Here is a 115343-nt window from a genome sequence, read left to right on the forward strand (position 1 = left end):
GGTAATGCCGACGGTAAAAGTTGTGCTGTAAGTTTGCTTGAACAAATCACATCATTAGATTTTGCGCCATACTCTATGGTCAGCAATGGCCGGTTTAAAGGTGGCTATATTACTCGCGCCTATGGCAATCCAACACATGGGGTTCATGCATTACAATTAGAATTATCCCAACGAACGTATTTAAATGAGCAAACCTTTGCTTACAATGAGCAATTAGCAACTAAAGTAAAACCTAAACTAGAAGCGATAGTAGAAACGTTGATTAAATTTGGTTTAGATAGTGAAAAGTAACTTATGAAATTATTTGCGAAAAAAATACTCTTAGCCGATGGCTGGGCTGATGACCAAACCATCACTATTGAGCAAGGTGTGATCACAGCGATTTCTTCTGATAGGGCTTCTGATGCGCACGCCGTTGATATTGTTATACCTGGCATGGTTAATTGCCATTCTCATGCTTTCCAAAGAGCATTTGCTGGTTTTAGTGAGCAAGGTAGTGATGGTAACGATAGCTTTTGGACATGGCGTAAGATTATGTATCAATTCCTCGCCAAGCTAACCGCAGAAGATGCCAAGGTGATTGCTACACAACTTTATATTGAAATGTTGAAAGCTGGCTATACACGGGTTGCAGAATTTCACTACTTGCATCATGATGTTGATGGTTCGCCATATCAAGATTTGGCTACGATGGCCAAAGCAATTTTTACCGCAGCGCAAACGAGTGGTATTGGCCTAACGCTTTTACCAGTATTGTATCAATACAGTGGCTTTGGTCTTCAGCCCCCAACGGAGGGGCAAAAGCGCTTTATTAATAGTGTTGAACAGTTCAACCGCTTGGTGACTGAATGTCATCAACTTACGGCTGATTACCCAAATAGTAATGTAGGTATTGCTCCTCATTCACTAAGAGCGGTAGATAAAGCTTCACTGCACGCTGCTGTAGAGCACGTGCGCCAGTTAGATAATAAAGCCCCAATCCATATTCATATTGCTGAGCAGCAAAAAGAAGTTAATGACTGCTTAGCGCATTATCAGCAAAGACCTGTGCAATGGCTATTAGACAATTGTGAATTGGATCCACATTGGTGTCTAATTCATGCAACTCACATTAATGAGCAGGAGCGAAAAGGTATTATTGCCCATAAAGCGATAGCAGGAATCTGCCCCACCACCGAAGCGAATTTAGGGGACGGTATTTTCCCAACGACGGCGTTTTTATCCGAAGGAGGGAGCTTAGCGATCGGATCAGATAGTCATATTTCGGTGAACCCTGTTGAAGAGTTACGCTGGCTTGAATATGCCCAGCGCTTAGTTAAACAGCAACGTGCTATTTTAACATCTCAAGAAAGCCCGTCAGTGGGTTATCATTTGTGGCGACATGCCGCAAAAATAGGCGCACAAAGTACTAATGCTAATGTCGGAGAGTTAGCCGTTGGCAAGCAAGCTGATCTTTTAGTTCTAGATGCGAAAAAAATGGCATGTTTTGCTCATCAAGATAAATACTTACTTGATAGTTTATTATTTGCTTCGCAAGATAGTATCATCACGGATGTGATGGTTAATGGCGAATGGGTAGTACAAAACCGACAACACGCATTGGAGCAACAAGGCCAGGAAAACTTTATCGCATTGTTATCGCGATTATCTCAATAAAAAAGGGGCTGAACAGCCCCTTTAAAGTCTCAATCGCTTGAGTTTAATTAGCTAAACCAAGCGAGTTAAACGTTTAATCACTAGAACAAATGGCGATATTTACCAACGGTATCACAGACCAACTTTTTGTTGTTGATATGGAGCCTAGGGTTGCCTTTATTGGTTTCGCAATAATTGTTATAAAACGCCACCACAGACTTTCTTTCCGCTGTGATTTCTTTTAAGTAGGTGATTTCTTTTTTGCTAAATTGTGCAAATTTAGGTTCTAAATCTTCATATATCTTTTCGGTACGCAGACGTACTTTAGTATCGGTAGCGTCCCCGAATATTTCTAAAATCATATGCTTTTGCTCGATATACCATGCTTCCAGTTTTGGTTGCGGATAAAAATGCAAAAAAATCGCAAAAGCGACGATTAAGATCAATAAATTCTTCATAGTCTGCTGTATAATGTGGTTGTTTTTATAGAGTAATCAATTTTCGGCAAACAATGAATGCTTTTCAATAAAATATTTGAAATAGAGTCGTTTGCCACAATTTTTTACACCAACATTTTGTTATATACGCCATAGTATATTCAAGGATTTACGGTGAAATCAGAAGAAAAACACGTCAATAAAAGCACTCGCATACCCGTCAAGAACATAAAAATACATCAACCTAATCAGGTTGAGCATTATAAACCTCGTGATCAAATCTATGTCCGTAAAGTTACGGGATTTTTCCAACAGCTTAGGCAAAAAATGAACTTTGTTTTTCTTGCCTTGTTCGCTTTATTACCTTGGCTGCAATACAATGGAAATCAAGCTATTCTGCTCGATATTGCCGATCAAAGGTTTACCCTATGGGGGTTAACATTGTGGCCTCAAGACCTAACGCTGTTAGCTTGGCTATTTATTATTGGTGCCTTTTTGCTGTTTTTCGTTACCACGTTTTTGGGGCGTGTATGGTGTGGTTATTTGTGTCCACAAACCGTATGGACATTTATCTTTATTTGGTTTGAAGAAAAAATTGAAGGGACGGCTAACCAACGTAAGAAGCTTGATAGCCAGAAAATGGATGTTAACAAGTTTTGGCGAAAGTCATTAAAGCATTTTTGCTGGGGATTTTTTGCCCTGTTAACTTCTTTAACCTTTGTCGGTTATTTCACCCCGATCTCAGAACTCTTTATTAACTTTTTTACTTTTAATGCCTCGTTCGCTGTCGTGGCGGTGGTCGCATTTTTTGCTTTTTGTACTTACGGCAATGCCGGTTGGATGCGGGAAGTGATGTGTTTGCATATGTGTCCATATGCACGTTTTCAATCAGCGATGTTTGATAAAGATACCTTGACGGTAACTTATGATTACCATCGGGGAGAAAATAGAGGACCTCGTTCTCGTAAACAAGATCCTAAAGCATTAGGATTAGGTGACTGTATCGATTGTAACCTCTGTGTACAGGTATGCCCAACAGGTATCGATATCCGAAATGGCTTGCAATATGAATGTATTAATTGTGGTGCCTGCGTAGATGCTTGTGATGGGGTAATGGAGCGGATGAACTACCCTAAAGGCTTAATTCGCTACACCACTGAGCATGATTTGGAAGGACGTAAAGTTCATATCATTAGACCTAAGCTCATTGGTTATGCCGCTGTATTACTTATTATGTGTAGCTTGTTGGTAGTGGAAATTCTACATCGTAAACCAGTAGCAATGGATATTATTCGTGATAGAACAGAGCTCGCAAAAGAGAATTTTAATGGTGAGATAGAGAATGTATACACCTTAAAAATTCTCAACAAATCGCAAAACGATAACCGTTACCGGTTGTCGGTAAAAGGTATTGAAAACACCATCTGGAATGGTGAACAAGAAGTATTTGTAAAGGCTGCCAATGTTTATACTCTGCCAATTAGCATTACGGTGGACCCCTATTATCTTGATGGATATATGACAGATATAACCTTTGTAATAGAGTTGATCTCTGATGAGGAAGAGGTGGTTGTTGAACACGAAAGCCGTTTCTTTAATAAGCGCTAATGGCTACTTTTGATTTTAGTACCCTATCACCTGATTGTATTTTAGATGGCATAGAAAGTGTCGGCATTTACCCAGAAAGTGGCTTGTTAGCGCTTAATAGCTATGAAAATAGGGTTTATCAATTTACCGATCAATTTGGCAAAAAGTATGTCACCAAATTTTATCGGCCAAAGCGGTGGAGTGAAGCGCAAATTAGAGAAGAGCATGAGTTTGCTTTTGAATTATTTGATCAAGAATTGCCGATAGTTGCCCCATTAAAATTAGCAGGGGAGTCGTTATTTTCTCATCAAGGATTTTTATTTGCGCTTTTTCCTTGCCAAGGAGGCCGGATATTTGAGGTTGATAATCTAGATCAACTTGAGTGGATGGGACGTTTTATTGGGCGTATTCATGCAGTATCGAGTAAGAAAGCGTTTAACTGTCGCCCGAGTGTCGATGTGCAGTCGTTTTTAATAGAGGGTGCGCAAACCATTAAAGCCTGTGGTTTTGTTCCGCAAGTAATTAGCACGGCGTTTTTCACGATACTTGAACAAGTTGTTGAATTAGCACAACAACATTATCAGCCGCAGAAAATGATCAGAGTTCATGGGGACTGTCATGCCGGTAATATTTTGTGGCGAGATGAAGGGCCTCACTTCGTTGATTTAGATGATTGTCGTATGGCACCTGCAGTCCAAGATTTATGGATGATGCTCTCTGGAGAGCGTGACCAACAATTACTGCAACTCGATACCTTGTTGTTGGGGTATGAAGAGTTTTGTTCATTTGACACAAAAGAGCTTGCCTTAATAGAATCTTTACGTAGTATGCGGGTAATTAATTATATGGCGTGGCTATGTAACCGCTGGCAAGATCCTGCGTTCCCACATAATTTTCCTTGGTTTAATACCGAGAAATACTGGGAACAGCAAATTTTAATGCTCAAAGAGCAATTAAGTGCGCTACAACAACCGCCACTATCACTTAATCAGAATTTTTAAAGGAAGTTGTTCAATGTTGAAGAAGTTATTCACTGCTTTTTGTTTGATTATGTTGCCCTTTTTGGGGTTAGCAAAGGATTACCAAGAAGGTACTCACTATGTCGTTGTTGAAGGTAAGTCTGCAGTCAAGAATGAAGTGAGAGAGTATTTTTCGTTTTATTGCCCTCACTGTTATCGTTTTGAAGGATTTGTGCAAGCCATAGAGCCAAAGTTACCAGAAGGGATAACCTTAGTGCAGAACCATGTTGATTTTCTTCGTGGTGCTTCCCCTAAAATGCAACAACTATTAACTCGCACGTTAATTGTTGCTGAAAAATTAGATGCGAAAGAAAAAGTCAAAGAAGCAATCTTTAACTATATTCATATTTCGCGTGCAACGATTACCTCGGTAAAAGATGTGCGAAATATTGTTGTGTTAGCGGGTGTTGATGGCGATAAATTTGATGCGTTGATCGATAGTGAAGACGTTGTCGCACAAGCTAATCAAATGAAAGACTTTCAAGATACGCTTTCTAAAACTGGCGGTATAACGGGTGTCCCAGCAGTTGTAGTAAACGGTAAATATCGCATTGTAAATAGTGGCTTAGATAAAGAAAACTTTATGCAAGATTATATTAATTTAGTTGAGTATTTAACGCAGCTTTAATTGATAAAATTTAACCTGAGCAATAAAAAACGCACGTTAAACTCAAAGTAACGTGCGTTTTTTATTGCGGTCAATTAACGTCATTATTCCCATACGCATTCCCCACGAATTTAATTAAAACCGATTGTAAAGAGCACTGATTAATTTCGTTACCCTCAGCGCTGTATAAGAAAGGCATCACCAACGCCTATATCTTATGCAAACCTAAGGTTAGTTAAATCTTTAATGTGAACTAGGGTCTGTTTATCTTTGTTTACTTGCGAATGATCGGTAAGCGATAACCGGTTTTTTTAATTAAGTAACCAATTAAAGCTCCTGACGTTAGTATCAAGCCGATGGTTATTATCAGTTGCGTGTCGTCACCGACTCTGATGCCAGCCCCTAACAAGCAAAACAAGGCCATTTGTGGAATAAACCCCAAGGCACTGCCGGATAAATATAGTAAGAAAGGTGCTTTGGCACTGCCCGCTAAAACATTGGTAAAAAAATTAGAGCCGGCTGGTATTAACCTAATGATAACCGCCTTAAGAAAGATATCATGTTCGAAAAAGTGCTGTATTTTGGTTAAGGCAACGGGAAAGCGTGATTTTACCATCGGTCGACAAAAAAAACGTGACAATAAATAGGTTAAGCTTAACGCGATTGATGCGATGATGGTCGCAGTGATTGTCCCGCTAATTACACCAAAAAGGTAGCCAAAGGTAAACGCAGTGACTTGTCTTGGCAGTCCAAGAGTCCCTAGTAGACTAAAAACAATTAGAAAAAAGACTATTTCATTTAAAGTTTGAGGTGTGTAAGCACTGACAAAACGATCAATAGTACTTTGATCGAACATCTGTGAAAGCGCGATAGGTAAACAGAGTAATATAAGCGCTAAAATCGTTGTGCTTATAATTGATTTATAAGAACTACTCATTGTGCAGACTGAGATCTCTTAACACCCTTGCTTTGGCTAGATCAAATTCTTGCTCAGTTAAAAATCCTTGAGCTTTGAGTTTTGCCAGTTTATCGAGTGCATCGATCAGGCGTGTATCTGTAAGTTTAATATTGTTGTCTTCTAACTTTTCTGCTTTAGCTGGCTGTGATGAAGCAACCGTATTATTGGGTTTTACATCATTGCTCGGCGACTTGGATGGCTTTTCCTGACGAGTAACGGTTGGAATTGGTGGTATTGGTGCTTTGATGGGGCGTTGCTTGGTATGCTGTGGAGCAATTGTTTGTCCGACTATCCATAACCAGTTAGTGATCTCATCAATGACATTTCCAAATTTTAACTTGGTAAAACGATGATTTCCTTGGCGCAAGTATAACTCGATAATGGCCGTTATCCCATCAATGGCTTCGATAAACAATTCGAGTTTTCTAACACGTTCATCAATCATTTTGATGCGTTTTTCAGCATTCAGTTGAGTGTGTAGCTGTTTTTCTTTTTCGATATCGTAACCGCTATTGTCTTTCTCTATGCTGAGTAGCTTGCGATCATTAAGTAACAAACTAAAGGTTTTGATATCAGCAAGTTTTATCTTACACGAAGGCTTAGTTTCATGTCGATGAAAGAGCAATAACGTTTCTGTGCTCTCATCTAGTTCAGCTTTGACATAGTTTTTATTTAAAAAACCGTTAACAGTGGAGAATCGTGAACGCTTACGGACTAGGAATACAGCAGTCAAGGCCAAGATTATTAACACTGCACTAGTGATAACGATTGGCCTATTATCACTTTTGACTTCAACTGCTGTGCTCCGCTTGTCAGCGGACGTTGCTTGCTTCGTCGATGCAGTTTGATTGAACTGATAAATGATCTTATCTTTTTGGTTAAGTAACAATAATTCATCATGAGGGTCGGTGAATACAGTAAATGGCTCTGACAAATTAGCTGCGATTGTAGATAAATAATCGACATCGTCAGTGGTCGTCAGTGCTTGACTATTTAACGCTTTAACATACCAAGTGTTTGTTTTTTTGATAAACAACAGTAATTTGTTGCGCAAATCCTTGAACTGGCTGCCTCGGTAAATCAATATCGCTTTACTATTTAGCTGTTCATCTGATGGCAGAGCGTAGGATGATTTCGGCGTTGTTTCGAGCAAATTGTCACCAAAATTTACTCGACTAATCTGTTGGCTTTGTTTTGTATGACTGACTAATAATTGGTGTTGATGACGCTTAAGCCAATGTATTGAAGTAACATCTCCAAGGCCAAAAGCTAGCATCTCATCCGTTAGATTTTCATCACCAATAAATGGGTTACTATTGGGAGCGGTGTATTGGCGCAAACCAAATGGCTTGGGGTTTATTCGTAATATTGCCCCCGAATGTAATGGTGAGGAGCTATTACCTTCGCTGGATAAAGCAATGAATAAGAAACCAAAATTCTCATGCCAGGACTTAATATAAGGATTAAAACCGATTTGATGGACGACATTGTCATCACGATTGGTAGCTATTCGAATAACTTCCCTTTTTTTGCTGTCATCAACACGAGAAGCATTCGCTGAGCTTAATTGCCATTCTACAATGACGATATCATTCCGAAATTCACTATTTAAGGTTTTGTCGGTTAGTCGACTATGACGCAATTGAGGAGCTTGTGGCTCAATATGCGCGGTATAGAAGGTTTGGTAGCCTTGTTGCTGGCTTAGCGCAAAATTGGGATGCAATGCGAGCGCTTGAAGCGAGATCATCTCTGGGTAAAAGTCAGGAACTACTAATAATGACTGCTTTAACGCGTTATCGCTTTCGAGCTCGGTTATATGACCATTTTTACTATATAAATAAAAATGTTGGTCTCTTTTTCGAGTAGCGATAGTATTGAGCCACTGCTTACTATCAACATTCGCCTGACTTAATTCGATAATTGGCTGCAACTGACTTTGAGCAAAACACTCTGAACAAAATAATAGCACTAGCAACAGACTCGCTTTACTGACGAGCCAAATGATAGAGGGGCTAATGTGGCTCATAAAGCCAGTTGTTAGGCTATTCATTAAGATTTTTGTAAAATAATCTGCTTTGATTCAATTAGTTGCGATTTACTTTCATTATTGAGATAGCTTAGTTTTCCGTCAACTATTATTTCTTGTCCGATTCGACCGTGCTCATGTATGTAGCTCGCGAGACTGCCCCAACAATGCACTGGTCGCTCCAATTCTATCCTTCTAAGTTCATGAGTGATCGGCGAATACACATAGTAATCTATAGCTAATAAAAACTCTGCTAGCAACTTATTGCTTTGTGTAGTGACAAGTTTTATGTCGCTAACTAGCTTACCACTGCACTGCAATTGATTGATAGAATGTGTGTACCCTTTAGGATAGGTGTGCGCGTAGGTGGCGTGAACTATCTGGCGATGAGACTTCTTACTATTGACGAGATGACCTTGAATTAAAACTACATCTCCTTTCTCGGCATACAACAAGGTACGCTCAACCACATCACCTATCATTTTTATCGTGTGATAACTGGTCCATTGCTTTTTTTGCTGAGTGGTTTTGTCAAACCATTCGGTATGGGTTGCAATAACAAACTCAGCTATTGGTACTACCGGATTGGCTTGATAGCGTATGTCAGGTTTAGCGACTAAGTTACCTAAAAGCGTCAGGGTGCATAAGTGATTTTGAGGAAGAGGTTTATTCATAATAATTATGGCGTTAATAGTGAAGCACTAATGTATGTGAAGTTAGATGTCTAAACAAGTGAACCGCTGTTTATTCTGTTATAAGCATACTAGTTGCAAAATTTTTATGGCCCACCCGGCAGGAGTCGAACCTGCGGCCTCACCCTCCGGAGGGGTGCGCTCTATCCAGCTGAGCTACGGGTGGTTAAATCTACATTAAGCGCTTACGGCAAAGGGACTTTCAATAGTCTTCTGCAAGCGCGGCGATCTTAAAGTGTCTTATCGACTTTGTCTAGGGTCTGTTGATCTTTGTTTAAAAATTTAGCTTCAGCCCTAAGACCTTAACGAAAGGGGCAATGGCAATTATTAATACTAGCGGCATTAGCATTTGCTCATTTGGAATAACCAAACGTCCCTCACACTGCTTTGCTACTATCAAAATTTGCCAATTGAAGAAAAAGTAAACAAAGATCAACAGACCCTAGGATGCAGGAATAATTTTAATAATGCTCAGTATACTTTTTGGTCAATATTTACGGCTTACTTTTGTTAACTGAACGGGAAAAAGGTGTACATTAGGTTATCGCAAGACTAAAGTATCCACTATAGTAAAAACAATTACTTGGGTACGAAAGAAACCTTACTTATGCACTTTTATAAAATACTACTCACGTTATCTCTTTTCACTTGGTCATCTGTTGCCTTTGGCCAACAAAATTTTACTGCTGAGCAGATTGTTGCTGAACCGTTTTTGGACTCAATTGAACGAACGGGTCGTCTTGACTTTAAAAGAACGGTAAGTTTGTCATTTAAAAGCGTAGGTTACTTAACTCAGTTGTCAGTTGATGAAGGTGATAGTTTTAATAAAGACCAAATACTCGCCTCGCTTGATACCGAAGAGCTGATCGAAAAGAAAAATGCAACGTACGCAAAATTACTACAAGCTAAACGTGAGGTAAATCGAGTCAAAAAGCTCTTGGCGAGTTCGTTAAGCTCGAAGCAGGATCTCGATGCGGCAAGAACAAACGTAGAAACAACCAGAGCTGAGTTTAGAATAGCTTCATACAATTTAGAAAAGGCGCAGATTAAAGCACCATTTAATGGTGTTGTGCTGGCAAGACAAACTGAGTTAGGTGAATTACAGTCACCCGGAGTTGAAGCGTTAAAAGTTGCCGAGCTTGATAATAACCTGGTAATAAAAGTTGCGCTGACTGGAGCGGAAGTTAGCCAGGCGAGAATAGGACAAAAAGTAAGAGTTACCCTTGATAATATTGGTGTCATTGAAGGGCGAGTGAATAGAATACCAGCAATAGCCAATACCGACGGTCATTTATTTACGATTGATGTACTCATTCCCAATTTGATTGGACGAGGTGGGGTTATCGCCGGGCAACTAGCCAAGGTGGTTATTGATTTCACCAATGATAATCTGGTTTACAAAGTACCTTTTTCATCGCTGGTTTCAGTAAATGACCAAGGGCAAGCGGTACTTTTAGTGCAGCAAGGTAGTGAAATAAAACATCAAGCATTTGATATTTATAAAATGACCAATGATTTTATTTTTTTACTCGCCGATGACTCGTCAAACTCTCTGCGCATCATTACGCAAGGTTGGCAGCATATACAGTTAGGTAAGTAGTTACTATGAATCTACCTAAGCTCTCGGTTAATAATGCCCAGTTCACTATTACAATTGTTGTTCTCATGGTTCTTGTGGGGTTGGTATCGTATTTCACCATGCCGCGCTCTGAAGACCCACAATTTGATTTACCGATCACCATCATTGAAGTTATTTACCCAGGTGCTTCACCTTCAGATATTGAAACCCTAGTTGTTGATGAAATTGAGAAAGAATTAGAAATCATTGAAAACATAAAAAAAGTAGAAGCTACGATAAATAATGATGGTGTCAAAATTGAAGTCACTTTTTTATATGGTGTAGATCCGGTCGCTTCCTACAATGAAGTCAAAAACGCGATTGCTTCAATTGAACATAAGCTCCCTAAAGGGGTACAAGATTTACTGGTATTAAAAGCAACACCGACAAGTGTCGCGATTACTCAAATAGCGCTTTGGAATGAGCCAGCAAACTATAAGGTCATGGAGTTTTATGCCAAGCAGCTCGAAAAAAGGCTTGAAGCTTTATCTGGCGTGCAAAAAGCAGATATTTGGGGGTATCCGCAACAAGTCGTGGCGATTAACCTCAACTTATCTCTACTAAAGCATCACAATATTTCCATTGCTCAAATAAGCAAAGTGTTAGAAGGGCGATCATTAAACATAACGCCAGGTTTTGTTGATGCAAGCACTCGCCGATTTAATGTAAAAGGTAGCGGTAATTTTACTAATTTCGCCCAATTAGAGGAAACGATCATTCAATCTAACCAAGATTTTGCTTTGCGTTTAAAAGATGTGGCAACAATCGAGTTTGGTGATCAGAAACCCAATTACTTAGCATACTACAATGATAAGCCCGTTATTTTTATCACCGCGCAACAAAGAGCGGGCACCAATATTTTTGATTTAACTAATAGTATCGATGCAGAACTAAAACGCTTTCAAAAGACACTACCTGATACCATTAAAATGGAAACACTGTTTAAACAAGCCGACAGTGTAGAGAGTCGAGTTAATGGTTTTTTTGTCAATCTATGGCAAGGGTTAATTATTGTCGGTTTAGTCGCGTTAGCGTTTTTAGGCTTACGTGAATCTATTGTGGTCATCACTGCGGTTCCGTTGTCCTTTTTAATCGCCATGGGCTGGTTGGATTTCTTAGGCTTTGGTTTACAGCAAATGTCGATCGTTGGCTTGATAATCGCTCTAGGTTTACTTGTTGATAATGCCATTGTTGTCACGGAAAGTATTCACCGTGAACGACAACGATTCCCAGCCTTAAAAGATGCCGCTATTTCTGGTGCGAGTAGAGTTGGTATGGCAATCACCAGTGGCACTGTAACCACCATGTTGGCATTTTTACCTATGTTGATGTTAGCCAGTAATACGGGGGATTTTGTTCGTTCGATGCCGATCACTGTGGTGTTGGTTTTATTGGCATCCTTGATTATTGCGTTAACCTTGACGCCAATGCTGGCCAGTCGATTTTTCACCAAAAAGCCATCTAATATTAAGATGTTACAGCATTATGTTAGTGTATTTGCTGAAAAATATTACGCGCCAGCTTTGCATAAATTGTTACGAGTAAAATTTCTCGTCATTGTGGTTGCGATCATCTTTTTATTAGGGTTATTGTCTTTGTTACCGCAAGTTGGTGTTAGTTTATTTCCAAAAGCTGAAAAACCAATGTTGCTTATCGACGTTGAAACGCCGCCAAACTCAACATTAATGCACACAAAAAGTGTTATGGACGCTGTTGCTCAAGCTGTTAAGCAGCATTCGCTGGTAAGTAAAGTCGCTTTAAATGTCGGTAATTCTAATCCAAGAATTTACTACAATGAAATTCCAAAACGCGGTTTAACTAACTTTGGTCAAGTACTTGTGGTGTTAACGGAGTTTAATGAACATCAACAACAACAGTTAGTTGATAATCTGCGTCAGCAATACCAACATTGGCCAGAGGCTAAAATCAATGTCAAAGAGTTTACCCAAGGGCCGGTTACCGATAAACCCATAACGGTCAGGTTGTTAAGTGAGTCACTCAGCGATTTAGAAAAAGTAGCAAAAGATTTAGCAACTAAGTATCACCAATTAGCAGGTGTTGTTAATATAGATAACCCTATTGGTGAGCCTAATACTGAGCTAACCATCGCCATTGATTATGATAAGGCTGGATTAACCAAAGTTGACATTCGTCAACTTGACCTCACATTACAGACATTATTATCAGGAACTAACGTTGGTCACTTTAAAGACAGTAACGGTGAAAGTTATCCAATTTTAGTGCGCAGTAAAATGCCAACGTTAGAAGGGCTAGATGATATCACTCTTCATAATGAGGCTGGCCAGCCCATTCCTTTGAGCCATATCGTTGATAAAAAACTCACCAAAGGTGATGCGAGTTTCTCACACTATCAAAAATTGAGAATGGCAAAAGTCTCAGCGGATGTTGCCAAAGGTTATTCGATAAATGAGTTAACCACTGAAATTGTTGAATATTTAGATAGTTATCCAATGCCGAACGGCATGTATTATGTCTTGGGCGGTGAAGAAGAATCACGTCAGGAGTCATTTGCTGGATTATCACAAATAATGATCATCACTGCTGTTGGTATATTCGCTGTACTCGTATTGCAGTTTAAATCGTTTTTGCAGCCTTTAATTATATTTACTTCGATTCCGTTTGCGATCGCAGGATCAGTATTAGGGTTGTATATTTTTAACTTATCTTTTTCGATGATGGCGTTTATCGGCTTGATTAGTTTATTTGGCATTGTTGTTAACAACGCAATAATATTAATCGATACCGCCAACTTAAACATGAAAGTGGGTTTTGAAAAACTGGATGCGGTCATGACCGCAAGTGCTATTCGCTTCACACCAATATTATTAACCACAATTACCACAGTTGGTGGGTTATTACCGTTAACATTGTTTGCGGGCAGCCTATGGCAACCTCTTGGGGTAGTGATTATTTCTGGATTAATTGTTTCAGCATTATCAAGTTTTTTATTGGTACCTATGCTTACGTTAATTTTTACGAAGGATTCAAAATAATCGATAAAGTGATATAATTGTACAAAGAAGTGTCGATAAATTTTACAACTTAGAGAGCATCCCCTTTATAGACGCTTTACAAAGTTAACTAGATTAAGGGGTTGGCATTTTGGAACAGTTATTGCATTTTGGTGCTATAATCGTTTTTACCAAGCCACAGTCGTAGCAAAAGAAGCATTTGAGGTAGTTTTAATGGAAAGTAATAATTCACAACAACGTGAAATGGATAAGCAGGATTCTTCTCCAGCGTCGCGCAGCAATACGCGTCGTAGGTTATTAAAATCGTCTCCAGCGCTACTTCTATTAGCGAATCGACCTACTTTCGCTGGTACATGTTCTATTTCTGGCTTTATGTCAGCAACTGTGGGTACCTCTATTGAAACTTTCGATTCAGCAGCCTGTAATGGTTGGAGCCCAGGTAACTGGAAAAATAACAGTGGTCAGATCACGAATTCTGCTTGGAACATGACAGGTGTTTCACCAAGCACACCGTTTTCATCCATTTTTTCAACGAGTAAAATGTCAGGATGTGTTATTTGTCGCGTCGAGAACGGAGCAATCGTTGATAATATCGATTATTCAAGTGGTATTGGCTTTTCTTTTGAGCAAGTTCTTGATGGTATGATACAGGGAAAAAACTCGGCCAAAGATATTACCTCACACGCGGCGGCTAGCTACTTAAATGCTGCGTTTATTGCCGGTGGCGGAGGTGGTGCTAAGCCTGATCCTTGGATGATAAATTACATTTCACCAACCGATGTTATTGGTTTATATTTACTATATGAATTAACTCATCTGCAACCACGACGCTCGGCATTTTCGCTAAGTACTACAGCTAATGCTAGCTATCGATACATGAGAAACGGCGTGACTATTGGTGATTCAGCAATATTAAGCACGACTGAATATGCTTCATTTTTTGTCGGTATGGCTGATGGAAGCGGTTCTCAAGTTTGGCAGAATAACATCAGCTTATAGTTTATAGCGTTGTCATATCTCTCAATCAATACCGAAATTTGTCAATATCGTCATCAAGAGCAAATGGTTGTCTTAGTCGAAAAAGATAAGATGACCTACTTGCTCTCTGGTGAGCTTTTCTTTATCTTTGAACACTTATCTGAACAACTCCATATTGGCAATAAATTTTCTATCGAACAGCTCTATCAAGCGTTTAGTCAAGCGTTTGATATAGACAAGGAACGTTTTTCTGACGCCTTAGATAAACTGATGGATGCCAATATCATTTGCATGGAATAATAAGTGACACTTAGTGAACTTGGCTTAGCACAATTTAACCATCAGGTGACTGATCAGGGTATTGCCTTTAAGACGGGGCGATTTACTAGCAAGATTAAACTTGATAAAGGCAGCCCCTTCACCAGTGATTTGTTTCATCTTTATCAATTCGCCAATTTAATAAATGACGATGATGTCATTGATTTTAATGTGTCGGTAACTTCCCCTTCTAGGTTAAGGCGTTACTGGCGACCTAAAGTAGATTTTAAGATGAGTGGCTTGACGCCATTTCTATCTTTACCGAAAGCACAAACGCTACCTTTAGTCGAGTGGGGTCTTAACTGGTGTGTTAGCCAACACTTTCATCATTGCTTAATTATTCATGCGGCAGTGGTTGAAAAAAATGGTGTTGCCATTGTCATGCCCGGTATGCCAGGAGCGGGTAAAAGTACATTATGTGCCGCGTTAGTTTTACTTGGTGGCTGGCGTTTACTTTCTGATGAATTAACCTTAATTGATTTAAGTTCCAGCCAAGTCTTGTCAAATCCGCGGCCCATTAGTTTAAAGAACCGTTCAATTGATATTATCAAAGAAGCAGCGCCTCAAACATTTAGCTCTCATACTGTAAAAGATACGGTAAAAGGGACGGTATCTCATTTTCAACCACCGCGAGACAGCATTGAACGATTTGATGACAGTGCTGACATTAGGTATGTTATCTTTCCAAAGTATAAAGAGGGTACTCAAGAAACATTAGAGCCGGTCACTAAACCTCGGGCATTTTTAGAATTGGCCAATCAATCGTTTAATTACCCGATTTTAGGGAAGCTGGGATTTGATGCGTTAGCTAAAGGATTAGACGGCGCTGATTGTTATAATTTTGTCTATGATGGTGATTTACAACATGCTATTACTCAGTTCGAGCAGTTGCTACTTGAGAGCCTTAGTTAATGTTATTGAATACCTATAACAATATAGAAAGCGTTAAAAAGTATTCTTTGGTTCAATGGAGTCAATTAGTGCATGAATGCTATGGGCATTATTTTGTTGCACGTCTTTATGCATTATTAAAAAGTAAGAATCTAGCTAATTTTATTCCATCTTCGCTACGTTGGCACTTCTCTTCTGCAGAGCTTTATTTTCAAGCGCACAAGAAAGATATCTTTATTGAAATGGAGAAAATCGAAAAAGCCCTAAAAATGGCTAATGTAAAGCCATGTTATTTAAAAGGCACAGCTTATTTAAATAATGATTTGATGGTAAGTAAAGGGCGAGTGTTTTCAGATATCGATCTTTACGTTGAAAAGCAACATATTGACAAAGTTGAACAGATTCTTCACTGGCATGGTTGGAAACCAGGTAAGTTAAGTGATTATGACCAGCGTTACTATCGCCAATGGATGCATGAAATTCCGCCGTTAACCCATCAAACGAGAGGTTCTACAATTGACTTGCATCACAACCTCTTACCTTTAACAGCTCGTTATTCGTTTGATGAGAGTGATATAAAAAATGCGGTAAACGAAGAGAATAAAAGCCTCTCGCCAGTTGAGTTAACATTGCATTGTATTGTGCATTTAATGATGGAAAGTGAGTTTATAAAAGGCTTTCGAGATCTTACCGATATACATTTGTTGATTTTAGAATATAGTGATATAGAAGAAGACTTTCTGTTGAGGTTAATAGCAAGGTCTAAACAGGTAGGTGTTGAAGTTCTAGTGCTTTTTACTTTAGAGCTACTATCTCAACATTTTAATTTGGTGCTCACTTCTGATGTAAAACATCAGCTCAACGGCATAAAAATTAACCCTATGAAAAAGAAGTTTATGATAGCGGTTTTTTCAAAAGCGTTACTGACCCCAATTCGATTAGACAATTCACTAAGTAACCTTAGTTGTCATTTCATTTTGTACATTAGAGGGCATTATTTAAGAATGCCTATGCGATTATTACTTCCTCACCTTTTAAAGAAGGCACTAAGTCGCTCACACGATGATGAAGAGCGGCAGCCGCAAAACTAGTCGTGTAACTGTCCCTTAAAATTCAAAACCTGAACGATTCTATTATGATCTAAGTCCTATCCAGAACAAGAGCCAGAACAAGTTTGATAAGACTTTAGTCGAAAGTCATTGTTGACGTGGCTGCCCTTACATGAGAAAGTGAATAATATCAAAAGATTATCGACTTACCATCATGTTTTCAGTAGGGATTTTTGGATACCTTTTAGCCGCACTTGGCTTTCTATCTTTTTCGTTTTTAATTTTTGCTGCACGAAATAAAACGATTCTTGCCAAGTGGATTCTTTTTTGTGCATTGATTTCAACATTTTCCTATGGACTAGCGTCTGCACAAATTCAATTGGGATTTAGCCTAATGTATGTCATGTTAGTTGACGGCATTAGAATTGCCAGTTGGGCCATTTTAGTATTGTTGTGCAATGTTGAGTTTCGCTCATTTAAATCATTGATAAAAAATTCATTTATTAGACGATATCTCGTTATATGGACTGCCCTAATGGCGGCAAGTTGGTACGCGACATTTTATCAAGGTTATGCTTATGACAACCTATTCTTGCTGTTTATTGCGCTTAACTTATGGACATTAGTCTTGTTAGAGCAATTGTTTCGCAGTGCTACTGAGCAAGTTCGCTGGGCTATATGGCCTTTAATCATTGCATTGGCAAGCATGTCAGTATTTGATTTTGTGCTTTATGCTCAGGCTACAATGGTTAAGGCAATTGATTTTGATTTTTGGTATAGCCGAGGGTTTATTGCTGTCTTCATTTTACCTCTATTGCTGGTCAGCACTCGACGTATTCGCAATGGCTCTGTTCGAATATTTGTTTCTCGTCATGTGGTGTTCTATAGCTCTATGCTAATGATTGCCGGCTTGTATTTGCTGGTAATGGCGTTTGCAGGTTATGTGATTAACTATTTGGGTGGCCAGTGGGGTGGCTTTGTTAGTGTTGGTTTTTTAATTTTGAGTGGCATTGTCTTAGCCGTGCTTCTCATTACAGAATCTTTGCGTCGCAAAGTTAAAGTATTTATCGCTAAAAACTTTTTTGCCAATAAATATGAATATCGTGATGAATGGTTAAGTTTGCTTGAAAAAATAGAAACGAGCCGTGCGGACAATTACTATCAGATGGCAACTCAGATCATGATGTCGTCACTACACACCCATCATGGCGCACTGATTAAAAAAGTCACGGATAATAACTTTAACACCCTATACAATGAGGGGGTTGACGTCGATAAAGCGATTAAAACGCAATTATCGATGTTTAGTCGTTTCTGTAAGGAAAAGGGCTGGATTATTGATATTAAAGAATATCAGCGTACGCCAAGCTTATATGAAGACCTTAATATTGATGTTGAGTTATGTTTTAGCCATAGTATTCGTTTTGTTATCCCTATCTTTATCGGTAAAGCGTTTTATGGTTTTTTTATCTTAGGGCAAAACAAGGAGATTAAACGCCTAAATTGGGAGGACAGAGACCTATTTTTTGCCATTTCTAAGCAGTTAGGTAACTTTATTTCTTTGCACGAAGCTAACGATAAATTAGCTGAATCTAAGCAGTTTGATGCATTTAATCGCATGTCTGCTTTCTTAGTTCATGACTTAAAAAATATTCAGGCACAATTAGCCTTAATCAATAAAAACGCAGAAAAGCATCGTGATAATCCCGCATTTATTGACGATGTCTTTGAAACAGTAGAATCAGCTACAGAGCGTTTGGAGAAAGTGTTATCCCAATTACGTAACAAACAAGCAGCACAATCTAAATCTTCCGTGGTTGCAATAGAAGGTGTTATAGAGAAAGTCGTTACGCAAAGAAATATTAATCGACCAAGCGTCGAAATTGTTAAAGCAGAGCATTGTGAACTAGCGATTGATGAAGAGACCCTACATTCGGTACTTAATCATCTGATTCAGAATGCGCAAGAAGCGACTGCAGATGATGGTTGGGTAAAAGTATCACTTGTACAAGAAGATAAAGACATTATTATAGAGATTAGTGATAATGGTTGCGGTATGACTGCTGACTTTATTAGACAGCGGCTGTTTAAACCTTTTGATACCACTAAAGGTAATGCCGGTATGGGAATTGGAGTTTATGAAGCAAGACAGTTTATTGAAAGCAATGCTGGTATTTTAACAGTTCAAAGTGAAATTAATAAAGGCACAACGTTTCATATCGAGTTGCCAATTAAGCCAGTTTTCGGCTAAAACAAATAAGCATTTAACATAAAGGGCGTACAATGGAAAAGTTGTTGATCATTGATGATGACAAGGGCATTCAAAAGCAACTTAAGTGGAGTTTATCTGATTATGATGCGGTGCTAGCTGCCGATAGGGAAAGCGCTATCGCAGCGGTTCGTCGTTTTGAACCTAAAGTCGTTACCTTAGATTTGGGCTTACCCCCTGACGAAACCAATGCGTCAGAAGGGTTAGCTGCACTCGAAGAAATCCTATCTATCGCCCCTCATACAAAAGTGATAGTAATAACTGGTAATGATGATAGAACAAACGCTCTAAAAGCAATTGCCGCTGGCGCGTATGACTTCTATCAAAAGCCAATCGATTCAGATGTTATTAATGTTATTGTATCTCGCGCGTTTGCAATGGCTACTTTAGAAGAAGAAAACCGTAAAATGCGTGCCGTCGCTGGTAGTGACATTGGTATTATTGGCAATAGTGAATCAATCGAGCGCTTACGTACTATGGTTAAGCGAATTGCACCAACAGAAATTACCGCCTTGCTGTTGGGGGAGAGTGGCACTGGTAAAGAAGTGACCGCTAATGCAGTACATTTAGCGAGTGATCGTAAGAAAAAGCCTTTTATTGCCATAAATTGCGCGTCTATTCCAGAAAACTTATTAGAAAGTGAGCTATTTGGGTTTGAAAAAGGTGCCTTTACTGGCGCCCATAGAACGACTAAAGGTAAAATAGAATGTGCTGAAGGGGGAACCTTATTCCTTGATGAAATTGGTGATATGCCATTTAATTTGCAAGCAAAGTTGCTAAGGTTCTTACAGGAGAAGAAAATTGAACGTTTGGGCGGTCGACAAGAAATTTCTGTTGATGTTCGCGTAGTTTGTGCAACTAACCAAAACCTTGAAGAAATGGTTGCTGAAAAAACGTTTCGGGAAGATTTATTTTATCGAGTGAGCGAAATAACCCTAAATATTCCGCCGCTAAGAGATAGAGATGAGGATGTGTTAATTCTCGCTCAATATTTTTTACAACGATATGCAGCGGATTATAAACGAAATATTAAAGGGTTTTCTGATGATGCATTAAGTGCAATAAAAAATCACCGCTGGCCAGGTAATATTCGCGAGCTACAAAATAAAGTTAAAAGCTCAGTGATCATGGCGATAGGTACTCAAGTGACCGCTATGGATTTAGGCTTTTTTGACCATGTAGACCAGAGCTTAGAGTTATCGTTAAACTTGCGGCAAGTTCGTGAGGAAGCGGAGTCTTTAGCTATCCAGAAAGCATACGCGCTTGCGGATGGCAATATGTCAAAAACCGCAGAACTTCTTGGTGTGACTAGACCAACATTGTATTCTTTAATTGAAAAATACAGCTTATCTATTAACGTAGAGTAGAGGTAGCAGACAGCAACCGTTGCTAAGGTTGCTGTCAATAATTTGATATGAAACGAAAGGAGCTAGTCTAGATCAGTATTTTTCTCGGCATATAATCGGCTTTTATGTTTGAGTAACTTATCAACATATCGGGCCATTTTTATTTTTTGCTTAATTGAAGTTTCAAGGATTTCCTCTACTTCTCTCAAGACATCTTTAATATGCTCTACTTTTTCTGAAGAATTAACAACCACTTGATGTTCGGTTGATTGTTGTTGCTCGTTGGATAAAGAGCCAGTTAATTCAACTTCCATTTCTTCTGCAACGGTATTAATGGCTTCACCATCTATTTGTTCAAGTTCTTCGAGAAACCCAAACAATAGGATGCGGTCGACAAATATATTAATCTTACGAGGAACGCCGAGCGTCTTGTCATGAATGAGACTAAACGCTTCTTCACTAAACAATGTTTCTTTTTTACACCCAGCTTGTTGAACGCGATGATTAATATATTCCTTTACTTCTTCAACCGATAATGGTTTTAGGTGGGCAGAGGCGATAATACGTTGTCTAAACTGCTCCATATCAGGGGCTTGAATAATGGGTTTTAGTTCTTCTTGGCCCAATAAAAAGCTTTGAATCAAGGGCTTATTATCTAGCTGAAAGTTAGACAGCATTCTCAATTCTTCGACGGTTTCAGATGGTAAGTTTTGTGCTTCATCAACAATTAATAAGGCGCGCTTTCCTTGCTGGTTCAAATGAATTAAAAACTCTTCTATAGCCTGTAATAAGTCGGCTTTACTATCACCTTTTGCTTTTATATTAAACTCAGAGACAACCAGCTCTAAAAGCTCGGTTGGGCTCAATTTTGTGGTGACCAACTGCGCTGCTACGATACTATTGTCAGAGATATTATTTAATAAGTTTCTCGCAATGGTGGTTTTTCCTGTACCTATCGGACCGGTAACAACGATAAAGCCTTCACCTTGATCAAGACCATATTGCAGGTATGACATCGCTCTTTGATGGTGAGAGGAAGCAAAGAAAAACCGAGGGTCAGGGCTTAGTTGAAAGGGCTTTTCTTTAAAGCCATAGTAAGTTTCATACATAGAATTAAAAACCTTTAGATACGCTAAGCGTCAATCTATTTTCGTCATAAGTAAATAAAAGCTGTTCTGACTTTCTCGTTAAATGGCTAAGTGTAACCTTTGTCGAAAGCTCTTCGTTTAGCTTTCGTTGATATTCTAGTTGAAATTGTTTGTAATCATCTTGACGAAACGAGTTATTATTTCCTTCAAACTTTGTTCTTGTCCAAGTGGCGGAAAGGTTAACAGATGAATTAGGAGATAATTTTCTATTAGCTTGGAAGCTTGCATTTTTATTAGAATTTTTTAGCCGTGTAGTTAAACTTTCTCTTTCATTTCCTCCAAGAGACAAGGTAAAAGTTGTTCTTGGTAAAGCAAGTGTTGAGCTCCAATTTAAGGTTTTATTTAATGAATAATCTTGATCCTCTACGAGGTTAAAGTCATTGATGCGGACCAATCGAAAGTTATCCAAATCAATATTGCTATCATTCGTTAAATAGCATCCATCGAAGGAAGTTGATTCGGTAATAGGACAATAATAATTGCCCAAAAGTACTTGTTCAAAATTATTTCGTGTAAATGCTTGTACCGTCTCATTATAGGTAATGGTATTGGCTAATCTGCGGTTTTTATGCGTAAAATTAAACCGATAGCTATCACCATAAAACCGTTGAGAGTAACCAGCTTGAAGCTTGGTTCTAATGGTCGGCTGCCAGCCTATTGCTACATCGGCATAGCTATCTAAAGCATTGCCTTCAAGATCTGTTTGACCATCATCAATTGGCTTATTATACGAAAGATCAAGGTAAAATCTTGGAGTGATTAGCCATCTTAACCCTATACCATAAGCGTTTGATTCTAGGCTTGCTTGAGCTGCAAAGCCCCCTTGGTTGTCTTCATCATAATAGCGTAGAAAAGGGTTTAGTTTATAATCTGTGATCAGGCCTAGTTTGACTTCAATATTGTAAAACTCGCGGTCAACACCATTATTGGATAAATCTTGTAATCTTCCTGAAATATCCCAGAAAACGCTTCTTGCTCCTGAACCACTACTTGACGCTAGTACGGCATTGATACCATTTCGCTCACCTATATCGTCATCACTTTGTGTTTCGGTATAATTTACACTACCATCGAAAAAAAAATCGCTATTGTTAACTCGGTACATTAAACCACTATTAATGGTGAATATTTGAGTTGTATCTGCGCTAACTAAGTCTGCCAACGCATTACGTGCGCCATTTCGAGAAACATTTGCAACCGAGGCATTAGTCTCAAATGCTATACCATTTGGCCAAAGTAGATAACTGAGTTCAGACCGTAAAGAATGATAGTCATTATCTATATCGTGGTCATGGCTATAACTGGCATAAGTACTGCTAGAATTTAATGAAAAGTTTAGGTTCTGAGAAGCATAACCAGCGTCTAAGTCTACACTTAATTGGTTGACTAGAGCTGACTGCTTATTTGATTCAAGGCGACTAACATTATCAGTATAAACCTCATCCAGTAATATCGAGGGTGTAAATTGCCAATCACCAGCACTTACATTGGATGAAATCAATAACAGCGATGTTATTGCTATTGTGCTAGTTCGCACCGTATCCATAGCCGTAATAGCCATACATATCCTTGTGAGATCTGATTGCTTTATTCATGATTAAACCAACAGCCATATCTTCATTCAATGCAGCAGTCGCTGCTTGAACGTCTGCTAGCTTTGATTTTGACTCTTCCACTACCACTAAGGCTTGCCCCATTAGGTTAGCAAGTACTAGGGTTTCCGTAACGCCAATCAGTGGTGGACAATCAAATATGACTATTCGATCAGGGTAACGTGTTGCTAGCTCAGCAGCCAGTGATGCCATTCTATCACTCGCTAATAACTCATTCGATAAATGATGTGGCTCACCAGCGGGAATCAGCTTAAGTTTATCGATATTGGTACTATACAAAATATCTCTAATATCTTGCTTTTCACCTAATAAATATTCAATTAAACCGTCTTTGGTTTCAACACCTAGCTCTCGATTGATGCTAGGTCTTAAAACATCAGCATCCACTAATAATACTGTTTTATCTTGCTCTAATGCGATACTTAAGGCGAGGTTGATTGAAACAAAAGTTTTTCCTTCATTTGGTTTAGAGCTACTAACCATGATTAAGTTTGGGTTTTTTAAAGTTCGAGCACCCTTGCCGAACGCGTTATTGAGTAACTTTCGTTTTATTTGCCTAAATTCATCCTTGATGCTCTTGCGAGCTCCGTTATCTATTAAATAGCCGCGTTGCTCTAAATCTATAGTGTCAAGATTTAGAAGCTGTTTTTTGGTAAAAGAGGATGGAACTTGCTCTCTAGGCTCTAATGTATTGTCCTGTGCTTTGGGTTGCTGGCTTACCAGCTCTTGATGACCACCCTCCGATTCAGGCACTTGCTCTACTTCCAAAGCCATTTCTGCTTGTTTTTGTTTTTGCTTTGCCAGAGCTTTTTCAATCGTGCTCATAATTAAAAAATCCTCTTAATTGGCACCTGAATCAAGTCAGGAAATAAAAAATATGACATAAAACAAATTAATAATACCAGTATCAGGGTATTAGATAAAATAAACACCCAGGTTTTCCTGCGATGCCATTTTTTAAGTTGTAAGTTCTCGGTTGCAGAAACAATGCCAAATACGGGTAAGTTTGTAGCTCGTGATAATTGACGAGCAGAGGTAACCACCGGATTCAACTGACTAAATAGTAATGATAAAGCAACCCCGACACTTACACCTAATACCGTAACGCCGATAAAAAATAGCATTCTAGGTGGTCCGCTAGGCTTTGTTGCCGCCCTAGGGGGATCAAGAATATCAAAGCGAATTTTATCCGTAGTCTCATCAGCTTGTTGAGCAAGTTGTGCGGTTTCTCGGCGCTGTAACAGCTCCTGGTGCTTCTGATTGGTAATATCATAACCACGGGTTAGTTGAACAAGCTGCGCTTCTATCTCTGGTAATGTATGAATTTGCCCTTCCAATTCAGCGACATTTTTCTTAAAGTTATCAACTCTAACTTTCAAAGAAGCCATTTCATTTTCATACTGATTGACTTGTATCTTTAGCTCCTGATAAATAGGGCTCTTTTCTATGGCTGAGAAGTCAGTATTTTTGTCTCCATTTGAAGCTTGCAAAGTTTGATAGTATTGTTGAATTTCGTCGTCACGTTGTTTATTTAACTCTTCTAAACGACGCTTCAATTCCTTTACATCAGGATGGTTTTCAGTATATCTAAGCAACAAGCTGTCTAAGTTACTCTCTAACTGTGAAATTCGATCGTCATAAGCTGTTGAAATCGTGCTGTTTGTTTGTACTTTGCTACCTGATAAATCAGCACTAGGTTGTTCAAGAGCTAATTGCGCTTTAGCAGACTTTAAGCGAGTCGATACTTCCGCTAAGGCTAATTGAGCTTCTTCTAAGCGTTTCTTCTCAGAGTTTAAAGCATTATAAAAACCGCCACTGCTATTTGCGAGTAAATGGTTATATTTTTGTTTAAAATCCGTGAGTTTTGCTTCTGCGGTGATAAGTCGGTTTTCGTATTCTTTGATTTGATCATTAAGAAATTTTTGCGCACTGTCTGATTCACTACGAGATTCACCAAGTGTATTTTCGATAAAAACGGTTAGCGCTGATTGGACAATATTCTTCGCCATTTCAGGATCTTTGTCAGAAATTGATAGTGTATAGATATTTTCTCGTCCGGCTCTACTGATTTTAATATCATTTTTTAGGCGTTTTATAATTGCTTCATAGTCTTCTGCAGTGCTCGCTTGAACATCGAGATCTGTCATTCGTGAGATCCGTTCAAGGTTTGGTCTGCTGAGCAGAGTTTGCACCATTAAACGCACTTGAATTTCGGGGTTGCTTTCTACTGTAAGTCCTCTCAATAATGGGCGCAACAATGATTGCGTGTCAACGTAAACACGAGCTTCTGACTCGTATATGTCTTCTAGTTGGGCAACCGCATAGTAGCCAAGTGGGCATATAATCCATGTGGCAATCATAATAAAACGGCGCTTTATCCAAATGCCTTTTAAATAATCAAGCACTTGTTCGAAAATTTCTTGCATTCCTGACCTCTATAACAGGGCTGATGGTTTAGTGTTTTTCATCCTAATAAACGCGCTAAAACCACGTTTCGGGAATCACGATAATGTCCCCTGGGAGAATATCGACATTGGCAGCAATCTTGCCGTTTTTAAGTAAATCTTCGATGAAAATGTCATATTGTTTTTGCGTTCCGTTTTCGATACGTACTAGTTTTGCATCGTTACCGTCAGCAAATTCAGTTAAACCACCAACCGCAATCATAACATCAAGTAAGGTCATATTTTGTTTATAACTGATTGATTGTGGTTCTGCTGCTTCGCCAACTATTCGTACCTGTTCGCTAAACGGGCCAACAAAATTATTGACGGTAACGGTAACGACAGGATCTCTTAAATAGGTAGCCAGTATTTTTTCAATTTCGCGAGCCAGTTCAGTTGGCGTTTTGCCTGAAACAGGAATATCTTCAACCAAGGATGTGGTAATCATACCGTCGGGGCGCACTGTAAATGTGCCAGATACTTCCGGGTTTCGCCACACGAAGATATTGACCGTATCTCCCGCACCAATTAAATACTTGTATGAAGCAACATCGGTCGTTGTTGATTGATGAATAGTTGCAGGTGGCAGGGTTGGTGAGCTGCACCCCGTCAAAAAATAACCCATCACTAAAAACAATAGTGCTTTACATTGTGCAAAATTACGTATTTCCATGGTGTTGACCTTCTTTAAAACGACGGTTTTTTTATAAGCTACCAGATTGTATTTTATTTTTGTACTATATGCACATATTTAATGACTGTAAAAAAGCTGTTAATCTTGGTAACATATATTCACCAGCCTAATAAAAAAATACACCCTTCATTTGTTCGTGTTTTTTTATACAGTAATCAACGTTAGTGATGAGTTTTTGAGGATCTTTTTGGTTTATGTCCAGTCCAAAATATAGAGATCTATCTTCGGGTAGTAAATCTTTGGTATTGATAGAGTTTATTTTTTTTGCTGGTGCGCTGATGTTGACCAGTTATTTAAATAAATATTTTCTTTTCACCGAGCATGTCGAAGTACCTCAGAACTTATTGGTGGTTTATGCGATTGTTTTTTCTTTAATGGTGCAGCTTTCTTCATTAGCACTGGGTCTCTATAACTCAAAACTTAGGGAAAGTTTTAGGGGGATAGTTAGACGCTTGTTGGTATCAGTAGCGATAGGCTTTTTCGTCGTTACCTTACTCAATCCATTTTTAGGTGAAAAAGCATTAGCCATAGAATTATTGGCAATTGCAGCACTTTTAAGTTTCTTTGTTGCTTGTATTATTAGGTATGTTGTCTATCAAATTGATTTTTTTGGATTTAACAAGCGCAAAGTTCTAGTGCTGGGTGCGGGACAACGCGCTTCAATAATAGAAAAGCGAATGCGTCGTGATGTCGACAGGCAAGGTTTTTCAATGCACGGTTTTGTTGTCATGCCTGGTGATGATGATGATGGTATTGTCAATGAGAACCGCATCGAATTAGATGGTTCACTCGTCGTTTATGCGATGGATAATGAAATTGATGAAATCGTTGTAGCGAGCGATGAAAGGCGCTGCAACTTGCCTGTTGATGAGTTGTTCGCCTGTAAAATACGGGGTATCGAAGTTACTGAAATTTTAGATTTTATTGAGCGCGAAACTGGCCAAATTGCAGTAAATCTTATCTATCCCAGTTGGGTGATTTATTCAAATGGTTTTGCTTCAGCTAATCATTTAAGAAACACCCTCGATTGGGTTTTTAATGCAAGTATTGCTTTTGTTCTTTTCCTGCTAACTTGGCCTGTCATGTTAATTACGGCGATTTTAATAAAGCTTGATGAAGGATTAAAGGCGCCGGTTTTTTACTATCAAGAACGAGTAGGTCTTGATGGCCAAGCTTTTAACATTATTAAGTTTCGAAGTATGCGCATCGATGCTGAGAAAGATGGCGCGAGAATGGCTGCAAAGAATGATGATAGAACAACACGAATTGGCAAGTTTATCCGTAAATATCGCGTTGACGAACTTCCGCAAATTTATAATGTCATGCGAGGCGATATGGGCTTTGTTGGGCCAAGACCTGAACGCCCAGAGTTTGTGCAGAACCTGATTAAAAACCTTCCGTATTACAATGAGCGGCATAATGTAAAACCTGGTCTTACCGGCTGGGCGCAGCTTAAGTATCCATACGGTGCTACACAAGAAGATTCACTAGAAAAGTTAAAATACGATTTGTATTACATAAAACATCGCAGTTTCATGCTTGATTTATTGATATTGATTAGAACCGTTGAGATTGTCTTATTTGGTAAAGGACGTTAATGAGCCATGAAAGAAAAATTGATCAATGCGATGACAGTAGATGTCGAAGATTACTTTCATGTTTCTGCGTTTGAAAATATTATCAGCCAAGATAATTGGTCTGAGCATGAATTAAGGGTCGAGCACAATACGTATCGTTTACTTGAACTGTTTGATAAATATAACGCTAAGTCGACGTTTTTTACTTTAGGGTGGGTGGCTGAACAGTGCCCTAATTTAATAAGGGAGATTGTCGCTCAGGGCCATGAATTAGCCAGTCATGGGTACTCACATCAACGAGCGCTCGGGATGACGAAAGGTCAATTTCGTGAAGATGTTGAACGTTCAAAAAAAGCATTAGAGGATATTTCAGGGCAACAGATAAAAGGTTATCGAGCACCAAGTTTTTCTGTAAAAGATGAGAATGACTGGATTTATCAAGTACTGGTTGAGTTAGGCTTTGAGTATAGTTCGAGTACTTACCCAATTGAACATGATTTGTATGGTGTTCCGCATTGGCCAAGATTTAAGTATCAACGCCCAGAAGGGATAATTGAAATTCCAATTCCGACGATTCGTAAAAATGACGTTAATACAGGTATAGGTGGGGGTGGCTACTTTCGTTTATATCCTTATTGGATGTCGAAAAAACGAATCGAACGATTTATAAAAGAAGAGCAACAGCCTTATAGCTTTTACTTTCATCCCTGGGAGATTGATGCAGAGCAACCAAAGGTATCAGGAGCATCGTTAAAATCGAAAATTCGACATTATATCAACCTTTCTCGAATGGAAGGTAAGATAGAGCGTTTACTAAAAGAGTATCAGTGGGATACCATGGAAAATGTTTACTTGAAGGAAACGAGTAAGTTGTAAGAGGATTAAACGTTTTGGCGACAACAATAACAACAATAAATAAACATGAAACAAAACTATGGAATGATTATGTCAAGAGGCACCCTGAAGGAACATTTTTTCATTTAGCGAACTGGCAAAGCGTCATTAGTCAAAGTTTTGGCCATCATTGCTATTATTTACAAGCACAAGAAAACGATAAGGTTGTCGGTGTTCTACCTTTGGTTGAAGTAAAAAGTGCGCTATTTGGTCACGCGTTAATATCCACACCTTTTTGTGTTTATGGCGGTGCAATTGCAGATGAAGCAAGTATTGCTAGGTCATTGGAACAAAAAGCAATAGAAATTAGTGAGCAATTGCAAGTTGACTACCTAGAACTACGTTATCGAAAGTCACAGGATAACGGTATGTTACTTAAACAGGCGCATAGCACGTTTGGCTGTGAGCTTGCTGAAGACGCTGATCAAATTCTGGCACAAGTTAAAAAGAAGCAACGAGCGGTTATACGTCATTCGTTAAAAAATGATTTACAGTTTGAGTTTACTCAAGAGACTGATGATTTTTATCATTTGTTGTCGGAAAGTTATCGAAACCTAGGTACACCAATTTTTAAGAAAGACTATTTCAATTGTTTAATTGATGAGTTTCAAGATTCTGTCGATATTTTAGTGGTAAAAGATCAGAACGGCGCCCCCTCAAATGCGGTGATGAATTTCTATTTTAATCAACAAGTTTTACCCTACTATGGTGGTGGTAATGCTGAATCGCGCCATATTAAAAGTGCCGACTTTATGTATTATCAAGTGATGTGCCATGCCAAAGAGCTAGGATGTAATTGGTATGATTTTGGGCGCAGCAAAAATGACAGTGGCCCTTATAAATACAAGAAAAATTGGGGAATGACACCAGAGCCTTTGCATTATTATTACCACTTAGTTAAAGCCAAAGAACTGCCTAATTTAAGTCCCAATAATCCAAAGTACAAAATGTTTATTAGTTTGTGGCAGAAGTTACCTTTGAAGGTAAGTCAATTGCTTGGGCCATTTTTATCAAAATATTTAGGGTAATAGCATGGCAAAAGCACCGTTACTTTATCTTTGTCATCGAATTCCTTATCCACCGAATAAAGGCGATAAGATCCGCTCTTTTAATATATTAAAAAAGCTGAGTGAGCATTTTGATATTTATTTGGGGTGCTTTATTGATGACCCTTTTGACCAGCAGTATGTGTCCAAACTTGAAGATTACTGCCAAGAAGTCTTTTCGTTAAATCAGCACAAAACAATGGCTAAACTGAAAGGTTTAAAAGCTTTTTTGGTTGGACAGCCAATAACACTTCCCTACTATTTTGATCTAGCGATGAAACAGTGGGTAAGTAAAACTTTTCAACAGCATAACATTCAACATATTTTCGTTTATTCATCTTCGATGGCTCAGTATTGTGATGATGAAGCATATCGACACGCGAATCGAGTGATTGACTTTGTTGACGTTGATTCCGATAAGTGGCGCCAATATGCAGACAAGAAGTCGGGCATAGCAAAATGGGTTTTTCAACGCGAGCATCGTACTTTAGCGCAATATGAAAAGGCGGTAGCGCAATCCTTTACCCATAGTTTATTTGTTTCACCAGATGAAGCCAAATTGTTTTGCTCTTTGCATCCTGAAGTAACAGACACTAAGGTGCAGGGGGTATTAAATGGTGTCGATATCGATTTCTTTAATCCTGAAGCCAAAATGGCCGAAGAGTCTATCCCTAAAAAGCCCTACTTGGTTTTTACCGGTGCAATGGATTATTGGGCTAACGTTGATTCGGTATTATGGTTTAGCGAATTTGTATGGCCACAGATAAGGCGCTCTCATCCTGAGTGCCTATTTTACATCGTCGGTGGTAACCCAAGCCCAGAGGTGACTAAGCTTGCTGAACAACCTGGTATTGTTGTTACAGGAAGAGTGCACGATATTAGACCTTATATCTTACATGCTAGTTGCGCAGTCGCGCCGATGAGAATTGCTCGAGGGATTCAGAATAAAGTTTTAGAAGCGATGGCATTAAATAAGCCAATTGTGACAACGACGATGGGCATGGAAGGTATCAATGCGCCAGAGAATAATTCGGTGAAGGTGACCGATGATATCGAACAGTATACAGTGGCTTGCCGACGTTTTTTAACAGAAAAGGTTGAGTCGGATAATCGCAACTGGATTATTGACCATTTTACTTGGAAAGCCACGCTTGCTCATATGGAGCAGTACTTCTATGAAAAGGAAAAAGGGGCAAGCTATGTCGGATAACCGTATCAAAGGCCTTATTAGCTTTGCTTTTTTGCTGCTGGCGTGGGGCTGGTTTTTTAATGACGCAATTGTAGGAATGGAATCTATTTGGCGTCGCTCAGATACCTTTGCTCACGGCTATTTTATTTTGCCAATATCGTTGTGGCTTATTTGGCGAGATAAAACAACGTTAGTCGCTAACGAACCTACTACCAGCTGGTTTGCATTACCGGTATTGCTTGGTACAACGTCATTAGGCCTGATTGCTCAAATTGCCGATATCAATGTCATTAGTCAGCTGGCGGCTGTTCTTTCTTTAATCACTATTATTTGGTTGATCATAGGTGATCGCCTCACTTGGTATTATAAATTTCCACTCGCATATTTGTTGTTTCTCGTGCCGATGGGGGAAAATTTAATTCCTTGGCTTCAAGATGCTACCGCATGGTTTACGGTGTTCTTTTTACAATTAACAGGTATTCCGGTTTTTCGTGATGGCCTTTATATTCAAACGCCTTCTGGATTATTTGAGGTGGCCGTCGCATGCTCTGGTATTCGTTATTTAATTGCTTCTGCTGCCGTAGGGGCGCTGTTTGCTTATTTAAATTACAACAAATTTAAAAAACAATTTATCTTTTTTGTGTTTGCATTGTTGTTGCCAATCCTTGCCAATGGCATTCGTGCGTATTTAATTGTTGCCATCGCTCATTATTCAGATATGAAATATGCGACTGGCGCTGATCATCTCGTTTACGGATGGCTATTCTTTGGTTTTGTCATTATGGTGATGTTTTGGGTTGGTAGTAAGTTTGCCGATCCGGAGACAGTTAATAAGAACAAGATTGCTTCATCGAACAATCAGTATAGAACACCGCCTGTCGCTGCTGCGCTAATAGCTATATTGAGCGCTTCTTATTTATTGAAACAGCTCCCTGTCATTCAGCCGTCAGAGCAACCCGACGCTCTGTTGTCTGGAAAAATGCTGGCCAATTCAGATTGGGGAATTGACTTTAAAAACCCTTTAGCATCATCGACGATTAGCAAACAATCGATTGAGTGGTTTGCCGCTAAATATGGCAACAAACAAGCTCAAGGTGAGTTGATATCTTTTAATAACCAATTACATAATATGGATCGTTGGACCGTAGTTGAGCGCGAGGATATCGAGCATGACGCTTCTCTTTATCGCTATGTGGTCTTGAGGAATACATCAGGGGAAATGCGCAGTTATCTTTATCAATATATTATTGGTAGTTACACCGCGGTTGCGCCAAGCTTAGCTAAAATATATCAAGTACTTTCAGCGTTCACTGCAGGGGTTTCGTATAGCTATATCATCGCTGTTTCCCACCCTTTAATGGAAGCAACGCCACAAGATAGGCAGCTTTTGCTTGAACAAGCGATAAAACTAAAACAGCAGTTGGAAGTTAATCCGTGAGCCAGCCTAAGGTTGTTGCGCATATAATTTTGCAACTAGATATTGGTGGTTTAGAGCGCGTAATGCTTAACTGCATCGGTCAAATGCAGCAAATTGATGATGCAAAGCATATTATTATTTCGCTCACCAATGCGAATCACTTTTCACAGGATAATCTTGTAACACCCGTTGATATTTATTGCCTTAATAAAAAGCCAGGCAAGGATATAAGTCTTCATTTCAGGTTGTTTCGTCTATTACGTAAACTAAAACCTGACATTTTGCATAGTTATAACCTATCGACGATAGAATATCATCCAATTGCATGGTTAGCTGGTGTTAAAGGTAGAGTGCATGCTGAACATGGTCGAGATATCAATGACCCGCAGGGACTAAACAAAAAACATAATACCTTGCGCAAGATCGCCTCATATTTTTTACATCAATATATTGCCGTTAGTGATGAGTTGTATCAATGGTTGATCTCGACAGTAAAAATATCACCCGATAAAGTTAAACTGATCACTAATGGCATTAACACCGAGCAATACTTGCGCCCCAAATCAACCAGTGAAATGGTTCGCTATATTAATGTAGCGCGCCTATCACCTATTAAAGATCATAAAAATTTGCTGGCGGCGTGCCAGTTGCTGCAAGACCGAGTGTCAGAACCAACATGGCGAATGACGATTATCGGGGATGGTCCACTTCGAGCTGAATTAGAAAACATGACAAGACAATTAAAGCTTAGTGAGCGTGTCACGTTTATGGGAGCTCGAGATGATATTGCCGAACAACTCGCTCACGCAGATATTTTTGTATTATCGTCGATCGCCGAGGGCATTCCGATGACAATATTAGAGGCTATGTCTACAAAAACTGCGGTAGTATCTACCGCTGTGGGTGGTATACCTCAAGTGATTACTGATGGTGAGCAGGGTATGTTGGTTGCCAATCAAAATGCGCAAGCATTGAGTGAAGCGATGGAGTTTTACTTAAATCATCCAGAGAAGATAAAGGTTCATGGGGAAAATGCACGACAACGCGTATTAACATCATATAATGAGCAACAAATGGTACAACAGTACTTGGCATGCTATCAAAAGCTGTTAAATAAGGATAATGACTAAATGTGTGGTATTACAGGGTATTTTAAGCTTGATGCTCTATCCAAGTTAGATGACTCTTTGCTTGGTAAAATGAATCAAGCTCAGTTTCATCGCGGTCCTGATGAAGGTGATCAATATGTCGATGAATATGTTGGTTTAGCTCATCGCCGATTATCTATTATTGACTTATCGTCAGGTCAACAACCGATGAAAAGCCAATGTGGTGACTACATTATTGTCTTTAATGGTGAGATATATAATTTTCCAGAAGTTAGGGAAGAGTTAATTTCACTCGGATACACTTTTCGAACGCACTCTGATACTGAAGTTATTCTTAATGCCTTTATAGAGTGGCGAGAGCAAAGTGTTGAAAAGCTGCGTGGTATGTTTGCTTATGTCATTTGGCACAAATCAACACAAACCCTTTTTGTAACTCGAGATCGACTGGGGATTAAGCCGCTATTCTATACTGTGATTGATAACGTTTTTTATTTTGCTTCAGAATTAAAAAGTTTAACACTGCTGCCTAACTTTGATAAAACCATTGAAGTTAAAGCATTAGAGCAATACTTTGCGTTTGGTTATGTCGCCGAACCATTAACGATTTACAAAAACACACTAAAGTTAAATCCTGGTCACACCATCTTATTTGAATCACCAACTCGGCCGATGAAAATTTCTCAGTATTGGGATATTAGTTATAAAGAACAAAGTGATTTATCAGAGGAAGAGTACGTTAAACAAGCAGTTGAACAGCTGCAGAAGTCAGTTGATAGTCATATGATGTCCGAGGTGCCTTTAGGGTCGTTTTTATCCGGAGGCGTCGACTCTAGTGCGGTCGTTGCGATGATGTCGCAATCTAGTAACCAGCCGGTAAAAACATGCTCTATCGGTTTTGATGTTAAAGATTATAATGAAACTGATTTTGCTCGCATGGTTGCTGAGCGTTATAAAACCGATCATCAAGAGCAAGTGGTAAAAAGTGATGATTTTGACTTACTCGATATGCTTGCCCAATTATATGATGAACCGTATGCAGATAGTTCTGCCATGCCAACGTACCGCGTTTGCGAGCTAGCGCGTAAAAAGGTTACGGTGTGTATGTCTGGGGATGGCGCAGATGAACTACTCGCTGGATATCGTCGTTATGCACTCATGATGAACGAGCAAAAAGTACGTGACAAGATCCCTAAAGCTGTTCGTCAGGCGATCTTCAAGCCGTTAGGGAAACTATACCCTAAGCTCGATTGGGCTCCTCAATTTTTAAGAGCAAAGACAACCTTTCAATCGTTGGCTATGGATACGGTAGAGGGCTACTTTCATGGTGTATCAATCATGAATGATGAACAACGCCGTGCCTTGTTTTCACCGAGGATGTTAGAACAGCTAGGTGATTATCACGCTTTAGCAGTCTTTAGGGAGCATGAAGAAAACTTTGATGGTAATGACCCGTTATCGCTTATTCAGTACTTAGATATTAAAACCTATTTAGTTGGTGATATCTTAACGAAAGTTGACCGAGCAAGTATGGCACACAGTTTAGAAGTTAGGGTGCCATTTTTGGATCATGAGTTTGTTGAATGGTCAGCACAAGTTCCTGCAACAGTTAAATTAAAGGCTGGGCAAGGTAAGTATATATTGAAAAAAGCAATGGAAGATTATTTGCCTCATGATGTGTTGTACCGAAGTAAAATGGGTTTTAGAGTGCCGTTAGCCGATTGGTTTAGAGGACCTCTCAAAGATAAGTTAAAAGAAGCTTTACTCAGTCAAGAAATGAGAGAGTCTGGCTTATTTAATATGAACACCATCAGAAAGTGGATTGATGATCATCAATCAGGTAAAAAAGAATATAGTGCGCCTTTGTGGACCTTACTGATGTTTGCTTCTTTTTATCGTCAAGCTAAAGGTCGGTCATAATGAAAATTTTACACGTACTTGATCATTCCATTCCTTTACACAGTGGCTACACATTTAGGACGCGTTCTATTTTAAAAAAACAGCATGAGCTGGGCATTGAAACGTGTCATGTGACAAGCCCAAAACATGGAAATATAGAGAAAGAAACTGAACAGGTTGATGACCTTCTTTTTTATCGCAGTGCGGCGCCCAAAGGTTTACTTGCAAAATTTCCCGTATTGAACCAATTAGCATATATCGAACCAATGGTTGAACGAATCCTCGAAGTTATCGCTATTGAGAAGCCAGATGTGATTCATGCCCATTCACCAGCTCTCAACGGATTAGCGGCATTAAAAGCGGCCAAAAAAAGTGGTTTGCCTGTGGTTTATGAAATTCGCGCTTTTTGGGAAGATGCCGCAGTTGACCATGGTACATGTAAAGAAGGCGACCTTCGCTATAAATTAACACGAGCGATGGAAACCTATGTTGTTAAGCAGGCGCAAGCGGTAACCACCATTTGTGAGGGGCTAAGAAAGGATCTAATTTCAAGAGGTTTTGGCCAAGAGAAATTTACCGTTATCCCCAATGCTGTTAATGTTGAGCAGTTTGATCTGATTGAACATAAAGACAGTGAGTTGGAGCAAGAACTAAATCTAGCAGGCAAAACCGTGCTTGGCTTTTTGGGCTCTTTTTATGCATATGAAGGGTTAGATTTAACCATCAATGCTTTGGCTGAAGTGATTAAAGAGCGCCAAGATATTCATTTGTTGCTTGTTGGCGGAGGTCCACAGGAAAACAACTTAAAGGCTCAGGTTCAGCTTTTAGGGCTTGGCCAATATGTTACCTTTACAGGTCGGGTTCCTCATGACGTGGTTGGGCGATACTATAGTTTGGTAGATTTATTAGTTTACCCGAGAAAATCGATGAGATTAACCGAGCTAGTAACCCCGTTGAAACCCTTGGAAGCGATGGCGCAAGGTAAACTTTTGCTGGCCTCAGATGTTGGCGGGCATCACGAACTTATCACTGATAAGCAAAATGGTTACCTGTTTAAAGCGGACGATATAGATAACCTAGTCATCAAAATTCGCGAAGTTCTTACTGAAAAAAGCGATTGGCCTGAGGTAATAAGCGAAGGGCGCAGATTTGTTGAAGAAGTGCGTAATTGGCGCAATAGCGTTGCTAATTATGTTGGGCTTTACCAAGAATTAACTGGAAAGAAGGTTAGTGAGTAAGTTAAAACGAATTGCCATAGTTGGTCCTTTACCACCACCAGCAGGCGGTATGGCCAATCAAACGAAAAAGTTAGCCGAGTTTATTCGTACTGAAGGGGTAGAGGTTGATATCATTCAGGTTAACCCTGCTTATCGACCAGCGTTTATAGGTAAGGTCCCTGTCATTAGAGCTGGATTTCGACTGCTGAATTATTTTTTTGTGCTTTTAAAACAATTAAAAAAAGCTCAGCTGGTGCATATCATGGCAAATTCAGGTTGGTCGTGGCATTTATTTGCAATGCCGGCTATTTGGGTGGCGCATTGGTTAAATGTCCCTGTTATTTTGAATTACCGAGGAGGATATGCACAGGAATTTTTCGAAAAATCTTGGCGTTGGGTTAATCCTAGTATGAAAAAATGCCAACAAATATTAGTGCCATCTATTTTTCTACAAGAAGTTTTTGAACAGTTTGATCAAAAGGTAGCAATAATACCTAATGTACTAGACCAACAGGTTTTTAACCCTAAAAGTGCTAACAAGAACTCAGAAGGCCCTCACATTATTGTTACGCGAAATCTAGAAGATATTTATGATGTTGCAACCGCAATAAAAGGTTTCGCTATTGTCGCTCAGCAATACCCTCAAGCACAATTATCGATTGCAGGTACTGGACCAGAATTAGCTAACTTACAAGCATTAACAAATAATTTGAATATAGAGGATAAGGTGAACTTTGTTGGTCGTCTGTCCCCACAAGAAATTTCAGACTTATATCGACAGGCAGATATTATGGTTAACACCAGTATCGTTGATAATTCTCCTAATTCAATTATTGAATCGCTAGCTTGTGGCACGCCTGTGGTTAGTACCAATGTCGGCGGTATTCCCAAGTTAGTGACAGATCAGTATGATGCGTTATTAGTTCAACCCAAACAAGAACGAGCTTTAGCCCAAGGAATATTAAGCATCCTACAAGATGAAGAACTTAAAAATCGTTTAACAACCAATGGATTAGAAACTATCAGTAAGTTTTATTGGCAGAATGTATGGCAGCAATTAAGTGGCCATTATTTACAAGCAATCTCAACTAAAGGAGAGGCCTAAGCATGTGTTATACAAAACTGGTTTCTTCACTACTTTTTCCTTTGCATGAAAAGCTAAAAAAGCATAAAACGGTTGCGGTAAAACGTTCATTAGAAAAATCACAATGGTTGCCACAAGAACAAATTATTGAACAGCAAGGAAAACGCTTGCAACAATTTATCGAACAAGCGGTAAAGCATGTCCCTTATTATCGAAAAGTGTTTAGTGAGCTTGCGCTTACACCAAAAGAGTTTAATCAAAAAAGTGATTTACAAAAACTCCCTTTTTTAGATAAAGCGTTAATAAGAAAAAACTTTGATAACCTAAAATCTGAAAACGCGGGGGTAGTTAGTTCATTTACTACTGGAGGCTCTAGTGGTACACCGCTAACCTTTTTGCTCGGCAATGAGCGAGTTAGTCATGATGTCGCGGAGAAGTGGCGAGCAACACGATGGTGGGATGTTGATATCGGTGATAAAGAAATTGTTGCTTGGGGTTCGCCAATTGAATTAGGTGCTCAAGATAAGGTTAGACTGATTAGAGATAAGCTGTTTCGTTCGAAATTAATTCCTGCATTCGATATGAATGAAACAAAGTTACTTGGCTTTATTAAAGAGATTATAAAAGAAAAGCCTAAAATGCTTTTTGGTTATCCGTCGGTATTTAGCTTAATTGCAAAAACAGCTGATGCTCACCATATTGATTTAACAAACTTAGGAATCAAGGTTGTTTTTGTCACTTCTGAACGTTTATATCCTTATCAGCGAGATGCCATAGAAAAAACGTTTAACGCTCCTGTTGCCAATGGCTATGGTAGTCGAGATGCTGGTTTTATTGCCCATCAATGTCCTCATGGTAAGATGCATATTAGTGCCGAGGATATCATTGTTGAGATAATCAATCGCCAAGGTCAGCCGGTAGACGATGGTGAGCAAGGTGAAATTGTTGTTACGCATTTAGCAACGTCAGATTTTCCTTTTATTCGCTATCGAACAGGTGATGTTGCGGCGATTGACCCCGAGCCTTGCTCATGTGGTCGCGGTTTGCCTTGCTTAAAAGATATCGAAGGACGAACTACCGACTTTATCGTTGCATACGATGGCACCATTATGCATGGTCTAGCGTTAATATATGTATTACGTGAACTTGAGGGTATTAGTGAGTTTAAAATAATTCAAGAGAGTAAATCGTTAACTAAAATTGAAATTGTTCCTGATGGTGATAATTTGCCTTTGCAATTGCAACAAAAGATTATCGAAGGCTTTAAGAAAAGGTTGGGGGAGCAAGTAGACATTCACATTGTTGAAGTTAATGAAATAGCTCCCGAAAAGTCGGGTAAGTATCGCTATGTTATAAGTAAGGTTGAGTCTTAACGCTAAGGTTTTAATTAATATGGAAAGTTTCCTATGGGCATGCAATCTCGTTGCTGTTGTTTATTTATGCTACTGGGCTATAAAAGAAGATAATAAAGAAGAAAATGTTGACCACCAAGATAAAAAGGATAACAACTAAGTGAGAGATTTATTCGTCATTTGCATTATGTTTTTTATCTTTGCAGCAGTATTGAGGAAGCCCTTTATAGGTACCGCAATGTGGCTATGGGTCGCCATGTTCTTTCCTAAGGGGTGGGTTTACGGTTTTGCTAGTAGTATTCGGTACAACTTTATAGTTGTAATTTTAACGATTTTGTCTGTTATCTTTAATAAAGATAACAGACAAAATCAACGTATTGAGCTAGATGGATTAGCGATCTTTATATTATTATTTTTGTTTTGGACAGCGATAACAAGTTTTTTTAACATTACCGTCGATAAAGTGGTTTGGGCTGATTGGTTCGATTTTCTTAAAATTACACTTTTATTTTTCTTTTGTATTTTTATTGTAACTAAAGCGCTTCATATTAACACACTGCTTTGGGCTTTAGTGTTTTCAATAGGGTTTTTGGCAGCGCTGGAGAGTTTGAAATATATTGCTTCTGGAGGAGGGCATAATATTAAAGGTTTAAGTGGGCATGTTTTGGGTGATAGAAATGAGTTTGCCCTTTCTATTAATATGCTCATCCCTCTGATGTATTATCTCGCTCATATAAGTAAAAAGAAGCTAATTAAAATAGGGTTAAATTGTACTATTGTTTTATGCGTTATCGCAATAATTGGTACCGACTCTAGGGGAGGATTGTTAGCACTCTTGGTTGTAGCAGGATATTTTTGGTGGCAAAGTAAGCGGAAAATTCTCTATATCGTTTTATTCTCTGCGGCAATAGGTATTGGTAGTAATTTTGTGCCCGAAGAGTGGACAAATCGCATGAATACTATTGAGAGTGCGACTGAAGATAGCTCTTTTTTAGGTCGCGTTTTAGCATGGAAAACCAGTATTTTAATTGCCAATGATCACTTGTTCACCGGTGGTGGTTTTAAGTCGACTCAACATTCTCTAGTTTGGCATAGCTATCAAGGCTATGCTCATTTCAACAATATTGTTGATACTTCTAATATGGGAAATGTTGGCTACAAGGCTGCTCATAGCATATATTTTCAGGTTTTAGGTGACCAAGGGTATTTGGGGTTTATTATGTATCTCATGATTTTATATCTTGCTTTTAAAAAAACTGGTCAGGTGATCGCCAGATCAAAGCAAACCAATGAAAGAAATGATATTGAATTGCTTTGCAGAATGGTTAGGGTATCTCTTGTTGCTTATTGTGTTGGAGGAGCGGCTGTAAGTTTAGCCTATTTTGACATGTTTTATGCGTTACTCGCCGTTATTTGGGTGGTTGATAAACGCTTGATAAAAAATACTACTAAAGAAAATATTCGTTATTAGCGGTATTGATAACTTTTGCAAGTAGGTTTAAGAGTACTATTAATTTATAGTAACTTCGCAAAATTTCTTATTTATTCCGCCATCTTCAACTTATAGGGAGAACTAGAATTGACAGGCTTAAAAAATGTTCGTTAGTTGGTTATTAAGACAAACCGCTGGTTTGTTAAGCCGTGGACGTAAGTTAACAATACTGACTTATCACAGGGTTGGTCAACACTATGATGATAAGAACCCTAGAAATATACATTGGCTTATTTTTAAGTTGCAGATGAAATGGCTTAAAAAATACTTTAACGTTTTGCCATTACCTTTGGCATTAGATTTATACGCCAAAGATAAACTCCCTCCAAGAGCAGTGTGCCTGACGATTGACGATGGATACCGAGACAGTTATGACTATATTTTTAAAACACTGCAAGAGGAAAAATTAAAGGCAACATTTTTTATTAGTACGCAAGGGTTATCGTCAGGAGGTTTGTGGGATGAAGAAATCTATCACGCTATCTTTAATGCTCCTGAACACATACAATCGATAAATATTGCGGGAGATGTATATAAGATAGATAGCTTTGAAAACAAAATTGCATCTCGGTACCAATTAACAGAATTTTCAAAATATCTTTCTTTGAAAGAGCGTACAGAGATTGTTGATGAGATCAAAAAACAAACGTCATCTGAATTCAGGCTAAATTATTTTTTAAATGATGAACACATTAAAGAAATGCATTTAGCAGGTATGACAATTGGGGCGCACACCCATAGTCATCCTATATTACTCCAAGAAAATGATGATTTAGCCATAGAAGAAATTAAAAAAAGTAAAGAGATACTTGAAAAAATCATAGGTGAAGAAGTTATCTATTTCGCTTATCCGAATGGGAAGTGTAATCAGGATTATAGTGAAAAACATGTAGACATGGTTAAAAAATTAGGGTTTAAAGCCGCTTTGTCAACTGATTGGGGGTGTTTATCTAAACCAAATGACGATTTTTATAATATAAAGCGTTTTACCCCATGGGATGAAACAGAGCTCAACTTTATCTTACGACTGACATTAAATTATCGTAGATATTAACAAAATTTAACTAGTTTATTGGGAAAATAAGTGAATAAAAATAATTGGCGCAGTGATTACAATGTGTTGGTGCCACAAGCAGACTCTATGGGGGCTATTGCTGTAATTCGCTCTTTAGGACAACATGGATATAATGTATTCGCCACTTCTGAAAAAAAAGAAGCATTAGGTTGTCGCTCTAACTATGTCAAAGAATCAGCTGTTAGCCCAGCATATAACGAAGAATATTTAGCATGGCTGCGACGTTATATTATTGAAAAAAATATTGATGTGATTATTCCAAGCGAAGCTTTTTATTTAATAATAAAAGATCATTATCAAGAGTTTGCTCATTTACTCCCCATCACGAGTAATGAGCAAGAAACCTATAAATGCCTGTGTAAAGTTGACGTTTTTCAATCATTCTTAGAGGCTAAGGATACAAAACTCGCCCAGAATATACCGAATACTAAAATTATTACGCAAAATGAACATATTAATTGGAATGAATTTAAAAAATGGCGCTTTCCTTTATTTCTCAAAGGTGATGCATTCTACGCTAGAGAAAGTTCAGACGCTAAAATTGTAAAAGTGGATACGCTTGACGAAGCAAAACTGCAAATACAGAGTTTATTAGAACTTTTTAGCAAAGTGATGATTCAAGATTGTAGCTCAGGAGTAAAAGCTACGGTTAACCTACTTTTTCAAGATGGCGAGCTATTGGCTGAATCTATGGCATTGGCTACTCATGAGAATCCTCATACGGGAGGGTTGACAACATTGAGGCACAGTTGGTGGCAAGATGATATGTACGAAGATGCAATTAGGCGAGTTAAACACTTAAATTGGAATGGACCAGCAATGGTTGAGTATAAATGGTGTCATCGTAAGCAATCTTTTTCTTTTATTGAAATAAATTCAAGGTATTGGGCTGCCCTAAACTTAGATATTTTAGCAGGGGTTCATTTTCCATGTGTACATTTGGATTACTTCTTCAATAAATCAATCGCGGATAAGCCGGCAAGATTAACAACCGATATAGTAGTGAGAAACGCATTGCCAGCAGATTTTGGTTATATGCTTTCTTCGTTAAAAGACCAAGAAATCAGTATGACAAAAAAAACTCTAATATTTATCGAGTTTTGGTTGTTGTTTCTCAATCCAAGGATTAAAGCTGATTTGCTATACCCAGGAGATAATAAATTGTATTTTATCAACCTTTGGAATTTTACTAAGGAGCTGGGCAAGTCGTGCTTAAAGCGTTTAAGGTAATTAGCTTATACACCCTTAAGTTTATTGGCGTGTTTTGGTTGTCGCGTTACTTAACTCGAGGAAAAACCTGTGTCATTGCATATCATGGTTTTGCATATACGGATGAGTCTATCTTCCGCCCGAAGCTTTTTATGCGACCGGAAACCTTTGCTCAACGAATGGCTTGGTTAAGACACAGTAGTTATAAAGTTGTTTCGCTTCAAGAGGCTATTGATTATAGGGGGTTAGGTGTAAATACTGTCGCTCTAACCATGGATGATGGTTGGTCAGGAACTTACGAATTAGTTGGAGAGACGTTGGCGAAGTATAAGTTTCCTTTAATGCTTTATGTCACAAGTTATTATTCAGAAAAACAAGTGCCAGTGATTAACGTAGCTGTAAACTATATTATATGGAAATCTGTCGGTAAGACATTAGATCTCTCTAAGACGTTATTACCATCAGAAACTGTCTATTTAATAGACAGTACTAATGTTGCGAATATAACCATTGAAATATGTGAATTAATTGATGCAATTGACGGTATTGCTACTCGGCACAAAGCATTAATTGAACTTGCGAACCAATTAAAAGTAGCTTTAAGTGTTGATAATTACTCATTATTCCGTTTACTAAACAAAAAAGAGCTCGACAAATTGGTTAGTTACAATGTTGATGTTCAGCTTCATACGCATAGACATTGTTCCCCAAAAGAAAAAAATGATTTCTATCAAGAAATAACTCAGAACAAAGAATACTTGCAAACGATTAAACAGGACAGCTCACTAGAGCATTTTTGTTATCCAAGCGGGGAGTACTATTCTAAGCAGCTGCCGTGGCTTCGAAATACAAACATTTCTACTGCAACTACGGTTTTTCCTGGCATGTTAAGTAAAGAGACCGATTTATTGCAAATCCCACGGTTTTTAGATGGAGAAGATGTTTCTCAAATAGAGTTTGAAGCCGAATTGTGCGGGTTAAGTTCTTTCATTAGAAAAATATTTAAATAACTGACTTTAAAGGGTGATATCAAATAATGAGTTCAGATCAACTAAGGGGCTTTGAGCGTTTAAAGCGAACGTTAAGAATTATTGAAAAGGAAGCTGTGCGCTATAACAGAAGCTCACTCTCGATTATGTTTGAGATGTTAAAACTCTACGGGAAGTGTCGGTTTGGCCCTAATTATTATTTACTGGCAGGAATGGCAAACCCTAATATGTCATGGGATGAAAAATGCAGTCATATCAGTGATAAACAATATCACCAGGCATTGAATATTTTGAATCCCAAACCTTATCGAAAAATTACTCAACATAAGCTTACTGAAAAGGCTTTTTTAAAGCTCTCTAATATCGAAAGTTCGAATTTCATCGGTTTTTTACAGCCGCAAAAAGGGTTTGATTATCGCGGTAAGCCATTAACAACGGAAAAAGCCCTTTCTGAGCTGCTCTCTCAATTTTTAAATAAAAAAATATGTGCTAAGTTGCCTGAAGGTTTTGGTGGTAAAGGATTTTTGGCTGGAAAAGTAGTCTTAGATGGTGAATTAAGGCTGTTACCCTTAAATGATAAAAAATCTCTTTCAATGAAGGAGTTGGTTACCAGCTATGAACAAGTTATTGAGAGTGAGGGATTACTGTTTGAATCATATATAGAACAATCAGAAGCATATAGTGCATTTAACCCAACAAGCGTTAATACTGTTAGAGCCTGGGTTTTGCAAACGGGCGAGAGTATAGAAGTAATAGGTGGAAATTTTAGGGTAGGGAGAAAGGGCTCTCTGACGGACAATGGTGATAGTGGTGGAATAATATGCCCTATTAACCCTCAGACTGGCATTTTGGGTGCTGGGCTATTGACGTCTGACCCATTTAGAGAAAACTTTACAGAACATCCTGATAATGGAGCAAAATTGGATGGCGTTCGTTTACCAGAATGGGAAAAAATTGTCTCTTTTTCATGTGAAACCCTGAGAAAATTACCGAACACTAAATTCGCAGGTTTAGATGTCGCTATGAGTCAAAATGGCCCGATATTAATTGAAGTTAATGTGACGCCTGATAAGGACGGTGCGGCATACAGTTTTATCGCATCAAACCGTTTAGTTAACGCACTTCCTTAGTTCAAGGCACGTTGAAATGATAAATACTCCATTACCCACGCTTTGCTTAAAAATGTGTTTATTTTCGCAATATATGCGAATTTGATTTGTGGTAAAGCTCATGGTTTTTAGGACACTAAATATTAAGTCTAGAAATCGAATAGAAATATTCGAGTAGTCATAAAGTTTCAAATTATATTTTTATTGAAATTTTAATGTTGCTAAACGATAAAGCAGGATAACTCATTTGTGCATTTTTGTTATCCAAGTGGGGAGTACTATTCTACGCAGCTACCGTGGCTTAGAAATACAAATATTTCTACTGCAACTACGGTTTTTCCTGGCATGTTAACTAAGGAGACCGATTTATTGCAAATACCTCGTTTTTTAGATGGAGAAGATGTTTCTCAAATAGAGTTTGAAGCCGCGTTGTGTGATTAAAGCTCTTTTATTAGAAAAATAGTTAAGTAATTAATCATAAAGGGTGATGTCAAATAATGAGTTTAGATCAATTAAGGGGCTTTGAGCGTTTAAAGCGAACGTTAGAAATAATTGAAAAGGAAGCTGTACGCTATAACAGAAGCTCGCTCTCGATTATGTTTGAGATGTTAAAACTCTACGGGAAGTGTCGATTTGGCCCTAATTATTATTTACTGGCAGGAATGGCGAACCCTAATATGTCATGGGATGAAAAATGCAGTCATATCAGTGATAAACAATATCACCAGGCGCTGAATATTTTGAACCCCAAACCTTATCGAAAAATCACTCAACATAAACTAACTGAAAAAGCTATTTTAAAGCTCTCGAATATCGAAAGTTCGAATTTCATCGGCTTTTTACAGCCGCAAAAAGGGTTTGATTATTGCGGTAAGCCATTAACAACGGAAAAAGCCCTTTCAGAGCTGCTTTCTCAATTTTTAAATAAAAAAATATGTGCTAAGTTGCCTGAAGGTTTTGGTGGTAAGGGATTTTTGGCTGGAAAAATAGTCTTAGATGGCGAATTAAGGCTGTTACCTTTAAATGATAAAAAATCTCTTTCAATACAAGAGTTGGTTGCCAGCTATGAGCAAGTTATTGAAAATGAGGGATTACTGTTTGAATCTTATATAGAACAATCAGAAGCATATAGTGCATTTAACCCAACAAGCGTCAATACTATAAGAACTTGGGTTTTACAAACTGAAAATAAAATTGAAGTGATAGGCGCTTATTTCCGAATTGGCAGGCAAGGGTCGTTAACGGACAATGGAGATGGTGGGGGTGTAATGTGCCCTGTCAATCCTGAAAGTGGAGTATTAGGTAGTGGCTTATTGACTGTCAATCCTTTCAGAGATAACTTAACAGCGCATCCAGATACAGGTGTTCAATTGTCAGGAATTGCTTTAGACAACTGGCAGGAGATAGTTGCTTCTTCATGCGAAACACTCAGAAAACTGCCATACACAAGGTTTGCAGGTTTAGATGTAGCAATGAGTATTTATGGGCCAATCATAATTGAAATCAATGTAACCCCGGATAAAGATGGTGCTGCTTATGGATTTATCAATTCGAACAAATTAGTAGTCGCCGCTACATCTATTATGGATAGGAAAAAATATGCATAAAGTTTTAATGGTTGCACTGGAGCTACCACCATGCCGAAGTGCGGGCGTCCAACGCACTTTAAGGTTCATTGAGTTTCTCCCAAAATTTGGTTGGCAGCCATTAATTGTGACCGCTACGGACAATATTTATCAGCGCGTTGATCAAACACAAAGTATCCCTATTGAAACACCTAATAGGATAATTCGTGCACAAGCGAAAGATGCTTCTAAGCAATATTCATTTAATGGTCGCTACTTTCAATGGATGACATTACCGGATCGTTATTGGCCTTGGTATTTTGATGGTGTTAAGCAAGCAATTAAACTGATTGAACGAGAAAAGCCTGAGGTGATTTGGTCCACATACCCTGTTTTGACTGCCCATTGGATTGCGAGAAAATTACATAAGAAATTCGATATTCCTTGGATTGCCGATTTTAGAGATCCTCTGCAGTGTCGTTACGATAAATCAGCACAACAGTATAGCTGGGTTAAAAAGTGGATGGAAAAAAGTATCGTTCGAAATGCCAATAAAGTGGTTTTTACTTCAGAACGAGCAGCGTCATTTTATCGTGAGCTATATCCTAAAGAGCCTTCTGATAAGTTTATTACCATAGAGAATGGTTTTTATGCTGAAGCAGGCGATATTCCGTTAAAAAAGAGCAATAAGTTTCAATTGCTTTATAGTGGCTCATTATATGCGCAAGGAAGGAGTCCTTTACCACTCTTTAATGCGCTTGCCGCACTAAAGCAGGATGGAATCATCAGCTCAAAAAATTTCATTCTCAGTTTTAGGCCAGGACGAAAGGAAGGGTTTGAATCTATATTAACGTCATTGAATATTGATGAACTTGTAGAATTTTTGCCACCAGTGTCATTTATTGAAGCCACCGAAGAAATGAAACAAGCCAGCGCGCTTGTGTTAATTCAAGATGCAATATTTGAACGCCAAATTCCAGGAAAAATTTACGATTATATTTGTGCTCGTAAACCGATTATTGCAATTACTCCGCAAGATTCAGCGACAAGAGATTTAACTGAGCAAATTGGGTTTGGTTTTGCCACCTCAAATGAACAAGATTTGATATCAACATTAACTTACTTGATAAAAAATGAAGTTAATTGTAATGCTGATATCAGTAAATTTTCACGTCAAAGTAAGACTGCGCAATTGGCAAACGCACTAAACTTTCTTAAGAAGTAAAACATGTCCGATTTAAAAAATAAAACGATAAAAGGGATCGTGTTTCTAGGCGCAGGAAAAAGTGTCGGACGAATCATATCTTTTGTTAATACATTAGTTTTAGCTAGAATCCTATCTCCTGAAGACTATGGTTTGATGGCCATGGCGATGGTTGTTTCCGGTTTTGTTGGTTTCTTTAATGAAATAGGTCTAGGCAGCGCTATCATTCAGCGAAAAGATATTACCTCTGCTCAATTGTCAGGGGCATTTTTTATCGCTGTCTTTATAAGTGTAATATTATATGTCTTGACCTTTTTGGGAGCTCCTTTGGCAGCCGAATTTTATCAAGAGAATCAGGTGGAATCATTGTTACAAATAATTGCTATCGCATTTGTCTTCGGTGCAATGAAAACAGTTCCTGATGCGTTACTTGTTAAAGAAATGAAATTTAAGTATGTATCAATTATTGAATTCCTATCGATTTTACTAGTATGTGGGGTGACGCTAGGCTTTGCACTGTTTGAGTTTAAAACATGGTCTTTAGTATATGGTTTTCTTGCTGGGGAATTATTTAAGTTATTCGCAACGTATTGGTTAGCAAGTTGGCGTCCATCATTAAATGCGAGCATAAAAGAAGCGCTTGAGTTGATGAAATTCGGTTTGACGGTGACCTATTCTCGGCTTACTTGGTATTTGTATTCTAACGCATCCACACTGATTTTAGGTAAAGTGGCAGGTAGCGCCCAAACTGGTGTTTATGGGATGGCAAGTACTATTGCTACCATGCCTACAGCTAATATTACCAGTTTAATTATCCAAGTAGCGTCACCACTTTTTTCAAAGCTGCAAGAAGATCTGCGAGCGCTAAATAACGCATTATTTAAGTTGAGCGCGGGCATCGCGTTAATTACATTTCCTGTCTTGGTTGGTATGATTTTAACAGCTGATGAGTTAATTCCAATCTTATTGGGAGACCAATGGCTAGCAGCAATTATTCCTTTAAAGCTTTTGTGTGTGAGAGGTATGTTTAAATCAATTGATCCGTTATTAACACAAGCTTTTATTTCTATTGGTAAGGCTAACATTACTGCGCGGTATACTTCAATTTGTGCGGTGATAATACCCTTGGCTATATTTCTTGGCGCGATGACTGCTGGTATTAATGGTGCTGCATTTGCCCTTGCAATCATCTCCCCTGTTTTACTGACGCTATTGCTTTTCATGGCAAAGAAACATTTTCAATTACTTATCATGAATTATTTGAAGTTATTCACAACACCGGTATTGGGCTGTGTTGCTATGGCTGTTGTTTTAGTTTCACTCGAAAATTTAGTCTTACCGCACTTTGAGCTAAACATAGCGCTTGTTTTATTAATAAAAGTTTTATTAGGTGTTCTTACCTACATGGTTTGGATAGTCTATTTAAAAGGTGATGGTATTGAGTTATTAAAAACTGTGCTAACTGAACTAGGGGTTTCGGCTACTAAGCTAGAACGTTGGCCATTTAATCGTAGCAAGCTATAGGCTTATAGCAATGTAAAAGTACTATAAAGTAGATAATTTTAAGGGTTAGTTTGGAGAAGTATTTTTCTCAAAGTAACTATAGTAAACAAACTATTAGTTTTAAGCCATAATGCTAATGGATATAGTGTAGATAACTCGTTGAAGTAAAATTACTTGATCCGCAAAAATTGACAAGGGCAATATGCGTATACTTATCATTTTAGTTTATCTTTTAATAGCTTATGGCTCTCTATTTCCATTTGATTTTTCGTTCATAGAGTTCAACCAAGAATACAAAGAGCTGCTCAGTTTAGATATGCCAGGAATAGGAGATATTCTCGGTAATATTCTATTATTTACTCCGCTTGGGCTGCTCTATTATCTCACTGAAAATAAAGCAAAATCGAAATTTTATAGGTTTTCTCTATGGGGTAAAGTCTTGCTGTTTGCAACATGCTTACAGGTAGCACAGATTGCCATTCCGGAACGAGATCAAAACATTATCGATGTGCTATTTAATCTCATCGGCTTTTATGTCGGTATCATCAGTGTCACCTATTTTGAACAATCGAAATTGATTGATAAGCTTAGTTTGCGCCTGCTGCCATTGGGAATCGCGGCTCTATTTTTTACGTCTGAACTCATACCGCTGATCCCTTCGCTTGATTGGCAGTCATTTAAAGATAGTATTAAACCACTATTTGTGACATACAGTTGGACTAAAGCCGCAGACATTATTTTAGACACTATAGTTTGGTGCATAATCATTCGATTGATGTTTAGCAAAATTGATCGAGAGTCAATGAAGCAGTTTTTATTAATTTGGCTTGCCTTCCTTGGTAGTAAGCTCGTAATTTATACAAACACTCTGGATCTTTCGAATTTTGTCAGCCCAGTATTGGCTATCTTGCTATCGAAAAGACCGAATTTTTTTGAGGAAAAGTCTACTAAAATCCTCTTGGTATTCTTTGTTTTGGCAATCAGCTATGCGTCTATGGCAAGTCTCGGGGCTAACGAATTTTCCGCACAGACATTTATTCCTTTTAGTGGTTACTTGAATGGTCAGTTACAGTATGGTGTTCAAGAAATGTTGTTTAAGTTGTTCGCCTACAGTTCCATCATTTGGCTTGCTTTCGAACTAGGGATAAATGCGCGAAAAGTAGCTTTATTCCTCGCGATTTGGACATTAATTGTAGAATTTTTACAGTTATTTATGCCCCAAAGAGTTACTGATTTAGGTGATGTGCTATTGGTATACGTCGCATATTTAGCGGTTCGTCATATTGGCGATTATCTAGCGACAATAGAGAGTAAACAAGATGGTTCTCTCAAGATTGCAAAGGCTAATGATAAACAATTTACTGTGGGATTTGATTCTAAACAAAAGTTTTTTCTTTGGTCAGCCTTTGGTTTTATCGTTTATTACCTAACAGTTAAAGCGTTTTTAGGCTTGCCTGATATTTCCTATAACATAGCCGAATTGTTTCAACATGATGGTTCCATACTAGATTTACTTTTCTTTTGGTTGTTCATTTTATTATTTTTAGGAGGGCAGGGGATCGCCGCTAAAGTTGATGAAGATACGACAATAGCAAAGTACGTTGTTATGCAATTAATCTGTTTGTTTACAATGTTTTCGTTTTTAGCGCTCGCGGTTACAAGTGAGAGTATTGAAGATATTGTAGGCTCGTCGAAACTTTATCAGGCGGTATATTTCAGTCAAACTTCAGAAAGCTTTCTGGCGATGTTGGCAAATGTATTAAGTTTGTCTGTGGTTGCCAATATCTTAAAGTATATTGAGTTTTTTGTTAGAGGGGCCTCATTACTCTCCCTGTTTTATTTACCGTTAACGCTTTCATATCTCTTCTTCTCTAGAAAGCTTTCTTATCTTACTATTTTTAAATATCTACTCGTAACGGGTTTGTTGTATTGTTTAGCATTTTACGTCGTTTTTATTGATGCAATTACAGATAATGTAACTGAGTTGATTGTCAATCCGTATGCCTTAGGTGTTGGAATACTTATTTTCACACTTAGCATTGGCTGGCAGTGGCTATTGATAAAAGAATCAAGAAAGACTCTCGCAATAATCATTTTACTGGCCACCAGTATTTTATCTTGGTATATCACACCAGTTATATTCGAACAAAAACTAGTCAAATATGGATACACTTATTCCGCACTAGATTTTTTGATTGGATATGGCCGAGAAAGTGTTTTAGATGGTAATGAATTATTAATTCGTTGGATAGTGCTTATTTTTGCGGTTCAAGCATTGTTGCACTTTGTTGCTTGCTATTGGGGTAAAGTCCCTAAAAACTTGTTTTGGAACAAATCAAACATCAAGCAAGTTCTTAAATATATTTTCTACATATTAAGTGTTTGGATTGTTCTTTATATTAGTAATCGACTCTTTGGTGAGCATTTACATTGGCAAACGGTTCAACAGTTCTTTAGTACTCCAGATAGTTTGGGTTATGAAATTGATAAATCAAAAGCAAATAAAGTTCAAGTTGAAGAACCAGGAAAAATATTTTTAAATGGCAAGCTTATGGCTAATTTAAGCCAGGCGTTTAATCAAGCAAAAGCAAATGATTTTATCAAAATTACCCAAGGTCACTATCGTCAAGCTGGAGTGCTTAGAGCGGATAACGTCAGTATTATTGGTGAAGCAGGGGTGATAATCTTTGGCGCGACTAAGGAAGGTAAAGGAGCGCTTGTCATTAAAGGCGATAATACATATATAGAAGGCATAGAATGCCATTCTATATATGTTCCAGATAACAACGGAGTTTGTGTTCGTTTAGAGGGGAAAGGAATTACACTAAATAACGTGTACTTTCATCATGCTCAAGGAGGGTTTTTAGGCTCTAGCAAGGGCGGTGATATTCGTATTGAAAATAGCCGATTCGAACATTTAGGAGATGGTGCGTTCTACCATGGTTTATATTCATTGTCACCAACACGACTTTTTATAAGCAACTCATACTTTTTAAATACGCGCAACGGCGGGCATGAAATAAAAACACGTTCTAAATATACAGAAATTACTCATTCTGTAATTGCTTCGAGTCAGAGTCGAGACAGTCGTTTGATAGATGTACCAAACGGTGGTTCACTGGTTTTGAAGAACAATGTACTAATTGAAGGAGTGTTTAGTGAAAATCATGATCTGTTGAGTTGGGGAGTTGAGGGGATTACTCATGAACCTGAAATAGTTGAAATTGAAGGGAATACTATTATTTCAGATAAAAGTAGAGCTCGATTGATAAACTTGCAACGAATCCCGAAGAAATTCAGAGTAGAAAATAACATCATTGTGGGTAAGATTTTGGGTATAGATGAAAAGGATAATGTTATTTTTAAAAATCGTGCTGAACTCTCTATACCGCCAGCACCATTTATTCTAAATAGTGAATTTAAAAAAGAGTAAATAGGATGATTCTGAGAGTATCGAGTCCCTTTAATAATAAAAGATTTTTTCTGAAACCTTAAAGGACTTTATATCAAAAAGTTATTGTTTTATTTAACCTATCAAATAGTTTAATTACATATTGATACAAGAGTTGAGAAAATAACGGTATTATTTATGTAATGAGCTTTTAATATAAGTAAAAACATGAAATTACGTAATGAGAATGTAGTTGTCGTTGGAGCAGGTATAAATGCTTTAGGGGTAATACGCAGTTTGGGCCGTCAGTTTGACGTGCTATTGGTAACTAAGAAGGATAGTTACGTAGATAAATCTAAATATGCAAATCGTTATTATGTCGATTCAACGACAAATGAAAGCATTGTTGAAATACTAGCAAATCTATCGAAGACTTTTCGTAGTCCACCAGTATTATTGTTAACTGAAGAGAAAACAGTTTATTACGTTAGTTTAAATAGAGATCGATTGTCGGGCTATAAATTTGAGATGGCTTCTCACTCATTAATTGAATCCTTGCAATCAAAAGAAGGATTTCAAGCATTAGCCGAATCTGCGGCAAGTCCGGTACCTAAGTCAGTTGTTATTAAAACCCCTGCGGATCTTGAATTGCTTAACAAACTAACCTTTCCTTGCGTTTTTAAACCTATGGTTCAATCTAAACGATATAGTGAGCAATTCAAAAAGGCTTATAAAGTTGCGAATAGTGACGAGATACAAAGCTTATACGAAGATATTGAGCGAGTATGTAGCGACATGATAGCTCAAGAGTGGATAGAGGGACAGGATAGCGATATCTATTTTTGTCTAGCCTACTTTAATAAGAGAGGGGAATTGATTAGCTCATTTACAGGGCGAAAATTACGTTCATGGCCTTTGAATATAGGTGGAACTGCTGCTTGTACTTCGGCTCCGGAATATCATTTAGAGCTACTGTCATTAACATCCAAATTTGTGCAAAATACCAATTTCATTGGATTAATGGGCATGGAATTTAAATATGACGTTCAAAGAAAAGCGTTTTATATGATTGAGCCGACGGTTGGCCGAACAGATTATCAACATGAAATAGCGACATTAAGTGGAACTGACTTTTTAGGAGATATTGTTCGAGAAGTGCTTGGTTTATCGGAGAAGGAAAGAAAAAGTCAAAAGAAAAAAGCGGTAATTTGGTTTGATGAATTTGCTGATGCCAATGCGTTGGCTAATGGGGCACAGAAATTCCCGGAATTTACCTGCCAAAAAATAGGAGCTTTAAAGCGTTGGTATGATTTAGGGCCTTATCTTAGTTACGTGATTTTAACATTAAAAAAACGATTTAGGCTCAAAACGTGATTAAGTTTAAGGTTGCTGATTGGGGGAAAGCAGAATATTTTTCTGCCATAAACTACATGTGTTCTTTCGGCTTGTTATGCTCTGATAGATATGTTGGAAAATTGCAACATGAGCTGAGTGAGCAAACTAATGCGGATAAGGTGTTTTTACTAAATTCTGCTCGAGCAGGCATTGTATTATCTTTAAAGTGGGCGAGGGATAAAGCTCCAAATAAAACCGAAGTGTTGGTACCCTCATATATTTGCCCAAGTGTAATTGATACAATTAAAAGTTTAGGGCTTAAACCTGTTTTAATTGACGTTGACAAAGAATTATTGATTGTACCTGAAAAGGTAAGAACTAAACTTTCAGGCCGGTCTTTAGCCGTTGTTGTTGCTCATATGTATGGTGCGATCGCCAATACACGATTAATCACGGAATATGCGCATAGATTTGGCGCAATTGTTATAGATGATGCTGCTCAAAGATCTGGAACACAGGAAGGTAACGATTTTGTTGGTCATGACGGAGACATCGGCATTGTAAGTTTTGCTCAAGCTAAAACGATTGTCACTGGCGTGAAAGCATCTGGAGGGGCTTTATTTTCTCACAATAAAGCGTTTTCAGAATACTGTAAAAAACATTACTTGTTGTTACCGAAAAGCAGAAGTCGTTGGTATCCAATGCTCCACTTTAGTCTATCTTACTTGTTAGGAGGTTGTTTTAAGAGAATTGATTACTATATTCAACGAGTATTATTCAAATTCAATTGGTTAGCTGATTTTTATGAAGTGGCGCATATTTCTCCTATCGATGCACAAATTGCATTTGCTCAATATAGAAGCCTAGCCTCTAGAATTAACACTAGCTATGAAATTTTAAAAATCTATCGGCAAGGTTTTACTCAGTTGACTATTTTTGATGCATTGCAATTAAGAGACAACACAACTTACCTTTCACGTTTTATAATTCAAACTAGCGTTATCCCTCCAAAGGAACTTGCAGATAAACTATATAAGAGAGGTATAGAGAGTAAATTTTGTTACTTAAATTCATCAAGAAAATATGATGGTAGTGCGTCTAGCGGGTTGCTCGAGCTACCATTGACTGGGATTACGCAGCTACAAGCTTGTCGCGTTCTCGAAGTATTACAAGAGCTCAATGACAGTGCAGTTTAACCATATCGGTTAAAATTGAGCTGGTTTTAGAATCTTGATATTAAACATTTGAAGTTAAATAAACTGAGTCATTTGATTGCGCGAAACTATGCTGGCAATAATGAACCACATAAAAATATGTTAGTACTCATGCTTAAGCTAAAGGCTTGCTGATGGTAAACATCAAACCACTTTCAGATCCAACATTTGTGGCATTATACAAGCAAAGGTCATCAGGAATTATCCCACTAGGTAGGTAAATGTAGGCATACTTTGAACCATTTATGCTAGGACTCGATTGATAAGACAGGCTTTTGAGCTTTTGCCAGCTTATGCCATCTTTCGTAAACCAAATGGCTGCCTGAGGGGCTATTTTTTGCTTACAACCCGGCTCATAATTTACTCCTAAATAGTAATATCCAGATGCAGTTGAAACTGCATGATATGCTGGTGCATCAATTCGTTGTACTTTTGTCCGCTTTTTGCTTGGCAACGATAATGAGTATATATAGTTGATATCTTCTTCTTGAGCATCTTTACCAGCATCCATTCCCCAGGCGATACTATTTTCAAAAAACATCAAAGAAACCGCTCGCCAAGTTTGGTCTCCACCCGCAAAATGCTGCAAGGTCTTAAATTCATCATCAGTGTAATAGAAGTTTGATTCTGTATCACTATCACCGGTTGTCACCCAAATTCGTTGTCGGAACTTATCCCAATAAATGCCATGGGCATGCTTAATTTTTTTTCCACTAAAAGTAAATGCGCAACTCACCTGAGTCCCGTCATTGGTAATTGCAAGAATACGAGTGTCGCGGCCTTTAACATTAGCATACTCAGCAAAGTAAACATTGTTAGAAGGACATACCGCAATTCCATTTCTAAGAGGGGGCAATATGCTATTAGCTTTTAAGCTGTAAACGGGCTCTGCGAAGTTTTGCATTGTATTCGGGTCAAAGCGATAAATTTTATCATAAATGACGATGACGACTTTATTTGGCAGTTCAATAACATGCCCTAGCCCCATTTTTGAGGAAAAATATCGAATCATATGTCGGGCGATGAAATCTTTCAATTTGCCTGCCAATGAGTTACTGCCAGCTGGAATACGAAAGTATTTTTTTAAAGATTTGCTTTGATAAAAGTACTTGTAAACGTAGTGGTCATTCACAACTAAGCAGTATTCTGAATTTGAGTGATGAGGGTAAAAATGCTTCTTAATTGATTCCACTTTTTTTACTTCGACATGATGAGTTTTAGCTATGATAATTCAATTATTAAAATTTGTAACTGCCTCTTTAAGCATTAACAGTACTTTCGAAGTTTAATTAAATCCCTTATGATAGAGCCAATAATAGATTTAAGATTATGGAAAAGAAATGGAAAAAGCAGTCATCACGCCTGTAGTGCTTTGCGGTGGCAGTGGTACACGCTTATGGCCTTTATCACGCACTTATACACCTAAACAATTTTTACCGTTGATTTCAGAGAAGTCGATGTTACAGGAAACTGTTCTCAGGTTACCGGAAAACGTTGGTCAAGGGTTTTTTATTTGCAACGAAGAGCATCGCTTTTTATTGGCAGAGCAACTTCGTCAGATCGGCATAGAAGAAAGCACAATATTATTAGAGCCTGAAGGACGAAATACAGCTCCGGCTGTTACTCTGGCTGCTTTACAAGCTTTAAAGGAGAGTGATGACGCATTGCTGCTAGTGTTAGCGGCTGATCATGTTATTGCAGATCATCAAGCGTTTCATAAAGCTATTATGTTAGCGAGTGAATCAGCTGAGCAAGGTAAACTCACTACTTTTGGTATTGTGCCTAATCGTCCTGAAACGGGTTATGGTTATATTCAACATGTAAATCATGGCGAAAGATATCATCAAGTTAAGCAATTTGTTGAAAAGCCACCACTTGAAGTGGCTGAGCAATATGTTGCGTCAGGCGATTACTTGTGGAATAGTGGCATGTTCTTATTTAAAGCAAGTTGCTTTCTTAATGAGCTTAAAAAACACTGCCCGCAAATTTTAGAGCAGTGTCAGCAAGCTCTTGCTGGAGCCGAAAAAGATTTAGACTTTATTCGACCTGATAAAGAAGCCTTTTTGGCTTGTATGAGTGAGTCGATAGACTATGCGGTTATGGAAAGAACAGATAAAGCTACGGTCGTGCCATTAGCTGCAGGTTGGAGTGATGTTGGTTCCTATGATGCGTTAGCGCAAGTGTTATCAAGTACCGACGAAAACGGCAATGTGATTGTAGGGGATGTGCTAACCTCTGAGAGTACCAACTGTTATATAAACAGTCAGAGCAAGCTTGTAGCAACAGTCGGTGTAGAAAACTTGGTCATCGTCGATACGCCTGATGCAGTTTTGGTTGCTGATAAAGATAAGGCGCAAGATGTTAAAGCTATCGTTGAGCAGCTAAAACAACAAAAACGCAGCGAAGTGTCGTTTCAGCGAGAGGTTTACCGCCCTTGGGGTAAATATGATTCGATAGATATGGGAGAGCGTTTTCAAGTTAAACGTATTACGGTTAAGCCGGGCGCAAAACTCTCCGTGCAAATGCATCATCACCGTGCAGAGCATTGGATCATAGTCTCAGGCACTGCGAAAGTAACTATTGGTGAAAAAACAACACTGTTAAGTGAAAACCAATCAACTTATATCCCTATTGGGGAGGTTCATGCTTTAGAAAACCCTGGTAAATTACCGTTAGAGATGATTGAGGTTCAGTCAGGTAGTTATCTTGGTGAAGATGATATTGTTCGCTTTGAAGATCGTTATGGTCGCATTAAGTAGATGCAGAGAGGTGATATGAAATATCACCTCATTAACCTTTAAAGCAATAGATTTGCTTTTAAATGAATCCAATTTAGTCGATGCTTTTCTAGAAGTATTCTTTCCCATGTTAAGGTTTGAGTAATATTTTTTCGGGTAAGTTTTTTACCAAAATTATTAATAGCGCTATTTTTGTCATGTATTTTTTCTAATACAAGCTCTCCTAATTTGCTATTGTAGTGCGCGGGTTCCCAAAACCATTTTAAATGCTTGTTCGGAGTGTTAATGTCAACAGGATCCATTATATAGCTTGTTATACCACTAAAATCCCATAGTTCAATTTCACCTTTTCCCGAATCTTCAACAACTGTAACAAGAGTCCTTTTCCACTGTTCAAAGTTTTGCCATTGCCCTCGGTCATCAATGGTATACAAGTAACTATAATGATATGGGTTTATAAAAATAGTCAATTTGACATTATTGTTACGCGCAGTATTAATCAGCCTTTCTAAGTGTTTAAACTTGTTTGAATATGGGAAGCTTGAATTCACATTGATTACTAGTCCATCTTTCATTCTATTGGAAATTTCTGCAATTTTTTGTTGGAAAAGGGGCTTTATTCCTTCAGAGCGCATTATCTTTACAAAAGAATCGGCAGTGTTAAAGCCAAGAGGGGTTAAGTTGTCAACCTCTAAATGTTGCTGGGCGATTGTTTTTAAACTTGCAATAAAGGCATTTAGTGAAAAAATCATAGCAAGTTTTTCATTACTTCTCGCGATAAATGTCGAGAGATTAGCCGAGGACAAGCTATTCAAGCGAAAACTATAACTAGGCATGTCGGCATCTTCATCTTGAATAGAAGGCACAGTTAAAAAGTCTAGAAAATCAACGCTGGCTATAATTTGTTCAAGTTGCTGGGAAGATTCAATGACCTCAATCGCATAGTCAACTTGCATCGCAATACCCGCTCCCCGAATGCCTAAATTATAAGTAGATTTATTGCCAAAAAACTCACTCTTTGGATTGATACCCATCTCAATTCTAGAATTACCAACCAGAAGAATTTTTGGAGAAACATCTTGAGCCTGATAGGCTTTGGTGACCCTTGAGCGTGTTCCTGCTTTAGGCTTTTTTTGATTAATATGTTTTAGCTGTGGAGACCAGTACATTCCGAAAGGATCAATAAACCAGTTAACTAGACCAACTGTTATTAAGACCGTAACGGCGCTAAGAAACACCTTTTTTAAATAAGTCATAAAAATCACTTAAAACTGAAAATATAAAAATTCGCTGACTTGCGAAAGCGTTAAAATACCCAGAGTCAAACTTACCCCAGCTAACAGAGCCCACTTATTTGTTTCTTGCCATCGAATATCTTGTATGTACTTGTAAAATGGCCAAAAACACTGTTTTTTGCTGTAGTATAACGCATTTAAAGTACCATTCTGGTGGTGGAAAAGGTCTTGGATACTTGGCAGCAGCACAACCGCTATTAATAATAAAATATTCCACAGCCAAGTTTTTAAAAACACGGCCCCGCCTGTTGAAGGCTCAATTCCCCATGACTGTATTATCCCCCCAAGCTCACCTAACCTCGCTAGAATAGCATTGGGAACTGAGATACCATTTAGACCAATCATTCCTGATAGTATATTTAGCGCTCCATCGAGAGTGACGGCTCTAAAAAACACCCAACCAATAACAACAGCTATAAATGTTAATGACCAAGCAACAAAGTTATATAGCTTTCCTTGGATAAAGTTGACTTTTGTCTTATTAATTATTGCCTGCCAACTATGATTGATAACGAGGTAAGCGCCGTGTAGGCCTCCCCAAATAATAAAATTCCAACCAGCGCCATGCCAAAGACCACCTAACAGCATGGTGAACATTAAGTTAGAATAGCGTTTAGTATTGCCTTTTCGATTACCTCCAAGAGAGATGTAAACATAATCTCTTAGAAACTGAGACAGGGTCATGTGCCATCTGCGCCAAAATTCTGAAATATTAGCCGCTTTGTATGGTGAATAGAAATTTAGCGGTAAAATTATGCCAAACATGCGAGCTAGGCCTATGGCCATATCAGAATACCCTGAAAAATCGAAATATAACTGGAAAGTGTAGGCTAAAGCACCTCCCCAAGCGGTAAAAAAATCAATTGCATCTCCGTTATCTGCAGATTCAAAAACTGGTGTCGCATAAATCGCTACACCATCAGCTAGCACGGTTTTTTTAAATAATCCGATGGCAAAGATAGTTAAGCCTATCGTCATATGATTGGCATTGAAACGATAACTTTCTTGCTTAGCAAACTGTGGCAACATATCTTTATGGTGAACGATTGGTCCGGCAATTAGCTGTGGGAAAAAGGATACGAAAAGACTGTAATGTACAAAACTATATTCTTTTGTTATGCCTCTATACGAATCAACCAAATAAGCGATTTGCTGAAAAGTAAAAAATGAAATCGCTAATGGTAAAATAATCTGCCCTAAACTCCATTGTGTTTCGAGCAACGTATTCAAGTTGAAGACAATAAAACCGGCATATTTAAAGTAGCCAATAGCTCCAAGGTTAATGATGACGCCAATTGAAAGCAACGATTTACTTTTGGTATTCCCTAGTTTTTTTCCTAATTGATAATTAAAAATCATCGAACCGATAAGAAGCAATAAATACGCAGGATTCCACCAACCGTAGAAAAAAAGAGAAGCTATTACCAAAAAGAGAATGGCTGCTTCATTCCCTTGTTTTTTGGCAATAGTAAAGAATCCAACCAAACAAAGAGGAAGGAATAAAAAGATAAACTCAAAAGAATTAAATAACACTACTATCTTCCATGAAGATTCATTACAATTTCTTTCTATCTTAATAATAAATATCGTCTTTGTCTTGAGGTTTGTTTATGACCATACCGTTAACTTGTTTTAAAGCTTACGACATTCGTGGCAAACTTGGAGAGGAGCTCAATGAAGACGTTGCTTACAGAATAGGGCGTGCATTTTCTGAATATACCCAAGCCCAAAGTGTCGTAGTGGGTGGGGATGTGCGTTTGACCAGTGAACCTCTGAAAAATGCACTGGCTAAAGGATTAACCGATGGTGGCAGTGACGTTATTGATATTGGTTTATGTGGTACCGAGCATATCTACTTTGCAACAAGTTATCTAAATACCGATGGTGGTATTTGTGTGACAGCAAGCCATAACCCTATTGATTACAATGGGATGAAGCTCGTTCGGGAAAGTAGTAAACCAATCAGTGGAGACACCGGTTTAAATGAAATAAAATCGCTCGCTGAAAACAATGAGTTTAGTGATGTAGAAACAAAAGGTGTTGTTTCTACATTTGATATTAGTGAAGCATATACCGCACATTTGATGACTTATATTGATACCAATAACATCAAACCGATGCGCCTTGTAGTTAATGCTGGCAATGGTGCTGCTGGGCCTGCATTGGATGCTATTGAAGAAGCTTTCGTTGCTATGCAAGTTCCTGTCGAGTTCATCAAGATATATCATCAACCTGATGGGACATTTCCTCATGGGATTCCTAATCCTTTATTGCATGAAAACCAACCGGTTACTTCACACGCGGTATTAGATAATCATGCTGATATGGGGATCGCTTGGGATGGTGACTTCGATCGTTGCTTTTTATTCGATGAAAAAGGCAGTTTTATCGAGGGGTACTATATTGTCGGATTATTAGCTGAGAATTTTTTAGTGAAGAATGCCGGCGCAAAAATTATTCACGATCCAAGGTTAACGTGGAACACTATTGATATTGTTGAAGAAAATAATGGTATTGCTATTGAAAGTAAAACGGGACATGCCTTTATCAAAGAACGTATGCGTGAAGAAGACGCTGTTTATGGCGGAGAAATGAGTGCACATCACTATTTTCGAGACTTTGCATACTGTGATAGTGGAATGATCCCTTGGTTATTGGTTGCGGAGCTTATTTGTTTGAAGGGGCAGCCGTTATCGACGCTAGTGCAAGATAGAATTGCTAAATACCCGTCGCCTGGAGAAATTAATAGTAAGCTTTCTGATCCTAAGCAGGCTATTGAACGAGTGTTAAACCATTATCGAGACCAAGCATTAGCCATTGAACATGTCGATGGTATCAGTCTTACTTTTGATAACTGGCGATTCAATTTACGTTCTAGTAATACTGAACCCGTCGTTAGGCTGAATGTTGAAACTCGTGGTGATGTCAGCTTAATGAAAGCAAAAACAGATGAAGTTTTGGCATTATTGCGCTCGTAAAGCATAATGGAATATCGTCTTTTAGCGCTAGAGGAAATGACAGAGTTACATTGGCGGCAATGTTTAATCAATTATTATGAGCATAGTTTGCCTTGGTTAAAGGCTACCGCCGAGTTTGTGATTAAAAGGCCATGTTACATTCACAGCTTGTGGAATAACGATACACTTGTCGCTGCGATTCCTTTTTATCAGGCTAGCTCTCGGTTTGGTATAACTACGATGAAAAACTTGATGAGTTTTTATTCAACTCAGGCCCCCTTGGTTGAAAACCCAGATTACATTGGCTCTGGAAAAATACTGTTAAAGACAGTCTTACAAAGCAATTATTGGCATATGTTCGAATTTGGTCCATCGTTTAGTGTTTATGACGATCTAGGGTATCTCTGGGCTGAACGTGCTGTTCAAGTAAATTGGCATTGCGGCAATATAGAATCGAGCCAACAATATTTTGCAGAGCGACCCAGTCAATTACGTAATACCCTCAAGAGAAAAAGTCGCCAGTTGGAGAAGTTAGCACACCAGTATCACATTGCCGATGTTAACAACTTTGAGCGACTATTTGCTGACTATATAAGTATTTATCAGCAAAGCTGGAAGGGGCAAGAGTACAGTGTAGAATTTATAAAATCTGTCTGTGAACAAGCATTAAGTGATGGCAAGCTCTGTCTCGGTATTCTTTATATTGAAGAGGAGCCAGTTGCCGCCCAGATCTGGTTTATTCAAAATCAATGTGCATCTATTTTTAAATTGGCTTATGTGCCAAAATTTAGCAAACTATCGGTTGGCAGTTTGCTATCAGCTTACATCTCTGAATATGTGATTGAGCATTACAAGGTAAACGAAATCGACTTTGGTATGGGTAATGAGCCTTACAAAAAAGATTGGATGACGAGCTTAAGGCAGCGTTATACGGTGTTGTATTTTAACCAAAAATCACTTTTAGGAGGACTTTGCTGGTTAAGGTATGCTTTCGCGCCCAAGATTAAGTCAACATTCATTGATTGGTTAGGAAAAAAGAAATGAGCCAAGATAGCGTTAAGCAACAAATAATGGATATTCTATCAGAGCTGATGCCAGCTTATGATAATACATATTGGCAATCGAACCCGGAACTTATTGGTGTTGTGCCTGAGTTTGACTCGATGACAATTGTTAATTTATTGGGCGAAATTGAAGAGCGTTTAGATATTGTTCTTGATGATGATGATGTTACAGCTGAAAACTTTGAATCGGTAAACTCGATCGTCTCCTTGTTAACGAGATTGTAATTCGTGAATAGTGGTCCGCAGTTTATTAATTTGAATAATAAACAATTATTTTGTTTTGCTCGCTTACCTAAAAACAGTCAATTGATGGTAGTGTTTATTCCTCCACTTTTTGAAGACGCTAATAACACTCGTCATGCTTTTACTAAGTTAGCTGAGCACCTTGAAAAAAATAAAATAGCATCGCTTATTTTCGATTTTTCAGGTACTGGAGACAGTGAAAAAGAGCTATCAGAAGTATCAATTTCTGATTGGTTTAGTGAATTAGTATCCGTTTGTGAACACATCAGAGAACAACTTTCGGCAATAAAAATCGCTTTTTTTTCTTGTTGTTCAGGGGCGCTATTACTTACACCGCAAGTCAGTGCTAATGCCGAAAATATCGTGCTTTGGCAACCAGAAAGTTCAGGCAAAAAATACATTAACCAGATAAAGCGTCTTTCGAAATTGCAACACACAACACCTGAGTATTCTAATGCTGAGAAAACTCTCCTAGCAGGATACGAAATCCCTAACAAAATGTTGGACGATATCTCAGAGCTAACGCTGAGTTCCATTAGAGATAAAAAAGTATTCTGGCTGGAGTTTTCTCAACAAGAAAAAATACCAGCAGCTAGAGAAGTGCTTTTTTCATCATTACACTGCCTAAGCTCAATATTAAAGATCACAACAGAGAGCAAATTTTGGCAAGCAACCGAGTTAACAGTGCCACACCAAGCTATTTCTTTAACAACTGAATGGTTAAGCAATGCTTAAGTGTAATGAAGTCCCAGTTAGCTTTTTAAGTAAAGGCAAGCTTTTACATGGAATTTTTCATCAAGTAGAGGGGGCTGAGCGTGCGTTAATTATTGTCACTGGTGGACCTCAAACTCGCGTTGGTAGCCATCGAATGTTTGTGCAATTAGCGCGCTTTTTAGCGCAGCATAATATCATGGTGCTGAGGTTTGATTATCGTGGGGCTGGCGACAGCGAAGGTGATACTCAGGGTTTTGAGCAAACTGCGGAAGATATTGCTGCAGCTGTTCAATACCTCAACGGTCATTATGACATAAGTAATATTAGCTTGTGGGGTCTTTGTGATGCCGCATCAGCAATCTCGCTTTACTTAAAACACTATACAGAAAATAATATTACTAATTTGAATCATGTGATTTTGGTTAATCCATGGGTAAAAGAACCATCTCTGGAAGCACAAACCTATCTGAAGTTTTATTACTGGCAGCGATTCAAACAGCTTGAATTCTGGAAAAAACTACTGACAGGAAAATTGAAGGTGTTAAATAGCATTCGAGATATTAGCATTTATAAAAAACAGGCGAAAAAGCCATCATCTGTTAGTTTTGTAGACGAGATGCTTGAAGGATTATTAAGCTTTAATGGGCAGAGTCACTTAATTTTGGCAGAGCAAGATTTAGTAGCTCAAGAGTTTCTTCAACTTAGAAATAAAAATATCGATTGGCAAAAAGTCAACTTTACTACCCAATCCACCATAAAATATGCCAATCATACTTTTTCGTCACCAAATTGGAAAATGCAGTTATTTGAAGCGGTATTAACTACTTTTAAAAAATGCTAAAAGGATAGTAAGTACAAAACTAAAGTTTTGGCAAACATATTGTGCACTTGCTTTTTATATCATGCTTAATGATGATAAATTACTTTGTAATAGGTTTGTTAAACGTTAAACTAATACGCTATTAAATTTAATGAGATTTTAAGGAAGTTTAAATGAAGATTGGGATTGTTGTTGGCACTCGCCCCGAAATAATCAAAATGGCGCCTGTGATCAGAGAGTGTCAAAAGCGCGCTATTCCGTATTTTATCATTCATTCAAATCAGCATTATTCTCAAGAAATGGACAGTATCTTTTTTAAAGAGCTGGAACTTCCCAAACCTCATTACAACCTTGGTGTTGGCTCAGGACTGCATAGCAATCAAACGGGGAATATCTTGATCAAGATGGAACCAATATTAGTTGATGAAAAGCCTGATGTGGTGCTAGTTCAAGGTGATACGAATACGGTACTTGCTGGCGCATTAGCGGCATCGAAATTAGGTATCAAGGTTGGTCATATCGAAGCTGGCCTTCGTAGTTACGACCGCACAATGCCAGAAGAAACTAATCGTATCATGACCGATCATATCAGTGACTATTTATTTGCGGTTGGACCCAATCAACATAGTATTTTAACAAAAGAAGGCATTGACCGAGAATTAATCCATACCGTCGGCAATACCGTGTCAGACTCTCTTTTCCAGCATTTAGAAATTTCAGCTGAAAAAAGTAATATTCTACAGGAACTTAGTGTAGAGTCGAAACAGTATTTTTTGGTTACCGCGCATAGAGCCTCCAATGTCGATATTCCTGCTAATTTAATGGAATTATTAGCACTTTTTGATAAGTTACATCAAAAATATAGTCAAACAATTGTGTGGCCAATTCATCCAAGAACTCAGGCTAAGCTTAAAGAATTCAATATTGATGTACCTGAATATTTAAAGTTATTACCACCGATAGGGTATTTAGACTTTATTCAGCTACAAAAACATGCACAATTAATTTTAACTGATTCTGGTGGTATTCAAGAAGAAGCATGTTTGCTTGGTGTTCCATGCATAACATTGCGCGAAAATACAGAGCGACCAGAGTCTATTGAAGTTGGTGCCAATGTTTTGGTCGGTCGGGATGGTGATAAAGCTTTAGCCGCTGCTGATAAGTGGTTAGCCACTGGTGATTTCTCATGGGAGAACCCTTTTGGCGATGGCCATGTTGCGGAAACAATTTTAGATATTATTACCAATACCAAAAACATCGAAGAAGAAGAAAAAATAGTCGCTAAAAATGAATCCATCGCGGTGATTGGTATGGGTTATATGGGGCTACCTATTTCAAGTTTAATCGCACAAGCTGGCTATTCGGTAACTGGTGTAGATTTAAGTCAAGAGAAGGTGGACTCAATTAATCGCGGCGAATGTCCATTTGATGAAGTAGGAATGCCAGAGCTACTAAACAAAGTTGTTTCACAAGGTTTTTTAAAAGCATCAACTCAAATACCAAGTTCAGATACGTATTTGGTGGCTGTACCAACGCCGCATAAAGATAACCGTTGTGATCGCAGCTTTGTATTTAGTGCGGTTGATGCGATCGCCAACGTTGCCAAAGATGGTCAAATCGTTATTGTTGAATCGACGATATCACCGAAAACAAGTTTGGCGGTAGAACAAAGGTTTGCTGACAAAGGTTTAAAAATTGATGTGGTTCATTGTCCAGAACGGGCAATACCTGGACAAACGTTACATGAATTAGTCAACAATGATCGTATTATTGGTGCTAGTAATGAACGAGCTCAGCAGAAAGTGAAACGAATTTATCAAAGTTTCGTTAATGGCGAGGTGTTTTTAACTGACGCAACAACGGCAGAGTGTATTAAGTTGGTTGAAAATACTTCTCGTGATGTTGGTATCGCTTTTGCCAATGAGTTGGCTCAAATTTGTAGCGAATTAAATGTCGATGTTTATGAAGTGATTAAATTGGCCAATCGTCATCCTCGAGTTAACGTGTTAACGCCCGGCCCAGGTGTTGGTGGGCATTGTATCCCAATCGACCCTTGGTTCTTGGTTGAAAGTACTCAATCAGGCGAGTTCGTAAGATTAGCGCGTAAAATAAATGACGAGCGACCTAAACTTGTTGCTGATAAAGCCATAACTCAACTAAAGAGTATGCAAGGTAGTAAAATAGGTATTTTAGGCGTAGCTTATAAAGCGAATGTTGATGATTGTCGTGAAACACCAGCCGATGCAATTCTTGAAAGATTAAAAGATCAAGGCATAGAAGTTAAATATCACGATCCATTCGTGCCCAATTGGTCATGTGAACGCGTTGAATCATTATCTGAGATGGCACAATGGGCGGATTTGGTCATGATAGTGACGGATCATACGTGTTACTGCGATTTAAACTTACCCGTGCCAATTTTTAACACCCGAGGGTAATTAATTGAAAGCTCATCTTTGATGAGCTTTTTGCATTATAAATGACATTGAAAGAATAGCTTTAAAAGGAATAAAAATGAAGGTTACCAGTACAACATCCATTCTAGCATTGACGATAGCGCTATCTTTGAGCGGCTGTGGTGAGCCTGAAAATGCAGAAAACTACCTAAAGCAAGCGAACCAATATTTGGCTGAGGGTAAATTTCAAGAGTCGATCATTGTACTGAAAAATGCGGTAAGGCTTGCCCCTAAAAGTGCAGAAGCAAGACTTAAACTAGGGCACGCCCATTTAGGGGTGGGTAACGGCTTAGATGCAGTAAAAGAGCTAGAGAAAGCACAACAGTTTAAAAGCCCTAAAGCAAAAGTTTTGCCCTTGTTAGCACGAGCTTATTTAATCACCAATGATAACTTGGCTATATTGTCGTTAGAAGATATTGACTCGTTGCCAGAAGAAGCTAAGTTGCAAGTGATGGCATATAAGACATTAGCAGCTATTCGTGAGCAACAAATCGACCTTGCAGAAAGCATCGTAACTGAAATTGAACAACTTAATTCGGCTAACCCATACGCTACGCTAGCAGCTGCTTATTATGCGACAGCCAAAGATGACGTCGATCACGCTGAGGCTTTAGTAGCTAAGGTTAATAGTAACTTTGCTAACATCCCAGAAGTGATTATGTTGGCGGCACAAATTGCTAGTGCGAAACAAGAGCACGTCAAGGCGAGTAAGTATTATCAGCAGTATGAAAAGCTCCAACCGCAATCTCGTCTAATTTATTTACTTGTCAGTAACAGCTTACTTAAAGCTGAAAAGTATCAAGAAGCAGAGGCGTACGCGGATAGAATTTTGAAAGCGATCCCAAATCAACCTCTAGCAAATTACGTTAAAGCAAGTGTTCGATATGTGGAGAAAGACCACCAAGCTGCGCTAGAGCATATAGAAGTTGCTATTCGAGGTCAGTATGCGCCACCGTTAGCACGATTAATTGCTGGTGTAAGTGCTTATCAATTAGGTTATTTTGAAAAGGCCCATCTCCACCTTGGTTTTATCGTTGACAATTTATTGCCAGAACATCCCGCGAAAAAGATGTTTATCATTAGTCAATTTCAACTAGGATTAATTGACGATTTAACTGAAAGCATTGGTGATTTTTCTCCTCAAAATGAAGCAGACCAAAACTTTCTATCTTCATTAAGTTATAATCTTTATTCTATCGGTGCGATAAAAGAAGCTAAAGAACTGGTCGGTAAAGCAGAGGCAGTTGAACAGCAAGGAAACCAAAGTTCAGCCAAGCAAGGTTTATTGAAGCTGATGATGAATGACAGCAGTGGTTTTGAGGATCTTGAAGGGGCATTGTCTGGTGACGAAAGCCTTAAAGGTAAAGAAATGTTGTTAGCTTATGCTGCATTGCATTCAGGAAACATCGAAAAGGCAGAAGAAATAACCTTGCAGTGGCAAAAGGAACACCCTGAATCACCCGGTAGCTATAATATGCAAGCTGCAATATATCTGGCGAAGAACCAGCCTGAGCAAGCAATTAAAGCGCTAAAACTAAGTTTAGAAAAAGACGACAAAAATTTTTATGCGTTAACAGAGCTAGCGAAGGTCTATTTCCAAACTAAACAAATAGAACTCGCCAAGACATACGTAGATAAAGCAGTAACTGTTTATCCACAAAATCCCAAAGCATTGCGCTATTTTTATGCTGTTAACAAAGATCAGAGTGCACTTGATAAAATTAATCAAGCGTATCAAGAAAAAAAACAAAATGTAGAACTAACGTTGCTTTATATTGACGCGTTAATTGATGCTAAGCAGTTTGATAAAGCTCAAACTGTTTCAACTACTATCGAATTTGATATTAAAACGCCTAAAAAAGCATGGTTTCAGCGCATTAATATTTATCGAGCTCAGCAAAGTGATGAGTTAACGTTAAAAACGATAGAGTCTTGGTTAAATGTTAATCCTTACCATATTGAGCCCGTTTTTTTAATTACTGATTATTATGCTAAAAATGGGCAAGCTGAAAAAGCATATTCTTATTTTGATAAAGCTTTGGCAAACTATCATAAAGAGAATTTACCTTTGAAAGCTGCTTATCTGCAGTTGTTACTCGATACCGGTAAAGCTCAGCAAGCTAGTGAACTTTTTCAAGATGAGCATTTTGAGCAATTAAATCCTGATGTTTACTCAGGTTTTGAAGGACGACTGGCTATTTTTGCGAAGAATTATTCATTAGCCGCTGAGAAACTAACGCCATTTTATCAACGTTACCCAAGTACTCAAAATGCATTATTACTGTCGTTGTCATACCAAAAGTTAGGAAAGAACGAGGTGGTCGTTGAGCATTTAACCCAACACCTTGAACAACAAGGCGATGATGATCGAGTGAGGATGATGTTGGCGAATAGCTATTTAGGGTTGGATCGTAAAAAGGCTATTCAACATTATATAAAGCTATTAGAAACACAACCAGAAAACATTATTGTATTGAATAACCTCGCTTGGTTATCGATGGATTTAGGAGATCTTGATCAAGCTTTGAATTATGCTAAGCGAGCTTATGAAATTAAACCAGATCTCCCAAATGTAGTTGATACCTATGGTATGGTTACTTTTAAGCAAGGCGATCAATTAAAAGCCTGGAAATTACTGAAGAAAGCTTATGAGTTGTCTAATCATCAAGAGCCTGATATAGCGATGAATTTTGCAGAGGTTTTGATAGCAAATAATCAAGATGATGAAGCCAAAGAAGTGCTTAAAAGCACTTTAAGTAACACTAAGTCAGTTAACGAGAAAAAGAATAGTTTGCTAAAAAAAATTGCTAACAAGGATTAAAAATGAATAAAAACAAATTAGCTTGTACCATTTTAATGCTCAGTATGTTTGGTATGGTCGGTTGTGGCCCGAATAAAAATACCGCGGAATTAATTAACCTAGCAAAACAACAAATTGAGTCCAGTGAACTATCATCAGCAATTATTTCATTAAAAAATACGGTTCAACTCGAGCCAAGTCATATTGAAGCTCGTGAGTTACTAGGGTATGCATACTTGCAACAAGGGAGCTATCAAAGTGCAGAAAAAGAGCTTTCTCGTGCTATAGAGTTAGGCAGTGACAACCCGCAAACCGTTTCAAGGCTGGCGTTTGCTTATATGAACCTTCAGGATATTGTCGGCTTGGAATCTCTTATTAATCAAGCTATAGAAATAGACAAAGACAATTATGCCCTGTTAATTTTATATACAGGGCTCACCTACTATACAGAAAATGAACTTGAGAAAGGGCAAGAATATCTACATCAAGTAACGAGTAGCTCACAAAATGAAGAAATCATTTCAATCGGCCAAGCTTATTTAGCATTTAAAGATAGTCAATATGAGCAATCGCTTAACCTATTAAACAAAACATATAGCTCTGCGGAGTTAAGGCATCTTAAGAACTTGATAATAGGCCATAGTTACCACGCATTGAGTGACTATGATATGGCTCAACAAGCCTATCAAAAGTTATCTAAAACAGCCGTGTTTGATACCAGAGTTATCTTATTTCGCATTAACAGTTTAATAAATGATAATAACCTCGATGTTGCTGAACCAATTATCGATAAGTTGTTAGTTCAAAATGTAAATGCACCGCTGTTAAATCAATACAAAGCGCAAGTAGAATACTCAAAAGGAAATTATCGAGAGGCATTAACTTATGCTGACAAAGCAACAACTAAAACAGCGTTAATGCCTATGGCACGAATGATTGCTGGTGTTAGTGCATTTCAACTTGATGAAATTGAAAGAGCGTATAGTAACTTAAAGAGTATTGAAGGCTTCCTTAGTAAAGAGCAACCTTTAGGAAGAATACTGACGTTAATTAAAGTTAAACTTGGTTATATGGCTGATGAGGCAGATAACCTAGCGTTAGTTGAAAATTGGTCAGCGTCTGATATCGACTTATTGAAGCAATCAACAGTTGAGCTAATAAAACTAGAAGACTTTAAAAAGGCAAATGAAATTATCAGTAAAGCTTTAGCGGCTAGTCCGAGTGATCCTAAGTTACTTGCCCACCAAGGGATGCTACTTTTAAAAGAAAACGATAAAACAGGTATAGAATATTTAGAAAAAGTTATCGCTTTAGAACCTCAAAACCAACAGGTTATTGTTGCTACGGTTTTACAGTTTATTGCGCAAGGTCAGACTGATAAAGCCTTAGTCTTAGCTGATAAGTTAGCTAAAGATGAATTAACTCAAAAGCATGGTTTGATTATTAAAGGGTTAGTCCATAACCATCAAAATGATAAAAGTAAAGCGAAAACGCAGTTTAATAAGGTGCTCTCTCTAGAGAGTAACAATTTTGCTGCCTTGTACTATTTGGGATTAATCGCTCATCAAGAAGGTGAGTTAGCGCAAGCAACAGATTTTCTAAAAAAAGCGCTAAATGAGCAACCATCACACACTGGTGCTTTAACGCAACTAATTGCTATTCAATCCAAAGCCCCTAATCGTTACAACATCACAAGTTTTCTAGAATCGCTTTATGCTAAATACAATAATAACGAATCAATATTGTTAACGCTGTCTGCGGTTTACCTGCAATCTGGTGAGACCCCAAAAGCAATCGAAGTACTCAATAAACAAAAAGGGAAAAGCTATTTAAGTGATAGATATTGGCTAGCGTTAGCTACTGCTTATCAACAAAGCGATAATATATCAGCTGCCATTAGTGTTCTGGAAGAAGCAAGTACTACAGAAAGGACGAGTGATAGACTGGTTTTTAAGCTATTGGATACCTATAGATTAGCGGCACAATATAAAGAAATGGAGGGCTTTGCTAATTTGTTATTAAAGCAACAGCCAGATAATGGTAATTACCAATTAGCATTAGCTAAAGCTTTGGTAGAACAGAAAAATTTTGAGCAAGCAAATAACATAATAACGAGTTTGTCTGCCAAATACCCAACGAGTATCAATGTTAAGCGTGTACTATACCGTTTAGCTGAGTTGGAAGGGAACTATCAACAAGCAGCGAATACTGCCAAGCAAATATTTGCCCAAACCGAAGGTTCCAATGCCTTACTTAAATATGCCTATATGTTAAGAATGCAAGGCCAGCAAAAAAAAGCATTAACAGTGCTGCAAGAATACTCAACCAAACATCCTGATAATGTTGCTGTAAAAGCGCTAATTTCTGAGTACTTGTTGACAGATGAAACGGAAAAAGCTTTAGCGAACTATTATTTGCTACTAAAAAAACATCCGGATAATGTGGTTTTGCTCAATAACATTGCATGGGGTGAGTTGCATCTTGGTAATGCCGATAAGGCTTTAGGGTATTCTCGACAAGCCAAAGAATTAGCACCGGCTAATGTTGCGGTGTTAGATACTTTTGGGGAAATCCATGTTGCGCTAGGCAATATTGAAAAGGCTGTCGAAGTATTTAATCAAGCCTTACAAATATCACCTGATAATGTTGAAGTAATGTTAAGCTTGGCTAATGCTCACTTATTAAATAACAATAAAGAAAAAGCTCGCGAATTGGTTGCCAAATTAAATAACATAAGCCCTGATCTTCAAGAGAAATATAACAAGATAAAGCAACGATTATAGATGTCAGAAAATTTTACAATGTTACAAGATGAAAAAAATACCAACCTTATAAGTCGTTGTATATATTGAGTTTTAATTTTTTGGCATGCTAGTTGTATATAGGTTAGCAACAAATCTTTATTAATTGATTAAGTGAGAAAGGGAAAATGAAAAAATTACTTTTAGCAGGTGTTTTAGCTGCAACAACAACGTTCGGTGTAAACGCGTCTGTTTTAACCTTTAATGGTTCTTTATTCGGTGATGCTGATGTTACTTTCGATAATATTGACTTTGACGATGATTTTGCAACAGTGACTCAAACAGATGATGGTGATGGAGCAATTACAGGTAATGACGCTTTTACCGAGTTTGGTTTAACAAGCTTAATTTCTTTTGGTACTGGTGGTGCTAACTATACGCCTTCTGCTTACGAGTTTTGGTTGGACTATAGCTTCTCTGGTGAAGCATCAACTGACCCAGGTTTCTTGCAAGTGTTGTTTGCTGGTGGTAGTGCAGATTTGGTTATCGACACTGATTTGACATTAGATGGTCAAGGTGCGCAAGTGTTTAACGGTGGTACAACAATCGGTAGCATGACCATGAACGGTGGTAGCTGTAACATCTTCGGCACCGTTGGTGTTTGTAACTTGTTCTTGGATTTTGTACCTGTTGATACATACTTCTCATACAATGGTGAAGAGTTAAACAATCACTTAAATAATGGTGCGGTTGCAACAGCTAACTTAATTGTAACAGTTCAAAATATTATAGGTTTGTTCCCTACTTATGCAGAACAAGAAGCATTCTTAGCGGCAAATAACTTACCATCTGATGGTGATGACGTGCAAGTTTTCCAAATCAAGCACGATGGTAACATGAGTATTGAAGTTCCAGAGCCAACATCTATTGCTATCTTAGGTTTAGGTTTACTAGGTTTAGCTGGCTTACGTCGTCGCGCTTAATCTAATCAAGCTTAGAAAAAACCGAGCGTTAGCTCGGTTTTTTTATGTCCAAACTTTAACCAGAGCTTTGATTGCCAATGTCGAAGGTTCGTTAAAGAAAGTTGTGGGCTAGCGGTACAGATTGAGTAAGAAGAGCTTAGAACACGTTTATACAGTTGTACTTTAATGACTAGGTGATTTTGTAGGGGGGGCGTTAATGGCAGATAAAACCATAAGTATTCTATACGGTTTATCTGCTACTTAATTTATACAATAGGACTATGGCTGATACATTAGCTCTTTAAGAGGCTTTCTAATCGACCGTGATTTAGGGAGCTGTGAACGGCCTATGCGCCCTAAGAAAAGTGTCTTTTCACTATCAGGAACAATTTTATCAAACATTGCTTTTCCTTTCTTAGCATTCTTTATAACACTTTCATTTTTGGTGAAAGGAATATCTTTGCGTAAGTACTTAGCAAATATGACCGGTGTTTGTTCAGGCTGAAAGCCCAAACCAAGCTTGGCTGCTGTCAGCCAAAATCGTTGGATTACGCGACCCGCTTCAATGTACTCTTCAATAGTTTCAGGTTCTTTATCAGCCTGAATAGCAAAGTGAGCAGTACTTTTTAGGCTTGGAATAAAGTCAAGCTGGATACGGGGTAACCAAGTGCCAGCGAGGAACTTATTACAGAATTCAACACGCTGCCAACTTTTAAATAATGATTGCATCATGCGCGCGGTTAGCCAATCAACGCCTAAGGCTTGTTCTGGTATTTTGGTTTCACTAAATTGTTTGTGCCATTCAATAATATTTTTATGGGTGTGAAAAGCTTCTTCCATGGTAAGGCGTGTTTTAGCATTACGAAAATTGAGCTTTGCAATTGCCAATTTTTGATCAAAAGTTTCATACCAACGAACGCTGTAACCTGCAGGAATACTTAGTGTTAATTCTGCTTTTTCACGTTCAGTTAACGGGCTACTACCCATGGAACGGCGCTGAACAGCGCGTGTTTTGATGTATGGAAATAACGGGCTAATCTCAACATTTTCGTCTCGTTGAAGTTGACAATGTATTTGAATGTGCTCTGGATAAGTACTGTCAATTTTATGAGTTAATTTAAAACCAAACTCAGCGGCGGCGATAGACAGGGTTTCTAATAAAATACCATGAGAAAGATGACTAGAGTGGCCATCTAAATCATAAACGCAATGACGTCTGGTATCTAAACCGTGAATAATGACTTCATTTTCATTTAAGATTTCAAATTGCCATGCTTGCGCGTTATCACCACTGGGGGCCCAGCGGGCCAAATCTAAGATCGATTCCATTATAGACAATGGCTTTTCTTCTTTCTTTACCGGCAAAGGATTGTCCAGGAGTCTCTTTTTACCGAGCTTAAATGCTAATCGTTGTATCGGGTTATTGTTACCGCCTGGGCGCCACGTCTTTTTGAATTGATTGGTGTAGGCATCAAAATGCAGCCCCCAAGGCACATTTAAAACATCACCACGATTGAGTAATATCTTGACGACTTGCGACCCAGCAACGCCACTGGCGAGTTGACACCCCATCATGGTAGAAGGGCCTTTTTTATTAGCAAGATCAAGCTTAGTAGGGTCGACTAAATAGCTTTTTTGCAACGCTGCCGGCGTTAGACCAAGAAAGAAACGCAAGTATTGCTCATTTTCACTATAACCATTAAGTCGAAAATATTCTTCAAAGGTCATTTTTCCGGGTAAAAAATTAAGATAGGCGGTGCCCATACCGATTGGAGCAGCGGTTGTCGCGGGGATTGCTTTATCAGCGCAGAGTTTAAAAACTAGTTTACGGGGTTCAATAGCAAAGAAATCAAGTGAATCGAGATAACAATCAACATCTTCTAGGAATGTTTCAGTATTTTCAGGATTTATGCCATCGGGGAATAACTTAATGTCAACTTCTGGGTTAATGGCTTTGGCCATTTCGACCATGACATCAAGCTTTTTTTTGTCATAGGTATGCGTATTTGCGCCAACTTGGCGGTTGGTATTTTCACAGCCAAACTCATCAAAATCGGATAGGTTAAATTTAGTGATGCCGACACGCACTAAAGTTAGCAAATGAGAGCCACCAACACCGCCCATGCCTGCAATAGCTACGCGTTTAGTTTTTAAAATGGCTTGTTCTTCTTCTGTGAACCAGCCGATATTGCGGGAGAATGCTAGATCGTAGTCAAAATTAGACATGTTAATTATCTATCGGTTACGTCAGTATTTGGAATTCGATATCCGCTATCGTTAAAGGGCTTAAACTCTACCTGTTCAAGCAAGTCGTTATGAATAATGCCGTATAGTTGCTCTAACTGGTCGGTAAGCTCTCGATGAAAGTCTTCGCGGTGCAAGTAAAACATAGCCCTTTGCCCATGATACTCCATCACGTCGCCTATTTGCTTAAAAGGAAGTCCGAAGCGCTTTAATCGTCTATTTAAACGAGGCTCCATCATTACTACAATACCTTCATGCTCGCACAAGCTTGCTAAAGCTAAGCCTGATAAATATAAACCCATGGCAATATTTGGAAAATTACGACGCTCTTCTTCACTATAAACTGTTTTAGGGTCGATATTTTTCAATACGAAAGGGACATTCTTCTCTTTGTCACGTCGTCTGAAACTCGCGAGCACTGCAAGACGTGAAATCTCTCCAAAAGATCCACGTGGAAGTTTGGTGGTGTCAAAAACATCTTTGCGGGCGCTGCTTAAGCAATTTTCTTCAAACGGCAATTGCTTATCTGGTGACTCAATAGGAGGAATAATTAATCTTATACATCCTGCGAATACTCCTGTGCGCCGATGCTCAAGTAAGCAATGAAACGCATAGTCATCGCACTCATCTGTTTCCATCTTTTCACTATTTTGAGGTTCCCAACCTAACTCTTCGCTATAAACACCGTAGCGAATTTTAAAGGCTTCTTGTCTTAGCGCTTTTGTATCGGCAAACCGAATCCTAAAATATTGATTAAAATGCTCTGCAATTGAATAGTTTGTCATTGTCCATTTACAAATTATTGATGTTTCGGTCAGGTATCTCTAAATATAACAGCTAATGCTGTTTTTACCTCATATTAATTGATATTTTATTGATATATCAAAGCAAAATTTCGCTAACTAAGGGTTGACTTAAAAAGCCTTGTGGGCTAGCGCTGGCACCATAAGCACCTGATTGATAAATCACCACATAGTCTCCAATATCGGCACACGGCAAGTCAACCGATTGAGCAAGTATGTCCAAAGGGGTGCACAATGGTCCAACAATATTTACCCGTTCTACATTGTTTGATTCTGCACTCAATTTGTTGCCAATACTGACGGGGTAATTTTTTCGAATGACTTGCCCCAAATTTCCAGAGTTTGCTAAATGGTGATGCATCCCCCCATCGCAAACTAGAAACGTTTTTTCACGAGAGTGCTTTTTATCAACCACTTTGCATACATAAACTCCCGCTTCACCTACCAGATAACGTCCTAACTCTAGAATAAGATCAGTTTTATTAATTAATTCTTGGTGTTTTGTCATTTGATGTTGTAAAGCGGATAAAATAGCATCGATATCAAGTTCTTTATCTCCTAGGAAATAAGGAATACCAAAGCCACCACCTATATTAATGTAATCTAATTTGTTTGGATTATAAGGTATCAATTTTGCCATTAAGTTAAACGTTTGCTCGATAGCGTCAATAATCGCTTGCTCGTTGAGGTTTTGAGAGCCAGCAAAAATATGAAAGCCACGTAAATTTACCCTATCAAAGTTTAAGTGTCTGATGATGTCTTCAACAAGCTCTTCATCAATGCCAAAAGGTTTCGCTCCACCGGACATTTTCATTCCTGACGACTTTAGCTCAAAAGCAGGGTTTATTCGAATCGCTACATCAGCAATTACATCAAGCTCTGTGGCAATTAAGATTATTGTGTCGAGTTCATTGATAGATTCAGCATGTATAGTGACACCAGAAACGATTGCCGCCGTTAAATCTTGTTTACTTTTTCCAGGTCCAGCGTAGCTGATATCTTTTGGCGACATATCCGTTTCAAGAGCTAAAAGCATTTCTTTTCGGGATGCGACATCAAAGCCATCGACTAATGGCGCAATATAATGTACTAACGCTGGGTAAGGGTTCGCCTTAATGGCATAGTGCAGTTTGACTTGTGAAGGAAGCTTTTTAATTAAATGATTCACTTTTTCACTAAGTTTGTTTCTGTCATACGCATAAAATGGCGTACTACCAAGCATTAGTTCAATTTCTTGGAGGGATTTTCCACCAATCAATAGTTGTTGATCTTGCTGAGCAAACTGACTTTTTATCGTGTCATGTATCGTCATGTGTTTTCACTGGCTGAAAAATGGTGCTGATAAGTTGCTTTTAGTTGTTGTCGGTCTATTTTTCCGTTGGCATTCAATGGTAATTCACTCAAGGTTATAAATGCTTGTGGAACCATGTAATTGGGTAAGTTGCGTAAACAATGTTGCTTAACTTCCTGGAAAATGGTTTCACTTGAATTTGGTATTGGAGAAATAATTGCAATTACAGCTTGTCCTAATTCAGGATGCGGTATGCCAAAACAAACTGCCTGATGAATCGTATCTAGTTGAAAAATTACTTCTTCAACTTCAGTTGGACTGACTCGGTATCCAGAAGATTTAATCATGTCATCGTGGCGAGAAACAAAATATATATAACCGTCTTTATCCTTTTTAGCATAATCCCCTGTCCATACGGCAGTCTGAGGAATGGTTATACCCGACAAGGTTTTGGGGTTTATTTTAAATCGAGCAGCGGTTTTTTCTGGTGCGTTCCCATACCCTAAACTCACTAAAGGCCCCATGTGCACTATTTCGCCTTCTTCTTCAAAATCACATTCACTGCCATCGGGCCTAGCGATGATGATATTCGCATTCGGGATAGCTTTTCCAATTGACCCCTTGCGTTCATCAATTTTTTCGGGGGCAAGGTAAGTCGAGCGAAATGCTTCAGTCAAGCCATACATTAGATAAGGTTTGGCTGTTGGCAGGAGTGAGAGCAGTTTATCGAGTATTGGTAATGCAAGTGCTCCACCAGAGTTAGTAAAATAACGCAATGATACGCCATCGTTTAGCAGTTTATCTTGCCGTGAAAGCTGATGCCACAAAGGTGGGACTCCAGCCAGCCCTGTTACTTGATATCGCTTAACGGCTCTTAGGATGTCATTGGGAAATAAATAATTGAGAAGTACACAGGTCGCATTACTTAAAAAACTGGTGGTTATTTGATTAAAGCCATAATCAAAGCTCAACGGTAATGCGGCCAAAATGACATCATCTTCGTTATTTTCTAGATAGGTCACCACAGATTGTGCCCCCAAGGCAATATTGCTGTGTGATAAAACTACACCTTTTGCTTTTCCTGTACTTCCTGAAGTATAAAAAATTGCAGCGACATCTTGTCCAGTAATTGGCCCGGTTAATGGAGAGGTCGCGGTAAGCGAAAAATAGTGTGCCCAGCTTAGGACTTTTATTTTGCCGATGTTGGATTCGTCAATATCACCGTCAATAAGAATGACATGGGTTAAATCGTTAAACTGTTCGAGTGTATCGTTTAACTGCGCTAACCTTGCTTGGTTGGTGACCAGTAGTTTTATATTACAGTCGTTGGCGATATGTTTAACTTGCAACGTTTTCAATTGGTGATTTATTGGCACGAAGATAGTACCTGCGACACTACATCCAAATATCGCCGTGAGTGCTTCAAAGTTTTTATCAATGAATATGCCAACACGCTCATTTGTCTTAATAGACAATAATGATAGATTCGTGGCAAATCGTTTTGTTTGTTCATCAAACTCGCGATATGTTAAATATTGATCTTTGTAGATTAGCGCAGTCTTATTGGGATGCTCGCTAACTGCCGTTTGGTAAAGCTGATGAACAAAGGTAACCATATCTTATCCGTAGTGTATAACAATATGCTAAATGGACAATGCAGTTAGCAGAGTCATTATTACAAGCTATGCTAAGCTCATCAAGTAGAGTCTAAGTAAATTAATAATAAAAATAGATGTATGGCAGTATTTTAACTGACTAATGCTTGGCTTAACGCTTTTACTTTTATCGGTAAAATTTTTATCGCTGTATGATAACCCTTAAAATATAACGCTTCTTTCTGTGCTGGTGTCATGGTGAAGTCGACGGCTGAAGATAGCCCCGTATTGACGACGACAGTATTATGCCAAAATTCATTGTTAATATATTCTCGCGAAATGGTGGTCATAAAGGTTCGAATTAATAGACTGATGTATTGTACTATCGGGAAAAAACCGTTGGTCTTTATTTCGTCGTATTCATACTCTCCCTTGAGTCGAAAACAGATCACCGGAGTTCCGTCTTTAGCCCAGTCGCGATGCAGAGCATCTTCAGATAAAATACTGCCATCGACCATTAAGTGCTTACCAAAGGTTTTAAAACTAAAGACTAAAGGGATCGACATTGAAAACCTTACCGCTAATGAAACCTTGACATCAGGCGTGCGCTCTTTATCAAAAATTACCGGTTTACCACGAGCAACATCGGTAGCCACGATGTGAAGGTTTTTATCAAGCTCAGCAAAGGTTTTACCACCGAGCAGGCGATCAACCCATCGTTCGAAAACATCACCAGAGCTCAGGCCACCGTTACGGATTAACTTAATCAGCGAGAACTCTCTAAATTGGTTGTAGTCGGTATGCAAAGCAACATGTTTTATTTCTGGTAAGGTCAGTCCTGCGGCATAAAGGCTACTGATAATACTGCCACCTGACACGCCAACGAGGTGATCAAACTCGATGTTGAATTCTTGCAATGCTTGTAAAATACCGACATGGGCCGGTAAGCGTGTGCCACCTCCCGCAAAAATAGGGACTATTTTTTTTGTAACCGTCAACATGAATTCCCAAGGGTCAGTACTTACTTATTTGTAATTATGGTAAAAAAAAAGAAATTTACCTAATGACAAACTTTTTTTTGATACACTAAAACCAACATTTGATTAGATATCACGCCTTGTTATGTTTAACTTTTTTAAATTACTGACTTTATTGTGTTGCTTAGCATCTCAACTATCCTATGCCCAGTTAAGCGATACGGTAGCGAAGATAAAGCCATCTATTGTTGGTATTGGGGTTCATACACCGACAGGGCGGCCGCAAAATACCTTAAATGGTAGTGGCTTTGTGATCGGCAATGGTCACTATGTAGTAACTAACCTTCATGTATTACCCGATGAGCTTGACAGTCAATTATTGCAACGGATGGCGGTGTTTGTTGGCCAAGGAAAAGATGCTGAGGTCAGAGAAGCCAAGCTTGTTGCTTCGTCGGCCAAATATGATTTAGCCGTGCTAAAATTAGAAGGGGCTCCATTACCCGCATTGTCTCTTGCTGATCCTGATTTTATTGCAGAAGGCAGTTATGTCGCATTTACTGGTTTTCCAATAGGGTCGATATTAGGACTGTATTCTGTTACCCATCGTGGCATCGTTGCTGGTGTTACACCAACGATCACACCCGTTAGTGATGCCGGAAAAATTAATGTTGCGATGTTAAAACGATTGCGTGATCCTTATCTCGTCTATCAACTAGATGCTACCGCATACCCTGGCAATAGTGGCAGCGCACTTTATCGAGTAGACACGGGGGAAGTGATCGGGGTGATCAATAAAGTGTTTGTTCAAAAAACCAAAGAAGGGGTTATTAGTAACCCGAGTGGGATTACGTATGCAATCCCGGTAAAGCATTTACAAGAATTATTGGCAGAGCACAGCATTAGCTGGTTGGTTAAATAAGCCGGTTTATGACCGTCTGAGTAGTGTCTGGACAGTCAATCATTCAAAGCTACTCAGCTTAAAGTGCGTTATTCTTCAGAATGAACGCGCTCTTCTTTATAGCTTGGTTCGCTAAATAAACCTGAAAGTGGTACTAAACTGATACCATGCTCAGCAAGCGTTGGTATCAAATCAATTAATACTTCTACTGTTTCTGGGTGAGGGTGAGCTATCGCGATCGCTTTTTTGTTACGTTTGCTATAGCGAATTAACGCGTTAAACTGTTTAGTAATGTAAGCTCGTTCAAGCTTATTATCGAGAAATATTCTTCGACCAAGGTTGGGTACGCCAAAATGGGCAGCAACCTTTCTTGCTTTACTGTTTCTGGTGGTCACACTATCGACAAAAATCATATTCTGCTCTTTTAAATAACGCATCGTCCATGCCATTGGCGTGTACTGCGTGGTTAGATAGCTTCCCATATGATTGTTGATGCCTATAGCAAAGGGAATTTCATCAAAAGCTTGCGCCAAGGTATCGCGAATAGCTTGTTCATCCATATCGCGTGTCAATGCACCAGGCCCAAGGGCTTTAAGGTTGTTATTTGACTCCATGGGGATATGAAGAATGATGTCATGATCGTTTTGATAAGCAATTTCTGCTAACGCTTTTCCATACGGGGTATGCGGTAGTATTGCAAAAGTGACATTGCCAGGGAGGGTTAACGTAGCAATATCGGTTTTTCGATAACCGATATCATCAATGATAATTGCAACTTTCGCTTGCTCATAAGCATGAGCGAAGGTTGACAGCAATAGTGTTAAAAAGAGAAGTATTCGCACGTGAATAATTATAGTTATATGCTTAGTTAATGTTATTTAGGTTAGCAGTTCCGCAGTGTTAAATCGATAGTCTTTTGTATTTTTATTATCGACACCACAACTTAGGATTAACTGCCTCGCCATTGTGTCGGATCTCGAAATACAGACCCGGTTGACTTTGTCCACCACTTTGGCCAACTAATGCGATAGGCTCCCCCGTCTCTACGCGGTCGCCAACTGACTTCAGTAGTGCTTGGTTGTGTCCGTAAAGGCTCATGTAACCATCACCATGGTCAACAACGATGACTAATCCATAGCCTTTTAGCCAATCTGAAAATAGTACGGTGCCATTGTGTATCGTTTTTATGGTGTTACCTAATGGTGCAGACATCAACACACCTTTCCATTTTAGGTATCCTTGTTTTCTTGAACCAAAACTACGACGTATTTTGCCGTTAACCGGCCAGGATAATTTTCGTTTTAAATGATCAAGTCCTTTGAGATTAACCTCTTGCTGGCTCAATTTGGCAATGCGAGCTAAAGCTGCAACAAGTTCAGCTTCTTGTTGCTCTAATTGTTCAAGTTGCTGTTGACTAGACAGCAACTCTTTATTTAGCTCTTTTAAGGTTTGTTCTCGCTGAGCTTGGCCAGCATCAAGATCTTGTTTTTGTTTTGCTTGCTGTACTTGCAAGCTTTCTAATTGCTGAGCTTGTTGGCGTTGTGCTAGCTCCACTTGCTCGAGCTCATCAATGGTCGACTTAAATTGTTCTATTTCACTGATGCGAGCTTTGTTGAGGTATTGGTAGTAACTGACATTCCGTTGCACTTCACCTGGGTCTTGCTGGTTGAGTAATAGCTTAATGTAGTCATGGTTACCGGAGGAGTATGCGGCTCTAAGTTGTTTTGCTAGCAAGGTTTCTTGTTGCTTTTTTTGTTTACTGAGGTGTTTTTGTTGTTGATCTAACTGTGCTAACTTTTTCTTGGTATTTGCTAAACCTTGTTGGGTTTGGTTAAGTTTTTTGACAACCGCGGCAATGGCTAACTCGTTTTGCTTTAATGTTGATTCAAGTTTTGCTCGCTCACTGTTGACCCTGCGAATGGTTGTTTTTTGCTGATCTATTGCTTGTTTTACTTGAGACAGTTTGTCATCTGAATCTTGAAAGGCATTAACAGGGCTAGCTGCTATGAGAGAGCAGGCTAGATAGAAAAAGCTACCTAACCCTACAGCACTATTCAACAACAAAGACCGAATTGCCATTATCTAATTTAAGCTCTCGGCGTTAGCGTCATTAGTGATGAACCGGTCATCTCCTGAGGTTGCTCTAAGCCCATTAAATAGAGAATGGTTGGCGCAATATCACTTAGGGCACCTTGTTTGGCAACGCTAGCGTCACGGCCATAATAGATTAATGGTACTGGCTCACAGGTGTGTGCGGTATGGGCCTGTCCTGACTTTTCATCAACCATTTGCTCGGCATTGCCATGATCTGCGGTAATTAAGCATTCGCCCCCGGTTTTATCAAGTGCTTGAATCACTCGACCAATACTGGCATCAACCGCCTCACACGCTTTTACTGCAGCATCAAATTTACCGGTATGACCGACCATATCACCATTCGGGTAGTTACAAACAATAAAGTCATAGCTTTTGCTTTCAATCGCTGCGACTAATTTGTCGGTAAGTAATTCTGCATTCATTTCTGGTTGTAGGTCATAAGTGGCAACTTGTGGAGATGGCACCAAAATACGTTCTTCGCCCTTAAAGGTGTCTTCTTTTCCACCACTAAAGAAAAAGGTAACGTGCGCATACTTTTCGGTTTCGGAAATTCTAAGTTGGGTTTTGTCATGCTTTTCTAACCACTCGCCTAACACATTGTTTAATGGGGTAGGTGGAAAAGCGCAGCTGGTTTTAATATCAGCTGCATATTCAGTAAGCATAACAAAATCTGCGAGCTTAGGCTGTTTTTGGCGAGAAAAACCGTCAAAGTTTGCTTCGGTGAATGTGCGGGTAAATTGTCTTGCGCGGTCAGCCCTAAAATTCATAAAAATTAATGCATCACCGTCTTCTAATTGAATGGTCTCACCAGAAGCTGTTGTTATGGCTGTCGCTTTGACAAATTCATCGTTTTCTTCGCGGATATAGGCTTGTTCGAGCGCTTTTACTGCATTATCGTATTGAAATTCTGCTTTGCCTTGGGTGATAAGGTTATAGGCTGCCTCGACACGCTCCCAGCGTTGATCGCGATCCATTGCATAATAGCGTCCAACAATTGAAGCGACTTGCCCTGAACCTATGCTGGCAAATTTTTGCTCCGCTTTTTCAAGTGACGCTTTTGCGCTACGAGGAGGCGTGTCACGACCGTCTAAAAAGGCATGAAGATAGATTTTTTGAATACCGCGTTGGTGAGCTAAGTCAATGGCAGCGAAAATGTGCTCTTCATGACTATGAACACCACCCGGAGATAATAAACCACAAATATGGACGGCGTTGTCTGTCTCTTTAGCTTTATCTATTGCTTGGCAAAGTGCGGGGTTAGTATAAAAATCACCACCTTGTATTGCTTTAGTGATACGCGTGTAGTCTTGATAAACAATGCGACCAGCCCCTAAATTAACATGGCCGACTTCTGAATTACCCATTTGTCCATCTGGAAGACCAACTGCCATGCCAGATGTTTGAATTAACATAGTAGGATATTTTGCCATTAAATTATCTAATACAGGAGTGTTAGCATGAAATATTGCGTTAGCATCGCTTTCTTCTCGATATCCCCAACCATCTAGTATTAAAAGTACAGTAGACTGCTTATCAGACATTGTTATCCTCTTCATTATCGCGTTTAACAAACCAACACATTATAACAAGCTATCCTCGACATTTCTTTAGTAAAGCAAGACAAAAATCGCCTATTAAATACAGTAAGTGATATTATTTGTTCAATAGACAGTAAAATCGGCTTTTATAGTGTAAAAAATACCGATAATCTGTATACTGTCGCCAGTTTTATTTATTAATTTATGTGAATCTTTATGGAACAATTTATCGCTTTTTTATCAGCACATCCAATATTAAGTGCTGCATGGGTTGGTATTTTTTTGGCTATCGTTGTGGTGTCAATACGAATTAAGTTATCCCCAATTAAACAAGTGAGCCCACAAGAAATGACCTTTATGGTTAATAAAGAAGGCGCGATTATTTTAGATATTCGCACCGAAAAAGAATTTAAAACCAGTCATATTCTTGATGCAAAACATTTGAGTACCGAAAAAATCAATAAGAATGAACTTAGCAGCCTTGAAAAGTTTAAAGATAAACCCATTATTGTAGTGTGTACTGCAGGTATAACCGCTTCAACTATTGCTAACAAGCTATATAAAGCTGGATTCAACCAAACAGCCTTGTTGAAAGGCGGTATGAATGCTTGGCTTAATGCGGGATTACCTGTTAAAAAGTAACAGATGTAAGGGCGCATAATGGCAGTTGAAATTTATACCAAGGTAACATGCGGGTATTGTGTAAGAGCAAAAGCCTTGCTAGATCATAAAGGTGTTACCTATCGCGAGATTAAGATTGATGGTAATAACGAGCTTCGCGAACAAATGATTGCGCGCAGTGGTGGTTATACTGTCCCACAAATCTTTATTAATCAGCAACCCATTGGGGGTTGTGATGAACTTTATGCATTACATGCACAAAACAAACTTGATGACTTATTGTCTCAAGAATTTGACTAACTTTTATTAAAATTAAGTGCGCTAGCACTTTATCAACAGGAAATTATAATGGCTGACGAAATTCAAAATAATGCCGGCGAAAATGCCGCACAGCAATCTGCTCCACAATTTGCAATTCAACGTGTGTACACAAAAGATATATCCTTTGAAACACCTAATTCACCAGCGATCTATCAAAAAGAATGGAAGCCAGAATTAAAACTTGACCTAGATACTCGTTCAAATAAGTTAGCCGAAGGCACTTACGAAGTTGTATTGGCATTAACCGTTACTGCGACGGTTGAAGGTCAAACAGCGTTTTTAGCTGAAGTTCAACAAGCGGGCATTTTTACCATTGGTAACTTACCGGAAGCTCAATTGGCACATACTATTGGTGCATTTTGTCCTACGACATTATTTCCTTATGCGCGTGAAGCCGTAGCTAGTTTGGTAAATCGTGGTTCATTCCCACAGATTAACCTTGCACCAGTAAACTTTGATGCTTTATTTGCTTCATATGTTCAGCAAAAAGCAGCCGAAGCGAATGCTGCACAAGAAACGAACAGCGAAGCTCACTAGTTGAAACACGTATGACTGACATCACTGTTTTAGGCGCTGGTTCGTATGGCACGGCCCTAGCGATCTGTATAGCCAGAAATAACCATAATGTATTGTTATGGGGTCGTAATGCAGATGACATTACTGAGATGTCAGTTAATCGTTGCAATGAAAAATATTTACCAGGGATTACATTTCCAAGTAGTTTAGCCGTTGAAGCTGATTTAGAAAAAGCGGTTAAAAGCAGTCGTAATATCTTAGTTGTGGTGCCAAGCCATGCTTTTTCGGATATTTTGACAAAAATAAAACCTTGGTTACAGAAAGACTCGCGCATCGCTTGGGCAACCAAAGGCTTAGATCACGAAACAGGTCGCCTTTTGCAAGATGTTGCTATCGATGCACTTGGCCAAGATATCCCCCTAGCCGTATTGTCAGGGCCTACCTTTGCTAAAGAAATGGCAGCAGGCATGCCTACGGCTATTTCGCTTTCGTCAGTTGATGATGGCTTTACTCAAGATTTATCTGCCTTGTTACATTGTGAAAAATCATTCAGAGTCTATCCCAATAAAGATTTTATTGGCGTTCAACTTGGCGGCGCAGTGAAAAACGTTATCGCAATAGGCGCTGGTATGGCCGATGGGATCGGTTTTGGTGCTAATGCGAGAACAGCGTTAATCACTCGTGGTCTTGCAGAGATGACTCGCTTAGGAGCGGCTTTAAATGCAGAGCCTTCTACCTTTATGGGCATGGCGGGTTTAGGTGATTTAGTGTTAACCTGTACCGATAACCAGTCTCGTAATCGCCGTTTTGGTTTAGCGCTTGGTAAAGGGGTAGACGTTGAGCAAGCTATGGCCGATATCGGACAGGTTGTCGAAGGTTATCGAAATACCAAAGAGGTACATATGCTTGCAAAACGCATGGGTGTGGAAATGCCTATCGTTGAACAAATCTACCAAGTACTCTATTGCGGCAAGTCGGCGAAATTAGCCGCATATGATCTGCTTTCTAGAGAGCAAAAATACGAATAGATTTAAGGCTCGCCATTAGACACCGTTGGCAAAGCCCATTTGACGCCACGCTTCAAAAATAATCACCGCAGTGGCATTTGATAGATTCATGCTACGACTATCTTTTAGCATTGGGATCCTGATTTTATCTTGATCAGGTATTTGATCGCGCACATAGTCTGGTAACCCCGCAGTTTCTGAGCCGAAAAGTAAGTAATCCCCTTGTTGAAAGCTAACGTCACCGTAAAAGTTAGTTGCTTTGGTGGTGATGGCTAACACGCGATTTGGTTGTTCAGTCGTTAAAAACTCTTGGTAATTTTTGTGTCGTTTAGTCGCGGCGAATTCATGATAATCGAGCCCAGCACGTTTAAGTTTTTTATCGTCAAAATCAAAACCAAGCGGCTCTATTAAATGCAGCCGAAAGCCCGAATTTGCGCACAAACGAATAATATTTCCTGTGTTTGGTGGAATTTGTGGTTCAAACAACACGACATCTAACATAATTACTTCTCTTAAATTGCTAAGCTGCTTATTATAACGATAATGGGCATAGTCGAGAACTATTTGTCGTTACTATTACAAGATGAGCACGTAATGAATCCAAAAGATCAACACCAACAGTATCGCTATTTAGTTAAGTTTGCTGCGCTATGGGCAACACTCACAGCGTTGCTTTTGGTTTCTTTAAAACTCTATGCTTGGTTTGTAACGGGTGCTAGTGCAATGCTGGCCTCTGCAACGGATTCACTGTTAGATCTTTTTGCCTCGCTAATGAACGTTATTATTTTGCGCTTTGCACTTGCTCCAGCTGATGACAAACATAAATTTGGCCATGGTAAAGCCGAAAGTTTAGCAGGTTTGGTACAATCAGCCTTTGTGCTTGGTTCTGCGCTTTTACTGATTATCAATGGGGTAGAAAGAATTATTACTCCCAAGGCTATTGTCAATTCTGAGGTTGGTATCATTGTCAGTGTCGCTGCTATCGTGTTGACCCTTGCGCTGGTGTTAGTGCAGCATTATGTCATTAAGCATACCAATTCAGTCGCTATTAGCGCCGATGCGTTGCATTACCGCTCAGATCTTGCGTTAAATATTGGCGTATTACTCTCGTTGTATTTAAGTGAAAGTATTTTTGTTCAAGCGGATGGTATTTTTACGCTAGCGGTCGGGGCTTACTTAGTGTTTGGCGCACTAAAAATTCTGTGGGTGAGTGTTGACCATCTTATGGATAAAGAGTTATCTGAACAAGAGCTCGAACAAATCACTCAGATTATTCAGCAACATCCTCATGCCAGAGGGTTTCATGATTTAAGAACGCGCCAAGCCGGTAATATGCGCTTTATTCAGCTTCATTTGGAGCTAGATCAGCAACTATCGTTGTTTGACGCACATCAGATAGGCGTGTTCATTGAAAAAGCAATTGAAGATAGGTTTGCGCCTTGTGAAGTGCTGATACATCATGATCCAGTAGATTCTAGATCTTCTTACTCATAGCAATTGAATAAATATTTATTTCAATTGCTATCATTATTAAGGGATAGCTCATTCAGCCAGTTGAGTATGGCTTTAATGGTGGGCTCACGAAAACGGTCTTGCTCAAATAGCAACTCATGGTGTGCCCCCTCAATTGTTAGCGGCTTACTTTGAGGACAAACCTCTGGTTTACGTTGATGCAATAACTGACAAAACTTATCTTGCTCTGTGTTGTCAACAATTTCATCACAACCTGCTTGAATCATGTAAAGCGGAGTGATGATCTTATCCATGTCAGCAAAAATGATTTCATTTGCTTTAATTGCTTGCGCTAACCAATGAAAGGTAACGCCTCCTAATTGCAATTGAGGCTCCGCTTTGTACAACTCAACAAAAGATAGATACCTTTGTTTATCATGGGTTAATTTATTTTCTACGAACGGGGTCGCTAAATAATCTGCTTGCCCGAAAAAATACCAGGGTGACTTGCTCAACAATCGATTAATCCAACATCCAGCGGTAATTAGAATTTTAGCGAACCATTTGGGTATTTTTCCTCGGTTTATAGCTATCATCGGTGAGCATAAAACTGCTGCACTCAACAATTTTGAATGCTTTTGTAGCAGCCTAATGGTAATGGCTCCACCCATTGAATGTGCAATGACGTAAGGCCCTGTCGAGTCGAGACGTTTATTACTAACAATGTTGGTAATAAAATAAGCGAGGTCTTCACAATAATCATCAAAATTTTCAACAAAACCTTTGTGAGGATTTTCGGTGAGACGTTCTGATAAGCCTTGACCGCGATGGTCGATGATATAAATATTATAACCTTGCTGAAAAAGCTCGAAAGCGACTTCTTGATATTTAAGATAGCCTTCACAACGTCCAGGCACAATGATCAGGTCCTGACATGGCTGCTGATGGGTAAACTCGGCATACTCGATTCGCTTACCATTTATACCACTAAACGCTAAGAAAGCGCCTTTTTGCCAAAACTCGTGATAGGTCGTTTGCGTTGCTGGTACTTCCATGAAAACTTAATTCTCGTCATTACATCGTTGCGCAGATATCGTCCTAGCCTACCGCTAACTTTGTTTAATTGGAAGTTTGACGGTAACCGTCAGGCCACCATCGGGGTTATTTTTAGCAAATATATCGCCATGGTGTGCATTTACCGCTTGTTGTGCAATAGCCAAACCTAAACCTGTGCCACCAGTTTGCCGATCTCTGGCCTGTGCCACACGATAGAAGGGTTGGAACAACTGTGCTAAGGACTCTTCGGGAACACCTGGTCCGTTATCTTGTACAGTAAGAGAGACAAAATTGCCATCAAGGCGTATCAGTTGCACGTTGATTATCGAGTTATTAGGACTATACTTCACCGCATTGGTTAAGATATTGGTAATGATGCTGATGACTAAGTTCTTATCTGCTTCTATTTCAATTGCTGAAAGTTTCTCCGCTTCAATGGTAATGTGTTTCTCGTTAGCTAAGTATTGGCAGTCAGCAATACAATTGCTCGTGAGCTTTTGCAAGTTGAGTGGTTCTATATGTAACTGTGCCAGTATGTTTTCTAAGCGTGATAAAGAAAGCACATCTTCAATCATTTTATCGAGACGACTTACCTCTAACTCGCATCGCTCTAGGTGCGCGCTGAGATCACTATTGTTATCTTTATTCGTTTGCAATGCTAAGCCGATGGCCATTTGCAACCTTGTCATTGGCGACCTAAGCTCATGGGAGACATCGCCAAGCAATCTTTGCTGCGCGGTGATATTCTGCTGAAGCTTCTCTGCCATTTGATTAAAGCTTCTACCCAGTTCACCTAATTCATCTTTGCGATCGGTGGCTTGGGCATCAACTCGAGTGGTTAATTCACCATTGCCGAGTTTTGCTGCGGCAGCTTTCATCTTGACTAATGGTCTGCTGAGTGAACGTGAAATCAGCCATGCTAATAACATACTGACGAGAATAGGGATGATTAACCGAGCCCATGCGGGGAGATGCATGACAAAGTTTTGAAAATGGGGGTTTTCACCTCGCACCGCCAAATAGAGCTGATAGCTCTTGCTGTCCACTTCAACTTCTAGTGGGCCGGTTAATCGAGCGTTGGCAAACTGGATGCTAACGGGAGTTGCAAAGCTATTTTTTTCCAAATACGGAATTAACGGCGTTAAAAAACGTCTTTCGCTGGCTTGAACTTTATTCGTTATCACATCTTTGAGCAAAATCGTTTCGCCGCTAAAGGGGGGAGTTCGTTCGAGGAAGCGTTTAATAGACAATTGTCGGTGATTATCAAAGCGCTTTTTTATATGCCGTAATTTTGAAATATCATTTTGATGCAGTGGCATAACGATACTTTCTTGTGCCAATTGAGCGGAAATTAGCCGGGTTAAAGCGATAGAGAGTAGGGCAAATAGCCAGAATGAGATAAACAATTTAAAAGCGATAGATGAAAGGTACTTGCTAATAACACTAAACATTCGAACCCTCGCCAGTTAAGAAGATGTATCCAGAGCCTCTCACAGTTTTTAATCGTTCGTTCGAAGGTGCTACTTTCTGTAACTTTCTTCTAATATTGCTGACATGCATATCGATACTACGATCAAAAGGGCTTAAACGGCGATTAAGGACTTGCTCAGACAGTTTTTCTTTACTGACGATGTGGCCATGATGATTCATCAGTAACTCTAAAATTTGATATTCAGTTCCGGTTAGCTCAACCAGCTGTTGGTCGCAAAAAACTTGTCGGGTTGTGTTGTCAATGACGACATCATTGACGGCAAGCATATTGGTTTGCGGCTTTTGACTTTTGACGATTTCAATACGACGTAAAATGGCATTAATTCGAGCTAAAAGCTCTTTATGTTGAAAGGGTTTAGCGAGGTAATCGTCTGCACCAAGCTCCAACCCTAGCACTCGATCGTTATCATCACCTTTGGCAGTGAGCATGAGTATCGGGGTGCTATGCTTTCCGCCCAAGGCCTTTAATACCTCAAAGCCATTAAGACCCGGCATCATCACATCTAACAATATCAGGGAAAAGTGTTGCTCATATGCCCTAGCTAGGCCGCTAACACCATCGTGACAACACTCGATAATATAACCTTCATTACTAAGGTAATGGCTTAAGAGATCAGTTAGCTCTTTGTCATCGTCAATGATCAGAATATTTTTAGTCATAAATAATTTGATTCGCCATTATCCTCGGTAGTTGACTCTATAATAAACCAATCTCGGGTTTTATGAGCAACCTTTACAAAACATTTACACTCATTTGCGTTTCTTTTCATTGCCAGCTGTAGACTGTAATTGAACTTTAACAAGAGGAGTTATCTTATGATGACATCAATTAAAAAATTGGCCTTGATGGCAGCAGTTTTCTATTCAGTCAGTTTAAGTGCTTGGGTGAAACCGGTACTAGCAGAAGCGTTTGAAATGGATGAAATGATGGTAGAGCATCATGAAAAACGTTTTAAAAGAATGGCGCATTTTCTTGATTTAACCGAGCAGCAGCTTGAGCAAATGAAGCAACTACGTCAATCAGCAATAGAGCAAAGGCAATCGTTCCGTAATGAACTAGCTCAGTTTAAATCACACGTAAAACAACTTACCGAAGTGCAAGATTTTGACGAGCAGGCATTTACTAATCTTTATGTAAGTTATCAGGATACGTTCGCTAAAATGGCATTAGCAAGGGCGAAACATAAACATCAAATGACGCAACTATTAACGGAAGAACAACGCGAAAAAGCCGAAAAAATGCATCACAGAAAGCATTCAATGCGCCATTAAGCCACTTTGTTGACGATGATATTTGTTCGATTATGTTTTAATAAACCTCTTATTGATAGTGAGAGGTTTTTACTATTTCAACAGATTGAAAGAGAAAATCTTTGCCATTTTACTTTCTACTGGCTTTTCATTGACCTTAGCAGGCAAAAAGCGCCATTGATTCATAGCGGTTCTAATCGCATTCCTAAAATAGCTAACTCTATTTTTTTGCTCAAATTCTAGATTTGAAATACGCCCATCTTTATCAATAACAAACTCAACCAAAATATCTATTTCAATACCCCTTCGTTTTGCAATTGATGGATACTTTGGATCTACAGAAGACACTAACTTTGCAGACGTTTTTCGAGTAATGGTTGGCTTACTAAATTTCGGCTTATCGGCAGGTGGCTCAAGTTGAAGCTTCGTTTGATTGATCACTTGATTATAGGCAGCGTTGAATTTTTCTGTGCTTTTACTTTGCGGCAACGGTTTATCGATTAGCGAAGCAACTTGTTTAGCGTAGGGATTTTCAAACATTGGCTGCTGAGCGTCTGAGTCGGTGCGTGCGAATGCCTGTTCTGTCAGCGTTGATTGCTTATCTTCTTTGATTTCATCAAGTAAAACGTTGGCTTCACTATTCTCAGAAGCTTCTAGTTTATCTGTTAATGGGGTATTATCGTTGTCAACTAGCAGTTCGTGATTACGCTCTTCAACATTGCTTTCAGCCTGAGAAAAATGAGCTATTTTTTCATAAGACTTTTCATCTTTTTCGATACCTTTATTGCTTGCTTGTCGCACTAAAACATCATCTGAAATAGGATCATGGCTTCGTTGTGGTTTAGTAACGGCGTCAGTGGCTAATACCATGACCGATTCTTTGTCTGTTAGATTAACAAAGTTGTCATTGACTAATAATTGCGCCAATGAGCTGCGCGGCAGCGCGTCAATGTCGTTGTCTCTGAAACGACTTGTATCAATAAATTCACTTGCTGATTGCATCAGTGAAATACGTCCAGCGCCCCAATCAATGACTTCATTGTCGATAATTGGCTTTGAAAAGATACTTAAAATAGCAAACAGAATAATTAAAGAGGCAAAGACTTTACCTGAATCACTTGCTGCGCTACAACTATGTTCGTCACCCACCAAACGTACAATGCGCTGTTTTAAATCACCACCAGAAGCTGCCATCGCCATGTTAGGGATTGGCTGATTTCGATGTTGGTGACAGTGACTTGCGGTATCTGCTAGCGCATGTGCGTAGGCGACCGCACAGCCACAATGTTTAACGGCAATATCGTCACTACAATATTCGCGCTCATTGCGCATTTGCTTGGAAATCCAACTGACAGCGGGATGGAAGAAAAGTAAAATTTCTACCAATGTCTGTAAGAAATTCACTAAGTAATCGTGACGTTTTATGTGAGCAAGTTCATGTAAAATGAGCATCTCTAATTGCGCGGTGTTTAATCCAGATACCATACTCGCAGGTATTAAAATCGCGGGTTTCAACCAACCAACAGCCATCGGAACACTGGTCGCAAGTGAGACAATTAATGTCGGTTTACGCCATAAACTAAACTGCTGATAAAGTTGTTCGAAACGAAGTTGTAACCCAGGATTTACCGCCACTTGATGCTTTAGTGTTAATAGTTGAACATTGGTCAATTCAATAATCAGCTTGATACAAAGCATGATCACCACGAAAACCCATGCGAGCGTAATTAATGGTAAACCATCGATGGCGGAATAATACCAATGCGGGTTTATGACTGAAGGAATCACTTGCTCACTGAATACGACAAGGTTATCGCTATTTAATGATATTGAATTTAAGTAGTCAGGTGTTTCAACTATATTAAAAGTAACGATTGGTAACACAAGACAAATAACTAACGCGCAACTAGCCCAAGCATATCTCAATTGTGGATTTTTATAAGATGTGATTGAAAGTAAAACTTTTAATGCGAGCGCTACTAAACAACCTTGCCATAAAAAGTGCAACAAGGTTAATGCAACAGTATAAAGAACTGGGCTGTTTAGTATGCTTTCTGACATCATGTTAACTAATTAATCGTGTTTCTCTAATTGATTTAACAATGCTCTTATATCTTCAATCTCTTCTTTACTGGTTGATTCATCAAGTGCCCTCATCACCAATTTTGAAGTTGAACCACCGAACGCTTTGCTGACAAGATCTTTTAATAAGGATGATTGAGTTTGCATTTCACTATTCGCAGCAGCATAAACATGTGCACGGTTGCTTTCATCGCGGATCACCAATGATTTTTCGTGCATGATTTGCAAAATTTTTAACACGGTAGTGTACCCAGTATTCTGCGTGGCACTAATTGCTTCATGCACTTGCCTAACAGTTGCAGGACCAATCTTCCAGAGAATATTTAATAACGAAAGCTCTGCTTCAGTTGGCTTTATTGTGGCATTGTCTCGAGCCATTGAATTTCCTCAATATGCAATAAAATTACTATATTTTTGTCATTTTTTAATGATAATACGAATCTAATCGTATACTGTGTCGAATAAATGAGCAATAGTTTTATGACAAAATTATGTATTTGCTGATTTTTTCACTTGTTTTCAATTTGCTAAGGTTAAGCGACTGCGTTGAGGGGTATTGGTAAAGATCGCATCAACTCCTAACTGTTGGCAATACTTTATATTGTCGGGTAAGTCTACGGTATACACCCAGCATTCTAAATTACGGTTATGAATATCGTCGACAAATTCTTGCGTTAGATTCTCAATCGCTTGTACGATAGCAACAACTTCTAATGGTTCTGCAAATTTGCCATAATCTAAAGGGCAGTGGGCGATAATTGCGGCTCTATCAATATTCGGGATCAGTTGTTGGCACATTGCAACAGCATGGTGGTTTGAAGAAGAAAGCAATAATTGCTGTTCACTGATTTGGCCTTGCGCTATGGCTTTTTTTAAAGCCGTCGCTAGGTGAGATATCTGCTCGGATAAACTCTTAGCACAGTTGGTGACAATTTTAAGCTCTATGTTGAGTTTAAGTGATGTTGTCGTTATTAGAGGGAAAACATCAGTTAACGTCAAAATCGTTTGTCCAAGTCCCAGAGGCATGGCTTTGATTTCATCGAGTGAGTAGTCAATTAACCGGCCAGCTAATCCTGTTAAACGATTCAATCCATGATCGTGAAAGACTATAAATTGCTCGCTGGGCTGATGATATTGAATATCTATTTCGATACCATCGGCCTGTTCAGCAATAGCCTTTTTTAATGCTAATGCTGAATTTTCAGGATACTGATCACTTGAACCTCGGTGTGCAATAATCAGCATATGTCGCCCTCTTAATGTATTGGTATAGTTTTACCGTTTTAGTTTTGCCATTCAGTTTGCTGGTGCTGTTATATCAGCGTAGTGTTCACCTAAACGTGTAATGGTTCCAGGCTTTGCTTGCTCATTAAACTTGACCATATTTGGAGCAAACGTCGTGATGACTGTTGAGCCAAGTTTAAAGCGGCCCATCTCATCGCCTTTTTTAAAGTTTATCGCCCCCGCGCCTTCTGTTGGATATTGCCAACGAAACACATCTTTGCCAGCGGGTGGCGTAATGGTGCCAGCCCATGTGGTTTCAATGCTCGCTACAATTGTAGCACCGACTAAGGTCATTGACATTGGGCCATGCTGAGTATCAAAAATTACCACAACGCGCTCATTGCGAGAAAACAAATTTGGAACATTGTTGGCAGTTAACGGGTTAACTGAAAATAAATCACCAGGAACGTAAATCATTTCTTTTAAGGTTGCATCCATTGGCATATGAATACGATGGTAATCTTTAGGGGCTAGATAAATGCAGGTAAATAATCCTTGTTGAAAAGGTGCAGCGGTTGCTTCATCACCACCTAATAACGTTTGTAAACTGTAATCAAAGCCTTTGGCTTGAATCAATTTTCCGTCGGTAATTTGGCCAAGCTGACTAATTTTTCCATCTACCGGATAACACAGTGCTAACTCATTTTCGTCGATTGGGCGAACGCCATCAGCAAGCTCTCGGGTAAAAAAATCATTAAAGGTGTTAAAGTCTTCAGCATTTTTTAATTTGGCTTCAGCCATATTAATATCATAGGCTTTAATAAATGCTTTAATTGCTTTGGTGGTTAACCATCCACATTCTGCAGCCGCAAATTTACCAACGAGGCGCGAAAGCGCATGTTTTGGCATAATATATTGGAGTGCAATTTTGACTTTATCGAACGACACTTAATGTTCCTTTAGCTATTATTTTAATTAAAACGAGATGTTAATGTATTTGTATTAAGACTGGCTAGTATTCGTTGAAAACTGGCTAATCTTTCTGGATAAATTTCACCGTTCTTGGCTGCGCCTACTAATGCACATCCAGGATCCGACTGATGTTTGCAATCTCTAAATTTACAAGTACCAATATAGTGAGCAAACTCTATAAAGCCGTTAGTAACTTGTTCTGGAGATAAATGCCATAAGCCGAACTCTCTAATGCCTGGGGAATCTATTAAATCACCGCCATCGGGAAAGTGGTACAGGCGGGCGACAGTAGTCGTATGTTGTCCTAAGCCCGAATTTTCCGATACCTGTTGCGTTAATATCCCTAAATCTGGCATTAAGCTGTTCGTTAGTGTTGACTTACCAACACCAGATTGACCGACAAATATGCTAGTTTGTCCATCTAACTTTTGTTTTAGCGCAGTTAAGCCATCTTCGGTTTGGCTGCTGACATATAAAACCTCGTAGCCAATATCGCGATAAATACTCAACATAGGCTCAATTTCATTGTTCAATTCATCGGTTAACAAATCGGTTTTATTGAGCACAATGATAGGTTTGATTTTGGTGTCTTCAGCGGCTACTAAATAACGGTCAATAATGTCACTATTAAATGCAGGCAGCACACTTGATACTATAATAATTTGACTAATGTTTGCGGCTATCGGTTTAACGCCATCGTAAACATCTGGCCTTGATAGCACTGATTCACGTTCGTGAACTGCTTCAACAACACCAAAAACGCCTTGTTCGTTGGCTTTACCTTCTCGCCATAATACTTTGTCACCACAAACTAAAGAGGAAATGTTGCGGCGCAAATTGCAACGATATATACCTCCTTGGCTATCTTCGATATCTGCGTGCTGACCAAAACGACTGATGACAGTACCCTGTTGAACATCACCGAGCTCTTCATCTTTCCATTTGATATCATCAGCACTACTGCGAAGTTTTTTCGCCTGATTCGCTTTAATGCGTCGGTGCTGACCTTTGGTTAATTTTTTTGCTTTAGCCACGAAGATATTTCATCACATTAGTTAAACTGAGCGTTAATTTGCTGACAAAGTATTTTAAACATTATAAACAGTGGCGTATTATACTGATAAAATAATGATTGACCTAATACTTGTCGGTATTTGTCAGTTAAGTGTAATTATCATTTATAAAAACGTTAACCTGAGGGATGTCTATGTCTTGCAATGAGACTCATTTAATTTGGCTAGATCTGGAAATGACAGGCTTAGAGCCTGAGCACGATGTAATACTCGAAATAGCAAGCATTGTAACCGACAGTCAGTTAAATATTTTGGCAGAAGGACCTGTCTTTGCAATTCATCAGCCAGATGAAGTGCTTGATAACATGAACCCTTGGTGTATCGATGTCCATGGAAAATCAGGTTTAACTGAACGATGTAGACAAAGTTCAGTCACCTTGGAGCAAGCTAGCCAAGAATCTCTAGCGTTTTTTGCTAAGTACGTTCCTAAAGGTTGCTCGCCAATGTGTGGCAACAGCATTGGACAGGACCGGAGATTTATTAATAAATACATGCCGGAATTTGAAGATTACTTTCATTATCGCAATTTAGATGTCAGTACGGTTAAAGAGCTAGCTCGCCGTTGGAAACCTAGCGTTCTAGATAAAGTTGTCAAGAAAGGTGTTCACCTTGCTTTAGATGATATCAGAGAGTCAATTGCTGAGTTGAAAGTTTATCAACAGCACTTTTTTAACATCTAAATATTTCTTCATAGTCAACTGATTTACTCAGCTTGCCCCTTAAAAAACTTGCAGGTCTGACCACTTTGGTGAACAATGACGAGAATGTCGCCAAAGTGAGAAAGGTATGAGTAATCGTTTAAGCAAAATGGTAGCGAAAATAAATCGTTTACCATCATCCATTAAACCATGGTTATTAACTAAATTATTTTGCTCGCAAGTGAAATATGCCAATACGACAGGCATTCGAATAGAGCGCATAGATGATAATGGCGTCGAAATAACCTTAGCGAACCGTAAAAAAGTACAAAACCACATCGGTGGTGTTCATGCTGTCGCTGCAGCATTGCTTGCCGAATCAGCGACAGGGATAGCTTTTGGTATTCATGTACCTGATAGCCAATTGCCGCTACTTAAATCAATGACAATCAATTACAAAAGGCGAATGCAAGGAAACCTCAAGGCAGTAGCGTTTCTTGAACCACAGCAAAGAGAATTGATAAAGACTCAAGATAAAGGTGAGCTTGCTGTTAACGTGGTGATTACTGATGAATCAGGTGAAGAACCCATTGAGTGTTATATGACGTGGGCGTGGATTACCAAAACGCGTTAGCTAACGCAGGTTAGCAAAAATGAAGTACCGTTTCGGTAGTTGTGCTTTATTTATCACTTTGCTTACTAGATGATATCCCCTAAACTGTTGTTTTTGTTTCGACTAAACCAATTGGTTTAGCCATCATTCAATTAACGCGGTTTTGTTATGGAACGTTTAAAGCCACTGTATCAGCAAGTTTCTCAGCGATTGTTGATTTTTATCACCCTAAATCTACTCATCATTGCGATATTGGGTGTTTTTTTATTTCAACACTTTCAACAAACACGATACGTTGAGCAGGCGCTTGTTCCCCAATTTACGCAATCCTTAGCCGTTCAAGCTGATGTTTATCGTGCAAAACAGCTGCTATCAAAGCTAGTTATCGCAGACGAAGCCACAAACTATCTGCAAGATTTGCAAAGCTATCATAAGCTTTTGGTGACATTTGATAACCTTGCACAGCAAGTAAAGTTAACAAGTGAAATAAGCACGGCATTAACTACGGCGGAACAACTAAGCGCGAATCATCAGCGTAATGAACAATTAAGAGAGAATGCCCTATTGCAGTTGACACTAGTCAATGAAGCTTTAGCTGAGCAATTTCAAACGGATCCTATTTCAGAGCAAGGCTTATTGATTAATAGTGTTCAGCAGTTTGCACAAGCTTTCACCCACTTTAATTCATTGACTATTCGCACATCATTAGCACAGTTTTCATCAGATGTTGATGCGCTGGAAAAGGTGGTTGAGCAATGGCGGCCGATTATTGCCAAAAATGATCAGCGCTTTAATGACAATGTTAAAGAGACGGTGGCCGAACTCGATAACTTGTTATGGCAACAACAACGGATGATTGCAAAATGGCGCAGCCAGATCCGCCTAGCTAATGAAATCAAAGTGATGTTAACCCGGCATATCGCCGTATTGGATGATTACTTAGTATTGCTTGGGCGTGGACAATTAAAACAAAGCACAGAATTTAACGGCAGTGTGTTAACTCGCTTGGTCAATAAAATAGAAAAATTTGGCCCTTACTCGATCGCTGCGAGTTTGCTGACAATTAGCTTATTACTGTTGGGTTTACTAATGTGGTTTGCGTATCGAATTGTTGCACATGTTAAAGTTAACGGCCAACAAACCGTGACGTTTTTAAAACAACTTGATAACGATGACCATGAATTCAACGTAAACAGCTATGAACAACAGTTTATCCAACAGACATTTAATAAATTAAAGACCTTCGCAGCACAGTTATCTCAAATCGAGCCGTTAAAGCAATCGTTAGCCGAGGTCTTATCTGTTGCTCATTCACACAGCGATATTACCATTTGGCAATATCCGGCTGCTGATGACGCTATGATAAGAGATATCAAAACATCACTAGGTTTAACCGTCAATCAAGCGTGGTACCATGCGTTTGAACGCAGTGAAGTGACAAAGATTATCGAATTAGCCAAAGCCGCACGTGAGCTAGGGGTATCGCAACAAGGAAAAACTCAAAATAAACAACAACGAACTTTCTATTTAACGGTTGAGTTTAATCAAGGGAAGTGGCAAGGAACGCTAAGTGAACGTCGTTGGCAAACAGAATTAGAACTCGACTTTAGCCAACAATTAAGTGAGTTACAACGAAATACGCAACAAGATCGCTTAATACAGCTTGAATATTCACAAGCGATGAGTAAAAAGTTAATCAGAACGTTGTTGCAGTGCCACCATTACCGTAATGTTAATGAACGCCAAATTAGCCACTTATACCGGCATTTAGTCAAGGCATATCAGTGGAGTCAACAGCAACAGTTAGCGATGATGCTGGCGAACACTGAACGACAGGTTAAGCTTGTTGATGTGAGTTTTTTTGAAGAATTAAAGTCCTTGCTGCACAATATAAGAGTTGATGCCAAGTTACAACACAATCAGGTTTATTACAGCTTGGATAGGCGATTAATAGAAGATTGTAAAATTAATGTCCGCTTATTCCACCAAACGTTAAGCGACGTATGTTTTTTATTACTAAACGAACCACTTCACGCGACGTTAATTATTGATGTCAGTCTGCTTGATAAAGACGCAGGGCAGCAAGTTTTAAAATTTAGTTTTGATGTCAGCAGTCAAGAGCATTTACGAAAGTCAGCTGTGCTTGAAGCGTTAATTGGTGATCATGAAGGTCCAAGTGAAGCAGCTGAGCATGCTGATAAATCTCAGCTAAGTTACTTTAAGCGATTGCTCAAAATTACTCATGGTCACGACTTGCAATGTAAAGATATTGAACAAGGCTATCAACTCAGTTTTAGCATGCCAATTACAATTGAGAAAATAGTAAACTCAGGACATCAAGATGTTGATTTATCGCAATCGACATTAATCATGCTCTCTAAGGATGCAAAAGCGTGTGATTGGCTTAAAGGGGTCTGTAAACGTTCGGGAGCTCATTACCTCCATACAGGATCATTGCAATACTTACACAAACAATTATCGTTAAAAATACTATCTAAACAACCGATAGATGCGGTCATTGTTTATGAGGATGCTTTTGATCTCCACATGGGAGAAGTGTATCAACATTTACAAACCTTACCTGAAAAAGTGCGCCCTAAATTACTCGCCATTCAACCATTTTCTGGCCAAAATTTCGCGCAAACTGGCTTGTATTATCACTCACGTGAAAATTTTTATAGCCAAAATTTCGCTCAACAACTCAAACAATTTATTAAAGGCAAAGAACAGGTAAATATGGCGCTAGACGCGACATTTTTTGCGCAATATCATTTTGATTTTTCACCGGTGGAAGTATTACTTGCCGTAGAAAATACCGCTTCACATCAGTTGTTGATTCGCTTGCTAGAATGGCTTGGCTTGCAAGTACACATTGCAACCAACGAATGGTTATGTGAAAAGTTATGGAAGTCAGGGCGCTATACCATCGCTATTTCAGAGTTGGCCGACACCGCTTTGGTTGAACCGGAAGTTGGAAAACGTATTAAGCGAACAATTTACGCGCTTTCTGAAAGTTCGCTTGCTAATTTTCAAGACAATCAATCAGCTTATCGTCAATCATGGCAAATTGAGAAGTTACCTAAGATCTTAGATCTTCCTGCGATAATTCGTACCTTTTCACCTTGGCTTAATGAGCAGCACCAGCAAATGAGACATCAGGTTGGTGAGCGAAAACTAACGAAAAAAGTGGTTATTGACAGTTCTGCACCCATTGAACAGAGCAAATCCAGCGATACTGTTTTTGATTTGGCAAAATATGCATTTAATCAAGGCTCGGCAGAGTTGGCTGCATTAATGGCGGAAGATTATTGCCAGGAGCTTGATGAACAGGTCGACAAAATCATTGAACTTTGTCATGGTGAGCACTTTGATGAGGCAGCTAACGTTTTAACAGCTATAATAAAAATAGCCAAAATAATGGCTGCGCAAGATGTATTAAAAAGTAGTCAACAGATTGAGCTATTACTGAAACAACAAAGTTATCGTGATATCGGTGATGCCTTAAATGTGCTAAAAGAACAGCAACAAAGGTTGACGGAATATGTTGAAGCGATTTAAATGAAAGATAATGAGTTAAAAATAAAGCAGACTCAACTAGTTCAAAGCCCGTGTATCGGTAACTGTTGTTTGAACAATAATGATATTTGTCTGGGTTGCTACCGGACGATTGAAGAAATAACGGGCTGGCGTGAATTTACCAATGACCAGCGTAGTAAAGTGAATGAGCGTTGCCTGCAACGTAAACTGGATAATCAGAGTTGATAGGTAGTTGAGGTTTAATGGATTTAGAAGTAAAGAATCGGTTGACGAATTTTGAACAGTTACGTGTCTTGGTGATTGATGACAACGTACTTGTCCATGATGTGCTAAAAAAAGCGTTTTATGATATCGGGATTCGCCTAGTCAGTTGTGCGCAAAACGCTTATTACGGGCTTCGACTGTGTAATGAAACTAAGTTTGACGTCGTTATTTGCTCTTTTAATGTTAATAGTGATCGTGACGGTTTTCATCTTCTAGAAGAGCTGAAAGTCAAAGGTTACGTCACTCGAACTACCGTTCTGATCTTCTTAAGTACAGAGACCGACGAATCACTAGTAAACTCGATTATAGAGTTAGATCCAGATGATTTTTGGGCAAAACCGTTAATTCCTAAGCGAGTTCAAGAGCGCCTAACTCATGCCCTCCATGTAAAACAGCAACTTTTTAATATTTACTACGCTTTGGATCATCGAGAGTATTCTAAAGCGATATATTTCGCTGAACGCCATTTGCAAAATAAAGCATTAATAAAATACCGCCCTCATATATTGAGAATGAAAGGTGATGCTTTGCTTTCATTACTTGAATTTAGTGAAGCCGAAGTATTTTATAAAAATTTGCTCAATGAGTATCGTTATGGCTGGGTTTATATTGGTTATGCCAAGTCACTACTCAAACAAGGTCGAATTGACGAAATACAGTCGTTAATAGAATCGTTGGCAATGAAACCCGATACTCGCTTTGCGACCCATGATCTGCTGGCGCAGTATTATATTGAACATGAGCAGTTTGATAGAGCTTATGAAGAAATTAAAAAAGCGGCGGAGCTATCACCTCGGAATATCGAGAGAAATCGAAAATCATGGGATCTAGCGCGACTCAACCATGACCACCAAGGCCAGTTTAAAGCGACCAAAAATATCGCTAAACACGCTAAAAATTCAATTCATGACTCGCCAGATATTTTATTAAATGTTATTCGTTCTGCCATTGATCTTGTTTGCACCGTTTCTGATGAAAATGCAGCGGGATTAATCTCACAAACAGAACGCTATATTAAAAGGCTTGAGCTCGATTATGGGCGAGAAAACAATCTTGAGCAGCAACTTCATGTTATCAAAGCAAGATTGCTCAATGCCCAAAAAATGTCTGATAAAGCGAAACGTATCGTAGAAACTCACGTTAAATTAAAACCGAGCCCATCGATTGAAGACAATTTAGATAAAGTAAAAGTTTTTCACGAGTTAGGGATGCGAGAAGAAGCCGGCGTCTTGTTACAAGCGATAAAAAATCAGATTGTTGGTGATACCTTGACCAGTCAGGTTGTTAATCGCTACATAGAACAAGAAACCCAAGAGCGCTCTGATATTCACTACACCCCCAAACATTTACATGAAATGGCCGAAGGACATGTTAAAAAAGGGCGGTTTTTACCCGCCTTGGAAGCTATTATTCAAGCGCAACATCTGGCGCCTACATCAATAAAATTTGCCTCTTGTTTACTGAGTATTATGATCACCATGAAAAGTAAAGGCGAGCTTGATGACAGTTACCTTGAGTATGTAGATAAAGCGAAGGCCACGTTTGACTCAGCAGACTTAAGTGAAGAAGGTCAGGCAAAAGTGAAAAGCTTGATTGAACAGTGGCAAGCATTATTCCATCAGCCAGAAAAAGAAGAGCAGCTTGATTCTAACCAGTAACTGTTACGCTATTTTTAGGTTTTGTTGCATTTGAAAGAATTTTCTTCATTATTAACTCTGACTAAGCGTCTCTAGGTAGACCTTTTCTGATCGAGCGTATCAGGCGGCCATTGAGTCTAGCGCTAGGTGAGTGATTATCTATATTTTGTTGCTGCGCTTTTTCTTGTTGCTGAGCTAACGCCCAATCAATATGTTCCTGCACTAAATCATTAACGCTTGGTTTGCGATGAAGTAGCGCTTTACTGATGTCTGGGTGATAATCACAATTACCTAAGGCAATAGCAATATTACGCAACCATTGTTGATGGCCTATGCGGCGAATCGCTGAGCCTTCCGTTTTCGATAAAAACTCTTTTTCAGACCAATGAAACAAAGTTAATAAATCGGTTTTATCGAGCTGATGTCTCGCTTGAAAATCTTGCTCCACTGTTAATTGAGCATATTGATTCCACGGGCAAATAAGTTGGCAATCATCACAACCGTAAATACGATTTCCAATCGCCTGCCGGTATTGAATAGGAATGGCTTCTTTATGCTCTATGGTGAGATATGAAATGCACTTTCTAGCGTCAACTACGTAAGGTTCAACGATGGCGTTAGTTGGACAAATTTTAATACAAGCCACACAAGAACCACATTGGTTTGTCTTGGGCTTATCGCAAGGCAGAGGAAGGTCTATTAGTATTTCGCCGAGAAAATACCAAGAGCCGGAGTCTTCACTTAATAACAAACTATGTTTTCCTACCCATCCAAGACCTGCCTTTTCAGCAAGCGGTCTTTCTAACACCGGTGCGGAATCGACAAAAGGTCGAAGGTTTGCGTTAGCACACTCGTTGATAATTTTATCGCCCAGTTGCTTTAGTCGTTTTCGCATTAATTTATGATAATCTCTACCAAGTGCATATCGACTAATATAAGCGGTATTTTTATTGGCCAGGGTATCAGCAAATTTTGCTTGATTGGGTAAGTAGTTCATTTTTACCGATATGACCCTTATGGTCTCTGGCATCAATTCGGCTGGGCGAGCACGCATCAAACCATGGCGAGACATATAGTCCATGTCGCCATGATATTGATTATTTAACCATTGTGTTAATTTTTCTTCATGCTCTGCAAGATCAATATCAGCGATACCTACTTGGGCAAAACCTAGCTCTTGGCCCCATAACTTGATTTTTTCAGCTAATTCTTGATAGTTAAAGGTAGAAGTGGCCATGTGGCATGAGAAACATTATGAATAAAAAGATAGATAGCACCAGTTTATCACAAAAACTTTATAGCGCGACACAGGTCCTAGAAAATGAAGCTAGAGTAGCAGCTCAGCATCAATTAACTTTGCTCCAGTTAATGGAAAAAGCAGGTCATGCAGTTTTTGAACATATTCATAAATTTCATCAAGAAATCAACCATTTAATTATTCTTGTTGGCAAAGGGAATAACGGCGGAGATGGTTTGGTGATTGCAAAATTGGCGTTGCAGGCTGGTTACAAAGTCAGCATTAGACTATTCATAAATGAGAAGCAGCTTAAAGGCGATGCAAAAACTGTGTTTGAGCGCTTGGATAAGACAAAGGTTAATTTTATCAATGATATTGATAAAATTATCAGCGATATCCAATTCAGTCGTACCGATAAATTCATGGTGATCGACAGTATTTTTGGTATCGGTTTTCACGGCGAACTTCCTGTCGATATTGCTCAAGAAACTCGAAAACTTAATACGCTAAACAACATTGTCGTAGTTGCGGTTGATACGCCTACTGGCGTCAATGTTTCAACGGGGCATTGCGCCGTGGATGCCCTAGTAGCAAATGAAACGGTGACTTTTATTGCACCCAAACAAGGTCTTTATACTGGTACATCAAGTAATGTTTGCGGAAAAATTTATCTTGCAGATTTAGGAGTAGGTCAAACGTTTCAACAGATAGTGCCAACCGATATAAATTTGCAACAAGCGTTCTCTTCTTGTGACTATCCATATCGAAGACCGGCGGCACATAAAGGCGAGTCGGGGTTATTGATTTGCTGTGGTGGTAATCAAGGAATGCCAGGTGCAATAAGGCTAGCGAGCGAGGCGGCATTAAGGGCAGGAGCTGGATTGGTATCGGTTTATTGTCATCAAACGAGCCAACCTTTCGTTGTTAACAATCGACCAGAGCTGATGTTAACACTAGCAACGGCTTTATCAGCACAACTCAAACTAGCCAAAGCGCTATTATGTGGACCAGGCCTCGGTCAAGATGATTGGGCCAAACACGTATTCTCAGAAGTGTTAAAGCAACCTGTTCCAATGGTTGTCGATGCCGATGGCTTAAATTTGCTCAGTCAATGCGGTGGTTATCGAGAAAACTGGGTGCTAACACCACATCCTAAAGAAGCGGCGAGACTTTTGGCGACAGATGTTGAAACGATTGAGGCAGACCGTTTTGCTGCCGTTAAAGCTATAGCTAAACGTTATGGCGGGATTTGTGTATTAAAAGGTGCGGGGAGCTTAATTTCTGATGGGCAAACGGTTTGGGTTAATAGTACCGGAAATTCAGGGATGGCGACTGGTGGCATGGGAGATGTGTTATCAGGTATAATCGCAGCATTAATGATGCAATGTCATTCGTTATTAGTGGCAACTAGGTTATCGGTCTATTTGCATGGGCTTGCTGCAGATAAAATTGCTCAGCAGCAAGGGTCTATCGGCATGTTAGCCAGTGACTTGTTTGAATGGTTGCCTCGTTTGATTAACAGAAAGTGATGAAAAATGAGTGAAACAGTTACAAAGGTAAGTGATAAAAAGCGAGTTGATCTTGTCAATGAGCAAGCAACTGTAGAGTTGGGTGTGAAACTTGCTGATATTGTAAAAAATGAACTAAATCATGGTATTGTAGTCTACCTAAATGGTGATTTAGGGGTCGGTAAAACTACGTTAACTCGGGGTTTTGTTCAAGGCCTAGGACATTTAGGTAATGTGAAAAGTCCTACTTATACTTTAGTTGAACCTTATGATTTAGGAAGTTGGCAGGTATATCATTTTGATTTATATCGACTAGCAGACCCAGAAGAACTTGAATTTATGGGCATTCGCGATTACTTTAACCCTCAAAGCAATTGTTTTATCGAGTGGCCTGAAAAAGGTGAAGGACTATTAGCGGCTCCAGATGTCATTATTGATATAGCATATCATGGCGAACAGAGAATCGTTTGGTTCAGTGGGCTTTCATCGATAGGGAAGCAGTTAATTAGCTTGTTGTAACCTAGAATTAGGAGTAGCGAAGTCAATGAGATTAGTGAATCTCTTACAAAAATTAACGTTTGTATTTTTGCTTGCATCGGTTTCAGCGCTTTCGGTTGCCAATACGATTGACGGTATCCGTGTTTGGCCTGCGCCAGAAAATACTCGCGTTGTTTTTGATTTGAAAAATCAACCTGACTATACCTACTTCACATTGAAAAACCCCAATCGTTTAGTCATCGATTTTAAAACGACGACCAATCTTGTCGAGCTTAAGAATCTAGCTAAAGACGATAAACGCATTAAACGCATTCGTACCTCAACGCCTAAAACATCGACTGGCACAAGATTAGTACTCGAACTTGCAGAGGATTATAAGCTAACGCTTTTCCCGTTAGCGCCAGCCGGTCAATATGGTGATCGATTGGTGGTTGATTTGTTTGATAAAAATAGAGTGAGTCAACGTTCACTAGCAAACCAAGACAATAACAAAAGAGATATTATCGTCGCGATAGTTGCTGGGCACGGCGGTGAAGACCCTGGTTCAATTGGAGCTTCGGGCACGTATGAGAAACACATTACCTTGGCGATTGCGAAAAAATTGTCGCGATTAATCGATAGTCGACAAGGCTATAAAGCGGTTATGATCCGAACCGGCGATTATTATATTAATCATGATAGAAAATCTGAAATGGCAAGAGAAAATGGTGCTGATTTATTGATTTCTATCCACGCTGATGCATTTACATCGTCTCAGCCCAGTGGGGCTTCTGTACTGGTTCAATCTACCCGACGTGCTGATTCTGAATTTACTCGTTGGATAGCCAATCGCCAAAAAGAGTCTGAGTTACTCGGCGGAGCCGGTGAAACAATCAAGAAAACTAAAGATACAAACTTAGCTATCACCCTAGCTGATATGAAAAAAGAATATACCATGGCGAGCAGTTACGATTTTGCTGAGCATGTTATCAAGCAGATGAAGAAAGTCACGAAACTTCATAAGAAAGAGCCAGAGCGTTTAAGTTTAGCCGTATTAAAATCTGCCGATATCCCTTCGGTACTGATTGAGACCGGTTTTATTTCTAACCCAGGTGAAGAACGACGGTTAAAAAACCCGAATCATCAACAGAAATTAGCTAATGCTATATACAAAGCGATCAATGATTATTTTGAAAGTAATCCACCTCAAGGGACATTAATCGCATCTATTACGCCTCGAAAACATAAAGTAACACGTGGCGAGTCGCTCTCGCTTGTCGCTCAACGTTACAAAGTAACCGTAAATGAATTAAAATCGATTAATAATCTTACCTCCAATGTTGTCCGTATTGGTCAAACGTTAAAAATTCCCAGAGCAAATTTGTAATTCATAATGACCATTGAAATTTTACCAGCTCGACTTGCCAACCAAATAGCTGCCGGGGAAGTCGTTGAGCGTCCCGCGTCCGTCGTTAAAGAACTCATTGAAAATAGCCTTGATGCGGGTGCCACTTCGATAAAAATAGATATTGAAAAGGGCGGTGCCAAACGCATTCGCATTATTGACAACGGACAAGGAATTGCCAAAGAAGAGCTTACCCTTGCACTGAGTAGACATGCGACCAGTAAAATCAAGAATTTAACTGATTTAGAAGGTATCGCCAGTTTAGGCTTTCGTGGCGAGGCCTTGGCAAGTATCAGCTCTGTAGCACGATTAACGTTGACTTCTAAGCCGGCTAACCAAGAGACTGCGTGGCAAGCGAATGCACAAGGTCGGGATATGCAAGTAGACGTGCAACCGGCCGCTCATGGTGATGGTACTACCATTGACGTGTTAGATTTATTTTTTAACACTCCAGCGAGGCGAAAGTTTCTACGTACAGAGAAAACTGAATTTACGCATATTGAGGAAGTCGTAAAACGCGTAGCGCTAGCTCGTTTTGATGTTTCATTTACCCTTACTCATAATCACAAGATTATTCGTCAATATCGGGTTGCCAAGACACAAGAGCAATATCAAAAGCGTGTCGCCCAAATATGTGGGCAAGGGTTTATTGATAATGCTATTTATATCGACTGTCAACACGAATCATTGCATTTGAAAGGGTGGTTGGCATTGCCTTGTTTTAACCGCAAGCAAAATGATCTCTGTTATAGTTACGTTAATGGTCGCATGATGAGAGATAAGCTAATCAATCACGCGATTCGCCAAGCATATAGTGACTTACTGCCTGTTGATACTTATCCTGCGTTTGTATTGTTCTTAACTTTGGATGTCAGAGATGTCGATGTGAACGTTCATCCCGCTAAGCATGAAGTTCGTTTCCATCAAAGTCGTTATGTTCATGATTTTATCTTTTCTGTTTGTCAAAGAAGCATATCGCAACAATTAGGGGATGAAAATGAACAAATACGTGAACAAGCACCTGAACAAGATTATGTAACTGTTCAACAGGAATATGTGTCGCCGCTAAGAAATGTTAATGAGCCAGTAGTTTCGAATTTTCAGCCAAATTACCAAGCAAAACCTTATACCAATTCGCCAAGCCGCAAATCAATGGAACATGCTAGTCAGGCCTATCAACAGCTAATGACCACGGCAGAACCGGTAAATTATGGTGAAATTAAACCGCCAGCAGGTGAACAAGAGATAGTGGTTGAAACCTGCCAATGGCTAGCGTTTGTCGCCCCTCATTATGTATTGTTTTCACAAGATAATCTTTTGCGATTAGTATCGACTCAATACTTGATGAAGGAAGAGCTACGAGAGAAAATACAGTGTTATTGGCAAAAGGGCTTTACCTCACAACCACTATTATTACCCGTTTCAGTGCGTATATCGACAAGCCAAATGACAATATTTTGTGATTATCAAGCTTCTTTTGTACATATGGGCATTGTCTGCGAATCAACTGGAAAGGACGAGGTAAAGATTAAACAATTTCCAGCTATTCTCCGGGAGAAAGATGTCAGCAAAAGCTTTGTTACGATTTGTGAAAGGCTCGACCAAATAAAGCAGTCTCAAGGCAGTTTGCTCGACGGCCACTTTCAACAAACAGTGATTGAGTTGCTTGTTGGTTCAGTCATTTCTGAGCAACAAGCAATAGATATCTGGCAAGGATTTATTTCATCGGCGAAAGACGAACAAAAACGACAATTGCGCTTGAATTCTGTTGAGGTTGACCTCACATCTTATAAAAATAAAGTAGAAGAGCTCATATGTCGGTAGAGTCGTTGACAACGCAGCAAAGTAAACAACCACCAGTGATCTGTATTATGGGGCCAACGGCGTCAGGAAAAACAGCATTGGCGATGCAGCTTTTTGATGCGATTCCAAGTGATATTATCAGTGTTGACTCGGCGTTAGTTTATCGAGAGATGGATATTGGCACCGCAAAACCAACACCAGAAGAGCTCGCACAATATCCACACCGTCTAATTGATATAAAAGATGCGAGTGAGAGCTACTCTGCAGCAGAGTTTTGTAAAGACGCTTTAGCAGAGATTGCTAAAATACGAGCGGCCAATCGAGTTCCAATTTTGGTAGGCGGCACGATGATGTATTTTAAAAGTTTAATTGACGGTATATCTCCTCTACCGGAAGCCGATAGTGATATTAGGGCTGCGATAGAGAAAGAAGCAAAACAGTTTGGTTGGCAACATTTACATCAACAGTTACTTGCGGTAGATCTTGAAGCTGGGCAACGAATACATGAAAATGATCCACAACGTATTACTCGAGCGTTAGAAGTATATCGCAAGACTGGTAAAACCATTACCGCGTTAACTCAGGTTAAAGGCCATAAATTAGAGGGTGATGTCTTACAATTTGCAATTTCACCAAAAAAACGACTTGATTTACATGATAGAATTGCATTACGTTTTGAACAGATGATTGCTAATGATTTTGAGCAAGAGGTGGTAAAGCTTAAAGCGAGAGGTGATTTGCATGAAGACTTACCGTCGATTCGCTGTGTTGGTTATCGTCAAATGTGGCAATATTTAGATGGGCTTTATGATCATGATGAAATGATTTTTAGAGGCATCTGTGCCACGCGGCAGCTGGCTAAACGTCAGTTAACTTGGTTGAGAAACTGGCCGAAATTACAGTGGATCGACATGGAAAATGAAAATAATTTGCAACAAATTTTGACAGCATTAAGCAAACTTTAAACATTGATGTATAATTAACAATGTTTACGGTACTAAGCAGCTAGTTTTATTATAAAAATAGTTATAATTGGCAAATAAAACAGCATATGTATTACTCACTAAAAATAACAAAAGGGGCCAAATAATGGCAAAGGGGCAATCTTTACAAGACCCATTTTTGAATGCGTTACGTCGTGACCGCATTCCTGTAGCAATCTACTTAGTAAATGGTATAAAACTACAAGGGCAAGTTGAGTCTTTCGATCAATTTGTTATTCTGCTAAAAAATACCGTGAGCCAGATGGTTTACAAGCATGCTATTTCTACTGTCGTGCCCTCTCGCGCAGTCAATACTGCACAACCAACTCCAACTGGCAATGTTCAAGAACCGGAAGATTAATGCCAATTAATAGTATTGTAAGGTGTAGCTCACTTGTTTGATCGTTATCAAGCTGGTGAGCAAGCGATACTTGTTCACATCGACTTTCCTGATGAAAACGCCCGAGAAGACCTGCAAGAATTTGAAATGCTTGTTGCTTCTGCTGGCGTTTCTTCGTTGTGTGTTGTCACCGGAAAACGTGACAAGCCTCATAGTAAGTTTTTTGTCGGTAGTGGCAAGGCAGAAGAGATCGCTGAGGCGGTTCAGCTTCATCAAGCCAACGTTGTTTTATTTAATCACAGCCTATCTCCCTCACAGGAGAAACAGCTGGAAGCATTATGTAAGTGCCGAGTCGTTGACCGCACCACATTAATTCTCGATATTTTTGCCCAAAGAGCGCGAACGCATGAAGGTAAACTTCAAGTTGAGTTAGCGCAATTAAAGCATATCAGTACACGCTTAATTCGAGGTTGGACTCACCTTGAACGTCAAAAAGGTGGTATTGGCTTGCGTGGTCCAGGGGAAACGCAACTAGAAACTGATCGCCGTTTACTTCGTGAACGTATGACAGCCATACGTAAACGCTTAGAAAAAGTCGAAAAACAGCGCCAGCAAGGTCGAAGAGCAAGAAATAGGGCTGAAATACCGACCGTGTCCTTGGTTGGTTACACCAATGCCGGCAAATCGACTTTATTCAACCGAATTACTGAAGCGGGAGTTTATGCCGCCGATCAATTATTTGCGACACTCGATCCTACGCTTCGAAGAATCGATGTTGACGAAGTAGGTAGAGTAATATTAGCTGACACTGTTGGTTTTATTCGGCACTTGCCACATGATTTGGTGGCAGCGTTTAAAGCCACTCTCACTGAAACGCGTGAAGCTGATCTGTTATTACATGTTATTGATATTGCCGATGAACGTCGACGAGAAAATATCGAGCAGGTAGAGGAAGTGTTGAAAGAAATTGAGGCAGGTGACGTTCCTCAATTGTTAGTGTGCAACAAAATAGACCAGCTAGATGATGTCGAACCACGCATTGATCGTGATGAGCAAGGATTACCGATACGTGTTTGGTTATCGGCAAGACAAGGCGTTGGCATTGAGCAGCTATTTATAGCCTTGACTGAAAGATTAGGTAAAAAAATTGTCAAACATTGTTTAAAGATCCCTCCAAATTACGGCAAATTAAGGGGGATGTTATATCGGTTAAACTGTATTGATCACGAGCATTATGATGAAAATGGTAATTGCTTGGTGGATATTAAGTTACCTAAAACTGAATGGGATAGATTGATAAAGCAAGATAATGCCCCCATAGAAAGCTTTATTGAACGTTAATGGACTGATATATTACAGCCCAATAAAATCATTATTTTTTATTTACTGACATTGCGGAGAGCAGTATGGCTTGGAACGAACCAGGGAAAAACGATAAAGACCCCTGGAATAACAATAAAGGTGGTAAAAATCAGGGACCACCAGATTTAGATGACCTTTTAAAAGACTTAGGAAATAAAGTGGGCGGGATCTTCGGGGGTAAACCTTCGGGAGGAAACTCAGGTAAAAGCTTTTCTAGTTTGGGGTTAAGCCTACTTCTTTTCGTCATTGTGCTCGTATATGCATTCAGTGGCTTCTACACTGTTAAAGAAGCAGAGAAAGGCATTGTTTTACGTTTTGGTGAATATGCCGAATTAGTTGAGCCGGGCTTACGTTGGAAATGGACTTTTGTTGATCGAGTCGTTCCTGTCGATGTTCAAACCACTCGAGATTTGCCAGCATCTGGATTTATGCTGACTCAAGATGAGAACGTTGTCCGCGTTGAAATGCAGATACAATATCGCGTTATTGATCCTCGCAACTATGTATTTAATGTTACCAATGCTGATGATAGTTTGAGTCAAGCACTTGATAGTGCATTACGTTACGTAGTGGGTCACTCAAAAATGGATGATATCCTTACCAGTGGTCGTGAAGTTGTTAGACAATCGGTATGGACTGAGTTAGAAAAAATTATCGAGCCTTATAATCTTGGTATTATGATTGTTGACGTTAACTTCAAGGATGCTCGCCCACCAGAAGCAGTTAAAGATGCATTTGATGATGCGATTGCCGCACAGGAAGATGAGGTACGTTACTTAAGAGAAGCTGAAGCTTATGCCAAAGAAATAGAACCAAGAGCACGAGGCCGAGTCAAGCGTCTAGAACAAGAAGCGTTAGCCTATAAAGAACAAATCGTATTAGATGCTCAAGGTGAAGTAGCTCGTTTTGAAAAGATCCTTCCTGAATATCAGGCGGCGCCGGAAGTAACTCGTCAGCGTTTATATTTATCGACGATGGAAAAAGTATACAGCAATACCAGCAAGGTGATGGTCGATGTTGATGGTGGAAATAACATGATGTATATCCCATT

95 protein-coding genes and 1 tRNA gene (2 of these 96 only partly in view) are annotated in these 115343 nt (G+C 39.0%); 65 read left to right on the top strand and 31 right to left on the bottom strand.

Annotated elements, in window-relative coordinates; genetic code table 11:
• Both hutG and ACSLUH_RS04565 read left to right on the top strand, forming a co-directional pair.
• On the top strand, positions 1–291 hold the 3' portion of the coding sequence (gene hutG / locus ACSLUH_RS04560; RefSeq protein WP_448565061.1) for an N-formylglutamate deformylase. Its footprint begins 504 nt before the window's first position; the window shows 291 of its 795 coding nt (coding positions 505–795); its start codon lies off the left edge, out of view; it ends in the stop codon at positions 289–291.
• A gap of 3 nt (positions 292–294) precedes the next feature.
• Complete coding sequence (locus tag ACSLUH_RS04565) at positions 295–1656, top strand: formimidoylglutamate deiminase (protein WP_448565063.1); 1362 nt, start codon at positions 295–297, stop codon at positions 1654–1656.
• Positions 1657–1736: 80 nt separating this feature from the next.
• Here ACSLUH_RS04565 and ACSLUH_RS04570 read toward each other — a convergent pair whose 3' ends face one another.
• Positions 1737–2093 (bottom strand): hypothetical protein, encoded by a 357-nt coding sequence (locus ACSLUH_RS04570; RefSeq protein WP_448565065.1) that lies wholly within the window; start codon positions 2091–2093, stop codon positions 1737–1739.
• Between the two features lie 153 nt (positions 2094–2246).
• Between ACSLUH_RS04570 and ccoG the strand changes: the two genes are divergently transcribed.
• The 3 genes from ccoG to ACSLUH_RS04585 are packed head-to-tail and all read left to right on the top strand — an operon-like array spanning position 2247 to position 5306.
• The gene (gene ccoG, locus ACSLUH_RS04575) at positions 2247–3680 is read left to right on the top strand and encodes a cytochrome c oxidase accessory protein CcoG (RefSeq protein WP_448565067.1); all 1434 of its coding nucleotides are present in this window, start codon (positions 2247–2249) and stop codon (positions 3678–3680) included.
• Positions 3680–4660 (top strand): serine/threonine protein kinase, encoded by a 981-nt coding sequence (locus ACSLUH_RS04580; RefSeq protein ID WP_448565069.1) that lies wholly within the window; start codon positions 3680–3682, stop codon positions 4658–4660. Before ccoG ends, ACSLUH_RS04580 begins: the two co-directional genes overlap by 1 nt.
• A 13-nt stretch (positions 4661–4673) precedes the next feature.
• Positions 4674–5306 carry a thiol:disulfide interchange protein DsbA/DsbL gene (locus tag ACSLUH_RS04585; protein WP_448565071.1) on the top strand — a complete coding sequence of 211 codons (633 nt, stop codon included), beginning with the start codon at positions 4674–4676 and terminating at the stop codon, positions 5304–5306.
• A gap of 253 nt (positions 5307–5559) precedes the next feature.
• On the opposite strand, the gene ACSLUH_RS04590 is transcribed toward ACSLUH_RS04585, so the two are convergent.
• The 4 genes from ACSLUH_RS04590 to ACSLUH_RS04605 all read right to left on the bottom strand — a co-directional run bounded on the left by ACSLUH_RS04590 (position 5560) and on the right by ACSLUH_RS04605 (position 9127).
• On the bottom strand, positions 5560–6222 hold the full coding sequence (locus ACSLUH_RS04590; RefSeq protein WP_448565073.1) for a TVP38/TMEM64 family protein: 663 nt from the start codon (positions 6220–6222) through the stop codon (positions 5560–5562).
• Positions 6215–8293 (bottom strand): SHOCT domain-containing protein, encoded by a 2079-nt coding sequence (locus tag ACSLUH_RS04595; RefSeq protein WP_448565075.1) that lies wholly within the window; start codon positions 8291–8293, stop codon positions 6215–6217. Before ACSLUH_RS04595 ends, ACSLUH_RS04590 begins: the two co-directional genes overlap by 8 nt.
• Entirely contained in the window at positions 8293–8943 is a 651-nt protein-coding gene (locus ACSLUH_RS04600; RefSeq protein WP_448565077.1) for a single-stranded DNA-binding protein, read from the bottom strand. Before ACSLUH_RS04600 ends, ACSLUH_RS04595 begins: the two co-directional genes overlap by 1 nt.
• A gap of 107 nt (positions 8944–9050) precedes the next feature.
• Positions 9051–9127, bottom strand: a tRNA-Arg gene (locus ACSLUH_RS04605).
• A 441-nt stretch (positions 9128–9568) separates the two neighbouring features.
• Here ACSLUH_RS04605 and ACSLUH_RS04610 point away from each other — a divergent pair.
• From ACSLUH_RS04610 to prsR, 8 genes are all read left to right on the top strand, one after another.
• The gene (locus tag ACSLUH_RS04610; protein WP_448565079.1) at positions 9569–10561 is read left to right on the top strand and encodes an efflux RND transporter periplasmic adaptor subunit; all 993 of its coding nucleotides are present in this window, start codon (positions 9569–9571) and stop codon (positions 10559–10561) included.
• Between the two features lie 5 nt (positions 10562–10566).
• Entirely contained in the window at positions 10567–13593 is a 3027-nt protein-coding gene (locus ACSLUH_RS04615; protein WP_448565081.1) for an efflux RND transporter permease subunit, read from the top strand.
• A 192-nt stretch (positions 13594–13785) separates the two neighbouring features.
• The gene (locus ACSLUH_RS04620) at positions 13786–14571 is read left to right on the top strand and encodes a hypothetical protein (protein ID WP_448565083.1); all 786 of its coding nucleotides are present in this window, start codon (positions 13786–13788) and stop codon (positions 14569–14571) included.
• Between the two features lie 9 nt (positions 14572–14580).
• Positions 14581–14850: a hypothetical protein gene (locus tag ACSLUH_RS04625; RefSeq protein WP_448565085.1), complete on the top strand. Its 270-nt coding sequence runs from the start codon at positions 14581–14583 to the stop codon at positions 14848–14850.
• A gap of 3 nt (positions 14851–14853) precedes the next feature.
• A complete protein-coding gene (locus ACSLUH_RS04630) occupies positions 14854–15780 on the top strand; it encodes an HprK-related kinase A (protein ID WP_448565087.1) in 927 nt (308 codons plus the stop codon).
• The gene (locus ACSLUH_RS04635) at positions 15780–16850 is read left to right on the top strand and encodes a nucleotidyltransferase family protein (RefSeq protein ID WP_448565089.1); all 1071 of its coding nucleotides are present in this window, start codon (positions 15780–15782) and stop codon (positions 16848–16850) included. Before ACSLUH_RS04630 ends, ACSLUH_RS04635 begins: the two co-directional genes overlap by 1 nt.
• Positions 16851–17022: 172 nt before the next feature.
• Positions 17023–19059: an XrtA/PEP-CTERM system histidine kinase PrsK gene (gene prsK / locus ACSLUH_RS04640; RefSeq protein WP_448565091.1), complete on the top strand. Its 2037-nt coding sequence runs from the start codon at positions 17023–17025 to the stop codon at positions 19057–19059.
• 32 nt (positions 19060–19091) lie between these two features.
• Positions 19092–20444, top strand: a complete 1353-nt coding sequence (gene prsR / locus ACSLUH_RS04645) for a PEP-CTERM-box response regulator transcription factor (protein WP_448565093.1) — start codon at positions 19092–19094, stop codon at positions 20442–20444.
• Positions 20445–20506: 62 nt separating this feature from the next.
• Here the strand turns inward: prsR and ACSLUH_RS04650 are convergent, their stop codons facing one another.
• Genes ACSLUH_RS04650 through ACSLUH_RS04670 form a run of 5 tightly spaced genes read right to left on the bottom strand, consistent with a single transcriptional unit; the run spans position 20507 to position 26301 of the window.
• Complete coding sequence (locus ACSLUH_RS04650) at positions 20507–21532, bottom strand: XrtA/PEP-CTERM system-associated ATPase (RefSeq protein ID WP_448565095.1); 1026 nt, start codon at positions 21530–21532, stop codon at positions 20507–20509.
• Positions 21533–21536: 4 nt separating this feature from the next.
• Positions 21537–23132 carry a TIGR03016 family PEP-CTERM system-associated outer membrane protein gene (locus tag ACSLUH_RS04655; RefSeq protein WP_448565097.1) on the bottom strand — a complete coding sequence of 532 codons (1596 nt, stop codon included), beginning with the start codon at positions 23130–23132 and terminating at the stop codon, positions 21537–21539.
• Positions 23098–24009, bottom strand: coding sequence for an XrtA-associated tyrosine autokinase (locus ACSLUH_RS04660; protein ID WP_448565099.1), 912 nt, complete (start codon positions 24007–24009; stop codon positions 23098–23100). The genes ACSLUH_RS04655 and ACSLUH_RS04660 overlap by 35 nt, the downstream gene beginning before the upstream one ends.
• Positions 24010–24011: 2 nt before the next feature.
• On the bottom strand, positions 24012–25610 hold the full coding sequence (locus ACSLUH_RS04665) for an XrtA system polysaccharide chain length determinant (RefSeq protein ID WP_448565101.1): 1599 nt from the start codon (positions 25608–25610) through the stop codon (positions 24012–24014).
• Between the two features lie 55 nt (positions 25611–25665).
• Complete coding sequence (locus tag ACSLUH_RS04670) at positions 25666–26301, bottom strand: XrtA/PEP-CTERM system exopolysaccharide export protein (protein ID WP_448565103.1); 636 nt, start codon at positions 26299–26301, stop codon at positions 25666–25668.
• Between the two features lie 215 nt (positions 26302–26516).
• Between ACSLUH_RS04670 and ACSLUH_RS04675 the strand changes: the two genes are divergently transcribed.
• From ACSLUH_RS04675 to ACSLUH_RS04780, 22 genes are all read left to right on the top strand, one after another.
• Entirely contained in the window at positions 26517–27920 is a 1404-nt protein-coding gene (locus ACSLUH_RS04675; protein ID WP_448565105.1) for a TIGR03013 family XrtA/PEP-CTERM system glycosyltransferase, read from the top strand.
• Positions 27921–27926: 6 nt separating this feature from the next.
• A complete protein-coding gene (locus ACSLUH_RS04680; RefSeq protein WP_448565107.1) occupies positions 27927–28775 on the top strand; it encodes an XrtA system polysaccharide deacetylase in 849 nt (282 codons plus the stop codon).
• A 14-nt stretch (positions 28776–28789) separates the two neighbouring features.
• The gene (locus tag ACSLUH_RS04685) at positions 28790–29821 is read left to right on the top strand and encodes a FemAB family XrtA/PEP-CTERM system-associated protein (RefSeq protein WP_448565109.1); all 1032 of its coding nucleotides are present in this window, start codon (positions 28790–28792) and stop codon (positions 29819–29821) included.
• A gap of 4 nt (positions 29822–29825) precedes the next feature.
• Positions 29826–31049, top strand: a complete 1224-nt coding sequence (locus ACSLUH_RS04690; protein WP_448565111.1) for a TIGR03087 family PEP-CTERM/XrtA system glycosyltransferase — start codon at positions 29826–29828, stop codon at positions 31047–31049.
• Positions 31039–32466, top strand: a complete 1428-nt coding sequence (gene xrtA / locus ACSLUH_RS04695) for an exosortase A (protein ID WP_448565112.1) — start codon at positions 31039–31041, stop codon at positions 32464–32466. The genes ACSLUH_RS04690 and xrtA overlap by 11 nt, the downstream gene beginning before the upstream one ends.
• On the top strand, positions 32463–33575 hold the full coding sequence (locus ACSLUH_RS04700) for a glycosyltransferase (protein ID WP_448565114.1): 1113 nt from the start codon (positions 32463–32465) through the stop codon (positions 33573–33575). The genes xrtA and ACSLUH_RS04700 overlap by 4 nt, the downstream gene beginning before the upstream one ends.
• On the top strand, positions 33576–35471 hold the full coding sequence (locus ACSLUH_RS04705; protein WP_448565116.1) for an XrtA/PEP-CTERM system amidotransferase: 1896 nt from the start codon (positions 33576–33578) through the stop codon (positions 35469–35471).
• Entirely contained in the window at positions 35471–36688 is a 1218-nt protein-coding gene (locus ACSLUH_RS04710) for a TIGR04063 family PEP-CTERM/XrtA system glycosyltransferase (RefSeq protein WP_448565118.1), read from the top strand. The genes ACSLUH_RS04705 and ACSLUH_RS04710 overlap by 1 nt, the downstream gene beginning before the upstream one ends.
• A complete protein-coding gene (locus ACSLUH_RS04715; protein WP_448565120.1) occupies positions 36681–37772 on the top strand; it encodes a glycosyltransferase family 4 protein in 1092 nt (363 codons plus the stop codon). Before ACSLUH_RS04710 ends, ACSLUH_RS04715 begins: the two co-directional genes overlap by 8 nt.
• Positions 37773–37774: 2 nt before the next feature.
• On the top strand, positions 37775–39124 hold the full coding sequence (locus ACSLUH_RS04720; RefSeq protein ID WP_448565123.1) for a phenylacetate--CoA ligase family protein: 1350 nt from the start codon (positions 37775–37777) through the stop codon (positions 39122–39124).
• Positions 39125–39263: 139 nt separating this feature from the next.
• Complete coding sequence (locus ACSLUH_RS04725) at positions 39264–40574, top strand: putative O-glycosylation ligase, exosortase A system-associated (protein ID WP_448565125.1); 1311 nt, start codon at positions 39264–39266, stop codon at positions 40572–40574.
• A gap of 124 nt (positions 40575–40698) precedes the next feature.
• Complete coding sequence (locus ACSLUH_RS04730; protein WP_448565127.1) at positions 40699–41649, top strand: polysaccharide deacetylase family protein; 951 nt, start codon at positions 40699–40701, stop codon at positions 41647–41649.
• A 30-nt stretch (positions 41650–41679) separates the two neighbouring features.
• On the top strand, positions 41680–42900 hold the full coding sequence (locus tag ACSLUH_RS04735) for a hypothetical protein (protein ID WP_448565129.1): 1221 nt from the start codon (positions 41680–41682) through the stop codon (positions 42898–42900).
• Positions 42879–43889, top strand: a complete 1011-nt coding sequence (locus ACSLUH_RS04740; protein WP_448565131.1) for a polysaccharide deacetylase family protein — start codon at positions 42879–42881, stop codon at positions 43887–43889. Before ACSLUH_RS04735 ends, ACSLUH_RS04740 begins: the two co-directional genes overlap by 22 nt.
• Positions 43890–43915: 26 nt before the next feature.
• On the top strand, positions 43916–44998 hold the full coding sequence (locus tag ACSLUH_RS04745) for a sugar-transfer associated ATP-grasp domain-containing protein (RefSeq protein ID WP_448565133.1): 1083 nt from the start codon (positions 43916–43918) through the stop codon (positions 44996–44998).
• 228 nt (positions 44999–45226) lie between these two features.
• Complete coding sequence (locus ACSLUH_RS04750) at positions 45227–45418, top strand: polysaccharide deacetylase family protein (protein ID WP_448565135.1); 192 nt, start codon at positions 45227–45229, stop codon at positions 45416–45418.
• 56 nt (positions 45419–45474) lie between these two features.
• On the top strand, positions 45475–46584 hold the full coding sequence (locus tag ACSLUH_RS04755) for a sugar-transfer associated ATP-grasp domain-containing protein (RefSeq protein WP_448565137.1): 1110 nt from the start codon (positions 45475–45477) through the stop codon (positions 46582–46584).
• Positions 46577–47767 carry a glycosyltransferase gene (locus ACSLUH_RS04760; protein ID WP_448565139.1) on the top strand — a complete coding sequence of 397 codons (1191 nt, stop codon included), beginning with the start codon at positions 46577–46579 and terminating at the stop codon, positions 47765–47767. Before ACSLUH_RS04755 ends, ACSLUH_RS04760 begins: the two co-directional genes overlap by 8 nt.
• Positions 47768–47770: 3 nt before the next feature.
• Complete coding sequence (locus ACSLUH_RS04765; RefSeq protein ID WP_448565141.1) at positions 47771–49270, top strand: lipopolysaccharide biosynthesis protein; 1500 nt, start codon at positions 47771–47773, stop codon at positions 49268–49270.
• A 181-nt stretch (positions 49271–49451) separates the two neighbouring features.
• Positions 49452–52682, top strand: coding sequence for a VanZ family protein (locus ACSLUH_RS04770; RefSeq protein ID WP_448565143.1), 3231 nt, complete (start codon positions 49452–49454; stop codon positions 52680–52682).
• 186 nt (positions 52683–52868) lie between these two features.
• Positions 52869–54014: a carboxylate--amine ligase gene (locus ACSLUH_RS04775; protein WP_448565145.1), complete on the top strand. Its 1146-nt coding sequence runs from the start codon at positions 52869–52871 to the stop codon at positions 54012–54014.
• Positions 54011–55171 carry a DegT/DnrJ/EryC1/StrS family aminotransferase gene (locus tag ACSLUH_RS04780; RefSeq protein ID WP_448565147.1) on the top strand — a complete coding sequence of 387 codons (1161 nt, stop codon included), beginning with the start codon at positions 54011–54013 and terminating at the stop codon, positions 55169–55171. Before ACSLUH_RS04775 ends, ACSLUH_RS04780 begins: the two co-directional genes overlap by 4 nt.
• A gap of 133 nt (positions 55172–55304) precedes the next feature.
• Here ACSLUH_RS04780 and ACSLUH_RS04785 read toward each other — a convergent pair whose 3' ends face one another.
• Positions 55305–56381, bottom strand: a complete 1077-nt coding sequence (locus ACSLUH_RS04785; protein ID WP_448565149.1) for an NHL repeat-containing protein — start codon at positions 56379–56381, stop codon at positions 55305–55307.
• Between the two features lie 148 nt (positions 56382–56529).
• Here ACSLUH_RS04785 and ACSLUH_RS04790 point away from each other — a divergent pair, with 148 nt between their 5' ends.
• Positions 56530–57948 carry a mannose-1-phosphate guanylyltransferase/mannose-6-phosphate isomerase gene (locus ACSLUH_RS04790; protein ID WP_448565151.1) on the top strand — a complete coding sequence of 473 codons (1419 nt, stop codon included), beginning with the start codon at positions 56530–56532 and terminating at the stop codon, positions 57946–57948.
• A 38-nt stretch (positions 57949–57986) separates the two neighbouring features.
• Here ACSLUH_RS04790 and ACSLUH_RS04795 read toward each other — a convergent pair whose 3' ends face one another.
• Positions 57987–59183 carry a hypothetical protein gene (locus ACSLUH_RS04795; RefSeq protein WP_448565153.1) on the bottom strand — a complete coding sequence of 399 codons (1197 nt, stop codon included), beginning with the start codon at positions 59181–59183 and terminating at the stop codon, positions 57987–57989.
• A gap of 9 nt (positions 59184–59192) precedes the next feature.
• Positions 59193–60755, bottom strand: coding sequence for an MBOAT family O-acyltransferase (locus tag ACSLUH_RS04800; RefSeq protein WP_448565155.1), 1563 nt, complete (start codon positions 60753–60755; stop codon positions 59193–59195).
• 83 nt (positions 60756–60838) lie between these two features.
• Between ACSLUH_RS04800 and ACSLUH_RS04805 the strand changes: the two genes are divergently transcribed.
• From ACSLUH_RS04805 to pepA, 9 genes are all read left to right on the top strand, one after another.
• Positions 60839–62200, top strand: a complete 1362-nt coding sequence (locus tag ACSLUH_RS04805) for a phosphohexomutase domain-containing protein (RefSeq protein ID WP_448565220.1) — start codon at positions 60839–60841, stop codon at positions 62198–62200.
• 6 nt (positions 62201–62206) lie between these two features.
• The gene (locus tag ACSLUH_RS04810; protein WP_448565157.1) at positions 62207–63223 is read left to right on the top strand and encodes a GNAT family N-acetyltransferase; all 1017 of its coding nucleotides are present in this window, start codon (positions 62207–62209) and stop codon (positions 63221–63223) included.
• A complete protein-coding gene (locus ACSLUH_RS04815) occupies positions 63220–63468 on the top strand; it encodes a hypothetical protein (protein ID WP_448565159.1) in 249 nt (82 codons plus the stop codon). Before ACSLUH_RS04810 ends, ACSLUH_RS04815 begins: the two co-directional genes overlap by 4 nt.
• 3 nt (positions 63469–63471) lie before the next feature.
• Positions 63472–64221, top strand: coding sequence for an alpha/beta hydrolase family protein (locus ACSLUH_RS04820; RefSeq protein ID WP_448565161.1), 750 nt, complete (start codon positions 63472–63474; stop codon positions 64219–64221).
• Positions 64214–65041 carry a hydrolase 1, exosortase A system-associated gene (locus ACSLUH_RS04825; RefSeq protein ID WP_448565163.1) on the top strand — a complete coding sequence of 276 codons (828 nt, stop codon included), beginning with the start codon at positions 64214–64216 and terminating at the stop codon, positions 65039–65041. The genes ACSLUH_RS04820 and ACSLUH_RS04825 overlap by 8 nt, the downstream gene beginning before the upstream one ends.
• Positions 65042–65193: 152 nt before the next feature.
• Positions 65194–67458, top strand: a complete 2265-nt coding sequence (wecB, locus tag ACSLUH_RS04830; protein WP_448565165.1) for a non-hydrolyzing UDP-N-acetylglucosamine 2-epimerase — start codon at positions 65194–65196, stop codon at positions 67456–67458.
• Between the two features lie 76 nt (positions 67459–67534).
• Positions 67535–70297, top strand: a complete 2763-nt coding sequence (prsT, locus tag ACSLUH_RS04835; protein WP_448565167.1) for an XrtA/PEP-CTERM system TPR-repeat protein PrsT — start codon at positions 67535–67537, stop codon at positions 70295–70297.
• Between the two features lie 2 nt (positions 70298–70299).
• Positions 70300–73059 carry an XrtA/PEP-CTERM system TPR-repeat protein PrsT gene (gene prsT, locus ACSLUH_RS04840; protein ID WP_448565169.1) on the top strand — a complete coding sequence of 920 codons (2760 nt, stop codon included), beginning with the start codon at positions 70300–70302 and terminating at the stop codon, positions 73057–73059.
• A 146-nt stretch (positions 73060–73205) separates the two neighbouring features.
• Positions 73206–74000 (top strand): flocculation-associated PEP-CTERM protein PepA, encoded by a 795-nt coding sequence (pepA, locus tag ACSLUH_RS04845; protein WP_448565171.1) that lies wholly within the window; start codon positions 73206–73208, stop codon positions 73998–74000.
• Positions 74001–74258: 258 nt separating this feature from the next.
• Here the strand turns inward: pepA and ACSLUH_RS04850 are convergent, their stop codons facing one another.
• The 5 genes from ACSLUH_RS04850 to ACSLUH_RS04870 all read right to left on the bottom strand — a co-directional run bounded on the left by ACSLUH_RS04850 (position 74259) and on the right by ACSLUH_RS04870 (position 80913).
• On the bottom strand, positions 74259–76205 hold the full coding sequence (locus ACSLUH_RS04850) for a ThiF family adenylyltransferase (RefSeq protein ID WP_448565173.1): 1947 nt from the start codon (positions 76203–76205) through the stop codon (positions 74259–74261).
• A gap of 5 nt (positions 76206–76210) precedes the next feature.
• Entirely contained in the window at positions 76211–77008 is a 798-nt protein-coding gene (locus ACSLUH_RS04855) for a PEP-CTERM/exosortase system-associated acyltransferase (RefSeq protein ID WP_448565175.1), read from the bottom strand.
• Between the two features lie 97 nt (positions 77009–77105).
• Entirely contained in the window at positions 77106–78338 is a 1233-nt protein-coding gene (locus tag ACSLUH_RS04860; RefSeq protein ID WP_448565176.1) for a pyridoxal-dependent decarboxylase, exosortase A system-associated, read from the bottom strand.
• A complete protein-coding gene (locus ACSLUH_RS04865; protein ID WP_448565177.1) occupies positions 78335–79933 on the bottom strand; it encodes an acyl-CoA ligase (AMP-forming), exosortase A system-associated in 1599 nt (532 codons plus the stop codon). The genes ACSLUH_RS04860 and ACSLUH_RS04865 overlap by 4 nt, the downstream gene beginning before the upstream one ends.
• Before the next feature lie 131 nt (positions 79934–80064).
• Positions 80065–80913 (bottom strand): patatin-like phospholipase family protein, encoded by an 849-nt coding sequence (locus ACSLUH_RS04870; RefSeq protein WP_448565178.1) that lies wholly within the window; start codon positions 80911–80913, stop codon positions 80065–80067.
• Positions 80914–81034: 121 nt separating this feature from the next.
• On the opposite strand from ACSLUH_RS04870, the gene ACSLUH_RS04875 reads away from it, so the two are divergent.
• On the top strand, positions 81035–81808 hold the full coding sequence (locus ACSLUH_RS04875) for a S1C family serine protease (RefSeq protein WP_448565179.1): 774 nt from the start codon (positions 81035–81037) through the stop codon (positions 81806–81808).
• A 68-nt stretch (positions 81809–81876) separates the two neighbouring features.
• On the opposite strand, the gene ACSLUH_RS04880 is transcribed toward ACSLUH_RS04875, so the two are convergent.
• The 3 genes from ACSLUH_RS04880 to gpmM form a co-directional block, all read right to left on the bottom strand.
• Entirely contained in the window at positions 81877–82629 is a 753-nt protein-coding gene (locus ACSLUH_RS04880) for a divergent polysaccharide deacetylase family protein (protein ID WP_448565180.1), read from the bottom strand.
• Positions 82630–82714: 85 nt separating this feature from the next.
• Positions 82715–83866 carry a murein hydrolase activator EnvC family protein gene (locus ACSLUH_RS04885; RefSeq protein ID WP_448565181.1) on the bottom strand — a complete coding sequence of 384 codons (1152 nt, stop codon included), beginning with the start codon at positions 83864–83866 and terminating at the stop codon, positions 82715–82717.
• Positions 83867–83874: 8 nt separating this feature from the next.
• Entirely contained in the window at positions 83875–85425 is a 1551-nt protein-coding gene (gene gpmM / locus ACSLUH_RS04890) for a 2,3-bisphosphoglycerate-independent phosphoglycerate mutase (protein WP_448565182.1), read from the bottom strand.
• A gap of 213 nt (positions 85426–85638) precedes the next feature.
• On the opposite strand from gpmM, the gene ACSLUH_RS04895 reads away from it, so the two are divergent.
• From ACSLUH_RS04895 to gpsA, 4 genes are read left to right on the top strand one after another with little or no spacing between them, the layout of a single operon-like run.
• Positions 85639–86064, top strand: a complete 426-nt coding sequence (locus tag ACSLUH_RS04895; RefSeq protein ID WP_448565183.1) for a rhodanese-like domain-containing protein — start codon at positions 85639–85641, stop codon at positions 86062–86064.
• An 18-nt stretch (positions 86065–86082) separates the two neighbouring features.
• Complete coding sequence (gene grxC / locus ACSLUH_RS04900) at positions 86083–86343, top strand: glutaredoxin 3 (RefSeq protein ID WP_448565184.1); 261 nt, start codon at positions 86083–86085, stop codon at positions 86341–86343.
• 48 nt (positions 86344–86391) lie between these two features.
• Positions 86392–86901, top strand: a complete 510-nt coding sequence (secB, locus tag ACSLUH_RS04905) for a protein-export chaperone SecB (protein ID WP_448565185.1) — start codon at positions 86392–86394, stop codon at positions 86899–86901.
• Between the two features lie 11 nt (positions 86902–86912).
• Entirely contained in the window at positions 86913–87908 is a 996-nt protein-coding gene (gpsA, locus tag ACSLUH_RS04910; RefSeq protein ID WP_448565186.1) for an NAD(P)H-dependent glycerol-3-phosphate dehydrogenase, read from the top strand.
• 15 nt (positions 87909–87923) lie between these two features.
• Here the strand turns inward: gpsA and trmL are convergent, their stop codons facing one another.
• Complete coding sequence (gene trmL / locus ACSLUH_RS04915; protein WP_448565187.1) at positions 87924–88388, bottom strand: tRNA (uridine(34)/cytosine(34)/5-carboxymethylaminomethyluridine(34)-2'-O)-methyltransferase TrmL; 465 nt, start codon at positions 88386–88388, stop codon at positions 87924–87926.
• A 63-nt stretch (positions 88389–88451) separates the two neighbouring features.
• On the opposite strand from trmL, the gene ACSLUH_RS04920 reads away from it, so the two are divergent.
• Positions 88452–89381 carry a cation diffusion facilitator family transporter gene (locus tag ACSLUH_RS04920; protein WP_448565188.1) on the top strand — a complete coding sequence of 310 codons (930 nt, stop codon included), beginning with the start codon at positions 88452–88454 and terminating at the stop codon, positions 89379–89381.
• A 20-nt stretch (positions 89382–89401) separates the two neighbouring features.
• Here ACSLUH_RS04920 and ACSLUH_RS04925 read toward each other — a convergent pair whose 3' ends face one another.
• The 3 genes from ACSLUH_RS04925 to ACSLUH_RS04935 are packed head-to-tail and all read right to left on the bottom strand — an operon-like array spanning position 89402 to position 92546.
• Positions 89402–90394, bottom strand: coding sequence for an alpha/beta fold hydrolase (locus ACSLUH_RS04925; protein WP_448565189.1), 993 nt, complete (start codon positions 90392–90394; stop codon positions 89402–89404).
• Positions 90395–90448: 54 nt separating this feature from the next.
• Positions 90449–91846 carry an ATP-binding protein gene (locus tag ACSLUH_RS04930; protein WP_448565190.1) on the bottom strand — a complete coding sequence of 466 codons (1398 nt, stop codon included), beginning with the start codon at positions 91844–91846 and terminating at the stop codon, positions 90449–90451.
• Positions 91839–92546, bottom strand: a complete 708-nt coding sequence (locus tag ACSLUH_RS04935) for a response regulator transcription factor (RefSeq protein WP_448565191.1) — start codon at positions 92544–92546, stop codon at positions 91839–91841. The genes ACSLUH_RS04930 and ACSLUH_RS04935 overlap by 8 nt, the downstream gene beginning before the upstream one ends.
• Before the next feature lie 156 nt (positions 92547–92702).
• On the opposite strand from ACSLUH_RS04935, the gene ACSLUH_RS04940 reads away from it, so the two are divergent.
• Positions 92703–93158: a Spy/CpxP family protein refolding chaperone gene (locus tag ACSLUH_RS04940; protein WP_448565192.1), complete on the top strand. Its 456-nt coding sequence runs from the start codon at positions 92703–92705 to the stop codon at positions 93156–93158.
• A 72-nt stretch (positions 93159–93230) separates the two neighbouring features.
• Here ACSLUH_RS04940 and ACSLUH_RS04945 read toward each other — a convergent pair whose 3' ends face one another.
• The 5 genes from ACSLUH_RS04945 to rsgA all read right to left on the bottom strand — a co-directional run bounded on the left by ACSLUH_RS04945 (position 93231) and on the right by rsgA (position 98449).
• Positions 93231–95201: a TonB family protein gene (locus tag ACSLUH_RS04945; RefSeq protein WP_448565193.1), complete on the bottom strand. Its 1971-nt coding sequence runs from the start codon at positions 95199–95201 to the stop codon at positions 93231–93233.
• A 9-nt stretch (positions 95202–95210) separates the two neighbouring features.
• On the bottom strand, positions 95211–95597 hold the full coding sequence (locus tag ACSLUH_RS04950) for a BlaI/MecI/CopY family transcriptional regulator (protein WP_448565194.1): 387 nt from the start codon (positions 95595–95597) through the stop codon (positions 95211–95213).
• Between the two features lie 141 nt (positions 95598–95738).
• Positions 95739–96464, bottom strand: coding sequence for a glycerophosphodiester phosphodiesterase (locus ACSLUH_RS04955; RefSeq protein WP_448565195.1), 726 nt, complete (start codon positions 96462–96464; stop codon positions 95739–95741).
• Between the two features lie 51 nt (positions 96465–96515).
• Complete coding sequence (gene asd / locus ACSLUH_RS04960; protein WP_448565196.1) at positions 96516–97391, bottom strand: archaetidylserine decarboxylase; 876 nt, start codon at positions 97389–97391, stop codon at positions 96516–96518.
• 23 nt (positions 97392–97414) lie between these two features.
• Entirely contained in the window at positions 97415–98449 is a 1035-nt protein-coding gene (gene rsgA / locus ACSLUH_RS04965; RefSeq protein WP_448565197.1) for a small ribosomal subunit biogenesis GTPase RsgA, read from the bottom strand.
• Positions 98450–98622: 173 nt separating this feature from the next.
• On the opposite strand from rsgA, the gene orn reads away from it, so the two are divergent.
• The 5 genes from orn to ACSLUH_RS04990 all read left to right on the top strand — a co-directional run bounded on the left by orn (position 98623) and on the right by ACSLUH_RS04990 (position 105198).
• Positions 98623–99168 carry an oligoribonuclease gene (gene orn / locus ACSLUH_RS04970; protein WP_448565198.1) on the top strand — a complete coding sequence of 182 codons (546 nt, stop codon included), beginning with the start codon at positions 98623–98625 and terminating at the stop codon, positions 99166–99168.
• 106 nt (positions 99169–99274) lie between these two features.
• Positions 99275–99760, top strand: coding sequence for a DUF4442 domain-containing protein (locus tag ACSLUH_RS04975; protein WP_448565199.1), 486 nt, complete (start codon positions 99275–99277; stop codon positions 99758–99760).
• Between the two features lie 147 nt (positions 99761–99907).
• Positions 99908–103297, top strand: a complete 3390-nt coding sequence (locus ACSLUH_RS04980; protein WP_448565200.1) for a hypothetical protein — start codon at positions 99908–99910, stop codon at positions 103295–103297.
• Entirely contained in the window at positions 103298–103501 is a 204-nt protein-coding gene (locus ACSLUH_RS04985; RefSeq protein ID WP_448565201.1) for a DUF1289 domain-containing protein, read from the top strand.
• Positions 103502–103518: 17 nt separating this feature from the next.
• Positions 103519–105198, top strand: a complete 1680-nt coding sequence (locus ACSLUH_RS04990) for a response regulator (RefSeq protein WP_448565202.1) — start codon at positions 103519–103521, stop codon at positions 105196–105198.
• 61 nt (positions 105199–105259) lie between these two features.
• Here the strand turns inward: ACSLUH_RS04990 and queG are convergent, their stop codons facing one another.
• The gene (queG, locus tag ACSLUH_RS04995; protein WP_448565203.1) at positions 105260–106414 is read right to left on the bottom strand and encodes a tRNA epoxyqueuosine(34) reductase QueG; all 1155 of its coding nucleotides are present in this window, start codon (positions 106412–106414) and stop codon (positions 105260–105262) included.
• Between the two features lie 17 nt (positions 106415–106431).
• Between queG and ACSLUH_RS05000 the strand changes: the two genes are divergently transcribed.
• From ACSLUH_RS05000 to hflK, 8 genes are all read left to right on the top strand, one after another.
• Positions 106432–107943, top strand: a complete 1512-nt coding sequence (locus ACSLUH_RS05000) for an NAD(P)H-hydrate dehydratase (RefSeq protein WP_448565204.1) — start codon at positions 106432–106434, stop codon at positions 107941–107943.
• Positions 107944–107949: 6 nt separating this feature from the next.
• The gene (gene tsaE, locus ACSLUH_RS05005) at positions 107950–108441 is read left to right on the top strand and encodes a tRNA (adenosine(37)-N6)-threonylcarbamoyltransferase complex ATPase subunit type 1 TsaE (protein ID WP_448565205.1); all 492 of its coding nucleotides are present in this window, start codon (positions 107950–107952) and stop codon (positions 108439–108441) included.
• A gap of 25 nt (positions 108442–108466) precedes the next feature.
• Positions 108467–109786, top strand: a complete 1320-nt coding sequence (locus ACSLUH_RS05010) for an N-acetylmuramoyl-L-alanine amidase (protein WP_448565206.1) — start codon at positions 108467–108469, stop codon at positions 109784–109786.
• A 6-nt stretch (positions 109787–109792) separates the two neighbouring features.
• Complete coding sequence (gene mutL / locus ACSLUH_RS05015) at positions 109793–111628, top strand: DNA mismatch repair endonuclease MutL (RefSeq protein ID WP_448565207.1); 1836 nt, start codon at positions 109793–109795, stop codon at positions 111626–111628.
• Positions 111619–112572, top strand: coding sequence for a tRNA (adenosine(37)-N6)-dimethylallyltransferase MiaA (gene miaA / locus ACSLUH_RS05020; protein WP_448565208.1), 954 nt, complete (start codon positions 111619–111621; stop codon positions 112570–112572). Before mutL ends, miaA begins: the two co-directional genes overlap by 10 nt.
• 124 nt (positions 112573–112696) lie before the next feature.
• A complete protein-coding gene (hfq, locus tag ACSLUH_RS05025) occupies positions 112697–112951 on the top strand; it encodes an RNA chaperone Hfq (RefSeq protein WP_448565209.1) in 255 nt (84 codons plus the stop codon).
• 33 nt (positions 112952–112984) lie between these two features.
• On the top strand, positions 112985–114271 hold the full coding sequence (gene hflX, locus ACSLUH_RS05030) for a ribosome rescue GTPase HflX (RefSeq protein ID WP_448565210.1): 1287 nt from the start codon (positions 112985–112987) through the stop codon (positions 114269–114271).
• A 65-nt stretch (positions 114272–114336) separates the two neighbouring features.
• On the top strand, positions 114337–115343 hold the 5' portion of the coding sequence (gene hflK / locus ACSLUH_RS05035) for an FtsH protease activity modulator HflK (RefSeq protein WP_448565211.1). Its footprint extends 157 nt past the window's final position; only the first 1007 of its 1164 coding nucleotides appear in the window; its start codon is at positions 114337–114339; its stop codon lies off the right edge, out of view.

The sequence above is a fragment of the Thalassotalea ganghwensis genome (genome assembly GCF_053485795.1).

What these genes read in the sequence shown, in the direction of transcription:
- gpsA (WP_448565186.1), top strand. Translation starts at nt 86,913, where the DNA reads ATGACTGACATCACTGTTTTAGGCGCTGGTTCGTATGGCACGGCCCTA.
- ACSLUH_RS04770 (WP_448565143.1), top strand. Translation starts at nt 49,452, where the DNA reads ATGCGTATACTTATCATTTTAGTTTATCTTTTAATAGCTTATGGCTCT.
- ACSLUH_RS04925 (WP_448565189.1), bottom strand. Translation starts at nt 90,394, where the DNA reads ATGGAAGTACCAGCAACGCAAACGACCTATCACGAGTTTTGGCAAAAA.
- ACSLUH_RS04595 (WP_448565075.1), bottom strand. Translation starts at nt 8,293, where the DNA reads ATGAATAGCCTAACAACTGGCTTTATGAGCCACATTAGCCCCTCTATC.
- ACSLUH_RS04565 (WP_448565063.1), top strand. Translation starts at nt 295, where the DNA reads ATGAAATTATTTGCGAAAAAAATACTCTTAGCCGATGGCTGGGCTGAT.
- ACSLUH_RS04875 (WP_448565179.1), top strand. Translation starts at nt 81,035, where the DNA reads ATGTTTAACTTTTTTAAATTACTGACTTTATTGTGTTGCTTAGCATCT.
- tsaE (WP_448565205.1), top strand. Translation starts at nt 107,950, where the DNA reads ATGAGTGAAACAGTTACAAAGGTAAGTGATAAAAAGCGAGTTGATCTT.
- ACSLUH_RS04680 (WP_448565107.1), top strand. Translation starts at nt 27,927, where the DNA reads ATGAAAGAAAAATTGATCAATGCGATGACAGTAGATGTCGAAGATTAC.
- gpmM (WP_448565182.1), bottom strand. Translation starts at nt 85,425, where the DNA reads ATGTCTGATAAGCAGTCTACTGTACTTTTAATACTAGATGGTTGGGGA.
- ACSLUH_RS04590 (WP_448565073.1), bottom strand. Translation starts at nt 6,222, where the DNA reads ATGAGTAGTTCTTATAAATCAATTATAAGCACAACGATTTTAGCGCTT.
- ACSLUH_RS04870 (WP_448565178.1), bottom strand. Translation starts at nt 80,913, where the DNA reads ATGTTGACGGTTACAAAAAAAATAGTCCCTATTTTTGCGGGAGGTGGC.
- xrtA (WP_448565112.1), top strand. Translation starts at nt 31,039, where the DNA reads ATGTCGGATAACCGTATCAAAGGCCTTATTAGCTTTGCTTTTTTGCTG.
- ACSLUH_RS04635 (WP_448565089.1), top strand. Translation starts at nt 15,780, where the DNA reads ATGTTATTGAATACCTATAACAATATAGAAAGCGTTAAAAAGTATTCT.
- ACSLUH_RS04775 (WP_448565145.1), top strand. Translation starts at nt 52,869, where the DNA reads ATGAAATTACGTAATGAGAATGTAGTTGTCGTTGGAGCAGGTATAAAT.
- mutL (WP_448565207.1), top strand. Translation starts at nt 109,793, where the DNA reads ATGACCATTGAAATTTTACCAGCTCGACTTGCCAACCAAATAGCTGCC.
- ACSLUH_RS04850 (WP_448565173.1), bottom strand. Translation starts at nt 76,205, where the DNA reads ATGTCTAATTTTGACTACGATCTAGCATTCTCCCGCAATATCGGCTGG.
- secB (WP_448565185.1), top strand. Translation starts at nt 86,392, where the DNA reads ATGGCTGACGAAATTCAAAATAATGCCGGCGAAAATGCCGCACAGCAA.
- ACSLUH_RS04600 (WP_448565077.1), bottom strand. Translation starts at nt 8,943, where the DNA reads ATGAATAAACCTCTTCCTCAAAATCACTTATGCACCCTGACGCTTTTA.
- ACSLUH_RS04945 (WP_448565193.1), bottom strand. Translation starts at nt 95,201, where the DNA reads ATGATGTCAGAAAGCATACTAAACAGCCCAGTTCTTTATACTGTTGCA.
- ACSLUH_RS04675 (WP_448565105.1), top strand. Translation starts at nt 26,517, where the DNA reads ATGTCCAGTCCAAAATATAGAGATCTATCTTCGGGTAGTAAATCTTTG.
- ACSLUH_RS04815 (WP_448565159.1), top strand. Translation starts at nt 63,220, where the DNA reads ATGAGCCAAGATAGCGTTAAGCAACAAATAATGGATATTCTATCAGAG.
- ACSLUH_RS04690 (WP_448565111.1), top strand. Translation starts at nt 29,826, where the DNA reads ATGGCAAAAGCACCGTTACTTTATCTTTGTCATCGAATTCCTTATCCA.
- ACSLUH_RS04860 (WP_448565176.1), bottom strand. Translation starts at nt 78,338, where the DNA reads ATGACGATACATGACACGATAAAAAGTCAGTTTGCTCAGCAAGATCAA.
- ACSLUH_RS04765 (WP_448565141.1), top strand. Translation starts at nt 47,771, where the DNA reads ATGTCCGATTTAAAAAATAAAACGATAAAAGGGATCGTGTTTCTAGGC.
- ACSLUH_RS04705 (WP_448565116.1), top strand. Translation starts at nt 33,576, where the DNA reads ATGTGTGGTATTACAGGGTATTTTAAGCTTGATGCTCTATCCAAGTTA.
- ACSLUH_RS04755 (WP_448565137.1), top strand. Translation starts at nt 45,475, where the DNA reads ATGAGTTTAGATCAATTAAGGGGCTTTGAGCGTTTAAAGCGAACGTTA.
- grxC (WP_448565184.1), top strand. Translation starts at nt 86,083, where the DNA reads ATGGCAGTTGAAATTTATACCAAGGTAACATGCGGGTATTGTGTAAGA.
- prsK (WP_448565091.1), top strand. Translation starts at nt 17,023, where the DNA reads ATGTTTTCAGTAGGGATTTTTGGATACCTTTTAGCCGCACTTGGCTTT.
- ACSLUH_RS04865 (WP_448565177.1), bottom strand. Translation starts at nt 79,933, where the DNA reads ATGGTTACCTTTGTTCATCAGCTTTACCAAACGGCAGTTAGCGAGCAT.
- wecB (WP_448565165.1), top strand. Translation starts at nt 65,194, where the DNA reads ATGAAGATTGGGATTGTTGTTGGCACTCGCCCCGAAATAATCAAAATG.
- ACSLUH_RS04660 (WP_448565099.1), bottom strand. Translation starts at nt 24,009, where the DNA reads ATGAGCACGATTGAAAAAGCTCTGGCAAAGCAAAAACAAAAACAAGCA.
- ACSLUH_RS04720 (WP_448565123.1), top strand. Translation starts at nt 37,775, where the DNA reads ATGTGTTATACAAAACTGGTTTCTTCACTACTTTTTCCTTTGCATGAA.
- orn (WP_448565198.1), top strand. Translation starts at nt 98,623, where the DNA reads ATGTCTTGCAATGAGACTCATTTAATTTGGCTAGATCTGGAAATGACA.
- queG (WP_448565203.1), bottom strand. Translation starts at nt 106,414, where the DNA reads ATGGCCACTTCTACCTTTAACTATCAAGAATTAGCTGAAAAAATCAAG.
- ACSLUH_RS04760 (WP_448565139.1), top strand. Translation starts at nt 46,577, where the DNA reads ATGCATAAAGTTTTAATGGTTGCACTGGAGCTACCACCATGCCGAAGT.
- ACSLUH_RS04650 (WP_448565095.1), bottom strand. Translation starts at nt 21,532, where the DNA reads ATGTATGAAACTTACTATGGCTTTAAAGAAAAGCCCTTTCAACTAAGC.
- ACSLUH_RS04580 (WP_448565069.1), top strand. Translation starts at nt 3,680, where the DNA reads ATGGCTACTTTTGATTTTAGTACCCTATCACCTGATTGTATTTTAGAT.
- ACSLUH_RS04710 (WP_448565118.1), top strand. Translation starts at nt 35,471, where the DNA reads ATGAAAATTTTACACGTACTTGATCATTCCATTCCTTTACACAGTGGC.
- prsT (WP_448565167.1), top strand. Translation starts at nt 67,535, where the DNA reads ATGAAGGTTACCAGTACAACATCCATTCTAGCATTGACGATAGCGCTA.
- ACSLUH_RS04795 (WP_448565153.1), bottom strand. Translation starts at nt 59,183, where the DNA reads ATGACTTATTTAAAAAAGGTGTTTCTTAGCGCCGTTACGGTCTTAATA.
- ACSLUH_RS04975 (WP_448565199.1), top strand. Translation starts at nt 99,275, where the DNA reads ATGAGTAATCGTTTAAGCAAAATGGTAGCGAAAATAAATCGTTTACCA.
- ACSLUH_RS04895 (WP_448565183.1), top strand. Translation starts at nt 85,639, where the DNA reads ATGGAACAATTTATCGCTTTTTTATCAGCACATCCAATATTAAGTGCT.
- ACSLUH_RS04930 (WP_448565190.1), bottom strand. Translation starts at nt 91,846, where the DNA reads ATGTTTAGTGTTATTAGCAAGTACCTTTCATCTATCGCTTTTAAATTG.
- ACSLUH_RS04620 (WP_448565083.1), top strand. Translation starts at nt 13,786, where the DNA reads ATGGAAAGTAATAATTCACAACAACGTGAAATGGATAAGCAGGATTCT.
- ACSLUH_RS05010 (WP_448565206.1), top strand. Translation starts at nt 108,467, where the DNA reads ATGAGATTAGTGAATCTCTTACAAAAATTAACGTTTGTATTTTTGCTT.
- ACSLUH_RS04810 (WP_448565157.1), top strand. Translation starts at nt 62,207, where the DNA reads ATGGAATATCGTCTTTTAGCGCTAGAGGAAATGACAGAGTTACATTGG.
- ACSLUH_RS04730 (WP_448565127.1), top strand. Translation starts at nt 40,699, where the DNA reads ATGTTCGTTAGTTGGTTATTAAGACAAACCGCTGGTTTGTTAAGCCGT.
- ACSLUH_RS04665 (WP_448565101.1), bottom strand. Translation starts at nt 25,610, where the DNA reads ATGCAAGAAATTTTCGAACAAGTGCTTGATTATTTAAAAGGCATTTGG.
- ACSLUH_RS04655 (WP_448565097.1), bottom strand. Translation starts at nt 23,132, where the DNA reads ATGGCTATTACGGCTATGGATACGGTGCGAACTAGCACAATAGCAATA.
- prsT (WP_448565169.1), top strand. Translation starts at nt 70,300, where the DNA reads ATGAATAAAAACAAATTAGCTTGTACCATTTTAATGCTCAGTATGTTT.
- ACSLUH_RS04745 (WP_448565133.1), top strand. Translation starts at nt 43,916, where the DNA reads ATGAGTTCAGATCAACTAAGGGGCTTTGAGCGTTTAAAGCGAACGTTA.
- ACSLUH_RS04935 (WP_448565191.1), bottom strand. Translation starts at nt 92,546, where the DNA reads ATGACTAAAAATATTCTGATCATTGACGATGACAAAGAGCTAACTGAT.
- ACSLUH_RS04570 (WP_448565065.1), bottom strand. Translation starts at nt 2,093, where the DNA reads ATGAAGAATTTATTGATCTTAATCGTCGCTTTTGCGATTTTTTTGCAT.
- ACSLUH_RS04855 (WP_448565175.1), bottom strand. Translation starts at nt 77,008, where the DNA reads ATGACAAACTATTCAATTGCAGAGCATTTTAATCAATATTTTAGGATT.
- prsR (WP_448565093.1), top strand. Translation starts at nt 19,092, where the DNA reads ATGGAAAAGTTGTTGATCATTGATGATGACAAGGGCATTCAAAAGCAA.
- ACSLUH_RS04940 (WP_448565192.1), top strand. Translation starts at nt 92,703, where the DNA reads ATGATGACATCAATTAAAAAATTGGCCTTGATGGCAGCAGTTTTCTAT.
- hfq (WP_448565209.1), top strand. Translation starts at nt 112,697, where the DNA reads ATGGCAAAGGGGCAATCTTTACAAGACCCATTTTTGAATGCGTTACGT.
- ACSLUH_RS04980 (WP_448565200.1), top strand. Translation starts at nt 99,908, where the DNA reads ATGGAACGTTTAAAGCCACTGTATCAGCAAGTTTCTCAGCGATTGTTG.
- ACSLUH_RS04825 (WP_448565163.1), top strand. Translation starts at nt 64,214, where the DNA reads ATGCTTAAGTGTAATGAAGTCCCAGTTAGCTTTTTAAGTAAAGGCAAG.
- ACSLUH_RS04610 (WP_448565079.1), top strand. Translation starts at nt 9,569, where the DNA reads ATGCACTTTTATAAAATACTACTCACGTTATCTCTTTTCACTTGGTCA.
- miaA (WP_448565208.1), top strand. Translation starts at nt 111,619, where the DNA reads ATGTCGGTAGAGTCGTTGACAACGCAGCAAAGTAAACAACCACCAGTG.
- ACSLUH_RS04955 (WP_448565195.1), bottom strand. Translation starts at nt 96,464, where the DNA reads ATGCTGATTATTGCACACCGAGGTTCAAGTGATCAGTATCCTGAAAAT.
- ACSLUH_RS04985 (WP_448565201.1), top strand. Translation starts at nt 103,298, where the DNA reads ATGAAAGATAATGAGTTAAAAATAAAGCAGACTCAACTAGTTCAAAGC.
- ACSLUH_RS04885 (WP_448565181.1), bottom strand. Translation starts at nt 83,866, where the DNA reads ATGGCAATTCGGTCTTTGTTGTTGAATAGTGCTGTAGGGTTAGGTAGC.
- ACSLUH_RS04585 (WP_448565071.1), top strand. Translation starts at nt 4,674, where the DNA reads ATGTTGAAGAAGTTATTCACTGCTTTTTGTTTGATTATGTTGCCCTTT.
- ACSLUH_RS04670 (WP_448565103.1), bottom strand. Translation starts at nt 26,301, where the DNA reads ATGGAAATACGTAATTTTGCACAATGTAAAGCACTATTGTTTTTAGTG.
- ACSLUH_RS04950 (WP_448565194.1), bottom strand. Translation starts at nt 95,597, where the DNA reads ATGGCTCGAGACAATGCCACAATAAAGCCAACTGAAGCAGAGCTTTCG.
- ACSLUH_RS04615 (WP_448565081.1), top strand. Translation starts at nt 10,567, where the DNA reads ATGAATCTACCTAAGCTCTCGGTTAATAATGCCCAGTTCACTATTACA.
- ACSLUH_RS05000 (WP_448565204.1), top strand. Translation starts at nt 106,432, where the DNA reads ATGAATAAAAAGATAGATAGCACCAGTTTATCACAAAAACTTTATAGC.
- trmL (WP_448565187.1), bottom strand. Translation starts at nt 88,388, where the DNA reads ATGTTAGATGTCGTGTTGTTTGAACCACAAATTCCACCAAACACAGGA.
- pepA (WP_448565171.1), top strand. Translation starts at nt 73,206, where the DNA reads ATGAAAAAATTACTTTTAGCAGGTGTTTTAGCTGCAACAACAACGTTC.
- ACSLUH_RS04790 (WP_448565151.1), top strand. Translation starts at nt 56,530, where the DNA reads ATGGAAAAAGCAGTCATCACGCCTGTAGTGCTTTGCGGTGGCAGTGGT.
- ACSLUH_RS04990 (WP_448565202.1), top strand. Translation starts at nt 103,519, where the DNA reads ATGGATTTAGAAGTAAAGAATCGGTTGACGAATTTTGAACAGTTACGT.